93 protein-coding genes, 1 tRNA gene, 2 pseudogenes and 1 riboswitch are annotated in these 104,188 nt (G+C 57.3%); of the genes and pseudogenes, 37 read left to right on the forward strand and 59 right to left on the reverse strand.

The window, feature by feature from the left end:
* Positions 1-826: 826 nt before the first annotated feature.
* Positions 827-1,807 carry a murein L,D-transpeptidase catalytic domain family protein gene (locus GOV91_RS17650; protein WP_171236467.1) on the reverse strand — a complete coding sequence of 327 codons (981 nt, stop codon included), beginning with the start codon at positions 1,805-1,807 and terminating at the stop codon, positions 827-829.
* Positions 1,808-2,011: 204 nt separating this feature from the next.
* Here GOV91_RS17650 and GOV91_RS17655 point away from each other — a divergent pair, with 204 nt between their 5' ends.
* Positions 2,012-2,989, forward strand: a complete 978-nt coding sequence (locus GOV91_RS17655; RefSeq protein ID WP_171236530.1) for a serine hydrolase — start codon at positions 2,012-2,014, stop codon at positions 2,987-2,989.
* A gap of 441 nt (positions 2,990-3,430) precedes the next feature.
* Here GOV91_RS17655 and GOV91_RS17660 read toward each other — a convergent pair whose 3' ends face one another.
* The gene (locus GOV91_RS17660) at positions 3,431-4,360 is read right to left on the reverse strand and encodes an autotransporter domain-containing protein (RefSeq protein WP_171236468.1); all 930 of its coding nucleotides are present in this window, start codon (positions 4,358-4,360) and stop codon (positions 3,431-3,433) included.
* Positions 4,361-4,995: 635 nt separating this feature from the next.
* Here GOV91_RS17660 and GOV91_RS17665 point away from each other — a divergent pair.
* Positions 4,996-5,154 (forward strand): annotated as a pseudogene (locus tag GOV91_RS17665) (IS3 family transposase); the annotation flags it as partial.
* A 326-nt stretch (positions 5,155-5,480) separates the two neighbouring features.
* Here the strand turns inward: GOV91_RS17665 and GOV91_RS17670 are convergent.
* Together GOV91_RS17670 and GOV91_RS17675 are read right to left on the reverse strand one after the other, a co-directional pair.
* Positions 5,481-5,978 (reverse strand): hypothetical protein, encoded by a 498-nt coding sequence (locus GOV91_RS17670; RefSeq protein WP_209509581.1) that lies wholly within the window; start codon positions 5,976-5,978, stop codon positions 5,481-5,483.
* A complete protein-coding gene (locus tag GOV91_RS17675; protein WP_171177609.1) occupies positions 5,971-6,723 on the reverse strand; it encodes a response regulator transcription factor in 753 nt (250 codons plus the stop codon). Before GOV91_RS17675 ends, GOV91_RS17670 begins: the two co-directional genes overlap by 8 nt.
* Before the next feature lie 596 nt (positions 6,724-7,319).
* Between GOV91_RS17675 and GOV91_RS17680 the strand changes: the two genes are divergently transcribed.
* The 6 genes from GOV91_RS17680 to GOV91_RS17705 all read left to right on the forward strand — a co-directional run bounded on the left by GOV91_RS17680 (position 7,320) and on the right by GOV91_RS17705 (position 16,065).
* A complete protein-coding gene (locus tag GOV91_RS17680) occupies positions 7,320-9,626 on the forward strand; it encodes a hypothetical protein (protein ID WP_171236469.1) in 2,307 nt (768 codons plus the stop codon).
* Positions 9,627-9,759: 133 nt separating this feature from the next.
* The gene (locus GOV91_RS17685) at positions 9,760-11,715 is read left to right on the forward strand and encodes a type I secretion protein (RefSeq protein ID WP_171236470.1); all 1,956 of its coding nucleotides are present in this window, start codon (positions 9,760-9,762) and stop codon (positions 11,713-11,715) included.
* A gap of 356 nt (positions 11,716-12,071) precedes the next feature.
* Complete coding sequence (locus tag GOV91_RS17690; protein WP_371732339.1) at positions 12,072-13,976, forward strand: type I secretion system permease/ATPase; 1,905 nt, start codon at positions 12,072-12,074, stop codon at positions 13,974-13,976.
* 2 nt (positions 13,977-13,978) lie between these two features.
* Complete coding sequence (locus GOV91_RS17695; RefSeq protein WP_171236472.1) at positions 13,979-15,331, forward strand: HlyD family type I secretion periplasmic adaptor subunit; 1,353 nt, start codon at positions 13,979-13,981, stop codon at positions 15,329-15,331.
* Positions 15,332-15,409: 78 nt separating this feature from the next.
* Complete coding sequence (locus GOV91_RS17700; RefSeq protein WP_171236473.1) at positions 15,410-15,787, forward strand: rhodanese-like domain-containing protein; 378 nt, start codon at positions 15,410-15,412, stop codon at positions 15,785-15,787.
* A 92-nt stretch (positions 15,788-15,879) separates the two neighbouring features.
* The gene (locus tag GOV91_RS17705; protein WP_171177598.1) at positions 15,880-16,065 is read left to right on the forward strand and encodes a hypothetical protein; all 186 of its coding nucleotides are present in this window, start codon (positions 15,880-15,882) and stop codon (positions 16,063-16,065) included.
* On the opposite strand, the gene GOV91_RS17710 is transcribed toward GOV91_RS17705, so the two are convergent.
* Positions 16,066-16,824 (reverse strand): alpha/beta fold hydrolase, encoded by a 759-nt coding sequence (locus GOV91_RS17710; protein WP_171236474.1) that lies wholly within the window; start codon positions 16,822-16,824, stop codon positions 16,066-16,068.
* A 90-nt stretch (positions 16,825-16,914) separates the two neighbouring features.
* On the opposite strand from GOV91_RS17710, the gene GOV91_RS17715 reads away from it, so the two are divergent.
* Positions 16,915-17,289, forward strand: coding sequence for a hypothetical protein (locus GOV91_RS17715; protein WP_171177594.1), 375 nt, complete (start codon positions 16,915-16,917; stop codon positions 17,287-17,289).
* A 149-nt stretch (positions 17,290-17,438) separates the two neighbouring features.
* On the opposite strand, the gene glyA is transcribed toward GOV91_RS17715, so the two are convergent.
* Positions 17,439-18,734: a serine hydroxymethyltransferase gene (gene glyA, locus GOV91_RS17720; protein ID WP_171236475.1), complete on the reverse strand. Its 1,296-nt coding sequence runs from the start codon at positions 18,732-18,734 to the stop codon at positions 17,439-17,441.
* A gap of 167 nt (positions 18,735-18,901) precedes the next feature.
* Here glyA and GOV91_RS17725 point away from each other — a divergent pair, with 167 nt between their 5' ends.
* Positions 18,902-19,663, forward strand: coding sequence for an NAD kinase (locus tag GOV91_RS17725; RefSeq protein ID WP_171236476.1), 762 nt, complete (start codon positions 18,902-18,904; stop codon positions 19,661-19,663).
* 259 nt (positions 19,664-19,922) lie between these two features.
* On the opposite strand, the gene GOV91_RS17730 is transcribed toward GOV91_RS17725, so the two are convergent.
* The 3 genes from GOV91_RS17730 to GOV91_RS17740 form a co-directional block, all read right to left on the reverse strand.
* On the reverse strand, positions 19,923-21,359 hold the full coding sequence (locus tag GOV91_RS17730; RefSeq protein ID WP_171236477.1) for an amidase family protein: 1,437 nt from the start codon (positions 21,357-21,359) through the stop codon (positions 19,923-19,925).
* A gap of 88 nt (positions 21,360-21,447) precedes the next feature.
* Positions 21,448-23,337, reverse strand: coding sequence for a propionate-CoA ligase PrpE (gene prpE, locus GOV91_RS17735; RefSeq protein ID WP_171177585.1), 1,890 nt, complete (start codon positions 23,335-23,337; stop codon positions 21,448-21,450).
* A 368-nt stretch (positions 23,338-23,705) separates the two neighbouring features.
* Positions 23,706-25,979 carry an NADP-dependent malic enzyme gene (locus tag GOV91_RS17740; RefSeq protein WP_171177583.1) on the reverse strand — a complete coding sequence of 758 codons (2,274 nt, stop codon included), beginning with the start codon at positions 25,977-25,979 and terminating at the stop codon, positions 23,706-23,708.
* A gap of 184 nt (positions 25,980-26,163) precedes the next feature.
* On the opposite strand from GOV91_RS17740, the gene GOV91_RS17745 reads away from it, so the two are divergent.
* The 7 genes from GOV91_RS17745 to upp all read left to right on the forward strand — a co-directional run bounded on the left by GOV91_RS17745 (position 26,164) and on the right by upp (position 32,549).
* The gene (locus GOV91_RS17745; protein WP_171236478.1) at positions 26,164-26,868 is read left to right on the forward strand and encodes a hypothetical protein; all 705 of its coding nucleotides are present in this window, start codon (positions 26,164-26,166) and stop codon (positions 26,866-26,868) included.
* On the forward strand, positions 26,831-27,934 hold the full coding sequence (locus tag GOV91_RS17750; RefSeq protein WP_171236479.1) for a cupin domain-containing protein: 1,104 nt from the start codon (positions 26,831-26,833) through the stop codon (positions 27,932-27,934). The genes GOV91_RS17745 and GOV91_RS17750 overlap by 38 nt, the downstream gene beginning before the upstream one ends.
* A 91-nt stretch (positions 27,935-28,025) precedes the next feature.
* Positions 28,026-28,418 (forward strand): cytidine deaminase, encoded by a 393-nt coding sequence (locus tag GOV91_RS17755; RefSeq protein WP_171236480.1) that lies wholly within the window; start codon positions 28,026-28,028, stop codon positions 28,416-28,418.
* Between the two features lie 3 nt (positions 28,419-28,421).
* The gene (locus GOV91_RS17760; protein ID WP_171177575.1) at positions 28,422-29,729 is read left to right on the forward strand and encodes a thymidine phosphorylase; all 1,308 of its coding nucleotides are present in this window, start codon (positions 28,422-28,424) and stop codon (positions 29,727-29,729) included.
* On the forward strand, positions 29,726-30,937 hold the full coding sequence (locus tag GOV91_RS17765; protein WP_171236481.1) for a phosphopentomutase: 1,212 nt from the start codon (positions 29,726-29,728) through the stop codon (positions 30,935-30,937). The genes GOV91_RS17760 and GOV91_RS17765 overlap by 4 nt, the downstream gene beginning before the upstream one ends.
* The gene (locus GOV91_RS17770) at positions 30,934-31,920 is read left to right on the forward strand and encodes an adenosine deaminase (protein WP_171236482.1); all 987 of its coding nucleotides are present in this window, start codon (positions 30,934-30,936) and stop codon (positions 31,918-31,920) included. The genes GOV91_RS17765 and GOV91_RS17770 overlap by 4 nt, the downstream gene beginning before the upstream one ends.
* Positions 31,917-32,549: a uracil phosphoribosyltransferase gene (gene upp, locus GOV91_RS17775; protein WP_171177569.1), complete on the forward strand. Its 633-nt coding sequence runs from the start codon at positions 31,917-31,919 to the stop codon at positions 32,547-32,549. Before GOV91_RS17770 ends, upp begins: the two co-directional genes overlap by 4 nt.
* Before the next feature lie 6 nt (positions 32,550-32,555).
* On the opposite strand, the gene GOV91_RS17780 is transcribed toward upp, so the two are convergent.
* Positions 32,556-33,569 carry a hypothetical protein gene (locus tag GOV91_RS17780; protein ID WP_171236483.1) on the reverse strand — a complete coding sequence of 338 codons (1,014 nt, stop codon included), beginning with the start codon at positions 33,567-33,569 and terminating at the stop codon, positions 32,556-32,558.
* A 146-nt stretch (positions 33,570-33,715) separates the two neighbouring features.
* On the opposite strand from GOV91_RS17780, the gene GOV91_RS17785 reads away from it, so the two are divergent.
* Both GOV91_RS17785 and GOV91_RS17790 read left to right on the forward strand, forming a co-directional pair.
* Positions 33,716-34,651, forward strand: coding sequence for a DMT family transporter (locus GOV91_RS17785; RefSeq protein WP_171178085.1), 936 nt, complete (start codon positions 33,716-33,718; stop codon positions 34,649-34,651).
* 226 nt (positions 34,652-34,877) lie between these two features.
* Positions 34,878-35,651 (forward strand): Hint domain-containing protein, encoded by a 774-nt coding sequence (locus GOV91_RS17790; protein ID WP_348540071.1) that lies wholly within the window; start codon positions 34,878-34,880, stop codon positions 35,649-35,651.
* A 56-nt stretch (positions 35,652-35,707) separates the two neighbouring features.
* Here the strand turns inward: GOV91_RS17790 and GOV91_RS17795 are convergent, their stop codons facing one another.
* From GOV91_RS17795 to GOV91_RS17830, 8 genes are all read right to left on the reverse strand, one after another.
* Positions 35,708-37,909: a 3-hydroxyacyl-CoA dehydrogenase NAD-binding domain-containing protein gene (locus GOV91_RS17795; protein WP_171236484.1), complete on the reverse strand. Its 2,202-nt coding sequence runs from the start codon at positions 37,907-37,909 to the stop codon at positions 35,708-35,710.
* On the reverse strand, positions 37,902-38,390 hold the full coding sequence (locus GOV91_RS17800; RefSeq protein WP_171236485.1) for a cupin domain-containing protein: 489 nt from the start codon (positions 38,388-38,390) through the stop codon (positions 37,902-37,904). The genes GOV91_RS17795 and GOV91_RS17800 overlap by 8 nt, the downstream gene beginning before the upstream one ends.
* Positions 38,390-39,601, reverse strand: coding sequence for an acetyl-CoA C-acetyltransferase (locus GOV91_RS17805; RefSeq protein ID WP_171236486.1), 1,212 nt, complete (start codon positions 39,599-39,601; stop codon positions 38,390-38,392). The genes GOV91_RS17800 and GOV91_RS17805 overlap by 1 nt, the downstream gene beginning before the upstream one ends.
* Before the next feature lie 11 nt (positions 39,602-39,612).
* Positions 39,613-40,251 (reverse strand): glutathione S-transferase family protein, encoded by a 639-nt coding sequence (locus GOV91_RS17810; protein ID WP_171236487.1) that lies wholly within the window; start codon positions 40,249-40,251, stop codon positions 39,613-39,615.
* A 313-nt stretch (positions 40,252-40,564) separates the two neighbouring features.
* A complete protein-coding gene (locus GOV91_RS17815; RefSeq protein ID WP_171091078.1) occupies positions 40,565-40,777 on the reverse strand; it encodes a hypothetical protein in 213 nt (70 codons plus the stop codon).
* 53 nt (positions 40,778-40,830) lie between these two features.
* Positions 40,831-42,612 carry an acyl-CoA dehydrogenase C-terminal domain-containing protein gene (locus tag GOV91_RS17820; protein WP_171236488.1) on the reverse strand — a complete coding sequence of 594 codons (1,782 nt, stop codon included), beginning with the start codon at positions 42,610-42,612 and terminating at the stop codon, positions 40,831-40,833.
* A gap of 42 nt (positions 42,613-42,654) precedes the next feature.
* The gene (locus tag GOV91_RS17825; RefSeq protein ID WP_171091075.1) at positions 42,655-43,056 is read right to left on the reverse strand and encodes a MerR family DNA-binding transcriptional regulator; all 402 of its coding nucleotides are present in this window, start codon (positions 43,054-43,056) and stop codon (positions 42,655-42,657) included.
* A 269-nt stretch (positions 43,057-43,325) separates the two neighbouring features.
* The gene (locus tag GOV91_RS17830) at positions 43,326-43,694 is read right to left on the reverse strand and encodes a MerR family DNA-binding transcriptional regulator (protein ID WP_171177553.1); all 369 of its coding nucleotides are present in this window, start codon (positions 43,692-43,694) and stop codon (positions 43,326-43,328) included.
* A 115-nt stretch (positions 43,695-43,809) separates the two neighbouring features.
* Here GOV91_RS17830 and GOV91_RS17835 point away from each other — a divergent pair, with 115 nt between their 5' ends.
* From GOV91_RS17835 to GOV91_RS17845, 3 genes are read left to right on the forward strand one after another with little or no spacing between them, the layout of a single operon-like run.
* Complete coding sequence (locus tag GOV91_RS17835) at positions 43,810-44,229, forward strand: PaaI family thioesterase (RefSeq protein WP_171177551.1); 420 nt, start codon at positions 43,810-43,812, stop codon at positions 44,227-44,229.
* A 1-nt stretch (position 44,230) separates the two neighbouring features.
* Positions 44,231-44,749, forward strand: coding sequence for a PaaI family thioesterase (locus tag GOV91_RS17840; protein ID WP_171177549.1), 519 nt, complete (start codon positions 44,231-44,233; stop codon positions 44,747-44,749).
* Positions 44,750-44,751: 2 nt separating this feature from the next.
* The gene (locus GOV91_RS17845; RefSeq protein ID WP_171236489.1) at positions 44,752-46,068 is read left to right on the forward strand and encodes an MATE family efflux transporter; all 1,317 of its coding nucleotides are present in this window, start codon (positions 44,752-44,754) and stop codon (positions 46,066-46,068) included.
* Here the strand turns inward: GOV91_RS17845 and arsC are convergent.
* Genes arsC through GOV91_RS17865 form a run of 4 tightly spaced genes read right to left on the reverse strand, consistent with a single transcriptional unit; the run spans position 46,065 to position 48,224 of the window.
* Positions 46,065-46,406 carry an arsenate reductase (glutaredoxin) gene (arsC, locus tag GOV91_RS17850; RefSeq protein WP_171236490.1) on the reverse strand — a complete coding sequence of 114 codons (342 nt, stop codon included), beginning with the start codon at positions 46,404-46,406 and terminating at the stop codon, positions 46,065-46,067. The genes GOV91_RS17845 and arsC overlap by 4 nt on opposite strands.
* Positions 46,403-47,461 (reverse strand): quinone-dependent dihydroorotate dehydrogenase, encoded by a 1,059-nt coding sequence (locus GOV91_RS17855; protein ID WP_171236491.1) that lies wholly within the window; start codon positions 47,459-47,461, stop codon positions 46,403-46,405. Before GOV91_RS17855 ends, arsC begins: the two co-directional genes overlap by 4 nt.
* Positions 47,458-47,889 (reverse strand): DUF1330 domain-containing protein, encoded by a 432-nt coding sequence (locus GOV91_RS17860; RefSeq protein ID WP_171236492.1) that lies wholly within the window; start codon positions 47,887-47,889, stop codon positions 47,458-47,460. The genes GOV91_RS17855 and GOV91_RS17860 overlap by 4 nt, the downstream gene beginning before the upstream one ends.
* Positions 47,886-48,224, reverse strand: a complete 339-nt coding sequence (locus GOV91_RS17865; RefSeq protein ID WP_171236493.1) for a DUF952 domain-containing protein — start codon at positions 48,222-48,224, stop codon at positions 47,886-47,888. Before GOV91_RS17865 ends, GOV91_RS17860 begins: the two co-directional genes overlap by 4 nt.
* A 107-nt stretch (positions 48,225-48,331) precedes the next feature.
* On the opposite strand from GOV91_RS17865, the gene GOV91_RS17870 reads away from it, so the two are divergent.
* Positions 48,332-49,915 (forward strand): bifunctional UDP-sugar hydrolase/5'-nucleotidase, encoded by a 1,584-nt coding sequence (locus GOV91_RS17870; RefSeq protein ID WP_171236494.1) that lies wholly within the window; start codon positions 48,332-48,334, stop codon positions 49,913-49,915.
* A gap of 63 nt (positions 49,916-49,978) precedes the next feature.
* On the opposite strand, the gene GOV91_RS17875 is transcribed toward GOV91_RS17870, so the two are convergent.
* Complete coding sequence (locus tag GOV91_RS17875) at positions 49,979-51,631, reverse strand: tetratricopeptide repeat-containing sulfotransferase family protein (protein ID WP_171236495.1); 1,653 nt, start codon at positions 51,629-51,631, stop codon at positions 49,979-49,981.
* A gap of 54 nt (positions 51,632-51,685) precedes the next feature.
* On the opposite strand from GOV91_RS17875, the gene GOV91_RS17880 reads away from it, so the two are divergent.
* Both GOV91_RS17880 and mnmH read left to right on the forward strand, forming a co-directional pair.
* On the forward strand, positions 51,686-52,351 hold the full coding sequence (locus GOV91_RS17880) for an SOS response-associated peptidase (protein ID WP_171236531.1): 666 nt from the start codon (positions 51,686-51,688) through the stop codon (positions 52,349-52,351).
* 47 nt (positions 52,352-52,398) lie between these two features.
* Positions 52,399-53,451, forward strand: a complete 1,053-nt coding sequence (mnmH, locus tag GOV91_RS17885; protein ID WP_171236496.1) for a tRNA 2-selenouridine(34) synthase MnmH — start codon at positions 52,399-52,401, stop codon at positions 53,449-53,451.
* On the opposite strand, the gene selD is transcribed toward mnmH, so the two are convergent.
* Genes selD through GOV91_RS17920 form a run of 7 tightly spaced genes read right to left on the reverse strand, consistent with a single transcriptional unit; the run spans position 53,442 to position 61,534 of the window.
* Positions 53,442-55,601, reverse strand: a complete 2,160-nt coding sequence (gene selD, locus GOV91_RS17890; protein ID WP_171236497.1) for a selenide, water dikinase SelD — start codon at positions 55,599-55,601, stop codon at positions 53,442-53,444. The genes mnmH and selD overlap by 10 nt on opposite strands.
* Positions 55,602-55,606: 5 nt before the next feature.
* The gene (locus tag GOV91_RS17895; RefSeq protein WP_171236498.1) at positions 55,607-55,993 is read right to left on the reverse strand and encodes a Na+/H+ antiporter subunit G; all 387 of its coding nucleotides are present in this window, start codon (positions 55,991-55,993) and stop codon (positions 55,607-55,609) included.
* Between the two features lie 7 nt (positions 55,994-56,000).
* Positions 56,001-56,270 (reverse strand): K+/H+ antiporter subunit F, encoded by a 270-nt coding sequence (locus GOV91_RS17900; RefSeq protein ID WP_170459173.1) that lies wholly within the window; start codon positions 56,268-56,270, stop codon positions 56,001-56,003.
* Complete coding sequence (locus tag GOV91_RS17905) at positions 56,267-56,764, reverse strand: Na+/H+ antiporter subunit E (protein ID WP_171236532.1); 498 nt, start codon at positions 56,762-56,764, stop codon at positions 56,267-56,269. The genes GOV91_RS17900 and GOV91_RS17905 overlap by 4 nt, the downstream gene beginning before the upstream one ends.
* Positions 56,764-58,308, reverse strand: coding sequence for a monovalent cation/H+ antiporter subunit D (locus GOV91_RS17910; protein WP_171236499.1), 1,545 nt, complete (start codon positions 58,306-58,308; stop codon positions 56,764-56,766). The genes GOV91_RS17905 and GOV91_RS17910 overlap by 1 nt, the downstream gene beginning before the upstream one ends.
* Positions 58,305-58,664: a Na+/H+ antiporter subunit C gene (locus GOV91_RS17915; protein WP_170751150.1), complete on the reverse strand. Its 360-nt coding sequence runs from the start codon at positions 58,662-58,664 to the stop codon at positions 58,305-58,307. Before GOV91_RS17915 ends, GOV91_RS17910 begins: the two co-directional genes overlap by 4 nt.
* Complete coding sequence (locus tag GOV91_RS17920; protein WP_171177522.1) at positions 58,664-61,534, reverse strand: monovalent cation/H+ antiporter subunit A; 2,871 nt, start codon at positions 61,532-61,534, stop codon at positions 58,664-58,666. Before GOV91_RS17920 ends, GOV91_RS17915 begins: the two co-directional genes overlap by 1 nt.
* A gap of 222 nt (positions 61,535-61,756) precedes the next feature.
* On the opposite strand from GOV91_RS17920, the gene GOV91_RS17925 reads away from it, so the two are divergent.
* Positions 61,757-62,230, forward strand: a complete 474-nt coding sequence (locus tag GOV91_RS17925) for a rhodanese-like domain-containing protein (RefSeq protein ID WP_171236500.1) — start codon at positions 61,757-61,759, stop codon at positions 62,228-62,230.
* Positions 62,227-63,051: a PHB depolymerase family esterase gene (locus GOV91_RS17930; RefSeq protein WP_171236501.1), complete on the forward strand. Its 825-nt coding sequence runs from the start codon at positions 62,227-62,229 to the stop codon at positions 63,049-63,051. Before GOV91_RS17925 ends, GOV91_RS17930 begins: the two co-directional genes overlap by 4 nt.
* Here the strand turns inward: GOV91_RS17930 and mdoH are convergent, their stop codons facing one another.
* From mdoH to cbiE, 13 genes are all read right to left on the reverse strand, one after another.
* A complete protein-coding gene (gene mdoH, locus GOV91_RS17935; RefSeq protein WP_171236502.1) occupies positions 63,052-64,923 on the reverse strand; it encodes a glucans biosynthesis glucosyltransferase MdoH in 1,872 nt (623 codons plus the stop codon).
* Complete coding sequence (locus GOV91_RS17940; RefSeq protein WP_171236503.1) at positions 64,920-66,419, reverse strand: glucan biosynthesis protein; 1,500 nt, start codon at positions 66,417-66,419, stop codon at positions 64,920-64,922. The genes mdoH and GOV91_RS17940 overlap by 4 nt, the downstream gene beginning before the upstream one ends.
* A complete protein-coding gene (locus GOV91_RS17945) occupies positions 66,416-67,633 on the reverse strand; it encodes an OpgC family protein (RefSeq protein ID WP_171236504.1) in 1,218 nt (405 codons plus the stop codon). The genes GOV91_RS17940 and GOV91_RS17945 overlap by 4 nt, the downstream gene beginning before the upstream one ends.
* 28 nt (positions 67,634-67,661) lie before the next feature.
* On the reverse strand, positions 67,662-69,032 hold the full coding sequence (locus GOV91_RS17950) for a tetratricopeptide repeat protein (protein WP_171177511.1): 1,371 nt from the start codon (positions 69,030-69,032) through the stop codon (positions 67,662-67,664).
* A 179-nt stretch (positions 69,033-69,211) separates the two neighbouring features.
* Positions 69,212-70,396 (reverse strand): CaiB/BaiF CoA-transferase family protein, encoded by a 1,185-nt coding sequence (locus GOV91_RS17955; protein WP_171236505.1) that lies wholly within the window; start codon positions 70,394-70,396, stop codon positions 69,212-69,214.
* A complete protein-coding gene (locus tag GOV91_RS17960) occupies positions 70,383-72,002 on the reverse strand; it encodes a thiamine pyrophosphate-binding protein (protein WP_171236506.1) in 1,620 nt (539 codons plus the stop codon). The genes GOV91_RS17955 and GOV91_RS17960 overlap by 14 nt, the downstream gene beginning before the upstream one ends.
* Positions 72,003-72,081: 79 nt before the next feature.
* The gene (locus GOV91_RS17965) at positions 72,082-72,540 is read right to left on the reverse strand and encodes a DUF302 domain-containing protein (RefSeq protein ID WP_171236507.1); all 459 of its coding nucleotides are present in this window, start codon (positions 72,538-72,540) and stop codon (positions 72,082-72,084) included.
* 85 nt (positions 72,541-72,625) lie between these two features.
* Positions 72,626-73,369 (reverse strand): precorrin-6A synthase (deacetylating), encoded by a 744-nt coding sequence (gene cobF, locus GOV91_RS17970; RefSeq protein WP_171236508.1) that lies wholly within the window; start codon positions 73,367-73,369, stop codon positions 72,626-72,628.
* Complete coding sequence (gene cobA / locus GOV91_RS17975; RefSeq protein WP_171236509.1) at positions 73,362-74,090, reverse strand: uroporphyrinogen-III C-methyltransferase; 729 nt, start codon at positions 74,088-74,090, stop codon at positions 73,362-73,364. Before cobA ends, cobF begins: the two co-directional genes overlap by 8 nt.
* Positions 74,087-75,403, reverse strand: a complete 1,317-nt coding sequence (locus GOV91_RS17980; RefSeq protein ID WP_171236510.1) for a cobyrinate a,c-diamide synthase — start codon at positions 75,401-75,403, stop codon at positions 74,087-74,089. Before GOV91_RS17980 ends, cobA begins: the two co-directional genes overlap by 4 nt.
* Positions 75,396-76,190 carry a precorrin-4 C(11)-methyltransferase gene (gene cobM, locus GOV91_RS17985; protein WP_171236511.1) on the reverse strand — a complete coding sequence of 265 codons (795 nt, stop codon included), beginning with the start codon at positions 76,188-76,190 and terminating at the stop codon, positions 75,396-75,398. Before cobM ends, GOV91_RS17980 begins: the two co-directional genes overlap by 8 nt.
* Complete coding sequence (locus GOV91_RS17990) at positions 76,187-76,567, reverse strand: cobalamin biosynthesis protein (RefSeq protein ID WP_171236512.1); 381 nt, start codon at positions 76,565-76,567, stop codon at positions 76,187-76,189. The genes cobM and GOV91_RS17990 overlap by 4 nt, the downstream gene beginning before the upstream one ends.
* A complete protein-coding gene (cbiE, locus tag GOV91_RS17995; protein ID WP_171236513.1) occupies positions 76,564-77,763 on the reverse strand; it encodes a precorrin-6y C5,15-methyltransferase (decarboxylating) subunit CbiE in 1,200 nt (399 codons plus the stop codon). Before cbiE ends, GOV91_RS17990 begins: the two co-directional genes overlap by 4 nt.
* Between cbiE and GOV91_RS18000 the strand changes: the two genes are divergently transcribed.
* Entirely contained in the window at positions 77,762-78,508 is a 747-nt protein-coding gene (locus GOV91_RS18000; RefSeq protein WP_171177492.1) for a cobalt-precorrin-6A reductase, read from the forward strand. The genes cbiE and GOV91_RS18000 overlap by 2 nt on opposite strands.
* On the opposite strand, the gene cobJ is transcribed toward GOV91_RS18000, so the two are convergent.
* Genes cobJ through GOV91_RS18035 form a run of 7 tightly spaced genes read right to left on the reverse strand, consistent with a single transcriptional unit; the run spans position 78,499 to position 86,460 of the window.
* On the reverse strand, positions 78,499-79,263 hold the full coding sequence (gene cobJ / locus GOV91_RS18005) for a precorrin-3B C(17)-methyltransferase (RefSeq protein ID WP_171177490.1): 765 nt from the start codon (positions 79,261-79,263) through the stop codon (positions 78,499-78,501). The two genes, GOV91_RS18000 and cobJ, sit on opposite strands and share 10 nt — an antisense overlap.
* The gene (locus tag GOV91_RS18010; protein ID WP_171236514.1) at positions 79,260-79,988 is read right to left on the reverse strand and encodes a precorrin-2 C(20)-methyltransferase; all 729 of its coding nucleotides are present in this window, start codon (positions 79,986-79,988) and stop codon (positions 79,260-79,262) included. Before GOV91_RS18010 ends, cobJ begins: the two co-directional genes overlap by 4 nt.
* Positions 79,985-80,614, reverse strand: coding sequence for a precorrin-8X methylmutase (locus GOV91_RS18015; RefSeq protein WP_171236515.1), 630 nt, complete (start codon positions 80,612-80,614; stop codon positions 79,985-79,987). The genes GOV91_RS18010 and GOV91_RS18015 overlap by 4 nt, the downstream gene beginning before the upstream one ends.
* Positions 80,614-81,735 carry a cobalamin biosynthesis protein CobG gene (locus GOV91_RS18020; RefSeq protein ID WP_171236516.1) on the reverse strand — a complete coding sequence of 374 codons (1,122 nt, stop codon included), beginning with the start codon at positions 81,733-81,735 and terminating at the stop codon, positions 80,614-80,616. Before GOV91_RS18020 ends, GOV91_RS18015 begins: the two co-directional genes overlap by 1 nt.
* Complete coding sequence (gene cobN / locus GOV91_RS18025) at positions 81,732-85,025, reverse strand: cobaltochelatase subunit CobN (protein WP_171236517.1); 3,294 nt, start codon at positions 85,023-85,025, stop codon at positions 81,732-81,734. Before cobN ends, GOV91_RS18020 begins: the two co-directional genes overlap by 4 nt.
* A 3-nt stretch (positions 85,026-85,028) precedes the next feature.
* Positions 85,029-86,084 (reverse strand): cobalamin biosynthesis protein CobW, encoded by a 1,056-nt coding sequence (cobW, locus tag GOV91_RS18030; protein ID WP_171236518.1) that lies wholly within the window; start codon positions 86,082-86,084, stop codon positions 85,029-85,031.
* 1 nt (position 86,085) lies between these two features.
* Complete coding sequence (locus tag GOV91_RS18035) at positions 86,086-86,460, reverse strand: DUF1636 domain-containing protein (RefSeq protein WP_171236519.1); 375 nt, start codon at positions 86,458-86,460, stop codon at positions 86,086-86,088.
* 93 nt (positions 86,461-86,553) lie between these two features.
* Positions 86,554-86,771, reverse strand: a riboswitch (cobalamin riboswitch).
* A 146-nt stretch (positions 86,772-86,917) separates the two neighbouring features.
* Between GOV91_RS18035 and GOV91_RS18040 the strand changes: the two genes are divergently transcribed.
* Positions 86,918-87,874, forward strand: a complete 957-nt coding sequence (locus GOV91_RS18040; protein WP_171236520.1) for an NAD(P)-dependent oxidoreductase — start codon at positions 86,918-86,920, stop codon at positions 87,872-87,874.
* A 79-nt stretch (positions 87,875-87,953) separates the two neighbouring features.
* Here the strand turns inward: GOV91_RS18040 and GOV91_RS18045 are convergent, their stop codons facing one another.
* Together GOV91_RS18045 and GOV91_RS18050 are read right to left on the reverse strand one after the other, a co-directional pair.
* Positions 87,954-89,810 carry an SLC13 family permease gene (locus GOV91_RS18045; protein WP_171178075.1) on the reverse strand — a complete coding sequence of 619 codons (1,857 nt, stop codon included), beginning with the start codon at positions 89,808-89,810 and terminating at the stop codon, positions 87,954-87,956.
* Between the two features lie 337 nt (positions 89,811-90,147).
* Positions 90,148-90,221: transfer RNA gene (locus tag GOV91_RS18050), tRNA-Cys, on the reverse strand.
* A gap of 226 nt (positions 90,222-90,447) precedes the next feature.
* On the opposite strand from GOV91_RS18050, the gene GOV91_RS18055 reads away from it, so the two are divergent.
* The 3 genes from GOV91_RS18055 to GOV91_RS18065 all read left to right on the forward strand — a co-directional run bounded on the left by GOV91_RS18055 (position 90,448) and on the right by GOV91_RS18065 (position 93,462).
* Complete coding sequence (locus tag GOV91_RS18055) at positions 90,448-91,101, forward strand: protein-L-isoaspartate O-methyltransferase (protein WP_171177471.1); 654 nt, start codon at positions 90,448-90,450, stop codon at positions 91,099-91,101.
* A gap of 95 nt (positions 91,102-91,196) precedes the next feature.
* Complete coding sequence (locus GOV91_RS18060) at positions 91,197-92,615, forward strand: TolC family outer membrane protein (protein ID WP_171236521.1); 1,419 nt, start codon at positions 91,197-91,199, stop codon at positions 92,613-92,615.
* A 73-nt stretch (positions 92,616-92,688) separates the two neighbouring features.
* The gene (locus tag GOV91_RS18065) at positions 92,689-93,462 is read left to right on the forward strand and encodes a hypothetical protein (protein ID WP_171236522.1); all 774 of its coding nucleotides are present in this window, start codon (positions 92,689-92,691) and stop codon (positions 93,460-93,462) included.
* A 3-nt stretch (positions 93,463-93,465) separates the two neighbouring features.
* Here the strand turns inward: GOV91_RS18065 and GOV91_RS18070 are convergent, their stop codons facing one another.
* On the reverse strand, positions 93,466-94,923 hold the full coding sequence (locus tag GOV91_RS18070; protein WP_171236523.1) for a cobyric acid synthase: 1,458 nt from the start codon (positions 94,921-94,923) through the stop codon (positions 93,466-93,468).
* Positions 94,924-94,985: 62 nt separating this feature from the next.
* Here GOV91_RS18070 and GOV91_RS18075 point away from each other — a divergent pair, with 62 nt between their 5' ends.
* On the forward strand, positions 94,986-95,555 hold the full coding sequence (locus GOV91_RS18075) for a cobalamin biosynthesis protein CobQ (protein ID WP_171236524.1): 570 nt from the start codon (positions 94,986-94,988) through the stop codon (positions 95,553-95,555).
* A gap of 82 nt (positions 95,556-95,637) precedes the next feature.
* Here the strand turns inward: GOV91_RS18075 and GOV91_RS18080 are convergent, their stop codons facing one another.
* A complete protein-coding gene (locus GOV91_RS18080; RefSeq protein WP_037310273.1) occupies positions 95,638-95,958 on the reverse strand; it encodes a DUF6280 family protein in 321 nt (106 codons plus the stop codon).
* A 218-nt stretch (positions 95,959-96,176) separates the two neighbouring features.
* Here GOV91_RS18080 and efp point away from each other — a divergent pair, with 218 nt between their 5' ends.
* Positions 96,177-96,740 (forward strand): elongation factor P, encoded by a 564-nt coding sequence (gene efp / locus GOV91_RS18085; protein WP_170459112.1) that lies wholly within the window; start codon positions 96,177-96,179, stop codon positions 96,738-96,740.
* Between the two features lie 54 nt (positions 96,741-96,794).
* Here the strand turns inward: efp and GOV91_RS18090 are convergent, their stop codons facing one another.
* Both GOV91_RS18090 and GOV91_RS18095 read right to left on the reverse strand, forming a co-directional pair.
* Positions 96,795-97,736 (reverse strand): ABC transporter transmembrane domain-containing protein, encoded by a 942-nt coding sequence (locus tag GOV91_RS18090; protein WP_171236525.1) that lies wholly within the window; start codon positions 97,734-97,736, stop codon positions 96,795-96,797.
* Between the two features lie 112 nt (positions 97,737-97,848).
* The gene (locus GOV91_RS18095; RefSeq protein WP_171177457.1) at positions 97,849-98,586 is read right to left on the reverse strand and encodes a folate-binding protein YgfZ; all 738 of its coding nucleotides are present in this window, start codon (positions 98,584-98,586) and stop codon (positions 97,849-97,851) included.
* Positions 98,587-98,659: 73 nt separating this feature from the next.
* Between GOV91_RS18095 and GOV91_RS18100 the strand changes: the two genes are divergently transcribed.
* The 3 genes from GOV91_RS18100 (at position 98,660) to GOV91_RS18115 (ending at position 101,911) form a co-directional block, all read left to right on the forward strand.
* Positions 98,660-99,334, forward strand: a complete 675-nt coding sequence (locus GOV91_RS18100; protein ID WP_171177454.1) for a TIGR04283 family arsenosugar biosynthesis glycosyltransferase — start codon at positions 98,660-98,662, stop codon at positions 99,332-99,334.
* Positions 99,335-100,201: 867 nt separating this feature from the next.
* Complete coding sequence (locus tag GOV91_RS18110) at positions 100,202-100,972, forward strand: alpha/beta hydrolase (protein WP_171236526.1); 771 nt, start codon at positions 100,202-100,204, stop codon at positions 100,970-100,972.
* A 99-nt stretch (positions 100,973-101,071) separates the two neighbouring features.
* Positions 101,072-101,911, forward strand: a complete 840-nt coding sequence (locus GOV91_RS18115) for a DMT family transporter (protein ID WP_171236527.1) — start codon at positions 101,072-101,074, stop codon at positions 101,909-101,911.
* 15 nt (positions 101,912-101,926) lie between these two features.
* Here the strand turns inward: GOV91_RS18115 and GOV91_RS18120 are convergent, their stop codons facing one another.
* The 3 genes and pseudogenes from GOV91_RS18120 to GOV91_RS18130 form a co-directional block, all read right to left on the reverse strand.
* Positions 101,927-102,208 carry a hypothetical protein gene (locus tag GOV91_RS18120; RefSeq protein ID WP_171236528.1) on the reverse strand — a complete coding sequence of 94 codons (282 nt, stop codon included), beginning with the start codon at positions 102,206-102,208 and terminating at the stop codon, positions 101,927-101,929.
* A gap of 203 nt (positions 102,209-102,411) precedes the next feature.
* A pseudogene (locus GOV91_RS18125) lies at positions 102,412-103,383 on the reverse strand (UDP-glucuronic acid decarboxylase family protein).
* A 287-nt stretch (positions 103,384-103,670) separates the two neighbouring features.
* Entirely contained in the window at positions 103,671-103,967 is a 297-nt protein-coding gene (locus GOV91_RS18130) for a hypothetical protein (protein WP_171236529.1), read from the reverse strand.
* Positions 103,968-104,188 lie beyond the last annotated feature (221 nt).

Genomic DNA, 104,188 nt, shown 5'->3' on the forward strand with positions numbered 1-104,188 from the left:
CAGCTTCAGAATGTCTTCGTCCGAGTATCGCTTCCGAGCCATCCCTTGTTCCCCCTCTCGACCAAAGTAGTGGCCCAATTTTACGGGGCAAAGACACCGTCGCCCGCGAACTCTACGATCGGCCAAGAAAGTCCTTGAGTTACTTCTCACCCGCAGAGACGTTCGAAGAGTGTGTCGCATCGATCGTTTGAATCGTACCGCAGAGCGGACGCCACCCAGTCGCACTTTAGCAAGGCTGCGATCCCACGCGGCTGCGTAACTCGAAAAGGCTCGGCCATCCTTGTGTCAGTGACTGGAAGAGCGGGCTGCCGACGAGTCGTTACGGGGGCTGGCGGGTGTTCGCTACTACTGGCGGGTGGGGTCCGCAGCGGAAATTTGTAATGGCGCTCTGTGTCCAAGTTCACAGAACCGCTCATTCATCCAAGTTAACGTAGCGTCACAAGAGGAGGTCGAAATGCTTCTTAAGGCTTTAAATACTAGGCACACTCGCACCGAACACGCTGTAACCATGATACACCCAGTTGTGCGTATCTTGCGTCATTGCAAGCAAATGCAACGCCAAGTGAACCGCTATTATTGAATTCGAGCGTGGGTAACCGTTTTTCGGAAGTCTGCGTAGGCTTCTGTGCGGTGCGAAAAGGTTTAATAATTGGTTGTTTTGGACCCCAAGCGGCTAAGCCGATCCGCTAACGGCCGTTGCCGAGCGTTGGTACATGCCTGAACGCAAGAGCTGAAGCGGACTTTCGAGCAAAGCGCAGCGAAAGACTAATTTGAGCCCTTAACAGAAATGCTTGAGGGGCAGCGCACCTAGGGTCTGCTGTGCAGTTTAATTGCAGATAGGTAACTCCAATGGCGGCTGTTTGCGCAAGGATGCTCTCCAACTATTTATAATCGGTTGGAGGCTGCTTTTGGGCCAAAACTTTGGGGTGCCAATTGCTTGTAGACATGCTGCGTTCCAATAAACTCCAGCTCGAGACAGTGATTTGCCTTTTTGTACCGCCTTGGCGACAGCGTTTATGTCTTTGGATTCTGGGTAGATGTAGAGCGTCGTCGGGTTCCCCTCTACAAGTGCCAAAATCTCTTTTGAGGCGGACTGAGACCAGGTTGTGCAACCATTGCTACGACCCCCCGTATAGTTCACAAGTTTTCCGTAGGGGACATAGCCGTCGTTGTCTGCATGTGTGCTTCTAGGATTCTTGAATCTACATTGCCACTTAAGGAAGACTGCTGGATGGCCTCCGATGGCGCGCTCCCGAGCATTGCTCGTTTCTCCTTCCCCATCGAACAAAAGAAAAGTGCGGTAAAACGGCTGCGTTTTGCCGGAGCGACTGTAATAACCTTTGAACGACGTGCGGGTTTCAGCCGTCACATAGGCACCGCCGGCGGTAAGTTTAGATCCTTCTGCATTGCTGAAGTTCTTCGCGCATTGCCGACCATTCGAAAAATTGGCGTTCTTTAGTTTTCGGCCATTGCCATAGCCGGACGAAACCGCACGGAAGGACTTTTGTGACTCGCAAATGACGTAAAACCGCTTGCCCGGATTGCCGTTTCTTGCAGTGCTGGGGCGGGTTGCATCCTTGGCAAGGTAGCAGGGGTTCTTTACTTCGCCTCGTCGTACTTTCTCGATGTAAAGCGCACGCGCCCTGTTCAGAACAATTGGTGCGATTTGCCCATCACCTGTTCCCACGTGTTTTTGTAACCACGCTGGGATATCTTGCGAAAATGCTTCGACGCGGTCCGGCAAGAAGCCTACCGAGATGGCAATTGCCGCGGCAGAGAGTGTGAGACGGAGTGAATTCTGTAGCAACGGGAGATCTCCTGCTAGAATGTCCTCAAGGTCAGTCTACCACAGTTCTTACGCCCGAGAATGCCGGCCAAGTGTGTGACGAAGCTTTCTGTTGCCTGAAATCCCGGTGTTCGTTTTGGGAGGCATTTTGAGCATCTTGGACAAAAAAGCTTTGATGTTGCTTTAGTAACTGGACATTCGGATATTTGCTTCCAAATGACTGTCATGATCACACGTCGAAAGTTCCTGTTGGTAACGACAACCGCAATTTGTGCGCCGTATATTGGACGGGGACAAACGGTGGCGCTGAATGATGCAATCAGCGATCTTCAGCAGTTGCATTCACTTCAAATTCAACGCGGAGACGACGTCATTTTTGCTCAGGCTCGACAGGGTGCAGGCCTGGATAAACCAGCGAATATAAAGTCTTGTTCGAAAAGCATTGTGGCTTTGTTGCTTGGGACGGCGATCGACCGGCAGGAAATCCCGTCTGTGAATGCCACCTTGCAGGAGGTCGCTCCGCAACTCTTGCCCGCCAATGCCACACCCGGTTCTGAGAGCATTACAATGGAAGATCTGGTGACACTGCGGGCAGGGCTCGAAAGAACCTCTGGCAGCAACTATGGAGAATGGGTCAACTCTCCCAACTGGATAGCGGATGCTTTGACACGACCCATGGTTGCAGAGCCAGGACAACAGATGCTCTATTCTACCGGATCGACCCATCTGCTTGGCGCATCATTGACTGTGGCGACCGGCCAAAGTCTTTTGAGATTGACGCGTGAGAGGCTGGGTGCACCGCTTGGTATCGAGATACCTGCTTGGACGAAGGATCCACAGGGTTACTACTTGGGTGGGAATGAGATGGCGATTACGCCGAGGTCGATGTTGAAGATCGCGGTGTTGCTTCGGGACCGCGGGGCTTTTGCCAACAGGCAAGTCATTCCTGAGCGTTGGGTCTTGGAATCGACCAAGCCACACGGCCGTTCGCCTTTCTCTGGATTGGATTACGGCTATGGCTGGTTTCTGTCCCCTTCAGGATATGAGTTGGCGCGTGGGTATGGGGGCCAAATCATAGCGGCCCATCCTGATCGAAACCTTGCTGTCGCAATTACATCTGATCCTACGCATCCGGCGCGTTCTGGAGGGTATTTTGGAGAATTGGTCAGGTTGTTGGATGGTCCGATCCTGAACGCCAATTAGATAAGTACTTTTTAGAAACCCTAGAGTGCGCTGTAACGGTCAATGTCCGAAGCGGGCGCGTGAAGCATTCAAGTCGTCCAAATAACTTGATCCAGACTCATCTGGTTGAGGAAATTGACGCCGAATTTACTGGCCACGTCGACAACAAAGTCATTCCCAGTTTGGATAGGGCTCGCCGGACTGTCTCCACCAACTCGGGCTTGCTATTAAAAATTCTTTCCAGAAAAACTATTACCGATTGGCCTTTGCGGCCAATTTTGACCAAGACTGTAAGAACTCAATGAATAGTCTGCTCAGCCCTGCAAAGTGGGCATCCGCCCCGATTATGCGAACGCCTGCATTGAACCCAATTCGGTCATTTTTCTACTCAGCACAATCGCAAGTGGCGGTTCAAAACGAAATTGAGCTTAATTGTTGTTGTCAGGCAAGAGCAGCCTCGACTTAGAACCGTAGACCGAAGCCTATCGAAAAACCGGAAAATTCTTCGGCAACTATACCGTTTAACATTAAGCGTCCCGCTCGAACGGCCGGTAGGCCGGTCAAGCGAGTATCAATCTCAAGTCCGAAACCAGCCGTTGCTAGCCAATCGGTATCAAGAACGGTTGCGCTGTCACCGTGATACAGCACTACACCGGCATCCAGAACAAGTTGCGTTGGGAGTTCGAAAAGTCTGACGTTGTCCAGCGGATAGCGATGACGTGAGAACAAGGTTGTTTGATTGGAACTCGCACTTGCGTTTCCAGCCTGCGGCTCATTGATCGGGTTAAATTCCAAGAAAGTTTGACGGAAACGGTATTCCACTTGCCACGGCCCAAATTGCGCCTCTCGGAAAATGCCAAGCGAAGCACCGATCCCGAATGCGTTTAAATTCCCATCGATCAGTTCGTTGGAGTTAGATCTCGGGCCCAGCAGTGGAAAGTCGGCAAAAATGGCATCTGCAGTCACTTGGCCAAGTGAGAGATGTCCGACCGGCCGAATCTTCCACTCGTTTATCAATGGAAACTCCCAGCCGACGCCAACCGTTGCTGCCACGCTCGACCAAGTTACATCCAACTCAGTGCCGGTAGCGATTCCCGGGAAGAAGATTACCGGGTTGTACTTTTGGTAGGCAACAAGACCCTCTAAATAAAGTCCGTTTTCAAATGGCTTGTATCCTCCTCGCAGCTGGGTCGAGCGTAGACTTTTGGTACCTCCGGAAGCATCAAGAAAAGAAAACGAGGATAAAGTCTCATTTGGGGTGGCGGCGATACTCAAGACAGACAAAGCCGCTTGTGCAGCGGCCTCGGAGGCATCAGGGTTTATACTTTGAGCAAAGGTTGGACTGGTCGTATTTGCAGCCGATAGTGCAGCGAAAGCAAGAATTCGTCTCAAGGTATCGGCTCATTTACCAGAAAAAAGAAGACCAAGCGATATCTCTTCATCTTAGCACTACAAGAACAAGAATACCGCGCCTTTTGCTGTAAATATTTTGTTGTTAGTCAATTTTGTCTGGTTTGTGACGCCTTGAGAAAACCCGTTCGAGTTCTTTCTGGGTTGATGGGTTGATCTCCCCGATTGATCGTTGCCGAAGCAAACGACAGCTTTGTCCGCAATTCAGTCGCAGCACAAATTTTGTCGAACGACCGCAGATTCGTGTGAAACTGCAGTTGAAAATGCTTGTTTCTAGGTCTTGCCCCCAGAGTGCACTAAAATTGCTCCGTAAACGAACCGAGCCGCCACCGATCTAACCGCGAAGCTGCACGACCTTTGCCTCAGTCTGGGTCGCATAATCGGCCCACTACTGCATGAGGATGCGCCGCTTGGCTGTTCTCCGTTTCAAGCCGCTGACGCTAACGTTCCGAAATTGGATCTGCCCCCAGCGCTAGAACACCAGCCCAATACACACGTTGCTTTCTTGTGTCGGCCAAAGATACCTCTGGGATGTCTGACATCAGCACCTGTAGGCCTGATTGAAGGATTTGCATAACGGAAGGTTTCTGGCTCATCTGAACCGTTAAGGAGTGAAGATGAGACGGAAAGCTGGAACAGACAAACCGACGGCTGAACGGGTCGTCAAGGACATTCGCCGCAAGACGCGCAAGCATCATTCTGCGGAGGAGAAGATCCGCATTGTGCTGGAGGGTTTGCGTGGCGAGGAGAGCATCGCTGACGCTCTGCCAAAGGAACCGACGATGTTCTTCCTCAAGCCATTTCTGCCACCAGGGTACTCCGACCTACTGGATGCGCTTGCCCCAACAGAAGGCTTTTAGTCGCGAGGAAAAGTAGCCAGGTAGCCGTCATTTGTCTGTCTCAAACTTTTGTCGGGCTGGTTGGCGGCGTGTTTACTCGTTTCTATACAATCTGGAGTGGAAAAATGTTCAGATACGGTGGTTTACAAGTTTAATCAGTTCGTGAAAATATCAACGCAGTGCTTGCCACACATACCACGCAAATTTCATTTTTTATTGTTATAGTTCGATCGTTGCTCTGAAACCGATCATACCTGTCTGATCTAGACCGGATACCCAAGATCCTGGATTAACTTCCAAATGTCTCTGTTTGCCGCAGACAACTGATCAACAACTCCTTCGATCTCGCGCAGGGCTTTATCGTCTACTGTGTCTTCGCGGCCGAGTTTGATGTCGGTTTTGCGATCCGCGATGCGCATCAGGATGGTCTTTGGATTACCGCTTTCGGGGTCGAAAGAATAGATACAATGATTGTATTTGTTGCGGATGCCCGACAGCTTTGTCAGACGCTGCGTATGCGCAAGGATCGGGTCGCGGATTTGTGGCGGACGCCCCTCCATCTTGGCCAAGCGTTCGACCAAATCAATTCGGGCACGGGTGGTGTTCAGAGTTAGAAAGATGATGACGGAGACGTCTTTGGATGCCCCTGTTAGGCCAGCTATCAGATGGATCAACAGGCTTTCGGTGTTGGTCCACATATAGTTCAACCTACCAACCAATAAGATCAGGCGGTCGAACCGGGTTTCGAACGTGTCAGTCAAGGGCGGGCTGCTGCACCGCATGAGGTGCGACCTCGAAATAGAAATGAGCTGCTGCAGTTCGGTTGTTGACGCCAATCTTGCCGACGACATTGTGCATGTGCAGCTTAACCGTATGTTCGGTGATGCCCAGCTTGGCTGCGATCAGCTTGTTGCTTTTGCCTTGCGAGACTAATTGCAGCACCTGTTTCTCGCGGCGCGTCAGCTTGGCGTAGCGTGAATTCAGATCGGTACCATTTTGTGTGACTGGGGGCGAATGTACAGCTGCCGGTGTCGGGTTCTGGGGGGTAACTTGTACACAATCGGCCAGAAAGCTGGGCAAGTACAATTCTTCATGCATCAGCAGTCTGAGGATCGCGCGCCAGGCATCCGGTGCAACATTCATAGGTAGAAAACCGATCTCACCCAACCGGGCCCGATCCCACTGCTGAAACAGGCGACGCGCCAAACCTTCCTTACGATAGGCAAATGCAATACAGCCCGAGCCTGTACAATTGGTGTAGACGTCGGGACGCGACAGCAGATCTTCGATCATCATCTGGTCGACAACTATGATCTTGTTGCTGTTTTGCGCATTCGCGCTCATCGCTTCGAGGGATTCAAAGCGTTCGGCGCGGACGCCAAATTCGGTTTGAACGCTTCTGAGTGTTTGGTTGGAATAGAACAATTCTTTTCCGACAAAGACGATCGACAAATCTTCGGAATAATTGCCCTGAGTGGCAGTTTCATTCTGCAAAGACTTACTCATTATTGCCCCCTACAAAACAGGCGTAACTGGAATTTGATTCTTAAAAAATGGAACGAGTAAAAAACGTTAACTAATCAATAAATTATAGTCCTTTTATTATAACTCGAATCTTGAATGCCTACAACCTGATGGCGCAAGCCCACACTGGGATTCATAGAACTTTCGTTTAGGATTTTGCGGTCTCTTTTGTGTAACCGGCGGAAACAATTGTGTTTATTTTTTGTCAGTATCTCCGTCTAGAACTTTTGCCCCGGCTATGTGCTGGCTGAGATTGTTTTTGTAAAAAATACAATAAAAACAATAAAATAAACTTGTCAGAACTTTTCACTAGCTAGGCGCGAATCGGGGTCGCTGCAAACATGGGCGGGCTTCAATTTCAGAAGTGACTATCCCTGACGTGATCGCCCTCAGCGTATTTTTGCTTTGATTTGGAGGGTCACGTTTTCGGCTTGGCCGGGAAAGGAGGTGGCCCAGAGTAAGAAAACGAATACCGCATTCAGCGTCTTTTTCGCTGTGTGTGCTTTTTTGTTTCAACCGCGCCTGATACCGCTTTGTAGATGAATGGCGGTCTGGCGTTCCAGAAATGGGAATTTGTCATGAGACGTAATGTAAATAATACAAACGTAACGACCGTCGATGAAATTAACGTCGAAAATCTGGATGCACCGGTCAATGTTGAGATCCCTGTAGAAGAAGCCTTTGTCGAGGCCGATCTGACAGCGCAACAACAGCAGCAAGACCAGAATGTCGACAACTCGAATGATCAAGGTCAGGGTCAAGACCAAGGTCAAGGCCAGGATCAAGGTCAGGGACAAGACCAAGGCCAGGATCAGGGTCAGGACCAAGGCCAAGGTCAGGATCAGGGTCAGGGACAAGACCAGTCTCAGTCGCTGGATGCCGGTGACGACAGCAACGACAACTCCAACAACAACGCCATCAATATCGATTTTGGTGGTGGCGAGTGGATTCCGCGCGACGATGATCAAGTTGATCTGGATCTTGGGGATTCCGCGACAGTTGGCGATGTGATCACCGCAGGCCGTAATCTGAACTATGATCCCGGCGATGACATGAATCTGGACATCTCAATGGATGGTGCGGGCACCGCGATGTCATCAGTTAACAACCAGGTTGCCAGCCTGAGCGATGACGACACGCTGGAGTCAGCGAGCGTTGCGAACAATTCAGGTTTCTACCAGAACGGCGACGCCAATGGCGGCACAGCCACGGCTGCAGAAGGTATCCGGGCGAATGCAGATGGCGGAACATCGGGTGACGGTGGAACCACAGTAGGCGGTTCGGCAAACTCGTCAACGCTTGGCAGCCACGCGTGGGCCGCAGGTGGAGACACCGGCAGCGCCGATGCGGATTCGGCAGGCGGTGACGGTGGGTCTTCGGGTGACGCGTCCAACGCAAGTATGGGTATGGGTACATCCGATGCCAGCTCGACCGGCGATAGCTCGGGTGGCAATGGCGGAGATGCTGACGGCTCGGCCTCGTCGGACAACGACGGCAGCACAAGCGTAGACGGTGATGGAACCGGTGGCGCTGGTGGTAGCGCGGATTCGTTTGGTCTGGGTCTGGGTCTGGGTCTGTCCGGTGCAAGCTCTTCAGGTAACGCCGACGGTGGAGACAGCGATTCCGATTCCACCGGCACCGGTACCGGTACAGCGGATAACGCAACGGATGCGTCCGGAGCTGATGGTGGTGACGGCAGTGCTGCGACAGAAGGTTCAGCTTCGAACAGCAGCGACAGCGACACTGAAGCCAATGACGCCTCGGCAGGCGACAACACGGCGGATGGCACTGCAGACAGTGGTGCGGACAGTTCTGCTGATGGTGACGGCGGTGATGGCACAGGCGGTGACGGAACCGGCGGTGATGGCACTGGTGGTGACGGAACCGGTGGTGACGGAACCGGCGGTGATGGCGAAGGTGGCTTTGCCGCGATGCTTGAAGCTGCGATCATGGAGTTGCAGGAACAGCTGGGCATGATTGATGCCGAACCTGGCGAAGGCGGTGACGGAACCGGCGGCGACGGAACCGGAGGAGACGGCTCTGGTGGTGACGGAACGGCTGGCGATGGCTCGGGCGGCGATGGTTCGGGTGGCACTGCAGAAGCAGATTCCGACGCCCAGGGTGTTGGCGATCAATCGGCAAGTGGTCCGGATATTGATCAAAGCCCAGGCGATGTGAACGGTTCAGCCAGCAATTCGCAAGCAACGGATGGCAGCGGCGGTGACGGCGGTTCAAATGCGGCTGACGGCGCGGCCGATGCGATGGGTTCCGGAACATCAGCTGCAGATGGTGACGGCGGTGCAGGTGGCAGCACCACTCCGACGTCTACTTCCAGCGGCAACGGAGCTGGATCTGCCGATGCAGCCAATACTGCAGGCGGCGGCGGTGCAGCGGATGTCTTCGGAGACGCGGACACAAACGGTGCGGCGGACAGCTTGGCCGAAGCGATTGCCGGTTACGGTGGCGCGGGTAGTTCCGACAACGACTCGACCTCGACCGGATCCGGTGACGCAATGGGTTCGGCTGATTCAGGGAATGCTGGTGCCGGTGGCGCGTCTGCTGCAAACGGCGGAACCAGCGGAGCCTCGATGGGCAGCGCAACCTCGGGTGACACCATGGGTGGCACCATTACGGGCGGCAGCGCAGCCGGAGCCTATTCGGGTGACGGTGGCGCAGGCGGCTCGGGCGGCAACTGGGGCGCAAACAATGGTGGCGACGGCATCGTGACCGGTGAATCCTACGCCTCGGCTGCGGCGGTTGTCGACACCTCGGCCTTCAACCAGTCGATCGTCATGGGTGCCAATGTACTTGGCAACTCGGTTGATACGACCATGGTTGGCGGTTCGATGACGTCCTCGTACGCAAGCGACGACACCGACACCTAAGTCACAAAAGCGGGGCCCGCATTTCCGGGCCCCGTATGTCTTTTGAAACCTGCCGAGGCCGTTTATCGCGGCCTCGGCCCAACTGAACCCAAAGCGGAAATTGTGGCCGGTGCGGGTGTAAAGGAAAACCGACATGGCCCTTGACAGTATTTCCGAGACGATAGCGCATTTTGTTGGAACATTTGAGCTTACGATCGAACAGTCCCGGTTGCGGGATCAGTACGAGGAATTCACAGCGCTGAGGCGCAAAGCCGAAGTCGAAGGGCTGGACGATCCGGCCTCGATCCATATCAAGGCAGACTTGGATATTCCGGCAGGCGAGTACAAAGCTCTGCCCTACAGTTTTCAACCCTCTGAACCCGAAATGCCGCTGCCGGCTGCACCTATTGGGCCGGTGTCAGAGGCGGTGATTGTTTTGGACGGTCCCGGAGAGCCTGTGCGTTATGTGCCGGAAAACGAAATAAGCGATACAGGCCCGTCTTCCTTTGTCCAACTGATCATTCTGCAACCGGAAACCGTGCCGCTGGGATCGGCCGTGACCGTTACCGTGCAGACGGTTTACATGCGCGACAATGACGTTGTGGGCGACGGAGATTTTCGAGACCCCGAAGCGCTAATGGTGCAGGGCGAGCAGATGCTAGACATGGCTCTGTCGCTTCACGCCATTGCCGCGCCATCATTTTCACTCGCGGACTACCAATCGACCGAAATGCTCGCGGCACTCGCCGATCAGATGGCGAACCCGATGATCTCGGACATTGAAGGCGTAACGGTGCATCAATTCCACGGCGACGATGCGATGGGTGTGATCGTCAACGGCGAATACGTCACGGACGCTCCGGAATGGAAAGATCTGCTTCCTGAATATCATCAGCCCGTTGACACGGAAAACACGGCTGAGCTGCCGTATCCTGAAGAATGGGATCAGTCAAAGGACCCGGAATTTGATGACGGGCACCTGGTTGTGACCGGTGGCAACGTTGCGATCAATGCAATGGCGGCCACTGTGGCTTGGGTGGATGCCCCAATCATCGCGGTCGGAGGGCAGGCGGTCAGCCTGACGGCCATTAGTCAGGTCGCAGTTGTTTCCGACTGGGATCAAGGTGAGCCGGGAACGGGCAGTGGCACAAACATCGTGCAGACCTCGCAAATCGAGGTCGAATCCAAAACGGCACCTTGGCTGGGTGCATCATCTGGCGCTGCGGCTGCGGCACCGATTGTTATCGTGGACCATGTTCAGGGTGATCTGGTCGTCGCGAATTTCATCAAGCAGGATATCGATGCCACGGATATCGACCAAATCGAGACCGAAATTTCTGCTTCGTCAACCATGTATGCGCTGGGCGACAACGAGATGTACAACGTCTCGGACCTTATTCAGCTGGGCAATTATTATGATGTGATCATCATCGACGGAAACATGATCTCTGTGGACGTTGTAAACCAGACACTCGTGTTGGTTGACGACGATGTCATTAGCGGCGGCATGGACCCGGCAATGGACGAAGACGAATCGGGTGGCGACGAAAACCTCGTGATGAACGAAGCCTCTGTCAAAACGGTAGGGGATGACACCGATCAGGACATGTCCCAAGAAATGTCGGACACTATGGCGCTGGCTGATGAAGACATAGCCGCGCTTGAGGATGCCTTGATGAATAATCCTGATTTCGCCGGGATGGAGCAAATACGCGTTCTCAAGATCGACGGCGATTTGGTGCAGGTCAATGTCGTGGAACAGACAACCGTGGTGCAGGATCAGGACGACATAGAGCTATCCGGCCCCGATGCATCCCAGACAGAAGTGGTTGCTGGCAGCAACGCCCTGTTGAACAGCGCAAGCGTGACCAAGATGGGTGTGGATTCGACAATCATGGCCGCAAACGGAGCGTACTCGGATCTGCTTCTGCATCAGGCCAGTCTGCTCGACATGCCCACCAATGAAGACATAACGGCAATGACCAATGAAGCCATCGCCGCAATCATGAGCGATATGAGTGTCGCGCAGCCTGATGCAGCGTTGGCTTTGACCGCTCCAACAACTGATACCACGACCAACGACGATGGCCTTCAAACCGTGCTGGCTTGATTTTTTCGTTTTTTACCGAGTGACCAGAAAGTTAGTAGATGTCGATCGTATTTACGTCGCACCGCCCGTACTTATTCAGCCCCTTGGACAGGCAGGGCGGAGGAAGGCCGCAAAGCCAAAATCTTGGTGAAAAGGTGAAAGCCACGCCCGAAGGGCCCAAAATTGCGCCGCGTCTGCATCTGACAAAGCAAATGCGCGTGTCGGACCCGAAAGCAAAACAGTCAGTGAAACCTGAGAAACTGAAGCAATCCGAAGATCACGACCACTCACGCGAACAACTGCGCGCTGATCCTCCCCATCAGTGTGCAAAGCCGCAACCCGCGCAACACAAAGACCCGACGGGTGGCGGCAATGGGGTGGCCGATGCTGATGGCCCCGGTCAGGTAACCGCCGAGGAAACGACTGCGCGCAAGACCCCCTCTGCGCGCGCGGCCGGCGAAAACCGCATGGGCACCACGATCGAGGCCAAGGCAAACCAACCTCTGCCGCAAAATCAGACTGGTGGCGGAGACGGCAAAGGGCCACCCCAAACCTTTCACAAGCGCACCCCGCCCGAGGACTTTCAGCGCACCCTGCGGGTGTCGATCCGCGCGATCTGGCGCAACCTTGCATTTGTGTTGGTTCTGACTTGCGCCACGAACATTTTGATCCTGGCGATCCCGATATACCTGTTTCAGATCAGTGACCGCGTTCTGACCAGCCGGTCTCTGGATACATTGATCATGCTGACCGCAATTGTTGCGGGCGCGGTGATCTTTCAGTCAGCCTTCGACGCGGTACGCCGTTTCATGCTGATGCGCACCGGGGTCGAAGTGGCGGCCCGTTTGGGTGCGCCGGTGCTCAGCGCGGCGGCCCATGCGTCGCTGCATGGCAACGGGCGCGAATACCAGACGTTAGGCGATTTGCAGCAATTACGTGGCTTTCTGGTTTCGGGCACTCTTATCTCGTTCCTGGACGTCCCCTTTGCGCCCTTGTTCATCCTGATGATTTTCCTTGTGCATCCGCAGTTGGGCATGATCGTTGTCGTGACCGCACTGCTCTTGATGACGATAGCACTGATCAACCAGAAAATGACGGCCAAACCCTTTGCCGAAGCCAACAAGGCGCAGTCGCTGGCGAACCAGCATCTGGATTCGATGTCACGCAACAGCCAGATCATCAACGCGCTGGCTATGATCCCCGAAGCTGTGCGGATCTGGGGCAGGGATACCGCTCAGTCTTTGACTTGGCAGGTGCGTGCTCAGGACCGCAACGTGATCTTCGCAGCGGTTTCGCGCGCTGTCAGGCTGCTAACCCAAATCGGTATTCTGGGGTGGGGCGCCTATCTGGCGTTGCAAGGAGAGATCACCGGCGGGATGGTGATTGCCGCTTCGATTATAGCAGGACGTGCGTTTGCACCCATCGAAGGCTCGATCGAGGGTTGGAACAGCTATCTGCTGACACGCGGCGCTTATGGGCGGATCAAGGCTTTGCTGTCGACCTCTGCCCTGCAATACGAAAAGCTGCGCCTGCCGCGTCCCGAAGGCCGTTTGGATGTTGAACGCTTGCTCTATGTGCCCGGCGGGACCAAGCGCGTGGTTTTGAACGGGATCACATTCTCGCTGACACCCGGAGAAACATTGGCCATTATAGGCAATTCCGGTGCGGGGAAGACGACGCTGGGGAAAACACTTGTCGGGTCTATCCTGCCCACGTCGGGCAGTGTGCGGCTGGACCTGATGGATATTCGCAACTGGGATCCGCGCCAGTTTGGAGAAAGCATCGGCTACCTGCCGCAGGATGTCCAACTGTTCCCCGGCACGATCAAGGACAACATTGGTCGGATGCGGGCAGATGCGACCGACGAACAGATCCACGATGCTGCCGTTTTGGCCGATGTTCACAACATGATCGCGACCCTGCCGCAAGGGTATGAGACGGTGGTGGCCGCAGATGGCGCGCCTTTGTCTGGTGGGCAAAAGCAACGTATAGCGCTGGCGCGGGCGTTCTTCGGCAACCCGAGAATGGTTGTGCTGGACGAGCCGAACTCGAACCTCGATGTGGCTGGTGACAAAGCGCTGGCCCGGGCGATTGAGCAGGCGCGCGAAAGCAAGATCACCGTAGTTGTCATCACGCAGAAACCGACGCTGTTGAACGTGGTCGACAAGATCATGTTGCTGACCGATGGGCGCGTGGCCTTGTTCGGTCAACGCGATCAGGTTCTGCAACAAATCAACGCGCCGCGCAAACAAACCGGAATTGAAGGCCAGCAGGGGGGCTGAGCATGAACGACCTCGTACCTGTGAAGAATTCTGCCGACGAACCTCAACTTTGGTATGCCGAGGTTCCACGCTCAATCAACCGGCTGATTGCCATCGGACTGGTCATGCTACTGGTGTGCTTTGGCGGTTTCGGGGTCTGGTCCTTCAGCGCCCCTCTGGCGGCTGCGGTGATTGCGCAGGGCAGTTTTGTTGCAACCGGTCGAAACAAGATCGTTCAGCATCTTGAGGGCGGGATCATCGAAGAAATTAAAGTAGTCGAGGGGCAGTCGGTTCAGGCCGGGCAAGTGCTGATGACGTTGGACCAGACCTCGGCGCAGGCCAACGAGCGTGAACTGTTCATCCGCAAGATACGCCTGCAAGCCATGACCCAACGGTTGCTGGCGGAATATGGTGAACGCGAACGCCTTGTCTTTTCTACGGACCTTCTTGAAGCTTCCCAGGATGTCGAAGTCATGGCCATTCTTGACGGGCAAAGGCTCAGCTTTGATGTATCGCGCAAGACGCTTCTGAACGATGTCGCCTTGCTTGAGAGGAACATGGAGGCGCTGAAGATCCGGTCAAGTGGGTTTGAGGCTCAACTGGACAGCATGGTGCGGCGCGCCGAGATTTTGCAGGAGGAATATGAGGCCAAAAGCCAGCTGTACGAAAAAGGTCTTGTTCGCAAAGGTGAACTCAACACGATTCGACGTGTCCAGGCCGAAGCTGAAGGGCAACAAGCACGGTTGCAAGCTGAGGCAGCCGAGATCAACCAGATGCTACTGAAATACGAAGAACAGATCACGCGCACCCGATCTGCTTATCGCGAGGCTGCGCTGGATGAACTGGGCGTGATCGAGGCCGATCTGGAAAGTGTGCGCGAAAAGTCTCGTCAAGCGCGCAACGTTCTAGAGCGAGCCGTAGTTCGGGCCCCTGTGACCGGCACGGTAGTGCGATTGCACTATCACACGCCGGGTGGTGTTATTGAAACCGGCGAACCCATTGCCGAAATTTTGCCCGCCGATGCGCCCCTGATCATCGAGGCGCAGATTCCCCGCACGGAAATCGACAGCGTAATAACAGGACAAACCGCCTCGGTCCGTCTGATTGCTTTGAACCAACGCACGACTCCGGTGTTATATGGCGAGGTTTTCTATATTTCTGCTGACGCTTTGCCTGAACAGACCTCGGGCAGTCCGCAGGAAGTGTATCTGGCGCGCATTTCTCTGACACCGGATGAGTTGCAACGGGTCAGTGGCTTTATTCCTACGCCTGGGATGCCGGCCGAAATTATGATCCAAACCGAAGAGCGGACCTTTGCTGCCTATATCGCCAAGCCCGTGTCAGACAGCATGTCACGCGCGTTTCGCGAGCATTAGGATAGGGCTTTCAGGTCACCTCTACACCTTCCAAATTTCGCATGTTACCCTTTGCCGGTGAGGTGAAGGAGAAGACACATGCCGGTGACGGTCAAAGACATGATGGAGGCCGCTAATGCGGTGGTCGCGCGGATCGATACCGCGCAGGCAAAGACTATTCTTGAGCAGGGCGGGCTGCTGCTGGACATTCGAGACGCGGCAGAGCTGCAAGCCACGGGTCGCGCCGAAGGCGCGCACCATATCTCACGGGGAATGCTGGAATTTCGGGCTGATGACACGTTGCAATCCCATGATCCGGAACTGCGTAAGGATCGCCCTATCGTTCTACATTGCGCCTCGGGGGGCCGAGCGGCGTTGGCTGGCAAGCTGCTGAAAGACATGGGATATCGACAGGTCTACAACCTTGGCGGCTTGGCGGACTGGGTAAACGGGGGCGGTGAACTTGTGGGGGCTTGATACAAAACCGTTCTGCATCTGACACAAATCAAGGCAAAACACATTCGAATCGCATGATATATGGCCGGAAGTTACCTAAAGGAAATCCGGACATGTTTCGTCTTGCCGCAATGCTGTATTCACTGATTGCAACTGCCCTGTCGGGTTCGGCTGTGATCGCAGTTTTGACTGCTGGGATGGTTTCGGTCAGCGCAATTGTTGGGGCAGCAGCAGCAGGGGCCGTGATTGCCGCGCCTGCGTCTTGGATGGTAGCCAAGCGGCTGTATCAGGGCGCTTGATCAAGCATTCAGAAACGTTCTGACGGCCGCTTCGAACTCGCGCGGTTTCTCGGCGTGCAGCCAATGCCCAGCGCCTGGGATTTTGGCAAATCGGGCGCTGGGAAACAGCGCGCGAATTTTGTCGCGATGCTCTGGCAGGACGTAATCCGATGCACCACCGGACAGGAACAATGCAGGTCCGGTCCATGATGCAGTTAGCTCGGGAAAGCCCATGATATTGGGCATTTGGTCCGCCAATACATCTAGGTTCAGCAACCAACGTTTGCCATTGATGTCCAGGGATTGCGTAAAGAAGTTTTGCAACGCTTTTTCAACACCCTGTTCGGCCATTTGTTGTTCTGCGTCCGAACGGCGTTCGATGCGTGAAAAATCAACCGCCCGCATGGCCTCGATGAACTGGATTTGACTGTGCGTGTATTTTACCGGCGCGATGTCGGCGACCACCAGTTTGTTCACCAAGGCCCCATGGTGCAGCGCTAGGGTCATCGCAGCTTTGCCGCCCATGGAATGTCCAAGCACATCGGCCTTGCCGCCGATATTTGCGATCACTTCGGCGATGTCCTGCGCCAGGTGAGGATAGTCGTGCTCGGGGTCCCACGCGCTGCGGGCGTGGTTGCGCATATCCACGGCCACAACTTGCCGTTCGTCCGATAGCCGTTTGGCTATCACACCCCAGTTGCGGGCAGAACCATATAGGCCATGTGCAATGATGAGTGGGGGAAGGGCGGTTGGTGCGCCATGTACAATCGTATTTAGCATAACCCGAGTGATACTCGCGCACATCGCGGACGACCACCCCCATTGTAGGTCTACGAACCAGTCGTTAGATTGCGCGGCAGGAGGCCACCCATGTCGCAAGACCCAGACATTCAGACCCGGATCGCCGATACCGTGGCCTTGTTGCGTGCCAAGCTGGGCGTGCGAGACAAAACCCTTGAGGCATCAATCCGAAAGGCCAAGCGGCGCTTACCGCGCCGTGTCTACAAACAGGCTATGGTGCTGGCCCGAGCCGAGGCGATGGCGGCACATCCGAAACTGAGGCAGGTTCTCGACACACCCAAGCTGATCCGGGCAGCAGATGTGGTGCAGGGGCATCTCAGCGCGATCAACCTGGCCGACCGCAGATGGGGGTGGTTTCTGGGGATGCTTGGTGGCTTGGCTTTTAACCTGCTGGCCCTGACGACACTGCTGCTGGTCTTTCTGTGGTGGCGCGGCTTGATCTGATCTTGGGTTTTAAGCTGCGTACTGTAGCCCAGATGGAAGAAAAGACTTGAAAAGGCCCTCAAGTGAACCAGCGACGCGCACAGTAGTACTGCGGATAATCACAAAAAAACGGCGCCTCGGGGGCGCCGTTTTCTGATGTGCTGAACTTCTTACAAGTTCGTATAGATCGGGAAGCGTGCGCAGAGTTCTGCGACTTCGGCTTTGACCTTTGCTTCGACAGCAGCGTTTCCGTCTTCGCCATTGGCGGCCAGGCCGTCGACCACTTCGATGATCCAGTCGGCGATCTGGCGGAACTCGGTCTCGCCAAAGCCGCGGGTGGTGCCGGCGGGTGAGCCCAGACGGATACCCGATGTCACGGTCGGCTTTTCAGGGTCAAACGGCACGCCGTTCTTGTTACAGGTGATATGCGCCCGGCCCAGGGCTTTTTCGGTCGCATTGCCCTTCACGCCTTTGGGACGCAGGTCGACCAGCACCACATGGGTGTCGGTGCCGTGGGTCACGGTGTCCAGACCGCCCTTGATCAGTTGATCCGACAGCGCCTGCGCGTTGGTGATGACCTGCTGGATATAGGTCTTGAACTCGGGGCGCTGCGCCTCACCAAAGGCCACGGCCTTGGCCGCGATCACATGCATCAGCGGGCCGCCCTGAATGCCGGGGAAGATGGCCGAGTTCACTTTCTTGGCGATCGCCTCGTCATTGGTCAGGATCATGCCGCCGCGCGGGCCGCGCAGGGTCTTGTGCGTGGTCGTTGTGGCCACATGCGCGTGCGGGAAGGGGCTGGGATGCTCGCCTGCCGCGATCAGACCGGCGATATGGGCCATGTCCACGTGCAGATAGGCGCCGACCATATCGGCGATCTCGCGCATGCGGGCAAAGTCGATGGTGCGCGGGATGGCCGAGCCGCCGGCGATGATCAGCTTGGGCTGGTGCTCTTTCGCCAGCGACTCGATCTGGTCATAGTCGATCAGGTTGTCCTGCTTGCGCACGCCGTAATGCACCGCGTTGAACCACTTGCCCGATTGGTTCGGGGCCGCGCCGTGGGTCAGGTGGCCGCCTGCATCCAGGCTCATGCCTAAAATGGTGTCGCCGGGCTTGATCAGCGCCTGGAACACACCCTGGTTGGCCTGGCTGCCCGAGTTGGGCTGCACGTTGGCAAATTCACAGCCAAAGAGCTGCTTGGCGCGGTCGATGGCCAGGTTTTCGGCGATGTCGACGAACTGGCAACCGCCATAATAGCGCCGACCGGGATAGCCTTCGGCATATTTGTTGGTCATCACCGAACCCTGCGCTTCCATTACGGCGGCAGAGACGATGTTCTCGGAGGCAATCAACTCGATCTCGTCGCGCTGACGGCCCAGTTCCGACGTGATCGAGCCAAATAGCTCAGGGTCGCGGTCAGACAGGGATTGGGTGAAAAATCCGGTGTCACGAAGATTGGCGTTCATGGGCGCTCCACATGGCTGGGTAAAATCTTGCGGATTTCCTATCGGAAACGTTGCTTCTCCAAAAGGCTTAAAGCGACGAATTTCTAAGCTGGCGCGTCAAGACTGGCCTATTGGGGAAAGGTATGTTTGTTTCGGAACCAAATGCGTAGGACCGGAAACCGTAAAACATGAAAAAGAGAATCGCCTTTCTTGCCAGTGAGGTCAAAGTGGCGCAGACGGCCCGGGATGCTCTGGTGGCTAAACACGGAAACGCTGCACCGCGCGACGCAGATGTTGTGGTTGCTCTCGGCGGGGATGGCTTCATGTTGCACACCCTGCACAACATGCAGCATCTCGACACACCGGTATACGGTATGAACCGGGGCACGATCGGCTTTTTGATGAACGAATACCACGAAGACGACCTGATCGCGCGTCTCGAGGATGCCGAAGAAGAGGTTATCAATCCGCTGGCGATGCGCGCAATGGATCAGTCCGGTAAGCTACACGAGGCGCTGGCCATCAACGAAGTGTCGCTGCTGCGGGCTGGCCCACAGGCTGCAAGGCTGAAGATCAGCGTTGACGGTCGCGTGCGGATGTCGGAACTGGTCTGCGATGGAGCCCTGCTGTCGACACCCGCCGGATCGACGGCCTACAACTATTCGGCACACGGGCCGATCCTGCCAATTGGTTCGGACGTTTTGGCGTTGACTGCGATTGCCGCGTTCCGTCCCCGCCGTTGGCGTGGCGCGCTGCTGCCCAAGATCGCAAAGGTTCGGTTCGACGTTCTTGATGCCGAAAAGCGCCCGGTCATGGCGGATGCCGATTCCATTTCTTTCCCGGATATCGACTGGGTCGAGATCAGGTCGGAGCCGGCAATAGCCCACCGCATTCTATTTGATCCGGGCCACGGGCTCGAAGAACGCCTGATTTCTGAGCAATTCACATAAAAGCGGGCCGCCGTGCACTTTTTTTCGGTTTATGTGAACCAGTTCACATGGAATTGATTGCCGTTTTAGTAATCTCAACTTGCCTGGAGAACACGCCAAGGTGGGAGTGAGTGGCCACCTGAAAGGCGTTTTCGAATGATTGTGCAAATTTTGCGCTGGCGAGGGTGGGTGGTGCTACGCTCGTCATCAGATTTCCAGGCTTATTTAAGCAGTTGGACCTCGGGCACAATGACCCGAGGTCTATTTCTTTTGGGGCCAATTATACGCTTTTCATTTGATCCCAAAGCGCGGTGCACATTTGACCCACGCGGGCTTCGATTGCCGCAGCGGCGTCTACCGCCAGATCTTCGCGCCATCGCTGCGCTGCAATTTGAACATTAATCGGTTGTGGCCCCTTCGGCAGATCGGCCAAGTGCGCGGGTACGCAGGCTGCCGGAAGCCCCAGGAAGTTCATCGCGTAAGAATACACCGCGCAGCCCAGAACCTCATGCACGCCTTCAGCCCCTTCCGTATCGCGGTCGGGCTTGAAGAAGGGCTGCGGCAAGAAGGGTGACAAAACCAGCGGATAATCATGCATGAACAGCGACCATTCGCGCGCGTAGTGGCTGCGTTTGGCCAGCATTTTTACCAGCTCGGTTTCGACGATCGGCGGGAATTCCTGAAAGTAGACGTTGAAAATCTCTTGGATGGTTTGCGAACCGGCCGCTTCGATATCCGATTTCATCAGGGTCAGCACTTCGCCCATAAGTGCGCGATAACCGACCCGCCCACATTCGAAAACGTCCGGCGGATCGACCTCATCTACGGCATAGCCAGCATCAACCAATGCGTCGCGCGCCGTATCAAGGGCCTTTTCAACTTCGGGATGCAGAGCATATCCAAAAGTGTTTTTTGTGAATGCCACCTTGATCGGACCAGCCGGGGATTCACGGCGCCAAGGCATTGGCACATGGAATGGGTCGCGTGCGTCTGCCGAGATCAGGCTGGGCATCGAAAGATGCAAATCTGCTGCCGTCCGGGTTATCAGGCCCTGAACAGACATTGACTGGGCCAACAAGCCGCGCTCGACCTTTTGGCTTGGGTTCCAGGCGGGAACACGCCCCAGCCCTGGTTTCACTGTGACCGCCCCATTGGCAGCTGCGGGAAAGCGTAGGCTGCCGCCGATATCATTGCCATGGGCCAGCGCCCCGATACCTGCCATCACGGCCGCGCCCGCTCCGCCCGATGATCCGCCGGGTGAGATATGGCGGCCCCATGGGTTATGTGTGCGCCCGTAAAGCGCGTTGTCCGTATCGGCCCGAAACGAGAACTCGGGCGTGTTGGTTCGCCCTATTACAATGGCCCCGGCCTTTTGCAGATTGCTGACAACCGGTGCGTCATCCGGCGCGATGACGTCTTTCAATGCCACAACGCCATTTGTGGTGGCGTGACCTTTCTGATCCACATTCACTTTTATCGTGACCGGTACACCATGCAGTGCTCCGCTTGGTCGCCCGCTTGCACGGGCGTTATCCAAGGAATGTGCACGTTCCAACGCCTCTGCGCGCAGATCTTCGACCACGGCATTCAGGTCGGGGTTGACTGCATCCATCCGGTCAATCGAAGCCTGTACAACCTCAGTCGCACTTAGATCACCGCGTCGCGTCAGGGTGGTCAAGTCTGTGGCGCTGAGACGCCAGATGTCGGAATCTGTCATGGGCCCTCACTGTGTTACAGCGACAGTAGGGGGCTTTGTTCCGGTTGCAAGGGCAGACGTGAAAAGGGCGGCCTGCGCCGCCCCAAGATCACTTTGCGTAACCGATTGTTTGTAAGGCGTCCTTGATTTCATCAAGGATGGCAGGATCGTCGATGGTGGCGGGCATTTTATAGTCCTGACCGTCAGCAATCGAAACCATCGTGCCGCGCAGGATCTTGCCCGAACGGGTCTTGGGCAGCCTGTCGACGATCACAGCCAGTTTGAAAGCTGCAACGGGGCCGATCTTTTCGCGCACCATCTTGATGACCTCCTGAACCACATCACCGTGGTCCCGGTCGGCGCCGGCATTCAGGCATAGGAACCCGACAGGCATCTGACCCTTCAACTGATCCGATACACCGATCACAGCACATTCGGCCACGTCCGGGTGGGCGGCCAGAACCTCTTCCATCCCGCCGGTCGAAAGGCGATGACCCGCCACGTTGATGACATCATCAGTTCGCGCCATGATATAGAGGTATCCGTCCTCGTCGATCATGCCTGCATCGCCTGTTTCATAGTAACCGGGGAAGTGCTCCAGATAGGATTTCTTGAACCGTTCCTCTGCGTTCCAGAGGGTCGGCAGCGTGCCTGGAGGCAGCGGTAGCTTGACCGCAATGGCACCCAGTTCTCCCGCTTTCATCGGGTGGCCGCCTTCGTCCAGAATTTGCACGTCATAGCCCGGCATCGGTTTAGCGGGTGAGCCCAGCTTGATCGGCAGTTCTTCGATGCCCAGGGGATTGCCAGCGATGGCCCAACCGGTTTCGGTTTGCCACCAATGGTCGATCACAGGAACGTTCAGCGCATTTTGGGCCCAGATGATGGTGTCGGGATCAGCGCGTTCGCCTGCCAGATACAGGGCGCGCAAATGCGACAGGTCGTATTTGGCGATCAGTTCACCCTTTGGGTCTTCTCGTTTTACGGCGCGGATCGCCGTGGGTGCGGTGAAAAAGCTTTTGACCTTATGCTCTGATATCACGCGCCAGAAGGTGCCAGCGTCGGGGGTGCCAACCGGTTTGCCTTCGAAAACGATGGTTGTGTTCCCATGGATGAGCGGTGCGTAGCAGATATACGAATGTCCTACGACCCAGCCCACATCGGATGCCGCCCAGAACACATCGCCGGGATCGACGTTGTAGATGTTCTTCATCGACCAGTTCAGCGCCACCAGATGTCCGGCAGTGGGGCGCACAACACCCTTGGGCGCACCCGTGGTGCCAGAGGTGTAAAGGATATAGGCCGGATCGTTACCATCGACCGGTACGCATTCTGCAGGTTCAACGCCGTATTGAAAACCGTGCCAGTTGAAATCGCGTCCTTCAATCAGTTGAGCAACCTCTTGTTCACGCTGGAATATTACGCAGAATTCTGGCTTGTGATCAGCCAGGTCGATCGCGCCGTCCAGCAGAGGTTTATAGTGCACCACGCGACCGGGCTCCATCCCGCACGACGCGGCGATGATCGCTTTGGGTTTGGCGTCATCAATACGAACGGCCAATTCGTTACTGGCAAACCCGCCGAACACAACCGAATGCACCGCGCCCAGTCGTGCACAGGCCAACATTGCCTCAAGCGCCTCGGGGATCATCGGCATATAGATGATGACGCGATCACCTTTCTCGACGCCTTTGGCTCGCAGCGCACCGGCAAGGTTGGCCACACGGTTGCGTAGCTCAACATACGAAATCTCGCGCTTGGTATGAGTGATGGGGCTGTCATAGATGATGGCCGTTTGCTCTCCGCGACCGTTTTCCACGTGACGGTCTACCGCGTTCCAGCACGTATTTACCCGCGCGTCGCTGAACCATTCATACAGTGGGGCATTGTCGTCGAACAACGCTTTGCTGGGTTCTTTTACCCAGTCGATCCCTTTGGCGGCGTCCATCCAGAACGCTTCGGGGTCAGTTTTCCAGCTGTCATAAACGTCCTGATACGCCATCTCGTTCTCCTCACAACGACTTGAATATTGTGTTAGGACCCAGAAAACTTTCGGGCAAGCGTGTCAAATGGCGACGCGTCAGTTTATCGCAAAATATTTGCAGGAAACCGCTGAAGAGGCTGCAAAGTTTTGCAAACCCCTTTTCTGCCAGCGGGAAACAAAGATCTCAAGGTCGAGTTTGCAAATCTGCAAACCCTGCGCTGCAAAAACAGGAACGGGCTACGACTCAACAAAACTCGAAGTGTTAAGCGCGTTTGACTACTGCCGACAGAACAACCTTTAGACGGCCACAAGTTATCGGCCATTCGTAAATTGCTGGTAAACCGCACCCCATTCCAGAGTGCGGTCCGGGTTATCATTGCGATTGCTCAGCCGTAATGCGCAACCGGAGTGCCAGCGATGGCAGCCATATTCAGCAAGCCGCGCGCGGTGATCGACGGCGTTACAATATGAGCTTTGTTGCCCATGCCCATCAGAATGGGGCCAACTTCGATTCCATCAGCTTTCATCTTAAGGATATTGCGCACCCCGCTGGCAGCGTCCGCATGAGCGAAGATCAGCACATTTGCTGCGCCTTCAAGACGCGAAGCCGGGAAAATGCGCGCCCGAAGGTCTCCGTCCAAAGCGGCATCCAGGTTCATTTCACCCTCGTACACGAAATCACGCGGCTGTTGATCCAGAATGTTCAGCGCCGCACGCAGCCGTTTGCCGGACCCTTCGGCTTGATTGCCGAATTGGGATTGCGAACAGAATGCAATTTTGGGCTCGATCCCGAACCGGCGCACGTGCCGTGCCGCACCAATGGTGGTTTCGGCCAGCTCTTCAGGGGTGGGCAATTGACGAACATGGGTGTCGGCAATGAACAGGGGCCCGTCTTCCAAAATCATCAGGGACAACGCACCATGCGGACGCAGGTCGCCATCGTCCAAAACCTGTTCGACATAATTCAGGTGCCAGCGATACTCGCCGAATGTACCGCAGATCAGACTGTCCGCTTCACCGCGATGCACCATAATGGCGCCGATCGCGGTGGTGTTGGTGCGCATGATTGCCTTGGCCAGATCCGGTGTCACGCCGCGGCGCTGCATGATCTGATGGTACGAGTTCCAGTAATCGTAATAGCGCGGATCGTTTTCCGGGTTTACGATCTGGCAATCCGTTCCAGGGCGTATTGTCAGGCCCAGCTTTTCACAGCGCGCTTCGATCACTTCCGGGCGCCCGATCAGGATTGGTGTCTCTGTTGTCTCTTCCAGGATGGCTTGTGAGGCGCGCAGCACGCGTTCATCCTCGCCCTCGGCAAAAACGATCCGGCGGGATGCGACCGCAGCGGCCTCGAACACAGGGCGCATCAGAAGGGCGGATTTGAAAACGGTCTGGTTCAGCTTTTCTTTGTATGCCTCAAAATCTTCGATTGGTCGTTTGGCGACACCGCTTTCCATGGCGGCCTTAGCCACGGATGATGAAACGACCCCAACCAAACGAGGGTCGAAAGGTTTGGGGATCAGGTAATCCGGGCCAAAAGTCAGTTGTTCACCTTTATAAGCGGCCGCGGCTTCTGCGCTTGTTGTCGCGCGTGCCATTTCCGCGATGCCGTCAACGCAGGCGATCTGCATCTCATCATTGATCTCGGTCGCGCCCACATCCAGCGCGCCTCGGAAGATAAAGGGAAAACACAGTACATTGTTGACTTGATTTGGAAAATCGCTGCGACCCGTGGCTATGATCGCGTCTGGGGCAACGTCGCGCGCGGCCTGTGGCAGGATTTCCGGCGTCGGGTTGGCCAACGCAAAAATTATCGGACGGCTGGCCATTTTTGCAACCATCTCGGGTTTAAGGACATTCGGACCGCTGAGGCCGAGAAACAGGTCTGCTTCTCCGATGACCTCATCCAATGTCCGCAGATCCGAGTTCTGGGCGAACTGGGATTTCTGCGGGTTCATATCCTCGGCGCGGCCTTCATAGACAAGCCCATGAATGTCGCATAACCAGATGTTCTCGCGCTTGACACCCAGTTTCACCAGCATGTTCAGGCAGGCAATCCCCGCAGCTCCACCTCCGGTCGAGACAACCTTAATGGTGTCAAAGGACTTTCCGGCCACGTGCAGGGCGTTTTTGGCAGCGGCCCCAACGACAATGGCGGTCCCATGCTGGTCGTCATGGAACACAGGAATGTTCATGCGCTCACGGCAGAGCTTTTCGACGATGAAACAATCGGGGGCCTTGATGTCTTCCAGGTTTATTGCGCCAAATGTTGGTTCAAGCGCGCAGACGATATCCGCCAGTTTTTCAGGGTCTGGTTGGTCGACTTCGATATCAAAGCAATCGATGCCTGCGAATTTTTTGAACAGGACGGCCTTGCCCTCCATCACCGGCTTGGACGCAAGCGCCCCGATATTGCCCAGCCCCAGAACCGCTGTGCCGTTGGACACTACCGCAACCAGATTGCCGCGTGCGGTGTAGCGTTCTGCATTTGCTGCATCTGCCTTGATCTCAAGGCTGGCCTCGGCCACGCCGGGCGAGTAGGCGCGGGCCAGATCGCGCCCGTTGGCCATCGGCTTGGTCGCCTTGATCTCAAGCTTTCCGGGTTTGGGATGGGCATGATAATCAAGCGAAGCCTGTCGCAGGCTAGGGGTGTCGGACATTGGCGTTTCTTCTCCCTGGGAAATATAATTTAACCTTAAACTATTTCTTTTAGCTTGGCTACGTTGCGTCACTTCGGCGAGTTGTCGCAACCGTGAAGTGTATAAAGCTTGATTTTTGTCACAAAACATTTACGTCTAGGCAACTTTGCAACCCATAACAGCACTCAGGCAAGAACAAGCAGTTATGACAATCAAGTTAAATGAGCAGGTCGGTGGCCTGTCCTACGGCTTTATGTCGCGTGCCCAGTATGCTCGGCTGGCGCTGTGGGGTGCAGCGTTGTTGGCGGGTGCTCTGGTCAGCGTTATTATTGTGTGGCCCGAGTTCGCGGCAAAGTTCAACCATGAAGGCGGCCCGATAGAAACAGTCTCGGCCGCAGGTTTGTTTGTCGCGGGTCTTTCGGCGCTGTGGCGGTACCGGGGCGTGACCCGTGCCTATATCGGCCTCACATGCCTTTTGCTTGCTGAGCGAGAGTTAGAGGCTGACATCTATTCCGAAGGAAGTCTGCCATTTGCGATCCTTCATGGGTTGGACGTGTTTCTGGATATCGTATGGGTCAGGGTTGCGCTGATCCTGTTGGTGCTGGGCGGTGCGATCTGGCACGGCATTCCAACAGGGTGGCGTGCGTTCAAGCAACGCAACCTGTCATTGATTGTGTTCGTTGCGGCGGGATGCGCGGCCGTGACTGCTCAGCTGTTGGAAGAATTTGTCGGGCTGTACAGCGGTGCCTTGTCTGACCTCATGCAAGTGCGGCTTTTTGTTCTGGAAGAAACGCTCGAGATGTTCTTTTCGATTGGCATTTTGGCCTCTGTTCTGATCGGATGGCCGAAAACGCAATCCAACGGAACGCCCCATGACCAAGACAGCCGAGCCATCGCAGACATACGCTGAATTTCGCCTGCCCACGCAAGAGCTGCGTGACGACATCCCCTTTTACACAAAGACATTGGGGATGAAGATGGACATGATCTATCCCGCAGACGATCCGCGCATTGCGGTGTTCTCAGGGCATGGTTTGCGGTTGCGCATCGAAAAGGATGCACCCGAAAGCGCCGGAACGCTGCGTATTCTGACCGATGACCCAGAAGGTTTCGCCAACGGTGAACGGGTTCTTGTTGCGCCAAACGGGACCCGTGTCGAAATCGAAGAGCGTAGCCCGCCGCTTGTGATGCCTGAAACGGTTCATTCCTTTGTGGTGCGCAGGCTAAAGGATCAGGCTCCTTGGATCATCGGGCGCGCCGGAATGTATTACCGCGATCTGGTGCCGGATCGGCTCGGCGGTTCAATCATCGCAAGCCATATTCGTATTCCAGACGGCGGCCCCGTGCCTGACATGGTGCATTTTCACAAGGTTGGGTTTCAACTGATCTTTTGCATCCACGGTTGGGTCGATGTGGTCTATGAAGACCAGGGCGAAAAGATGCGGCTGACGGCTGGCGATTGCTTTATCCAACCACCGGAAATTCGTCATCGCGTGCTGGAAGCATCCGACAATGTTCAGGTCATTGAGATCGGTGTGCCGGCAGAACATGTCACGGAAATCGACCATGACATGCAGCTCCCAACCCCGCATTTTCGTCCCGATCGGGAATGGCAGGGGCAACGCTTTGTCTACAATCAGGCGAAGGATGCCGAATGGGGGCCGTTCCGTTTGCCGGGGTACATTTGCCGCGACACAACAATTGCCGAAAACACCAAGTGTGTCGCCGGGGTTCAGGTTGTGCGCAAAGGGCAGGGTGAACCGGAATGGGCCAGCCATGACACCGATATCCATTTCACCTTCGTGATGGGCGGCCAAGTTACGCTGGAAGGCGAAGGTCGCGAACCCTACCGGCTGGAACAAGGGGATGCTTTTGTCATTCCACCGGGCATGCGTACGCGTTTGTCCGCACCATCGGATGATATGGAATTGCTGGAAGTCACCTTGCCCGGTACCTTCAACACAACACTGGGGTGACTGAAAAACAAGGTAAGGGGGCTTCTATTCCCCCGCCTTTTTCCGGTAGGGTCCAATTTTCTGACCAGATGATCAAAAATGAGGAATCGCCATGTCGCTGAAAGACGCTGCCTTGTCCGTCCGGGAAAACGCCTATGCGCCTTATTCGAGCTTCAAGGTAGGCGCGGCGCTGCGGTCTTCCTCGGGTCAGATTTATTCTGGTTGCAATGTCGAGAACGTCGCATACCCTGAAGGCACCTGTGCCGAGGCCGGTGCGATTGCCGCGATGGTTGCCGCAGGCGAACAGGACCTCACTGAGGTCTATGTGGTCGCCTCGAGCCCGCAACCCGTGCCGCCTTGCGGTGGTTGCCGACAGAAACTGGCCGAGTTCGGCAAGCGTGATGTGAAAGTCACTTTGGCAACCGTGGATGGTGCCGAGTTCGAAACCACCATCGGAGAATTGCTGCCTGGCGCGTTTGATGCCTCTCATATGGAAGATGTCTGACGCATGGATGCCCGTTCGATCATTGCAAAGCTGCGCAGGCTTGAGGTGCCAGGGCGCGAAGAATTGATCTGGTTTGCACAGGGGCTGGCCGACGGCAGTGTCAGCGACGCGCAGGCCGGGGCCTTTGCCATGGCCGTCTGCATGGGCGGTTTGGGCCCGCAGGGGCGCGCGGATTTGACAGTCGCGATGCGCGACAGCGGTGATGTGCTTACTTGGGATGTCGACGGGCCGGTGATCGATAAACACTCGACCGGCGGAGTCGGGGATAGCGTTAGCCTTGTACTTGCTCCGGCGCTGGCGGAATGCGGGGCATATGTTCCAATGATCTCGGGCCGTGGGTTGGGGCACACCGGCGGGACACTGGACAAGCTTGAGGCGATACCGGGCGTCAGCACGCAGATCGGGCAAGATCGTCTTGCACAGATCTTGGGTGAAACCGGTGCTGCCATTGTTGGCGCAACGGGGCAGATCGCTCCGGCCGATAAGCGACTTTATGCGGTGCGTGATGTAACCGCGACTGTCGAAAGTTTGGACCTGATCACGGCTTCGATCCTTTCCAAAAAATTGGCGGCCAGCCCGGACGCACTGGTTCTTGACGTCAAGGTCGGCAGCGGTGCCTTCATGAAAACGATGGAAGATGCTCAAAAGCTTGCCACAGCATTGACCGAGACTGCAAACGCGGCGGGGTGCCGGACGTCAGCGGTGATTACGGATATGAACCAGCCACTGGCCCCCGCGTTGGGCAATGCGTTGGAAATTGCAGAAGTTATGAAGGTCCTGACCGGATCGCAATCTTCACCGTTGGCAGACATCTCTGCCGAGCTGGGGGGGGTATTGCTGACGGATGCCGGAATGTGCGGGTCGGTCGCGGAAGGGCGCGAACAGATCGCCGCAGTCATCCGGGACGGGCGCGCCGCAGAACGGTTTGGTCGCATGATGGCTGCGGTCGGCGGCCCCGTACAGTTTGTCGAAACCTGGGCCCGGTTCCTGCCAGAGGCCAACGTCATCCAAGAGGTTCCCGCCCCCAGGGATGGTTACGTCTCGGCCATCGACGGAGAAGCGCTGGGTCTTGCCGTGGTGGCGCTGGGCGGTGGTCGTCAGGTCGAAAGCGACCAGATCGATCCAGCGGTTGGGATCTCTGGTATTCTCCGGCTGGGGGATCGTGTATCCAAAGGGGCACCCATCGCTGTAATCCATTCAGCACGGGAGGACGCCGCGCTTCGGGCTGCAAAAAGCGTTCTCAGCGCTATTACGATCAGCGATACACCTCCATCGGTTCCTGATCTGGTGCGTGAAAGGATCAGCGTATGACCCGCGCGTTCCTTGTTGTCATGGATTCCGTCGGTATAGGCGGGGCACCTGATGCCAGTCAGTTCTTCAATGGCAGTATTCCGGATACAGGGGCGAATACTCTGGCCCACATCGCGCAGGCTTGTGCCGAGGGGCGAGCAGAAGGCGGGCGATCAGGCGATTTGAACTTGCCGCATCTTGACGCATTGGGTCTGGGTGCGGCTGTGCGCTTGGCGTCCGGGGACGAAATTCCGGGGTTGGGCGCAGAACCCACCGGCCTGTGGGGCTGCGCGCGCGAGCATTCGCCCGGCAAGGACACGCCCTCGGGCCATTGGGAACTAGCAGGCCTGCCAGTGCCGTGGGACTGGCATTATTTTCCAGACACGGTTCCAGCCTTTCCAGCGGACCTGAGCCGTGCCGCAGCTGAAGCGGCAGGGACCGAAGGCGTCCTTGGGGATTGTCACGCTTCGGGCACTGCGATCATCGCCGAGTTGGGTGCCGAGCACATGCGGACCGGTTGGCCGATCTGCTACACCTCTGCCGACAGCGTGTTTCAAATCGCCGCTCATGAAGAAAGCTTCGGGCTGAACCGGCTGCTGGACATGTGCCGCGCGCTTGCACCGCGTCTGCATGAGATGAAAGTTGGGCGTGTCATTGCGCGCCCCTTTATCGGCACGCCAGAGACGGGCTTTGAACGCACGACCAATCGCAAGGATTTCGCTATTTTGCCGCCCGCACCAGTGCTGACCAATTGGGCGCAGGATGCGGGACGAAAGGTGCACGCCGTGGGCAAGATCGGCGACATCTTTTCGATGCAGGGCATCGACACGCTGCGCAAAGGATCTGATGCCGAATTGATGCAGCACCTGTCTGATCTCGTGGACGAGGCGGAAGACGGCAGTTTGACCTTCGCCAATTTCGTAGAATTCGACAGCTTGTATGGCCATCGCCGCGACATCAGCGGTTATGCCCGCGCGCTTGAATGGTACGACCGGGAAATCGGGAAGATTCTGGCGAAACTCCGCCCTGGAGACCTATTGCTGCTGACCGCCGATCATGGCAATGACCCCAGCTGGACCGGAACGGATCACACGCGTGAACAGGTGCCGGTTCTGATTGCAGGGCAGGGCGCGGGGAAGATCGGACAAGTGGATTTTGCCGATGTCGCCGCCAGCATTGCTCATCACCTGAACATTCCGGCGCAAGGGCCGGGTAGGAACTTTTTATGAACGTCGCCGACCTTCCAAAAATCGAACTGCACCTGCATCACGAAGGCGCAGCGCCTCCGGCATTCATCCGTCAACTCGCGCATGAAAAGCGCGTGGACCTGAGCGGTATCTTCAAGTCGGACGGATCTTATGATTTCCGCGACTTCGCGCATTTCCTGAGCGTGTACGAGGCCGCTTGCGAAGTTTTGAAAACGCCCGAAGATTTTCGACGGCTTACTTTGGCCATTCTGGAAGAAAGCGCCGAGAATGGTGTGGTTTATTCCGAGACTTTTCTCAGCCCGGATTTCTGCGGTGGCGGCGATCTGCACGCGTGGCGCGATTATCTGAACGCCATCCAGGATGCCGCAGGCGAGGCCGAGCGCAAGTTTGACATTACGCTGAGGGGCGTCATCACCTGCGTGCGCCATTTCGGCCCCGAACAGGCCAAGCGCAGCGCCCAATGTGCAGCTGAGACCGCTGGCGACTGGATCACCGGGTTCGGTATGGGCGGGAACGAATCCATCGGTGCGCAAGGTGATTTCAAATGGGCCTTCGATTGTGCGCGCGAAGCCGGTCTGCGTCTGACCACACATGCGGGTGAGTTCGGTGGCCCTGACAGCGTGCGCGATGCCATCCGTGATCTGGGGGTCGAACGCATCGGTCACGGCGTTCGCGCCATCGAAGACCCCGACCTTGTTCGCGAATTGGTGGATCGGGACATCACTCTTGAAGTCTGCCCAGGGTCGAACGTGGTTCTGGGCCTTTTCCCGGATTTTGCAGCGCATCCGATCGCACGCTTGCGCGACGCAGGCGTAAAGGTCACGGTGTCCACAGACGACCCTCCGTTCTTTCACACGACCATGCGGCGGGAGTATGAGATGTTGAACGCAGCTTTCGGCTGGGAGGCCGAGGATTTTGCGACACTGAATGAGATGGCCCTGAACGCGGCCTTCTGCGATGAAGATACCCGTACGCGGGTCAAGAAAAGACTGGAGACATCATGAGCGAACACCTGACCGTCGTCGATCACCCGTTGGTTCAACACAAACTGACGCTCATGCGAGACAAGGGCACCTCAACGGCTGAGTTTCGGCAGTTGCTGCGCGAAATTACGCTTTTGCTGGCCTACGAGGTCACGCGTGAAATCCCTCTGACCACGCGCCATATCGAAACGCCGATGGAAGAGATGGACGCCCCGATCCTAGCGGGCAAGAAGATGGCGCTTGTGTCAATCCTGCGCGCCGGAAATGGGATGTTGGATGGGGTTTTGGAACTTGTGCCCTCCGCGCGCGTTGGCTTTGTCGGGCTGTATCGCGACGAAGAAACCCTGAAGCCCGTACAGTACTATTTCAAGGCACCCGAAGGCCTGAAAGACCGTTTGGTCATTGCCGTGGATCCGATGTTGGCCACCGGCAACAGTTCGGCCGCTGCCATTGATCTGCTGAAAGAGGCGGGCGCAACGGATATCCGCTTCCTTTGCCTGCTGGCGGCACCCGAAGGTGTGGCGCGAATGAAAGAAGCGCACCCGGACGTGCACATCGTGACCGCTGCACTGGACCGCGAGTTGAACTCGAAAGGCTATATCATGCCGGGCCTGGGCGATGCGGGCGACCGCATGTTCGGCACCAAATAAGCCTGATTATTCGCCGCAAATGTTCTGAAGCCGGACCCAGTCGCGGTCCGGCAAAACCTGTTCCAGGGTGCGACCTGCCATCGGGTCCGCCTCGATCAGTCCCAAGACAGTTTCACCCGTTATATCTCGAGCATATGCATAAGGCGTCGAGGGCAGGGCGGCTTGTGCAAAGACCGCCAAAAGCTGGTCATCCAAAAGCGAAGGCCGAGGGTCTGATACAACTTGTTCGGTGTAGTTGTCGATGATGGCAGGCGTCAGTCCGCCGGTTGTCAGCAAACGGAAAGCCGACGATGCACCGGTTCGATCCAGAAGATCATCAAGTGGGTCCGTCTGTTCCATGCGGGCGCGTTCCGCGATGACATAACCCGCGGCGACGGCAGGGTCTTCATAGTCTTCCACCAACGATTTGTTCAACACAACCGTGCCGCCGGGAAGGCTCAGACTGTCCTGTACGCCTGCAGGCAGGATAATGATCTGGCGTACACCAGTCCGCTTGGCCAGCCGATCCAGCGACCCCTGCGCATCCACCGAAGAACAGGCGCGCCCCGAGACACGTTCGATCCTGTGCAGTATGGTCTCACCGATTTCCTGCCGTTTCACCTGTGGAACGACGGAAACAACGTGGCTCTGCAATGCGCCGGGCAACCAAAACAGCAGCAGGGCCAATACAGCGACAACAACGCCCCCGACACTCAACCACCGCAGACGACCGGGGTGCGGGCGCGCGCGATCAATGGCGCGTTGCAAGCGGTCAATGGCGTCCAGCATCGTGGTTTCGGTTTCCGCCAGTTCCAGCGTTTCGTCCGGGTCGCCGTTGGGGTTGAAAACGGCCGGAAAAGACCCTGGGTTCTGTCGTTCCAGTGCAGCCAAAGACCAATGGGTCAAGGCCCTGTCATTGAAGTCGGAAATCGTCAGAGTGGCTTCACCGATCGATACCACAACCTCTCGCCGCTGTTCATCGGGCGAAGGGCGCCACAGACCGGTGGCTTCGATCCGCTGGTACTTTTTCAGGGCCGTCATCTTGATGGGGTCTGCTCAGAATTGTTTTGCCACAGCTTAGCATGGTGCATTCGTTAGGCGCAAACCTGTTGCGCAGCTAAAGCAAAATGTGCTGGATACCCGACAAGAAAAAGTCCCAGATCTTTGATCGCAATCGAGGCACTTACATGCAGGATCATTCAACAACTTCGCCGGTTTTGGCTTCGGGTTTGATGATTGGCTCCATGGCGATCATTGGCGTGATCGACAATGTGGTGGTGCTGTTGGCCGAAACGGTTGGCTTGTGGCAGTTCCATCTGACCCGTGCCTTGCTGATGTTTCCATTGATTGTCGGTCTTTCTGTTGTGGGTTTGGGTCGGCTGCGCCCACGCCGTTGGAGATCCGTCATTTTACGTAGTGTTTTGATGACGGTCGCCATGCTGTGCTATTTTGCATCTTTGGCGATGATGCCCATTGCGCAAGCGTTGGCAGGATTGTTCACGTCGCCGATCTTCGTGCTGTTGATTTCATCTCTGGCGCTCAGGCAGACGATTGGCCCCTGGCGCATTCTGGCCGTTCTGATGGGATTCACCGGTATTTTGTTGGTGCTGCAGCCAAACCCGAGCGACTTTGATACGCGGACGCTGTTGCCGGTTGTGGCCGGTTTTTTCTATGCGTTGGGCTCGATCCTGACACGCACACATTGCTCGTCAGAAAGCACGGTGGCCATGTTGGCGGCCATGGTTATCACACTGGGTACAGCCGGAGCGATTGGCGCCATGGCTTTCACGCTTTCCCCTGTTGACACCCCTGACGGACCGGAAGGCTTTGTCACGCGGGGCTGGGTTTGGGCATTCGGACCTGCGATGCTTTGGATCGGTATCCAGGCCGTTGGTTCGACGGTCGCGGTCTTCATGTTGATCAAGGCGTATCAGGTGGGTGAGCCATCTTATGTGGCTGTCTTCGAGTATTCAGTCATGATCTTTGGCCCGCTTTTTGCTTTTGTAGCACTTGGGCAGTCCATCGGCGTCATGCAAGTTTCGGGCATTGCCTTGATCGCATTGGCGGGCGCATTGTTGGGATGGCGGGCTAAACGCTCTTCCTCCTTGCAAGAGATGGCCTAACGCTCACAAAGGGCCGAATGGCGAGGATTCGCCACAGCCCGCACGGGTCTTTCGTTTCAGAAATGGCAAAAAAGCTCGAATTTACGGAGTGAATGTTTACAAAAATACAAGGGGATGGGGCAAATATTGCTCAAATCAGGCGCAATTATGTCTGAAATAAGACAGCCTTCATTTTTTGGTGCTAGCTATTGGGCATAACCAATTTGTGCCAAAGGGGGTTCGGCACGTGTCTGAAGTTACGAGTATTTCTGTTTATCTAAATCAATCGCCCGAGTTTGAGCCAATCAATCCAAGTCACGCGATGAACGCGCGCCGTGGCGGATTTTTGCAGGGCACGAAGATTGCCACCACCAGTGGCTGGAAGCCAGTCGAACGGATCGCTGTAGGTGATCTGGTTCGAACACTCGACCACGGTTTCAAAGAGGTGCGCCGCATCTCGACCAGTACCGTGGTCATTCCAGCAGATGAGCGGCGCGCTGAATATCTGCCGATCTTTGTACCGGCCCGTGCTGCCTTTAACGGGCGACCAGTTTGGTTGATGCCTGAACAAGGTATGGCACTTAGCTTGTCCAAGATTGATGAAGGGGCCGAAGGAATTTCGGTGGTGCCCGCACGTGTTCTGAATGGGGCTGGGCGCATGATGTCTCAAGCTCCGGGATCATCTTTTGAAGTCAGTTCGCTGTTCTTTGACGAGGATCAGGTGATCTTTGTCGAAGGGGGCTTGCAAGCGTTTTGCCCTTCGGGTCGCTTTTCGATGCGGGGGACAGCCCAAGTGCAAGCATACAAGGTCGTGGACGAGACTGCCGCAGAAGACCTTGTCAATTCGATTGCTATCAAGGGCGACATGTCGGCCCTAGCAAACCCATTGGGTGCACTGCCTGCGCCCATTCCGCAGGACCCGATATTTCCGATCCGCCCGCCATCTGGGGTCAGGCGGCCTGGTCGACCGGGGCGCCCGAACGCGCCGGTTCTGTTCCTGCGGCCCGAATGGCAGATCTAACCAAACACTGACAAGAACGATGCAGGCGCGTGGTTTCACGCGCCTGCATCATTGTTTCAAGCGGCTTTTGCTTCGGGATTGAAGCGGCCATAAAAGCTCTGACCTTTTTCGGCCATTTCACGCAGCAGCGGCGGGCAGGTGAAGCGCTCGCCGTAGGTTGCGGCCAGTTGATCGCACCGCTCGGCCGCATAGGGCGTGCCGATGATGTCCAGCCAGCTGAGCGGGCCACCGGACCAAGGCGCAAAACCCCAGCCCAGAATCGCGCCCACGTCACCTTCACGGATGTCTTCCAGAACGCCTTCTTCCAGCGCGCGCACCGCTTCTAGCACCTGCGCGAACATCAGGCGTTCCTGGACTTCGATCAGGTCAGGCTGCTCGGCGGCCAGCGGGTACTTGTCTTGCAGACCCTTCCAATATTCGACGCGCTTGCCCTTGTCGTCATAGTCAAAGAAACCCGCATTGGCCTTGCGACCCAGTCGGCCCTGTTCCTCCATCCAGAAGATCAGATCGTCCGAGGGGCTTTCGGGATAGGCATCGCCCATGGCCGCCTTGGTGGCGCGGGCAATCTTGGCACCCAGATCAATCGAAGTTTCATCGGTCAGCTGGATCGGGCCGACCGGGAAGCCAAGCTGACGCGCGGCGTTGTCGATCAGGATAGGGCTGACGCCCTCGGTGATCATGCGCGCACCTTCGTTGATATAGGGGATGATGCAGCGGTTGGCATAGAAGAAGCGCGCATCGTTGACCACGATCGGTGTCTTGCGGATCTGACGGACATAATCCAGCGCCTTCGCCACTGCGCGATCCCCGGTTTCCTTGCCCTTGATGATTTCGACCAGGAACATCTTCTCAACCGGCGAGAAGAAGTGGATGCCGATGAACTGTTCGGGCCGCACCGAGGCTTTCGCCAGATCCGTGATCGGCAGCGTCGAGGTGTTCGAGGCAAAGATGCAATCCTCGGGGATGATGGCCTCTACCTTCTTGGTCATCTCAGCTTTCACACCGGGGTCTTCGAACACGGCTTCGATAATCAGATCGCAGCCGTTCAGATGTTCCAGATCGGGGGTCGCGGTGATGCGGGCCAGCAGGGCTTCTTTCTTCTCAGCCGTGGCTTTACCACGCTTGATGCCCTTGTCCATATAGCTTTGGCTGTACGCCTTGCCCTTGTCGGCGGCTTCCTGATCACGGTCGATCAGAACAACCTCCATCCCGGCCTGGGCGGAAACCAGAGCGATACCGGCACCCATCATGCCCGCGCCCAGAACGCCGACCTTTTTAACGCGCTGATCTGGTACATCCTTGGGACGCACAGCGCCTTTCTCCAACGCTTCCTTGTTCAGGAACAGCGACCGGATCATGGCCGACGAAGACGGGTTCATCAGGACATTGGTGAACCACCGCGCCTCGATCTTCAGGGCGGTGTCGAAGTCAACCAATGCGCCTTCATAGATCGAGCTCAGCAGAGCTTTGGCCGCCGGGAACGCACCCTGCGTCTTGCCGTTCACCATCGCGCTTGCACCCACGAAGGTCATGAAGCCAGCAGGGTGGTAAGGTGCGCCGCCGGGCATCTTGTAGCCTTTCGCGTCCCAAGGCTTTACCAAATCGGCATCCTTGGCGTTCAGAACCCATTCCTTGGCTGCAGCAACCGGGTCATCTGAAACTGCGTCGATCAGCTGTGCACCCTTAGCCTTCTTCGGGTCCATCATCTTGCCTTCCAGCAGGACGGGAGCCGCCGCCATCGCACCAACCATGCGGCTATAGCGCATTGTCCCGCCGCCACCTGGGAAGATACCCAGCAGAATTTCGGGCAGACCGATCTTGGATTTCGGGTTGTCGGTCATCACGCGGTGATGGCAGGCAAGGGCGATCTCGGTCCCGATCCCGGCGCATGTGCCGTTGATTGCGCAGGCAATAGGCTTGCCGCCCTTCTTGGTCTTGGGGTCCATACCTGCCAATTCCAGCTTGCGCAGAATGTGGTGGCCACCCATGACGAAATCGAACAGCGCTTGCGCCGGTTCTTCACCCGCCTCCTGGCGAATGGTGGCCAGCGTATTCAGGTCCATGCCGCCTGCAAACGAGCCCTCTTTGCCCGAAGTGATGACGATCCCCTTGATCTCATCATCGTTCAGGGCCTGATCGATCAGCTGGCTGACCTCCTGAAACGCCTCGCGGGTCAGCACGTTCATGGATTTGCCCAGGGCGTCCCAGGTTACGAAGGCGACGCCGTCCGCGTCTTTGCTCAGAGTGAAATCAGTCATTGTCATCTCCAATCTGGTCAGCCGTCAGCGGGCTGCCGTCTTTCCGGGTGAAAGAGAATCCGTTCTCATCATCCTTCACCATCATGTCTAAGTCGCTGTAAAAACAGGTCTCGGTCGGGGTCCGAGTGCCCACCACCAGAAAGGTCGCAGGCGCATCGGTTTTGTTCACAAGGTGATGGCCGTTGGTTTCACCAGCGGGCCAGGCGGCGCAATCACCGGGCTGCATCTCATGCTCACCATCGTCGTCGATCAGCACGCATGTACCGCTGAGCATGATGGCAAACTCGTCCTGCTCCATGTGGTAATGACGCAGCGAGGACAGAGCTTGTGGCTCAAGCCGCACGATGTTGACCCCGAACTGGGTCAGCCCACCCGCATCTCCAACGCCCTTTTTGAAACGGCCTCCGACCGCCTCAGCCAGCTTGCCAGGATAGGACGAGCCACCATTGAACGGGATCTGAGAGAGATCCAGCTTAGGCATCAGACCCGCTCGATAATCGTTGCCGCACCCATACCGGACGCGATGCAAAGCGTGGCCAGACCGGTTTCCTTGTCCTGACGTTCCAGCTCATCCAGCAGCGTGCCGATGATCATCGCGCCGGTTGCGCCCAACGGGTGACCCATCGCGATCGAGCCGCCGTTCACGTTCACAAGGGCCGGATCGACGTCGAATGCCTGCTGGAACCGCAGCACGACCGAGGCAAATGCTTCGTTCACTTCGAACAGGTGAAGATCGCCGATCTTCATGCCGTTGTCAGCCAGGATCTTTTCGGTAACCGGAACCGGGCCGGTCAGCATGATGGTCGGATCGGTGCCGATCTTGGCGGTTGCCTTGATACGGGCGCGCGGCTTGAGGCCGTATTTTTCACCGAACTCTTTGTTGCCAATCAGAACAGCCGCCGCGCCGTCCACGATGCCCGAACTGTTGCCCGCGTGGTGGATGTGGTTGATCCGTTCCAGATGCGGGTACTTGATCATCGCCACCTTGTCGAAGCCGGGCATCTGCTCGCCCATCATCTGGAAGGACGGGTTCAGCGCGCCGAGGCTCTGCATGTCAGTACCGGGGCGCATGTATTCGTCGCGATCGAGAATGGTCAGGCCGTTCTGGTCAGTCACCTTGATGACGGATTTCTCAAACCGGTTGTCTTCCCAGGCCTCTGCCGCACGCCGTTGCGATTCGACGGCCAGCGCGTCTGCGTCGTCGCGGCTAAAGCCATACTCAGTAGCGATAATATCCGCTGAAATACCCTGCGGAACGAAGTAGGTCTCCATTGCCAGCGAAGGATCAACTGCAATCGCCGCGCCGTCGCTGCCCATAGCCACACGGCCCATCATCTCAACACCGCCAGCGATATAAGCATCGCCAGCGCCGCCTTTGACTTGGTTTGCCGCCAGGTTCACGGCTTCCATGCCCGAGGCGCAGAAGCGGTTGATCGCCAGTCCGGGGATCGACTGATCCAGGTCCGAGGCCAGAACCGCCGAGCGCGCCAAACATCCGCCTTGCTCCATCACCTGCGTGACGTTGCCCCAGATCACGTCCTCGACGGCGTGGCCTTCAAGGTTATTGCGTTCTTTCATCGCGTTCAGGGTCAGGGCGGACAGGCGCACCGAGGTAACCTCGTGCAGGCTGCCATCCTTACGGCCCTTGCCGCGCGGGGTGCGCAGGGCGTCATAAATGTAAGCTTCGGTCATGGGTCTTCTCCTTAAGCTCGATCCGACGGGTTGCCGGGCATCAGGTCATAGGGGTGTTTCCAGCCGGGCTGCTCGGATAACCGGGTCAGCCAGGCGTCGATATGGGGCCAGTCGGCACGGTCAAAGCCGAATGGTTCGGGATAATAAAGGTAGCCGCAGCAGCTGAGATCGGCGTTCGTCACGCCGTCACCGACGATCCAGTCGCGACCGTCCAAATGGGCGTTCAAAACTTGGTAAGCTGTCTTCAGGCGCCCCTGGTTAAAAGCAATTACGTCCGGGTTCCGGTGCTGTTCGGGCAGGAAATTGATCAGGAACCGTGTCAGCCCGGCCATTGAACTGAGCTTGTGGTTGTCCCACAAAACCCAGCGCAGGATGTCGTAGTTCTCATCCCGATCCTTGCCACCGAATTTACCGGACTTCTCGGTCACGTAAGCCTGAATGGCGCCGGACTGGCTGGTCCGAAAAACACCGTCGATCAGGACAGGCGCTTCGCCCATCTCATTCACTTCGGCGCGAAACTCCGGGGTGCGCGTCGCACCGTTGAAAAAGTCGACAAAGACCGGTTCCCAGTCCAACCCGGACATTTCAAGAGCGAGTGCGGCCTTGTAGCTATTTCCGCTTTCTCCGAAGCAATGCAGCTTTATGGTCATTCAATCGCCCCTCCCGTGGCGTTTGTGGATAGGTCGGTAGTTCCGAATTTGAAACGAGAAGAAGGGCGGGTTTACACTTTTCTCGTAACGGTTTCTTAAGGTTAATGCGGTTTCGTCCTCTTGCGGTACAGGCTGCCGAGCCGATGACCGTACGAGGAGAAGCCCCGCCGTCCCGGCTGAGTGCCACCTAGTGAGATCAGTTCCCGGATGGCGGGGTGGACGCGCATCCATATCTTCCTCTTGTTCCAAATACGGCCGCCGGAGGCGGAGTGATCGGTTGGCTTGTGTGTGCCATAGACTTGGCGTTCCGACGTCACCGCTTTCGCGCTTCAAGTTCAGAGTTGAAAATCCGCAAGCGATGGGTCAGGTTTTCCTCATCAATCACGCTGTTGAAATTTTCGAACAGAAAAGACAGTGCTTCACCTTCGTCCAAACCGGCCTCACGCGCGAAGGCTTTGAGTTTGCGATATCCGTCTTCCGTCATGGCGACGGGAAAACGGCGGGTCAGGCGAAAGCGTTTTGGCATCTTTTCTCCTCCGGGTGCGGGCTCGGGCAGCTTTGCCCGAGCCAAGATTGAGATCAGAAATTCGCTGCGTCCAGTGCCATGACCGTGTCCGCGCCTGTCCGGATGCGCGCAAGGTGCATCGCCGTCGCAGGCAAGCGGCGTGCCATGTAGAAGCGGCCGGTGTTGATCTTGGTCTCGTAGAACTCTTTGTCCGATGCACCACCGTCCAGAGCATCTTGTGCAGCTTTCGCCATCTGCGCCCACATCAGGCCCAGGCAAACATGGCCGAACATGTGCATAAAGTCGTACGAACCAGACAGCGCGTTGTTCGGGTTCTTCATGCCTTCCTGCATGAAGTACATACCAGCGGCCTGCAGGTCCTTGGATGCAGCTTTCAGCGGCTCGATGAACGCTTTGTCATAGGCTTCGTCCTTGCCGCCGTTTTCCTTGCAGAAGGTTTTGACCATCTCAAAGAACGCCATGACGTGCTTGCCGCCGTCCTGCGCCAGTTTGCGGCCAACCAGGTCAAGCGCCTGAACGCCATTCGCGCCTTCGTAGATCATCGCGATACGGGCGTCGCGGGTGTATTGCGACATGCCCCATTCTTCGATGTAGCCATGGCCGCCATAAACCTGTTGCGCCTGCACGGTCATGTCATAGCCCTGATCCGTCAGGAAACCCTTGATGACCGGCGTCAGCAGCGAGATCAGACCATCCGCGTCTTTGTCACCCGAGCGATGCGACTTGTCGAGCATCGTCGCGCCCCATAGGATGAACGCGCGCGCGCCCTCGGTAAAGCTTTTCTGGTCCATCAGGTTGCGGCGGATGTCCGGGTGCACGATCAGCGGATCGGCGGGACCATCGGGGTTCTTCACGCCGGTCACATCGCGGCCCTGAAGGCGGTCCTTGGCATATTCCAGAGCGTTTTGGAACGCGGCCTCGGCCTGTGCCAGACCTTGCATACCCACACCAAGACGCGCTTCGTTCATCATGGTGAACATGGCGCGCATGCCTTTGTGCTCTTCACCCAAAAGCCAACCGGTGGCCTCGTCATAGTTCATGACGCAGGTCGAGTTGCCGTGGATGCCCATTTTCTCTTCGATCTTGCCGACCGAGACGCCGTTGCGCTCACCCGGTGTGCCGTCTTCGTTGACGATGAACTTCGGCACTATGAACAGCGATACGCCCTTGATACCCTCGGGGCCACCGGGGATCTTGGCCAGCACCAGATGGATGATGTTGTCGGCCATGTCATGGTCGCCGGACGAGATGAAAATCTTCTGCCCCGAAATCTTGTAGCTCCCGTCGCCCTGCGGTTCCGCTTTGGTGCGCATCAGGCCCAGATCGGTGCCGCAATGCGGCTCGGTCAGGTTCATGGTCCCGGTCCATTCACAGCTGACCATGTTCGGCAGATACTTGTTCTTCTGCTCGTCAGTCCCGTGCGCCAGAATCGCAGAGGCCGCGCCATGCGTCAGACCCTGGTACATGGTAAATGCCTGGTTAGACCCCGAGAACATCTCGCCCACGGCGGTGCCCAGTACATAGGGCATGTTCTGGCCGCCATACTCTTCCGGCATGTCGAGGCCAGTCCAGCCACCTTCCTTCATCTGCTCGAAGGCGTCCTTGAAACCGGTAGGGGTGTACACAATACCGTTTTCCAACCGGCACCCCTCGGTGTCACCCACGACATTCAGCGGATGCAGGACGTTGGTGGCAACCTTGCCTGCCTCTTCCAGAACCGCGCCGGTAAACTCGGCTTCCAGTTCGCTGTAGCCGGGAATATCCGACTGAGAGATTTTCAGAACGTCATGCAGGATGAACTGCGTGTCTTTGGTTGGCGCGTTGTAAACGGGCATGTGAAGCTCCCTTAATTCATATGTCCGGATGGCGGGGCGAGGTTACTCGGCCGCCTTCTTTTCCTGTTTCATCGAGGCGATGACTTTCTCGCCCCAGCGCAACTGCTCTTTCAGATCGTCGATGGCTTGCGTCAGCTCGCGGCGGCGTTCTTCCATATCCGCCAGACGTTCCAACGCTATTTCATAGGTGCGGGTCATCTGCGTGACCTGCTGGTCGCCCACATGGTACAGATCCAGAAGTTGGCGGATCTCTTCCAGGCTGAAGCCAAAGCGTTTACCGCGCAGGATCAGTTTCAGCCGCGCCCGGTCACGTTTGGTGAACAGACGTTTTTGGCCTTCGCGAATCGGGAACAAAAGTTCCTTGGCCTCATAGAACCGCAAAGTGCGTGGCGTGACATCGTAAGTCTCGCACATCTCGCGGATTGTCATCACATCTTCGGTCATTCGTCATACTCTCGTCACTGGCGTCATGAGACATGAGTTGCGCAGTTGCTTTGAGCTTTACAACACGTGAGTGACGTTTACGTAATTCAGACGCTGCGTCACTTCAAAGTTGACGTAACATCCAAACGCGTAAACGCTGATTGATGAAATTTTCTTTCCCTAAGGTCACGCGAAAACCCAGCCTTTTGCGTGTGTGAAAGTTGCCATCACATGCCTGGGGTGTGCTGAGCCGCGCTGACTTGGCGAAGCAGACTTAAGAATACGGGGGGTTATTCCAGAGACTTTGCCGTCTGATCGCGCAGTCGCTTCAGTTCATCCATCGCTTCGTCCAGTTGCTGGCGCTGCTGTTCAAGCTCGCTCATCTGACGATCAGCCATTTCGACAAATGTGGCCATTTGCGCCGCGTTGCCCTGATCTTCATAGATCAACAGCCATTGGCGAATCTCTTCCAGTGGGAAGCCAAACTTACGGCCACGCATGATCAGCTTCATCCGGGCGCATTCCCGCGCACCGTAAAAGCGGGACCGACCTTCGCGGTCCGGCTGCAAAAGTTCGATATATTCGTAATAGCGCAGGGTGCGCGGCGTTACGTCGAACTCGGCACACATCTCTTTGAATGACAAACGATTGTTGGACATTCCTGATCTCCTCGCCAGCAACCTAGGCGGTCCCGATCCCAAGCGCAACAGGTGGGCTTGCCCTTTGCCAGAACAGCGGCTCATAAAGGGGGCGCTAAGAACAGGACAGATAACGATGGTCGACAAGACAGTTTTAGCCCGCCAGTTTATCGAGGCGATCCCTCATGCGCGGGCTTTGAACCTGACGCTGACCCATATCGGCGAGGGTGAGGCAGAGATTACCCTGCCATATAACGAGGACCTGATCGGAGATCCGCGCACCGGCGTGATCCATGGTGGGGCGATCTCGACCATCTTGGATACATGCTGCGGCGCTGCTGTCATGAGCCACCCTTCCGCGCCCGGCGGGACAGCAACTATCGACCTCCGGATTGACTACATGCGTGCGGCAAAGCCGGGTCAGACCATTACCGCCAGCGCGACCTGCTATCACATCACGCGGAACGTTGCCTTTGTTCGGGCCACTGCAGTGGATAACGACAAGGACTTACCGGTGGCGACTGCGGCCGGCTCTTTCACGGTTGAGGGGAAGTAACATGGCAAGACCGCGTCCAGAACCCGTGCAGGTGGTCAAGCAAAGGCGTGATGCGGCATTGCGCGCGCTGGTTGATGGTGTTCCTTACATCCGTTTTCTCAACATCGGCTTCGACCGACGCGGTGATGAATTGACCGGTGTTCTGCACTTTGATGACAAGCTGATTGGCAATCCGTTTCTGCCTGCGATTCATGGCGGCGTGACAGCTGCGTTTCTCGAAGTGACAGCCGTCATCACGCTTAGCTGGGAACACATGTTCCCAAGCATAGAAAGCGGAGAGATAGACGCCGAAGCCATCGTGACGGACAAGAGCATTCGCTTTCCCAAGACAATCGACTTCACCGTTGACTACCTACGCTCAGGCTTGCCACGCGATGCCTATGCGCGGGCCTTTATCAGCCGATCCGGTCGGCGCTATGCCTCGGTCCGGGTTGAAGCCTGGCAGGACAACCATGCAAAACTTTTTGCGCAAGCGTCCGGGCATTTCCTGATGCCTCAACCTCCCAGAGATAAGGGCTGACCATGCAGGACGCCTCGGCGCCCATCACGCATAGGCGGGTGCTGAAGATCGCAGTCCCGATTGTTCTGTCGAACGCAACCGTGCCCATTCTTGGCGCGGTCGATACGGGCGTTGTGGGGCAAATGGGGCAGGCCGCACCGATTGGTGCCGTTGGCGTGGGCGCGGTCATTCTGGCCTCGATCTATTGGATATTCGGTTTTTTACGCATGGGCACGACCGGTTTGGCTGCCCAAGCGCGCGGGGCAGGTGACGTGGTGGAAACCCGTGCTTTGCTGATCCGGGGCTTGATGTTGGGTGCAGCGGCCGGTGTGTTCTTTGTTCTTGCGCAAGCAGCGGTCTTTGCCGGGGCATTTGCCCTGTCACCTGCCAGCCCCGAGGTTGAGGCACTGACGCGCACCTATCTCGAGATTCGTATTTGGGGTGCTCCGGCCACCATTGCTTTGTATGCCGTGACCGGATGGCTGATCGCGGTTGAACGGACGCGTGGCGTTTTCGTTCTGCAAATCTGGATGAACGGGCTGAATATCGTTCTGGACCTGTGGTTTGTTCTGGGGCTGGGGTGGGGCGTGGAGGGCGTCGCTGTGGCCACCCTGATCGCCGAGTGGACCGGTTTGGCGCTGGGCCTGTGGCTGTGTCGCGACGGATTCGAGGGCAAGATTTGGCGCGACCGGGCCAGGATTTTCGATGCTGCGCGCCTACGCCGAATGATGCAGGTCAACGGTGACATCATGATCCGATCGGTCCTTTTGACGGGCTCGTTTACGACCTTCCTTTTCGTGGGCGCGGATCTGGGCGACGTGAACCTGGCCGCCAATCAGGTTCTGCTGCAATTCCTTGAGATCACAGCCTTTGCCCTGGACGGGTTCGCCTTTTCAGCCGAGGCGTTGGTCGGCAGTGCGGTTGGTGCGCGGGACCGATATCAACTGCGGCGCGCCAGTATCATGGCGTCGCAATGGGGGCTTGGTGGGGCCGTTTTACTGAGTGTTGTTTTCTTTTTGGCAGGCCCGGTTTTGATCGACCTGATGTCAACCTCGCCCGAAGTGCGCTTAGCCAGCCGTGACTACTTGTTTTGGGCGGCGTTAGCGCCAGTTGTCGGTGTGGCCAGTTGGATGTTTGATGGCATCTACATTGGTGCCACTTGGACCCGGGCCATGCGCAACGCGATGATTCAATCCGTAGCGATCTATGTGGTCGCTCTGTTCGTTCTGGTGCCGAGCTTTGGCAATCACGGCCTTTGGGCCGCGCTGATGGTTCTGAACATCGCGCGGGGTGTGACGATGGGCTGGCGCTATCCCAAGCTTGAAGCGCAAGTGGCCTAAAGCAAGGCCAACAGGTTCTCCGGCGGACGCCCGACGGCAGCTTTGTCACCGGCAATGGCCAGAGGCCGTTCGATCAGAATGGGGTTCTCGCCCATGGCGCGGATCAGCTCGTCATCCGATGCGGTTTTTGTCAGCCCCAATTCCTTGAACCGTTTTTCGCCGGTACGCACCATGTCAATTACAGGCAGTCCCAGTGCTTTCTGAGCGGCCCGCAACGCATCGGCCGAGGGCACATCTTCAAGGTATTTTCGCAATGTGATCTGCGCACCCTTTTCTTCCAAAAGCGCCAGTCCGGCGCGGGATTTGGAACAGCGGGGGTTATGCCAGTATTCGATCACAGCCAATCCTCTCGTTTGCTGCCCACGGCCTGGGCAACGCTGTCATAGCCATCACGCGCCAGCAATTGATCCAGCCCATGCGCGATATCAGCAGCAAGTGAGATCCCACCGTAAACCATGGCGGTATAGAACTGTACAGCAGACGCCCCGGCGCAGATCTTGGCGTAAGCCTGTTCTGCGTTGCTTATGCCGCCGACGCCGATCAGCGGGATTTCTCCACCGGTCAACTGGCTCAGCTTTGCCAGCACGCGGGTGGATTTTTCGAACAAAGGCGCGCCAGACAATCCTCCGGCTTCACCTTTATGCGCGCTACGCAACCCGTCACGCGACAGGGTGGTGTTGGTGGCGATCACCGCATCCACGCGGGTTTCGCGAGCAACCTCAGCAATGTCCTGCAACTCAGGCTCGGTCAGATCAGGCGCAATTTTCAGAAAGATCGGAAGCGGGCGGGGCAGTGCATCGCGTGTTTCGATCACACCATTCAACAGCGCGGTCAGCGCGGCCTTGCCCTGCAAATCGCGCAGTTTTTCCGTGTTCGGCGAGGATACGTTTACGGTGGCGAAATCCAGATGTGCCGCGCAATGTGCCAGAACTTTCGCAAAATCACCTGCTCGGTCTTCGCTGTCTTTATTGGCCCCAAGGTTCAGACCGATCACAGCATCTTTGGGGCGCTCTGCCAGCCGTTTGGCCATCACCTCCATGCCTTCGTTGTTGAAACCAAAGCGGTTGATGGCTGCCTTGTCTTCGGTCAGGCGAAACAGGCGTGGTTTGGGGTTTCCTAGCTGCGGACGGGGCGTGACTGCGCCCACCTCGATAAAGCCAAACCCGGCGCGCGACAGAGGTGCGAGGACCTCACCGTTCTTGTCGAAACCAGCGGCCAGGCCGACCGGATTTGGCAGATCCACACCCGCCAAGTTGGTTTTCAGGCGCGGTGTTGTCACAGGCCCCGGCGCGGGCGTTAGACCGGATTTCAGCGCCTTGATCGACATGCCATGAGCAGCTTCGGGGTCCATGCGGTGCAGAGCGTTCAGCCCCAGTTTTTCAATCAGTTTCATCCGAAGGCCTTTCCGCTTTCCCCTGATCCGCACCGGATCAGGCGCGAGGTTTCGACCGCAGCCTGACGATGGATCACCGCCGCCCGGTACACCGGGTCTGTCACCATTTCAAGGAACGCGTGTGCTGTCGGATAGCGTGCGATAAAGACGGCATCCCATGTTTCATCCGACGGCCCAATGAGAGTTGTTTCAAACACCCCACGCCACAAAATGCTTGCCCCGATACGTGCAACAATCGGCGCAGTTTCAGCGCCGTATTTCTGATAGGCTTGTGCCCCGGTCAGCCCCGCGCCCGCCAATTCATGCGCAGCAGGATACTGCGCTGTGGCCCTGAATTTCACCAGATTGAGCATTTCAATTGGCTGGTTCCGGTCCAGAGCCTTAAATGCCTCGAACTGATCCCGTTGCGGGTCGATAAAGGACGTCATTCCATATCCTCGGGGAACTGGTGAACAGCACCGTCAAACGGCAGGGGGCGTGACCAGACAACGTCGCTAAGCCGGATCTGGCGATAGAGATGCGGGAACAGGGCACCGCCGCGCGATACTTCCCATTTCAGATCTTCGCCCATGGCATCAGCATTGCAGGCCAGCAATGTCAGACCGTCCACGCCAGCAAAGTGTTTTGCCGCTGTTTCTGCGGCTTGCTCTGCAGTTGAAAAATGAACAAACCCGTCAGCCAAGTCGATCGGTGCGCCATCTGTTGCGCCCTTGTCCTGCAAGGCGGCCCATTCATCGGCCCGGAAAATTTTGTAAATCAGCATATCGATCTGATGCCCCGCGCAGCGCTTGGAATCAAGCTGGATTTCCTCTTTGACTCTTGGGCGTCATAGGCGCACGATCTCTGAAAATATAAACAGGGAGATTCAGTATGTTGACCCGATTTCTGGCGTCTACAGCAATTCTTGGCCTGACTGCCGGCGTGGCAGCGGCCGAATACAAGCTAACCATTCTGCACACCAACGACATTCATAGCCGCATCGAGTCGATAAACAAATACGACTCGACCTGCGATGCTGAGGATGAAGCAGAAGGTAAGTGTTTTGGCGGGGTTGCGCGCCTCAAGACGATCGTTGATTCCCGCCGTGATGCGCTGGCGGATCAGAATGTTCTGCTGCTGGACGCCGGGGACCCGTTCCAGGGATCGCTGTTCTACACCACCTACAAAGGTTCAGCAGAAGCCGAATTTATGGAAGCGATCGGCTATGACGTCATGGCCGTGGGCAACCACGAATTTGACGACGGCCCGGAAGGGTTGGCGTCGTTTATTGAAACGGTCAGCTTTCCGGTGATTTCAGGCAATCTGGACCTGTCATCGTCGGCCGAGCTGAAGGGCAAGGTTGAAAACCATGTGGTGCTTGATGTCGGCGGACAGAAAGTGGGCATCATCTCGGCGTTGGCTACGGATACGGTCGAAACGTCAAGCCCCGGCAAAGATGTCGTGTTTCAGGACGAGATCGAAAGCCTGAAAGCGGATGTGGCCGCTTTGCAGGATGAAGGCGTCAATATCATCATCGCGTTGAACCATGTGGGACTGGCCAAGGATCTGGAAATTGCAGAACAGGTGCCGGGGCTTGACCTTGTGGTCGGTGGCCATTCGCACACGCTTTTGTCAAATACACAGGAAGGCGCCGCCGGGGCATACCCGACGATGGTCGGCGATGTGCCGGTTGTTCAGGCGTATGCCTATTCCAAATACCTGGGCGAAATCACACTGACCTTTGATGACGATGGCAATCTGATCGCCGCAGAAGGAGAGCCCATACTGCTGGACGCCTCAGTCACACCTGACGAAGGCATCGCGGCCCGCGTGGCCGAAATGGGCGCGCCAATTGAAGAGATGAAGCAACGCGTTGTTGCAAGCTCGGCCGCCGCGATTCAGGGCGACAGGTCGGTCTGTCGGGTACAGGAATGCGAAATGGGCAACCTTGTGGCCGACGCGATGCTGGCCCGTGTCGCCGATCAGGGTGCGCAGATTGCGATCGCCAATTCAGGTGGCCTGCGCGCTTCGATCGATGAGGGCGACGTGACCATGGGTGAAGTTCTGACTGTGCTGCCGTTCCAGAACACGTTGTCCACTTTTGAGATCACCGGTCAAACCGTCATTGATGCGCTGGAGAATGGTGTTAGCCAAGTTGAAGAAGTAAAAGGCCGCTTCCCGCAAGTCGCGGGCCTGAGCTACACTTGGGACCCAAGCGTGGCCCCGAACGAAGGCCGCATCAGTGAGGTCATGGTGGCCGAAGGTGATGGGTTTGTTCCGATTGACCCGAACAAGACCTACCTCGTTGTGACCAATAACTATGTGCGCAACGGCGGCGACGGGTACTCGATGTTCGAAGGCGACGACAAGAATGCCTATGATTTCGGCCCCGATCTGGCCGATGTCACAGCTGAATATCTGGCGGAAAACGCGCCGTATCAGCCTTATCTGGATGGGCGTATCAAGCAGAAGTAAATCTGCCGTCTGAAACAAAAAAGCCGCATCCAGGTGATGCGGCTTTTTTTGTTTCGCTGCGTGTCAGCTGAAATCGTATTCCGGCCAGAGTTCCGGGTCAAATCCGTCCAGCATTGGCGTTATGTGATCGGCCACTTCGCGCCAGCCGCCAATTGACTTGGTCGAGATCTTGCTTCGCACTTGATCCACACTGGCCGTGCGAACCTGTTTTGTGTTTTTCTCGGGGTGTACCATCGACTCGTGCCAGTCTACCCCGCAAAACTCAGCCACGCGCTGGCTGTGGGCTTTTGGATCTGCCACCAACTCTTCGTAGGGCAAAGTTAGGATCTGACCTTCGAACACCGTGTCCCAGTGCGCCATATAGCGGCGATAGAGATTGGCGGAATGTGCAATGGCGTCCAGACTTGAGGCGTAGTTCATGCCGCCTGCGGGAAAACGTCTGATCCATTTCGACAAACCGACGTCTCTGGGATCGCGCAGCATGTTGACAATCTTGGCGTTGGGGAAGGCGGCCAGAATAAACCCAACGCGCTGGTAATTGTGCGGCAGCTTATCGACAAACCCAATCGAGTTTTCCGGTATGTTCGGCATGTTTTCCCGATACGAGCGCGCGATGTCTTTTGCGGCTTCCGCGTCAAACACCTTGTCGGTTGCGTGGAACTTGTTTGTCAGTTCCGGGATCAACATCAACTCACCGCACCCGGCGATGTCGGGGGCCGAACTCAGCATCATTTCCATCAGGGTCGTGCCGGATCGCGGCTGTCCAATCACAAAAATCGGCAGTGGCGCATCGGACGGAATACCTTCAAAGGATGATGCCCCTTCAGGGAACAGCTCGATGATCTTGTGCAGCTTTTCTTCTTCCGCTGCAAAGTCATAAGGCACCGCATCGTGCTGTACGGCATTTGCTTTTGCAAACTGGGGCAAAGCCGCGGCGATACCGTCGGTTTTTTGGACAAGATGCGCCTTGGCAAATTCTAGCTCTTGCAGGGGTTCATCTTTTTCAGCCGCCGCAGCCTCGACCGCAGACATCAATTGCGGCACGTTCTCTTTTGACGCCATTGTGGCCGCTTGCAGCAGAGCATTTGCGTGATGGGGTTGAGTGTTCAGGATGTCGTTTAAGATACTGAACGCCATTTCCTTGTCGCCAGAATGATGCAGATTGAGCGACTTTTGGAAAGCGACCATGATGTTTTCCGGTGCCAAGTCATAAGCGCGTTCTATGTCACGCGTGCTTTCCTCGACAAAGCCCATCTGAAGATAAGCCCGCGCCCTTTTTGCAAGAAGTTCCGGGTTGTCAGGGTCCGAAGCAAGGCTATGCGTTGTGAACTCGACAATCGAACGCCAGTTTCGGCCTTCGCGTTGAATCTCGTCAATAACCCGGCGAAGCTCTTTGTTGTTGGGAAACTGTTCAACCTTTTGTTCGGCATATGTCAGTGCGCGCGTGATTTGTCCCGTTTGCATCAGGGCATTTGCCAGGTTTTCGGCAAATTGCGGATCATCGGGTTTCTTGCGCGAGGCTTCCAAAAAGTGGGGTATGGATTTCTTGTACTGCTTCAGCTCTGTCAGAACAAAACCGGCGATTGCATGAAAATCCGAGTCCTTGGGGAATTTCTTGACCCCAAACTGGGCTTTCTTCAAGGCCTGTTGCAGTTTGCCTGTTTCCAAAAGGGAAATTGCTTTGCTCTTGAGGGTTTGAGCGGTTTGGTTTTTCATGTGACCCGAAAGATCCTGCGCCTGTATCAAGAATATATCGATGGTTCATTACCTATGTGCGGACGGTTTGCAATAACTCTTCCCAATGACGCCATGGCGCAGCTGTTTTCTGCACGGCCTGCAAACTCATTACCTGCCGTTCCAAATTACAATGTTTGCCCGACAAATCAGGTACATGTGGTGCGCAGTGGCGAGACCGGTCGTCATTTAGATGCGCTGCGTTGGGGGTTTTTGCCACATTGGTGCAAATCCGAAACAGCCGGACCATTGTTGATCAACGCCCGGTCAGAGACTTTGGCTGACAAACCAGCCTTTCGCGACGCTTGCCGATCGCGCCGTTGTTTGATCGTGGCTACGGGGTTCTATGAATGGACCAAGACCGAACAGGGAACCCGCTTGCCGTGGTACATCCAGCGCAAGGATGGGGCACCGATTGCCTTTGCTGGGGTTTGGCAGGACTGGGGCCCTCAGGAAAGCCGACAGGGCACCTGTGCGATCGTGACGACAGGTGCAAATGAATGCCTCAAGGGCATACACCATCGGATGCCCTTGATCCTTGAGCCTGAAGATTGGCCATTATGGCTGGGCGAGGCGGGAAAAGGGGCCGCGCGATTGATGCAGCCGGGGGCCGAGGATGTGCTGACCTTTCACCGCGTCGACCCGGCGGTAAATTCGAACCGGGCCAGCGGACCTGAACTGATTGAACCTTTTGGCGGGTGAGGGCGCGTGGCCTTTCCTTTCGAAACACAGCAAGCTAGACCTCTGGTATGGCTTTGAAATTCCCCGATCTGTCCCAACTTTATGCGCATGGTTTTGACACGGTTATCGACGTGCGCAGCCCGGCTGAGTATGCCGAGGATCATTTGCAGGATGCGATCAACTTGCCGGTTCTGAATAATGAGGAACGGGCGCGCGTCGGGACCATCTATGTGCAGGAAAGCCCCTTTCTGGCACGGAAACTTGGGGCGGCGCTTGTGTTCCGCAATGCAGCCAATCACATCGAACAGCACCTCAGCCAACACGAGGGCAGTTGGCGCCCCTTGGTCTATTGCTGGCGCGGTGGCCAGCGTTCCGGATCGTTCACCTGGATGTTGCAGCAAATCGGTTGGCGCGCTGATGTGGTCGAAGGCGGCTATCGCACCTATCGCCGGTTGGTGAATGCGTATTTGTACGACGATCCTCTGCCGCATCGATTGATCGCCTTGGATGGCTATACCGGAACGGCCAAGACGGATCTGTTGGCTCTGTTGCAAAGGCGCGGCGTACAGGTTCTGGACCTTGAGGCATTGGCCAATCACAGGGGATCTTTGCTGGGGGAAAGGCCAGGTGGACAGCCTGCGCAAAAGGCGTTTGAATCGGCATTGTCCAGCGCGCTGTGCGCAATAGATCCAGCGCGTCCTGTTGTAGTCGAGGCGGAGTCTTCGAAAATCGGCAGTCTGATCCTGCCGCCCAGCCTTTGGACGGCGTTGTGTGCGGCCCCCAGGGTGCAAATCACAGCGCCGATTGAAGCGCGGACCGCTTATCTGGTGAGGGCCTATGACGATATCCTGTCCGACAGTGATCGTTTGCGGGATCGGTTGTCCCCGCTGCGTTTTCATCGCGGTCACGAGGTCGTCGACGGGTGGATGTGCCTGATCGATGCGGGTGAAAAACACGCGCTGACACAGGCGTTGATGGAACAGCACTACGACCCGGCCTACACCAAATCACGGCAATCCCGGTCGGTTGAGGTGCTGGCCAATCTCGACATTGCGTCCTTGGACGACGGCGGCCTTTCAGCGGCCGCGTCCCAAATCGAAAGCCTGCTGGATCAACTTTGAAGCCGCAGGCCCGGTGTTTCAGTCAATTCGCCTATGATCACAGCCGGATAACCCGCGGCCTTCAAATCCTTGATCAGGGCATCGGCCACTGACGGATCGACAGCGGCAAGCAAACCACCAGCCGTCTGAGGATCAAACAGCAAAGCGGCTTTGCCTTCGGCGGGCAGGTCCATGGCAATCACCCGGTTGTCGGCAAAGATGGTCGAGCGCACGCCCTGATCTGTCAAAGTCAACGCGCCGTCCATTACCTCGACCGCGTTCAGATCAAGTACTGCACCACAGTTTGACGCGTCGCAGATACCGTGCAGGTGCCCGGCTAAACCAAACCCGGTCACGTCGGTCATCGCATGGGCCTTGGCCAGTATTCTTGATGCTTTCCCTTGCGATTGGGTCATGTGCTGATAAGCGGCCGCGACCCAGGCTCCATCTGCCAGACCGGCCATTTCGGCAGCCATCAGAACGCCGCTGCCCAAGGGCTTGGTCAGGATCAAACGGTCTCCCGGTTGCCCGCCCGACAAAGTGATGGGCGGCGTTTCACACAGGCCGGTTATGGTAAAGCCGATGGTCATCTCATCGCCCATGGAACTGTGGCCACCCACGATCTCAGCCCCGGCCTCTCTCATCACGTCGCCTGCCACTGCCATGATTTCTGACATGGTGCGGCCCTGAAGACTGGCAGACATACGAGGAAGGATGATCGTCGCAGTTGCGGCCTGAGGTGCAGCCCCCATGGCCCAGATATCCCCTAAAGCGTGAACAGCAGCGATACGCGCCATCAGGACGGGATCATTGGTGAAAGCCCGCAGGTGATCTGATGTCATGACCTGCTGAACGCCACCTGTTTGTAGCAAGGCTGCATCGTCTCCGGGCAGGGGGATGATGTCTGAACGGTCAGGTGCGGGCTGGGATTTCAGTGCTGTCTGCAACGCATCGCGCCCGACCTTGGCGCCGCATCCTCCGCACATGGGTTTTTCCCCAAGCGCCTCATCCAGCCCGAAGGCCCGGTCGTGTGGCAATGCAGAAAGCTTCATTTGCGGCAGGTCTCGAAACCTGTTCATGAAAGTTTGGTCGATGTGGTTCTTCCATTTCCACATGATCGGGCCGCTCAAGGATGTACCTAAACGCTCACCCAACGCGGATTTGCCGCCCAACGAAATCAGTTTGAGGTAATCCTTCTGCGGGACATATCTGCGCATCCGTCCCGCACCTAGTGCAGCACGCAGATTGTCGAAAAGAACGGGTGCTTCGCGCACCGCGTAAACGCCTGCCTTGGGGCGCGGATTGTCCGACAGATAAGCGCAATCTCCGGCGGCAAAGACAGCAGGATCGCTGGATTGAAGATAGCCGTTCACCCGGATGTACCCGTCATGCAGATCCAGCCCTGTATGTGCGATCCAGTCATAAGGGCGCGCCCCGGCAGCTCCGGTGACGAAATGGGCGGGGATAGCGCGGCCGTCCTGCAGTTCGACGTGATCAGCGGCGATCCGGGTAATCACTGCGTTTTCGATGACTTCCACACCCAGATCCTGCATGGCGCGACGGATCGTGGCCTCCGCCTTGGGTTTGGTAGCCGCCAGGATTGAGGCATTGTCGATCAGCGTGATCCGCGCAGCGCGCCCCTTTGCTTTGAGAGCGTGGGCCATGGCCATGACCAATTCGGCCCCGGCAACGCCCCCGCCGATCACCGCGACAGACGCAGGGCCATCATGACTCAGATAGTCAGCCCATCGCGCGGCAAATCGGCCCAGAGGTTTGGCTGGAATGGCATGTTCGGCAAAGCCCGGCAGAGCGGGCATGTCCGAGGTGATCCCAACATTGACCGAAGCCACATCGAACCCGACTGGCGGGTGCCCGGAAACATGCACCTGATGGCTATCAGTATCGATCCCTTCGACGGCACCCAGTATGACCCGCGCATCTGCAAAGCGCGCCAGTTTTACCAGATCGATGTCCAATTCCCATCGGTCGTAGTGCCCGGCGACATATCCCGGCAACATACCGGAATAAGGAGCAGTAGGGCCTGGATTTATTACAGTGACCCGCGCACCTGCAAGAGGAGTCATCCCCCATTTTCGCAAAAGCAGCGCGTGGGTGTGACCTCCGCCAACAAGAACCAAATCGCGGGTCAGGGGCAGCGGAGGTGAATGCATAGGAATTAGTTCGCGCTATGGTCCGGGACGTCTTCGACCTGCTCGACCGCGTGGGTGGCCCAAAGCTCATCCTCACCGGCATCCGGCAGACCTTGGGGTTTTTCATGACGGTGAATGTGCCATTTGGCAATGAACAGGGCCGTGATCGGAGCGGTCAGGAACAGAAACAGCGTGATCAGCAGCTCGTGCATGGACAGTTTACCCTCCAGCAGCACCGAATGCGCAATCGAAGCCAGAAGCACACCGCCCACTCCCAACGTTGTCGCCTTGGTCGGCGCGTGCAGGCGCGACATTGGATCTTTCAGTTTGATCATCCCAAACGAGCCGACAAATCCGAAGATACCTGATATGATCAGGAAGGCGGCGATCAGCAATTCGACGAGAAATGTCATGTCGCTCTCACTCGATGATGTTGCCGCGCAGCATGAAACGCGCATAGGCCACGGTTGAAACAAAACCCAGCATGGCAATGATCATGGCGGCCTCGAAAAAGATCTCGGTACCTTGATCCAGACCATAAAGGATCATCAGGGCAATGGTGTTGATCACCATCGTATCCAGCGCCAGAACGCGCGTGCCGACGCCGTCAGCGGTGATGATCCGCCACAGGCACATCATGATTGCGGCGCCAAAACAGGCGAAGGCGAAGTAGATGGCGTATTCGATCATTCGAAAATCTCCTTCAGGCGGCGTTCATAGCGCTGTTTGATCTGATCGCGCACCTCTTCGGGGTTGGGGGCGTCAAGGCAATGGACCAGCAGGTTATGCCCTTGTGCAGACAGATCGCAGCTGACCGTGCCAGGGGTCATGGTGATTGTTCCGGCCAGCACGGTAATCGCCTCGGGGGTGCGCAGCTCCAGCGGAACGCAGATCCAGTTGGGTTGGCGGTCGGCATCCCGCTTGAACAGGATGATCCGGGCAACGGTCACGTTTGCAACCACAATGTCCCAAAGCACGACCAGCATATACTCTGCCACCATCCGCCAATTACGCAGTTTGGGGCGATCCGGCCAATAGGGCTGCGTGATGAAAGGGATGATGATCCCCAGGATCAGGCCAAAAACCAACGAATTCAACGATCCGTTATTGGCCAGCAAAACCCAGACGAATGTCAGCAAGAAAGTCAGATGAGGGTGCGGAAAAATCCGGCGAAGCAGTTTCATCATTCTTCCCCTCCCAATACGGCAGAGATGTAGTTTTCAGGCGCAAACAACTGACCCGCCGCTTTGCTTGTGTATTCAAGGGCTGGGCCCGCAAACAGGGTCAGCAGGATCAAACCTGCTACCAACCCAAACACAGCTGTGATAGCGAGGCCCGGTTGCGGTTCCGGGGCAACCGGTGCGGGTACCTCTTCACCATCGACAGGGTCTTCTACGGTAACCACCTGCGTGTCGTGGCTTTTCCAGAAGATCAATGTGCCCGCGCGCGCCAGCCCAACAATGGTGACAAAAGACCCGATCAGAATAACAGCCCAGACCGTAGTTGCGTCCGATGCATCGCGAGACGCGTCCAGCACCAGCAGTTTGCCGATGAAGCCTGAAAGCGGCGGCATACCTGCCATCGCGATGGCCCCGACAAAGAACAGGGCCGAGATCAGGCCGCTTTGCGGTATGGGCGCTGTTGGTGCAATTGCCCCGCCGCGACGCTCCATCACCAGATCAGCAACAAGGAACAACAGCGCAGTCGCCAAGGTCGAGTGGAACACATAGTAGAGTGCTGCAGCCGTCGCATCCGGCGTGAATTGTGAGATCGCGATCAGCAAGGTCCCCATCGAGGCGATGGCGCAAAACGCAACCATGCGAGCTATGTGTTGCGATCCCAAAATTCCGATGGCCCCAACGGCCAAAGTCACAAGCGCTGCGGGTTGCAGCCAATCGCCCACCAAACCTTGCGTCGCTTCGACCTCGGGTCCGAAGGCCAGCGTATACATGCGAATGATCGAGTAAGCACCAACTTTGGTCATGATGGCAAATAGGGCAGCCACGGGTAATGGCGCATTGGCGTAGCTGGCTGGAAGCCAGAAATGCAGCGGCAAAACGGCGGCCTTGATACAGAACACCAAAAGCAGAAGCACCGCGCCAACCCGCAAAAGGGCGGTGTCCTCGGCGGGGATTTCGGCAACGCGCACAGCGATGTCTGCCATGTTCAGCGTACCGGTGACGCCATAGATTGTCCCCAAGGCAAACAGGAACAGGGTCGAACCCAAGAGGTTGTACGCAACATATTGCACGCCGGATTTCAACCGGACCGAACCGCCTCCATGGGTCATCAAACCGTAAGAGGCGATTAGAAGGACCTCGAAGAAAACGAACAGGTTGAACGCATCGCCTGTCAGGAAAGCTCCGCAGACGCCCATAAGCTGGAAATGGAACAGCGCGTGGAAATGTTTGCCGCGCTCATCCCAGCCCGACGCGATGGCATAAAGCACAATCGGCAGGGCCAGCAGTGCCGTTAGCAGAACCATCATGGCCGACAGCCTGTCCAGCACCATGACGATGCCAAATGGCGCTGGCCAGTTGCCAAGCTCGTAGACCAGAATTTCACCGCCCGAAGCTTGCGCGGTAATGGTCAGCGCTATGCCAAGCAGGGCAATAACGCCCGAGACCGAGAAGATACGCTGCAGGTCCAGATGATAGCGCAGGACCATGATGATAAACGGGGCCAGGATCGCGGGAAGGACGATCGGCGCAACGATCCAGTGGTTCATGCGTCTTCTCCCGGCGCGTCTACGCTGTCCTGTGGGCTCATGTCGATATGGTCATCCTTCGAGGACAAATAAGCCGAGAGCGCGATCATCACGATTACGGCTGTCATTCCAAAAGAAATCACGATGGCCGTCAGCACCAGCGCCTGTGGCAGCGGGTCGGTATAGGGCACGTCTTCGTATTTGTTCAGAACGGCAGGCGCATTCAGCGCGAGTCGCCCGGTGGCAAACAAGAACACGTTCACAGCATAGGTGATGAGTGACAGGCCCAGAATGACCGGGAATGTCCGACGACGCAGGATCAGGAAAATCCCGGCGGCGGTCATAATGCCTACGGCAGAGGCTACGAGCGCTTCCATCAGGCCTGCTCCTTCTCTTTGTCTTCATCTTCAGAGGAATCCCGCAGCGGGTTGATATCCATTGGGAATTCCTGCGCCATGCCCGGCCGCCAGGCAAAGCGTGACAGGCTGTCCAGCGCGAGCATCACCGCCCCAAGAACGGCGAGAAAGACGCCCACGTCAAACAGCATGGCCGTGGCCCACTCGAACTCTTCCAGCGGCGGCCAGTTGATGTAGCCAAAATCGCTGGTCAGGAAGGGGCGTTCGTTGAACCAGGCCCCCAATCCGGTCGCCGCAGCTATCAGCACGCCCCAGCCGATAGTTCCGTGATAGTAGAACCTTTGCCGTTCGATGGCCCAGGTGTAACCGCTGGCCATGTACTGCATCAGGAACGCAATCGCGACAATCAAGCCCGCGATGAAGCCACCCCCGGGTTGGTTATGTCCGCGGAAGAAGATGTAGGCGCCCACCATCAATGCGATTGGCATCATGACGCGAGTGACCACAACCATCATCAGCGGATGTGAGTCCCCAGATTGAGGCCAGTGCGGTTTGCGGTTCAGCAAATAGCCGCGCACATTTGTACCCAGAACCGCTTCGGTCAGGGCAAAGATGATCAGCGCCGCGATGCCCAGTACGATGATCTCGCCAAAGGTATCAAAGCCCCGGAAGTCGACCAGAATGACGTTCACGACGTTCGTGCCGCCACCACCTTTGTAGGAGTTCGCCAAATGGAAGTCCGAGATCGTTGGGAACGCGAAATCCCGCAGCATGATCGCGTAGATCAGTGCGCCGGTCCCGATGCCCGCGACGACAGAAATCGCAGCGTCTCGCCACCGCCGTGCGGCTGAACTGTCCCACGGCGTTTCCGTGGGCAGAAAGTTCAGCGACAGCAGAAGCAGGATCATGGTTACAACTTCAACCGAGATTTGCGTCAGCGCCAAGTCCGGCGCGGATAGATAGTTGAAGGCGACTGACACGATCAGGCCCACAACGCCAATCAGAACAAGCGAGAGCAGGCGGTTGCGGTGGAACCACATGATGCCCAGCGTCGCGCCGACCAGACAGAGCCAGCCGACGATCGGGATGATTTGCGCAGGCAGTGGAACGCGGGTTTCAACCCCAATGGTACCGGTCGAATAGGCGTAGTAGCCCAGCCCGACCGTAAAGGCGATGAAGATGATCGCATAACGGCTGAGGACACCGTTGTGCAGCTCATCCGTAACCCATTGGCTGAGGCGCGTGAAGGCGTGGATGATGGTTTCGAATATCACCTTGGCTTCAGGGCGAGGTAGGGCATTCCAAAGCTGCTCTCCGCGTTTGTGCATCGACAGCAGGAACAGACCGCCCAGCGTTGCTACGATCGACATGTACAGCGCGGGCACAAAGCCGTGCCACAGTTTAAGCGAATAGTATGGCAGCTTTTCCCCACCGATCACAGCGCTGGACACCACGGCGACCAACGGACCGACAATGGCGGCTGAATAGAGACCGATCAGAACGACCAGCACGACAAGGAAAGCGGGGGCAATCCAAAGCCCAACCGGCGGATCATGCGGATGTGCAGGGTAATCGTCGCGCTGCGGGCCAAGGAACACGTGGCTCACGAAACGGAAGGAATAAGCTGCGGAAAACAGAGATGCGAGCAAGGCCAGGCCCGGCACCAGATAGGCTGAGTTCAGCCATGTGGTGTGCACGGTTTCTTCCAGCATCATCTCTTTCGACAAGAAGCCGTTCAGGGGTGGCAAACCAGCCATTGAAAGCGCGGCGATGGTGCCGATTGTGAAGGTGATCGGCATCAAATGACGCAAACCGCCCAACCGCTTGACGTCGCGTGTTCCGGTCTCATGATCGACAATCCCAGCTGTCATAAACAGCGCTGCCTTGAAGGTCGCGTGGTTGATGATGTGGAACACCGCTGCCACGGCTGCGAATTTCGTGCCGAAACCCAGCAACATGGTGATCAGGCCCAGATGCGACACAGTCGAAAACGCCAGCAGCGCTTTCAGGTCATCCTTGAACAGCGCAATCACCGCGCCCAGCAACATCGTCACCAGACCGGTAGTGGCCACGATATAGAACCACGCATCCGTCCCGGCCAAAACCGGCCACATCCGCGCCATTAGGAACAGACCGGCCTTCACCATGGTGGCCGAGTGCAGATAAGCAGATACGGGTGTCGGTGCCGCCATCGCGTGCGGTAGCCAGAAATGGAAAGGGAACTGCGCCGATTTGGTGAAAGCGCCCAGCAGGATCAGGATCAGTGCGGGAAGGTAGTAGGGCGAAGCTTGGATCAGCTCTTTGTTCTGTAGAATGACACTCAGGTCATATGAGCCCACGATGTTTCCCAGGATCAGCATCCCGGCGATCATTGCCAACCCGCCGCCTCCGGTGACGGCCAGCGCCATCCGCGCACCTTGACGGCCTTCGGGCAGGTGCTTCCAATAACCGATCAGCAGGAACGAGCTGAGCGATGTAAGTTCCCAGAAAATAAGCAAAAGCAGGATGTTGTCTGACAGAACAATCCCGACCATAGCACCCTGAAACAACAGCAGATAAGTGTAGAACTGCCCCATCGGATCTTCGCGCGACAGGTAGAACCGCGCGTAAAGGATGATCAGCAGACCGATACCCAATATCAGTAGTGCGAACAGAAAGCCCAACCCGTCCAGCATGAAGTTGGCGTTCAGGCCAAGCCCTGGAATCCAATCGAAGCGGGCGGTCACGACGTCTCCGCGCATGACAGATGGGATGTGGATCAGCAGACCCATTAAGGCCAGAAATGTGGTTAACGCCGCAGCGGATGCTGCCGCGTTTCTGCCCGCACGGATCAGCAGAGCAGGGAATACAGCACCAAGGAAAGGAAGGGCCGCGATAAGGAATAGGGACAAGTGCGATACTCCGGTCTGAGCGGTCAGGATGAAGCCTATTTTGTAAAGATATTTTCTAGACTGTCCAGATTTTGTAACTTCTTAACTGATAACTAGCGAAACATTTAACTGTAGGGTAGCCCTGTGAAAAAATGACGCAATCTTGATCCTGTGCATGGGTTTAAAGGCATCCGTTTCCACCCAAATGTGCTAGATGAATGGGCATCGAACAGGAGGCTATCGGTGATCGAAAAAGTGAACCGAACCCGAAGGTGGGTGTTGATCGGCGGTGGTGTCGCGATCGCCGCGGGCTTTGCGATCCGGGAATATCGTTTGATCCCAGAAGATCACGGCGGCGGGCGGATCAGCGTTGAAATGGCGCATGAACAGGCCCGCGAAGGAAAAATACTGTTGGTCGACATACGAACTCCGCGGGAATGGCGCGCATCGGGCATTGCCGAAGGTGCATCGCCGCTTGATATGCGGCGCGAAGACTTCGTTGAGACCTTGCAGCAGATGACCGGCGGGAGGCTGGATACGCCAGTGGCGCTCATATGTGCGCGGGGGGTGCGCTCAGCGCGTTTGAGCAACCAACTTATTGCAGCGGGTTTTACCCAGATCATTGACGTGCCCGAGGGTATGCTGGGCTCGGCCGCAGGCCCGGGTTGGGTCAGGGCCGGGCTGCCGGTTCGAAAGTTTAACGAGGATGCAGGATGATACGAACACTTAGTCTGGCGGCACTCATTGCCGCCGCCGGGCAGGCCGCTTGGGCCGGATGCGCTGGGCAGGACGCGGTTTGCGAAACACCGATGGGCGCGTATCATCTTGAGTTGCCCGAGGGGGACAACCCTCCGATGGTGGTGTTCCTGCACGGCTATGGTGGCAGCGGATCGGGCACGATGCGCAATCGCTCGATGGTCGAACCTCTGCTGAAGCGTGGCTATGCGGTTATGGCGCCTGAGGGTTTGGAGCGACCGGACCGTGGCGGCACCAAAAGCTGGAACTTTTATCCGGGTTTTGGTGATCGGGACGAAACCGCCTTTCTGACCGAAGTCATGCAAGATGCCGCAGACCGGTTTGGCGTCGATCCTGATCGGGTTCTGCTGGGTGGATTTTCGGCAGGCGGCTTTATGGTCAACTACCTGGCCTGTGACGCACCGGATACATTCTCCGCTTACGTACCGGTGTCCGGAGGGTTCTGGCGTCCGCATCCTGAGACGTGTGAAGGCCCGATCCGCATGTTCCACACCCACGGTTGGACAGACAATGTCGTACCGCTTGAAGGGCGATTGCTGGGCGGTGGGCGCTTTCAACAAGGCGACATCTTTGCCGGGCTTGAAATCTGGCGTGAAGCCAATGGCTGCGTCGATCACAAACCAAGCAGTTTCACTGTGACGGACGACTTCATGCGTCGCCGCTGGACCGGTTGCGCCGAAGGCAGCGCGTTAGAATTCGCGCTGTTTCCCGGGGGGCACAATGTTCCTGCCGGTTGGGCAGACATGATCGTCGATTGGTACGAGGGGTTACCCGGCAGCTGATTATTCTGCCGGGGTCATGTTGCCTTTGCCTTCGACCAACCGCTTCAACTCATCCCGATAACGGCGGGCTGATCGAGTGATGGCGGGTTCGCTGAAGTCTTCGCGCATTCCGACCATTCTCCGGGCCGCGCTTGCCGAAACACCGCTGAGGGCCGAAAGCGGTATGGCCAGCGCGAGGCTAATGGCAATCGGGGACAACCAGATCGAAACCAGACCGGACAGGATACCCACGCTCAGCGCGATGCCACTGATCGTTTCCAATGCGTGGCACAGCACCAACGTACCGAGCCCATAGCTGCCGCCATCGCGGGCTTGCGGAGACCAGCCGCGTTGGATGCCAAAGGCCGTGCGGAAGACCGCAATCATCTGCTGCACCATCAGAATAGGCGCGTACAGAATAGAAAGTAGAACCTCGGCCAGGAACGACGTCAGAAACTTGCGCGCACCACCAAAGTCGGAATAGCGCACACCGCTGAGTGGCAGAGCCAAAACACCCAGCACTTTGGGGGCCAGCAGCATGGCGTACATGACCAGAATAATCAGCACATGACGGGTTTCCGACATCTCGGGCCATTGGGGGAACAGCGGATTGTCAGGGCTGAAATAGTGTAGGACGGATGCGTCCTGACCTTGACCAATCAGCGCCCACATCAAGAGCAGTGCGAACCACAAGGGTGACATCAGATATCCGATGGCGCCATGGAACATGTGAAAGCGCGACACAGCGCGGAACCCGGTTGACCCCAGCAGTTTCAGGTGTTGCAGGTTGCCCTGACACCAGCGGCGGTCCCGCATGGCATGATCGATGAGGGTGGGTGGTGTTTCTTCGTATGATCCGCGAATACGCGGCAGAAAGCGCACGGCCCAACCCGCGCGGCGCAGCAATCCCGCCTCGACAAAATCGTGGCTCATGATCAGCTTGTCCTGACCGCTGAATGAACGCAGCTTGGGCAGGCCAGCGCTTGTGGCAAAAGCCTTGGTGCGGATGATGGCGTTGTGGCCCCAATAGTTGCCTTCTTGCCCGCACCAGCGCGCCAGACCTTCGGCAAAGGCGATACCATAGACACCGTTGGCGAATTGCTGCATCCGGGCAAAAACTGACTGCGCGCCAATGAGCTGCGGGTAGCTTTGAATCAATCCCGCACCGGGATCACGCGCCAACGCATCGGTCAGACGATAGATCGCGCGTCCGGTCATCAGGCTGTCGGCATCCAACACCAGCATCGCATCCCAGTCCGCACCCCAGCGGCTCACCCAATCGGCGATATTGCCTACCTTTCGGTCAGTATTCTGTTCACGGCGTCGATAGAACAACTCCAGCCCCGGTGCCAAAGTGGTGCGCAACGCCTCGACACTGGCCTGTTCCTGCGCTGCTATCTCGGGGTCCCGCGTATCGGAAAGGATGAACATGGCATAGTGGTGCCGCCCACCACGGGTTTGTAAATCTTCAAGCATGGTGCGGGCGTTGCCCAGTACGTTCCACGGCACCTCGTTGTAAACCGGGGTCAGCAAGGCCACACGCAGCGGCTGCGCGCTGTGGCTTTTCTGAGGGCGATCCTGCCGCGACAGAGACACCATACCCAACAGCACTGTGCAAACCGTAAACGAGATCCAGAAGAAATTGAACGAGATCAGCGCCAGCAGTATCGCTTCGACCAGATTGATACCCTCGGCGCTGAACCAGTCACTCATCACCCAGAGCAGACCCAGTGTTGCCGCCATTGCCGGGGAAAACGCCAAAGCACGCCAGAACCTAGCCGACGAGCCGCGCTTGCCGGAAGGCGCATCCGCATCCCGGAACCGCGCGCTGAAGTTCTGCGCGGGCATCGCCAGAGGGGCTTCTGGCGGCATGATATGCAGATCGCGGCTCATGTGGTCCAACGGTAAAGCCAGACCTCAGAGGCAGGCTGTTTGTCTTTCAGAAGCTGAGCGCGCAGTTCGACATGATTGCGATCTTCGGGCTGGAAAGAAAAGGCTAGACGCAGGCCACCGGTATCGGGATTGCGTTGCAGAACACCTTCAGAAGTTTCGGCATGAGGCGAGCCAACAAAGATCGAGATCGCGTCGATGTCCTCGAACAGTTCACTGTCTTCAAAGTCGATGACTGCCAGACGACCCTCACCAAAGGTATTTTCGCCCATCGCGCTGTTGATGACACGCGGCATTGGAGTGCGTTGGGGTTCTTCCCCCCAGATCAGGCGATAGGACAGGTCGACTTGACTGCCCGCCGCATAGGGCTCTGATGGGCGCCAATAGGCGACGATGTTGTCATAGATTTCCTGATCTGCCGGGATTTCAACCAGCGTCACGGTGCCTTTGCCCCAATCCTGGTTGGGTTCGACCCACAGGCCAGGACGTTTGTGATAGTTGGCCTCAAGGTCTGCGTAATCCGAAAACTCGCGCTTGCGTTGCATCAGACCGAAACCACGTGGGTTCGTGTCCACAAAAGACGAAATTTGCAGACGGGTCGGATTGGCTAGCGGCCGCCACAGAACTTCGCCTGCGCCATTGCGGATCAGCAGCCCGTCGCTGTCATGAACCGCCGGGCGGAAATCGTCGAACCGGCTGTGGTTGGTCTGATCGAACAGGAACATCGACGTTCCCGGTGCGATACCGACATGAGACAGATCTTCGCGTGGGAACAGCGTAGCTTCGACATCCATGATGCAGTCTGCACCTGCGGTAACGTTGAACCGATAGGCACCGGTCACGCTGGGGCTGTCCATCAGCGCGTGGACGACCATATTACGCTGGCCGGGTGCGGGACGTTCCAGCCAGAAGCGGATGAATTCGGGGAACTCCTCACCATCCGGATCGCCGGTTTTCAGCGCCAGACCACGCGCGGACAGGCCGTAAACCTCGTGCAGACCAATAGCGCGGAAATAGCTGGCTCCCTGCCAGACGCAGAATTCATCTGTCTTGCCGGGGCGGTGCATCTCGGTCCGAAGGCGCAAGCCCGAAAAGCCAAGCGTGTCGTCGATCGGCAGTTGCGGCACATCTTCGGACTTGTCGAACATGTCCAGATCGAAGGCGACCGGTTTGGTCATTCCATTCTCAACCGTTTCAACTTTGACAGTGCGCGGGAAATAGAGACCTGGCGTGAAGAAATCGACGTTGAACGGCGTTTCGGTTTCGTACCAAAGAGCACGATCCAGCCTGAACCGGATCGAGCGGTACTGCTGATAGGTCAGATCCTGCCATTCCTGCGGCACCATCTCGCGTTCTGCATAGGGGCGGCTGGCCAGGTCGCGGGCCATTTTGATCACATAGTCGCGGTCAAACGGAACCTCACCGCCCGTTGCATAGGCAGACGGGGCAAAGGCCAAGGCGGTCGTCGAGACGAGGAATGCGCGACGGGTAAAGTTCATTTCTTTGTCTTCCAGGGTTGTGACTTGAACCACGCGGCCAGATAGGCCACGCCGATGATCATCGCAAAGCCAATCATGTTGGCGATAAAGACACTGGCAACATCCCGCCCAGATTGGTCTAGCGCCACGCCGATCAAGCGGGCTGCGGCCATGGAAAACACAAAGACGGCAAGGGATTGCTGACCGACCTTGGTGATAACTGCCAGCAGGAATTGCCAGACACGCGCGCCCATGCTGTGGCCGGTTGCGATCAGGTGATGGCCATGTTCGCCGGCTGCAACCCAGCCCAGATAGGCCAGTGACAGAAAGTGGACATAGCGCAGAAGGCCAAATTCGGTTTTGCCGCGCAGCTCTTCAGTCAGGGGCCAGCCCTTGCGGATCACAGCGCCAAGCTCGGGCGCGGCAGTGTTGATCCAGGTAAAGACCTTCCACGACCCGAATGGAGCCGACAAGACAACAAAGGCGATTGCCGCCCAGATCAGTGCCTTTGATACCGGCGGGGCTGGAATCCAACCGCGCATAAAAGCGAACCCTGTGAAGAAAAGCAGCTGCCAACCAAATGGATTGAAGAACCACTGACGGTCTGACCACGGTTCGGCCGGCAATGCCAGCGCACCGGTCTGAGCGATAAACCAGATCGCCACGCAAACCGCCGCCATCAGCCAGAAACTGACACGGTAGAGCGCCATGTACAGCGGCATCAGCGCCAGGACCACCAGATACATCGGCAGGATGTCAAAGTAGTTTGGCACATAAGTCAGCGTAAAAATTCCAACCATCTGCGGGGCCGGATCGTTGAAGAAATGCTGCAGGTTGAGGGATGAGATATAGGTCTTTTCAAACCACCCTGTCTGATCTAGCGCGGCCATGGTCATGGCTACAAAGAAGAACAGGCAGATATGCGCCCAGTAGACCTGCCAGATACGGAAGGCGACACGCGCTGTTCCCATCCACCAACCTTTACGCAGAAATGCGCCGCCAAAAGCAATGGCCGAGGCCATGCCCGAACAGAACACAAAGATCTCGGTCGCGTCTGAATAACCGAACCGCGCGGGTATCCACCTGGCCCAGGGATCGTTGGGAATATGGGCAATCAGAATGATGAACATCGCGATGCCGCGATAGAAATCCAATCGCGGATCACGCGTGCGGGCAGGAGCTGCGGCCGGGGCCGATGCAGATGCAAAATCAGAAGCGGGCGATATGGTCGCCATACGTTTTCTGTCCTTCTTGGTCGTCTTGTTATTCTGCGGGAACGCTTTGAACGTCGCCGCTGTCTCGGGCCGCGTCGATCAGGGCACGGCGCGCGACGGCATAATTGTCTTCGCCTCCGGCGCGTTTGGCACGGCGGTCGTCCAGAATGCGCTCGACCGCGTCCAGGCGTCCGGCGCGCAGGCCAGAATCGATGGTAATGCGTTCAAATACATCACGTTGCGCGTGGCTGCCACCGGCCAGTTGCATCGATCCACGCGCCGTTAGCAGGTGATCGAAGGCGGTGCCATAATGGCCGTCTCCGAAGGCTTCCAATCCCATGGCGGCTGAAACACCCGGATCAGCCATACGACGGGTGGCGTCATCATTGGCTTGGGCGGCATCACGGTTCATCCGGCTCAGCATCTTGGCGGTGGAATCGGCGCGGTTATCGCCCGTCAAGGCCAGCAGGTAATGCAGGTCCGCAAAGATCAGGCAGCCATCTTCGGTGCGCGCAGCACTCAGATCAGCCAGTTCTTCCCAGCGGTTTCCAACATTTACGCCCTCAAGCTCAAGCCGAGACAACAGCGAGGTTGCATTCGAAATGTCGCGGTAGTCGTCGGTTTTATCCTTGCGGATATGGGCGTCATACAGCTCCATCACCTGATCGACCTGGCCCAGATCAAGATGCATCAGGGCTTTGTGCCACCAGACGTGATAGCGGAAATTGTTACAGTGCGCCCAGGCGTCTTCGCGTCCGGCCAACCAATCCAGACCCAGCTGTGCGTTGCCGGTCATCTCATGAACATGGGCCACCGCGTGCAGACCCCACGCATCATCCGAAACCATCCACAACGCCTGACGGCCAGCGATCTCGGCTTTTTCGTAGGCACCAGTTTCCTCCAGCGCAAAGGAGTGGCAGCCCAACAGATAACCCCGACCGGGATGGTCGGGATCATAGGATGGCATCACGCGTTCAATCGACCGGCGCATCCCATCGGCATCACCCAGTACGAATCGTGTCGCATGGCTCAGTTTCATCGCCAATGTGTCCTGCGGGTGTTCGCGCAGAATGGCTTCGAATTTCTGAACCGCCTGCGTCTGTTGGCCTGTCAGAAACAGCGCCAACGAGTCTACGTACAGCTGCTCTCGGGCCGAAATCGGTTGCCGCTCGGACGCGGCATTGGCCGCAGCCAGCGCCTCTACCGCGACCGCCATCATCTCGCGCCGACCCAGCAGAGCCATGAACAGACCTTTGACCGCATGACCCAGCGCAAAGTCGGGCTCAAGCTCAAGCACCTTGCCCAGATGTTGGGGCGTGACTGCCGCATGCGCCATGAACCCAAGCAGAACACCATTCCATGCATCCACAGCCGCTGGCTGCGTCAGGGTGTTCATCTGTCCAAAAACGTCTTGTTTCATACTTTGGTCCAATCTGATTGCGGTACTTCACACTGTTCGATGTAACAGAGTGTGAGGGAGGGGCGTAACAGTATCGACCCTGCTCTCGAATTGGTGAAATGCCGTGTGCGAAAAAGGCGAAAAAAACCGCCGATTCAAGAGCATGTTTCAGCGAGTTGCTGCCTAAATGTGCAAGTATTTCAATCTTCGAAAGGGTTTTCGGCGCTCAGAACCGCCTGAGTATCCGCCCCGCAGACCGGTGGCGCGCTGCGATATGTTACAGGCGTACGAGACAAGTTGAGTGGATTCCCGATCAGGTTGACCTGACCAGGTTGGGCTTGCATTGCGATCTGCATCTGCCGCGCGGCCACCTGTTCAGTATCAAAGACCTGATCAAGCGTCTGAACCGGACCAACAGGAACTTTGACGGCTTCAAGTCCAGAAATAACGGCCTGTGTGCTCAACGTTTTAACCGCAGGACGAAGAACCGCGTTCAGCGCATCTCGATTTTCCAAACGGGCTGGATTGGTTGCAAATCTGGGGTCGTCGGCCAGTTCTGCTCTTTCGATAAAGCTGCAGAGTTTTCTGAACTGACCGTCATTTCCAACCGCGAGAATGACGTGCCCGTCAGCGGTTTCATAGACGTCGTAGGGTACGATATTCGGGTGCCCGTTGCCGCGCCGCTGCGGGACATCGCCTGAAGTCAGATAATTTACACCTTCATTGATCAGCCACGCGATCTGAGCATCCACCAAAGCCAAATCAATCTGCTGCCCTTCGCCAGTCAGGTCGCGGTGACGTAGTGCGGCAAGGATGCCGACGGCTGCGTACATACCACACATCACATCTGCGATTCCGACGCCAACTTTCATGGGCGCACCTTCCGGATCACCGGTCAGTGACATGATCCCACCATAGCCCTGTGCCATCAGATCGTAGCCGGGCTTGCTGGAATTGGGGCCTGTCTGTCCGTAGCCCGATATTGAGCAGTAGACCAAATCGGGAAACTCTTGCGACAGGGTGGCGTAGTCGAGACCGTATTTCGCCAGCCCGCCGGGCTTGAAATTTTCGATAAGGATATCCGCATGTGACGCCAGCCGCCGAATTTCCGCCTGGCCTTCGGCTGTGGCGATATCCAGAGCGACGGATTTCTTGTTGCGGTTGGCTGACATGAAATACGCACTTAGGTCCGAGCGGTTGCCCTGGGCATCTGTCACATAGGGCGGACCCCATTGTCTTGTGTCGTCGCCGCCTGTGGCGGGGTTTTCGATCTTGATGACGGTTGCGCCCAGATCGCCAAGCAACTGCGTGCATGTGGGCCCTGCCAGAATCCGGCTAAGATCCAGAACCTTGACGCCGTTCAGGGGGCCTTCAGATGCGGCCATCATAACCTCCGCGCTCAATTTCAGCAGCAATGACGGTAAATGTCTCGGCCTTTACAGCAGCTTCCAACGCTGCGCGCAACTCTGCCCTGTTGCGAACGGTTTGGCCATTCCCACCAAAGGCTCGGCCCATGGCAGCGAAATCATGGTGGCCAAAGTCCACGCCCTTGTTGCCCATTTGTCTTTGACGCTGTTTCAGTTCGATCAGAGCAAGGCTTGCATCCACAAAGACCAAAAAGATCGGGTTGCCTCGCATTTCGGCGGCGGTCGACAATTCACCAGCCACCATCAGAAAACCGGCATCGCCTGAGAAGCTGATGACCGGGCGTTGAGGTTCGGCCAGTTTCAGGCCGATGGCCATCGGAACCGCGCAGCCCATAGTACACAGCGCCGAAGACTGGATCAGCCCGCGCTCTTCACTGCACCCCCACATCTGACTCAGCAAAATACGATGTGCGCCGCTATCTGCGGTTGCCAGAGTTTCAGGGGGCAAAACCGCCCGGGTTTCAGCAATGACTGCCGCCGGTCCCCAGGATTCGTCATTTGGGAAAGCCTCTGCCAAAGCAGTTTTGACCTGTGAGGGCTCGCCATTTGGCCAAGTTGTACGGGCGGGGTTGCCTTTGGCGATGGCTTCCAGCGTTTCGCCTGTATCGGCAACAAGGTTTAGACCCGCCTGATGCATGTAATGATCGTTCACCACGGCAGAGATGTCGATGACGCGCTTGGTTTCGGGATCCCAAATCTCGCGCCAACCGGGCCGCATTTCGATCGGGTCATAGCCCAGGCACAGCACCAAATCGGATTGTTCGACCAGCGGCACCAGATGTTTGTCCGCCAACGGAGACAGGCCCGCACCGCCCAGACACAGGGGGTGATCCTCGGGCACCACGCCTTTGGCCTTGTAGGTCGTCACGAAGGGAATGCCGAAATGTTCCAAAAACGCCTGCACCACACTGCGCGAGTCATCATAGAGGACATCCAGACCGATGATGGCAATTGGGCGCTCGGCCTCGGCCACCCATCGGCGGGCCTTTTCCAGACACTCCCCCCCCGGGCTTACTGGCGCGACCTTGGCAAGACGGCGGCGTTTCACACCGATCACTGGCGTATCAGCAACCGAGATAGGTACATCAACATGAACCGGGCCGGGGCGCGGCTGCATGGCCAGCGATACCGCCTTGTCGGCCACCACGTCCGCGCCCTTGGCGGTCAGCGTGAAGGTACCCTTGGTGATCGAGCGGTATACTTGGGCGTGGTCCATGACCTGATGCGTGTAGATCAGGGCCTCATCTGCGTCGACACATCCGGTCAGAACGATCATGGGCACGCGGTCCTGCAGCGCATTTGCAACGACGTTGATACCGTTCATTGCTCCCGGACCAAGTGTGGCCACCAATATCGCAGGTGCGCCATCGCGGTGATGCACCGCCTCTGCCATAAACCCGGCAGAATTTTCATGCTTGGTCAGATGGAAGGTGATGCCTGCCTTCTCTAGTGCGTCCACCAGCGTAAGAACCTCACCCCCTGGCATCCCAAATGCGTGGCGGCACCCCGCTTCGTACAGGCGTTGGGCCAGAAGATCCGCAGCGCGGGGCGAAGAGTCCTGCATCAGTCATGCTCCGAAATAACCGTTTCAAAGCAGATTGCGGAGGACGCCCACAGACGCAAGCCGGTTCACGCCAGTGTGACTATTTGACTGCGTCTTCGGCGACAGATTGAAACTTTGTGTCAAGTTCTGCGGCGATGTCCAGCAAAGCCTGCCCACCTTCCGATGCGTATGGGGCAAAAACAAAGCTGGGAGTTTTGTAGGACAGAGTGGCAGAGCCGTCCTCGTTTTCGGTGACATAAAAGCGGATGGGCGCTTCGATCATCGCATGGGTCGAGGTTTCAAGCACCCGCACTGCATAGTCATTGTTAAAGGCCCCGATCACCCGGTTGCCCGGAATGGTGATCCCGCGCGCAGCCGCCGCCTTGGTGGGGCCAGCCTGAGTTACGACGATCAACCCGTTTTCCTTGATGGCGGCTTTGGTGGCATCGACCAGTTCGGCATAGGGCTTGTCTGATGGGTGTACGACCCAACCCTTGGGTATGTCTTGCGCCCAGACGGGCAAAGCGATCAGGCAGAACAGTGGTATGAGCGCTTTCATCATCACGTCTCCGAAAACTTGCTGAATCATGTGTGCCAGACTTGGCCGTGTAGCGCAGTCACAAACCCGTGTTCGGCTCGCGCTTTTATGCGGCGCGCTTCTTTAACAGGTAGATATCCATGATCCAGCCGTGATCGGCGCGGGCTTTGGCTCGGGTGTCCAGAATCCGCTGCGCGACTAGATCCAGAGGGCCGCTGATCAGCAGCTCTTCTTTCATACCCACATACGCGCCCCACCAGATGTCGAATTCCGCCATTTCAAGGGATTGGAACGAGCATTCTCCATCTAACATAACCGCTACTTTTGAGCCGGTTGCGGGCCACCCTTCATCCCGAATGCGGCGGCCAGTTGTGACGACATAAGGCGCACCCAGATCATTGATCGGGATCGCGTGGGCCGCAGTCAGCGCTTGCAAGGCAGTAATGCCGGGGATCACTTTCGTGTTGAGTTTGGGGTCCAGCCGTGCAGCGATGCGCAGCGAGCTGTCATAAAGCGACGGATCCCCCCAAATCAGCAAGGCCACATGTTGTGCCGTTGGGTGGGTATCCATAGCCTCTTGCCAGCGCAGGGCAATGGCATCGTGCCATTCGTCAACTCCGCGCAAATAGCCATCGTCAGCGCGGCGTTTGGGGATATCGAAATATGCGATCTGGGGCGCGGTATCGGTTACTTCGGCAATGATTTCCTCGCGCAGCCCGGCCAGATCGGCTTTGTTCTCTCCTTTTCGCGGAATCAGAATCAAGTCCGCCGCCCGGATCGCCTTCGCCCCTTGAAAGGTCACATGATCGGGGTTTCCCGTGCCGATGCCAATCAGGCTTAGGTCAATCATCTTCGAACTCCGCCAGTGGGCCATACAGGATCAGCGCCGGAGCTTTGCCAATCTCGGACTTCAACTGATCCGCCAACGCGCCGATGGTAGCGCGCCGGAGCTTTTGATCCGGGGTCGACACGGATTCAGCCATCAACGCCGGAGTGTCCAGTGGCAGGCCATGAGCATTCAACGCTTCAACCAGCAGCGGGAAGGTGCGCTTGCCCATGAACACAACGGTGGTGGCCTGAGGGTCAGCCAAAGCAGTCAGGTTCAGATCGTCCGGCAGTTCGCCGCTGACGTCGTGGCCGGTGACAAACTGCACCCGCCGTGCGGTCAACCGGCGTGTCAGCGGAATACCGGCTGCAGCCGCCGCCGCAATGGCTGAGGGGATGCCAGGAATGATCTCATAGGCAATACCTGCTTCACGCAGAGCCACGAGCTCTTCTTCCAGACGCCCGAACATGCCGCCATCGCCGGACTTCAGCCGCACAACGTGCTGGCCGGTCTGGGCATAATCCACCAACAACCGGCTGACATGGTCCTGTTTGGGCGAGGGGCGTCCAGCCCGTTTGCCGACCCCCACAAGATCCGCATCCTCGCGCGCGTGGCTCAGAATGGGCCCGCTGCTCAGGTCATCAAACAGCACCGCATCCGCTTTCTGCATCCGGTCCACGGCCTTCAGTGTCAGCAATTCAGGGTCTCCGGGGCCCGAACCGATGAAAGAGACAAAGCCGCTCATGCCGAGGCCTCTGCGATCAGGTGAAAGAACGTGCCGGTGACATTGCCGCGCACCGAGCCTGTCTGCGGGCCTTCTGCGCCTTCTGCATCAAACACACGCGCAAGCGGCGCATCAGGTTGCTCCACGATCGAAGAATAGTGGAATTCGTGCCCGCGCAGTGCAGCGCCTTCAGCAAAACCGGGCATGGGCGCAAGAAGCTCGGCCTTGCGATATCCAAGGTTGAACTTGCGCTTTTGATAAGATGTCACCAGTCCCAGCAAACCTGCCATTTCATGCCGCGCGCCATCTTTGTCAATCAGCGCTGTCCCAAGCGCCATATACCCCCCGCATTCCCCATGAACGGGCTTCGACTCAGCATGCTTGCGCAGACCCGTCAGGAACGTGTTCGCAGCGGCCAATGTTCCAGCGTGCAGTTCCGGGTATCCACCGGGCAGCCAAATCAGATCGGCATCCATCGCCGGGGCTTCATCGGCCAGTGGCGAGAAAGGCAGGATTTCGGCCCCAGCCGCGCGCCAGCCTTCCAGCAGGTGCGGATAGGTGAACGAAAAGGCCGCATCTCGAGCCAGCGCAATCCGCTGAGCAGGAGGGCGCGGCAGCGCGGCTGACGATGGCCCGCCGGGGCCTGAGGAAGCCGCCCGTTTGATCGCCTCAAGATCAACATGTTCGCGCAGAAATGCCGCATAGCCGACGATTGCGCTTTCCAGATCAGGGTGCTCGACAGCCTGAATCAACCCCAAATGCCGTTCGGGCAGGGTCAGGTCACCACGACGCGGCAATACGCCCAGCACTGGCAGGCCCGCGCGTTCCATCCCCAGACGGGTCAGGCGTTCGTGCCGGGGGCTGGCGCAGCGGTTCAGGATCACTCCGGCAAAGGACAGATCGGGGTTGTACATCTTGAACCCCAACGCCGTCGCTGCCGCCGATTGCGCCTGACCGCCGACGTCCAGAACCAGCACCACCGGCCATCCCATCCGCGCAGCGGTTTCAGCACTTGACCCGTGGCCCAGCTCTCCGGGCTTGGCGACACCGTCGAACAGCCCCATCGAACCTTCGGCCACAACGATATCCGCGCCCTCGGCCTGCGCCGAAATCGCGCCCAGAAGGGGCTCGCCCATCGCCCAGCTGTCCAGGTTGAACGAGGCTCGTCCCGCTGCCGCCCGATGGAACGCAGGATCAATGTAATCCGGCCCGCTTTTGAACGGTTGAACGGTCAGACCATCCTCGGCCAAAGCGCGCAACAGGCCCAGCATCACCGTTGTCTTGCCGGTGCCGGAGGACGGCGCTGAAATCAGAACGCCGGGGGGGTTAGTCATCGCCGTGGCTCCAGCTGGACCAAGGGCTTTCTGCGCTTTGCGGGCGATAGCGGCGGTCGTAGTCTTTCGAATACAGGCAGCTTTCGTCGAAACCTTCGCACGCCAGCGCCGGACCGACCATAATCAATGCAGTGCGCGAGATTTTCTCGTCCAGCGCGTCTTTCAGCGTCTCCAGCGTTGCTCGAATGATCTGCTCATCCGGCCAGCTGGCGCGGTAAACTACGGCTACCGGGCAATCTGCCCCATAGGCCGGTGTCAGATCGGCGATGACCTTGTCCAGATTGCCGATCGACAGGTGAATGGCCAGCGTCGCCCCAGTACGCGCAAAGTTTTCCAGTGTTTCGCCTTCGGGCATCGAGGATGCTCGTCCCGGCGTCCGGGTCAGCACCACGGATTGCGCCAGACCCGGCAACGTCAGTTCCGTACCCAGCGCAGCAGCGGCAGCGGCAAACGAAGGCACGCCCGGTGTGACGCTGATCGGGATACCCATCTCTTTCAGGCGGCGTATTTGTTCACCCATAGCCGACCAGACCGACAGATCACCGGAATGTAGGCGCGCCACATCCTGACCCGCTTTATGGGCCGCGTCGATCTCGGCCATGATCTGATCCAGATCCATGGGCGCGGTGTTGATGATCTTTGCGCCCTCGGGGCAGTGGCTCAGGATCTCTTCCGGCACCAGAGACCCAGCGTAAAGGCACACAGGGCAGGATGCGATGATATCGCGCCCGCGCAGTGTCAACAGGTCGGCGGCGCCCGGTCCGGCGCCGATGAAATGAACGGTCATGTTTGTCCTCCGATGGCTATGGCGCAGGTCGCCAGCCGGTCGTCTGAAATCTGTCTGGGTGAAAGCAGCCGCGCGCCCGAGCCAAAAAGCTTTCCGGCGGCAGCCAATGCGGATGCTTCGGCCACGCTTCCGGTGCCATAGGTGGCCCGGCTGCGGGTCGAGCAGGTGAGTGTGCGTTGCCCGGCCAGATCGGCTGCGGCAACGAAATGCACGGGCAGAGACAGCTCTTCTGCAAAGGATGTCAGTGCTGAATGGCCTTCCTTGTCGGCGACAGTCGCTAAGGTTGCCACATCATGGTTCGCAGTCGCCGCGTCAAACGCTTCACGCAAGCTGTCGGCTGTCGCAGAAGAAGAGAAACCGAGGCCAGCAACGATCATAGCGTCACGCTCCACTGCACCACCGGATAGGCGGATTTCCAGCCGCGACTTGGTCCCAGCGGGGCTGAATGCGCAAGTTCTATCCGAAGCAGGTCACCGCCCAAGTCTTCGTGCCAACGTGCTAGCAGGGCCTCGCTTTCCAATGTGACCGCATTGGCTACAAGGCGTGTGCCTTTGGGAAGCGCATCGCGCAGCCACGCCAGCAGATTGGCGCTCAACCCTCCGCCGATGAAAACGGCATCCGGCAGGTCGACACCGGACAGCGCTTCTGGTGCGGTTCCGTGTACTACATTCAATCGATCCTGCCCCAACGTATCCGCATTTCGGCGGATACGCTCGGCCCGGTCAGCACGGGGCTCGAAACACGTTGCGGAAAGGGTCGGATCACACATCAGCCATTCGATGCTTATTGAACCCGTGCCGCCGCCGATATCCCACAGATGTTCCCCCCGTTGCGGGGCAAGCGCTGAAAGGGTCAGCGCACGGATGGGGCGTTTGGTGATTTGACCGTCGGTTTCAAAGATGTCATCGGGTTTGCCAGACGCTTTGGACAGGGCCGGACCTGAGCCGGTGACGTCCAGGCCAACGCAGACGGGATGGTCGAACGTGCCAAGAAGGGCCTCGGTCAGAGTGACGGTTTTGGAGCTTTCGCGTGGACCGCCCAAAGCCTGCATAACGTGCAGAGAAGAATCTGCAAAACCGGTTTCAGTCAAATATGTTGCCAGTTCCGCCACAGCCTTTCCGTCGCGCAGCAACAGAATCGCGCGCAGACCCGGGGCCAGATGGGGCCGCAAACGGGTCAGCGGCGCGGCGTGCAGGCCAAAGGTCAAAGTACTTTCCAAGGGCCAGCCGAGCCGTGCAGCGGCCAGCGAAAAGGTGGATTGGCCGGGCAGGGCGGTCCATTCACCGGCATCGAAATTGCGCGCAATGACCGAGCCCGCGCCAAACCAGAACGGATCGCCCGAAGCCAGAACAACGGTCTGTTTCCCGCGCAAACCTTGCAGGATCGGCAAGCCATCCAAAAACGGCACCGGCCATTCGATGCGCTCTGCTCCGGTTTCGGGCAGCAGCGACAAGTGGCGCGGTGGCCCCATGATCACTTCGGCCCGGTCCAGCACTTGACGGCTTGTTGGCGACAGGCCATCAAGTCCATCTTCGCCCAATCCCAGAACGGTCAGCCACGGAGCATCAGACATGACTAATCTCCTGATCCCCAATGTGTTGCTTCTGGGCGGTACGACCGAGGCCAACGCCTTGGCTAAAACCTTTGTGGAACAACGAATTACGGCTGTCTATTCCTACGCAGGACGGGTGGAAACGCCACGCCCGCAGCCTTTGCCAGTCCGTGTTGGCGGTTACGGCGGCTCGGAAGGTTTGGCGGATTTCATCCGCGACAACGCCATCACTCATGTCGTGGACGCAACCCATCCGTTTGCGGCCCAGATGAGCCGGAACGCGATCGAGGCGTGTTGGGCAACGCAGATGCCCCTGGCCGCGCTGACCCGCGCGGCGTGGACGCCGCAGACCGGCGATAACTGGCATCACGTCCCTGATATCGCGGCGGCTGTCGATGCACTGTCCGGGGACGCACAGCGGGTTTTCCTGGCCGTTGGCCGCATGCATCTTGAGGATTTTGCCGCCCAGCCCCAGCACAATTATCTGCTGCGTCTGGTGGATGACCCCGACAGCTTGCCCCTGCCGAATGCCGAAGTTGTCGTTGCCAGAGGGCCCTTTACCGAAGCCGACGATCGCGCGCTGATGCAGCGCCATGGGACGCAGCTTGTCGTCTCCAAGAACGCGGGAGGCACCGGCGCGCGGGCCAAGCTGGATGCGGCGCGCGCGCTGGGCCTGCCCGTGTTGATGATCGACCGCCCGGTTCTGCCGCAACGGACCGAGCTTACGACTGTCGCACAGGTTCTGGACTGGCTGTCTCATCCCTGATCCTTATCAGGGGTAAAACGTGGGGTGTAGACGATTGGTGTGCCTTTGCGCTCGATCACGCGGGTGCGGGACGAACCCACAATGACCACTGTCTGCATATCCGCCATCTCGGGCGTGGCTTCGGCAAGCGTCGAAATTCGGATCGCCTCGTCTGACCGCGAAACCGCGCGAGCGAACATAATCAGGCGCTCGGGCTCACATTCGTCACGCAGGATTTCCAATGTCTTTACAAAGCCTTCCGGACGAGACTTTGAGCGTGGATTGTAGAAGGCCATCGAGAAATCGGCCTGTGCCGCCAGACGCAGACGCTTTTCGATTAATGACCACGGTTTCAGATTGTCGCTGAGGTTTATGGCACAGAAATCATGTCCCATGGGCGCACCCGCCCGCGCAGATGCGGCCAACATTGCGGTGATGCCCGGCAGTACATCGATCTGAAGTTCGCGCCATTCAGACGGGCCGCTCTCCAGCGCCTCAAAGACGGCTGCGGCCATGGCAAACACACCGGGGTCGCCCGAGGATACGACGACAACTTTTTTGCCCTCGGCAGCCATTTGCAATGCGTGTTGCGAGCGGTCGATTTCGACCCGGTTGTCGCTTGCGTGCAAGGTCAGGCCAGGGCGTTCGGTCACACGCGCGACGTACGGGATGTAACCTACCACATCGGTGGCCTCAGCCAGCGCCGCAGTGACTTCTGGTGTCACCAATGCCTCGTCGCCCGGCCCCAGCCCTGCAATCTTGACCCAACCGCTCATGGCCGCCGTCCCTGACCATGCACCACGATGATCGAGAAATACGGGGTGATCTTTTCGCATGCCTCCGACAGTTTTGTCACCGTTTGGTTCGGCATCTGTGCGTATTCGACGATCCACGCCCGGTCATAAAGACCTGAGGTTTTCAAAGCCCGCTTCACCTTGTCGATGTTCCGCCCGATCTTCATCACAACCAGCGCATCGGTTTGTGCCATACGCTCGGCCAAAGTGTCTTCGGGCAAGGTGCCAACCAGCACGGTCAACACGTCATCACCCCATGTGATCGGGTCACCTGTCGCGGTCCATGCACCGGACATGCCGGTGATTGCAGGCACAACCTCAACCGGAGCTTCATGGCGCAACCGGTTGTAAAGATGCATGAACGAGCCATAGAAGAACGGATCGCCTTCGCACAAAACCACAACGTCCTCGCCCTGTTCGGACAGCGTTTTCAGATGAGCGGTGCAGTCTTCATAGAAGGCGGAGAGCAACTCATTGTAACGTGGGTCCGTGACGGGGATTTCAGTGGTTACGGGGTATTCCATCGGGAATTCAACCGCACCTTCAGGGATCATGCCGTTGACGATCTTGCGGGCCTGACCGCTGCGGCCCGGCTTACGGAAGAAGGCCACATGCTTGGCGTTGCGCAACAGGCGATCGGCCCGGACGCTCATCAGGTCCGGGTTGCCGGGGCCAAGGCCCACGCCGTATATGGTGCCCATGATCATTCTGCCCGACTTGCGATGGCGTTGACGGCGGCCACGGTGATGGCACTGCCGCCCAGACGACCTTTGACAATGCAGGACGGCACGGGTTGTGCTTCCCACAGTGCATCTTTGGATTCTACAGCGCCGACAAAGCCCACGGGGCAGCCAATGATCGCGGCAGGGCGCGGGCAGTCGGGGTCTTCCAACATGTTCAGAAGATGGAACAGGGCCGTCGGCGCGTTGCCGATGGCGACCAATGCACCGTCCAGATGCGGACGCCACAGTTCCAGCGCGGCAGCAGAGCGGGTGTTGCTCATCTCGGCGGCCAAAGGGCGCACGCGTTCGTCGTGCAGGGTGCAGATCACTTCGTTATCGGCGGGCAGACGGAAGCGGGTCACACCTTCGCTGACCATACGCGCATCACACAGGATCGGTGCGCCACTTTCCAACGCCGTACGGGCAGCCGTCACAAAACCAGGCGAGAAATGGACGAACTCTTCCAGCCCGACCATGCCCGCGGCGTGGATCATCCGGACGGCGACTTGCTCTTCATCGGCATCAAAACGGGCCAGATCAGCCTCGGACCGGATGGTGGCAAAGCTTTCCTTGTAGATCGCCGCGCCATCGGTTTCGTATGTGTAGGGCATCAGGAGAAGTCCATAGTCGTGAGTGTTTCGGGGTCGAGCCCGCGCTGGCAGGGCTCATCCCCTGCGCGGCCTTGTTTTACAAGATCAAATCGTCCGTTTGCGCCCACCAATGTGATGTCGGCAGGTCCCATCCGGGCACAGCCCTTGGCGCAGCCCGAGACATGCAGGCGCCCGGGTACGCGCGCAGCCAAAGCACGGGCGATGTCGCGGGTTTCCACCTGCGCCTGCGGGCAGAACGGTGCGCCGGGGCAGGCGTCGGTGGTCATCAGCGGGTCAGAGGCATCCGTGACAAACTCTGGTGCGGGTATCGCCGCCCCGCCTTCCAGCAGGATCAGCCGCCACGGCGTGACGCGCAGGGCAGATGCGCCGCTGTCGTCAATCAGATCATAAAGCTTGCGCGCGGGCAGCGATCCAAAAGCCGCGCCATATAGCGCGCCCAGATCACACGGGCCAGGTTGCAGTTTTGAGCCAACGGGACCGGGCGCATGTCCTTGCCATTCCCGCGGCAACGCGTCGACGACCCGCGCCATGCGGCGAGTTTCGGACGTGTATGTCTTTGAAAACCACATGGCTAACGCGATCGCATGATCAATGGCGTCGGCCTCGGTCACGGGCCGCCCGGTTTCGCAGCCATCGGCGCGCAGGATCAGACCGTCAACGCCCGTTTCCAGACGAATATCCGCCGAATCCGCGTTCAAAAGCCGCGCGGGTCCGGTGTCGATGGCAAAGCCGAACTTGGCGGGAAGGGCAGGCAGCTCCGCCAGCCGGTCGATCAATTCCTGCGTTAGGCGCGCAGTCAAATCATCGGCCTGATACAGCGGAGTGACCAGAATATTGCGTCGCACCTCGATGCCGGGTTCTGCATCTAGAAGGTTCAGCGCTGCAAGCTCCTTGAGCAGCGGCTGATGGTCATAGTCCTCCACGCCGCGCAGTTGCAGATTGGCGCGGTTGGTCAAATCGATCGACCCGTTGCCAAACCGATCTGCAAGGTCGCACAGACCCAGCGCCTGATCAGCCGTCAGGCGTGCCAGCCGGGGCCGGACCCGCACGACCAGCCCGTCGCCGGACATCATCGGGCGGTGGGCGCCGGGGCACCAACCCTGCACGATAGGAGCGCTCATGTCAGGCCCTCCAGATCCGCCCGGATCGAGTTTCGACGGGTGTTCCAAAGCCCGGCCTCTAGCAACGCGCGGAACCGGTCCTGCATTGCTTGATGCGCCAGGGGGTTGGCCTCTTGTAGGAAGGCGTCCACCTCTTCGTTGCCCAATGTGGCATCATGGTAGAGGTCGAACAGGTGTGGTGCGACTGTCCCGGACAGATGCGCGAAGGATGCCATGTGATCCAGCGTTGCCGCGATTTCAGCCGCGCCTCGGAACCCATGCCGCTGCATCCCGGCAATCCAGTTGGGATTGGCGGCCCGTGCGTGAACGACGCGGCTGATCTCTTCCGGCAGGGTTCGGGCGCGCGGGTTTTCGGGGTTGGTGTTGTCCAGATGGTACAGCTGCGCGCTGCCGCCGGTGACCTTCTTGGCCGCAGCGAATCCGGCCTCATGCGTGGCATAGTCATTGGCCAGCAGCAGATCGGTCTCGGTCAGATCCTGCAGATGAACAAAGCTGTCGGCATTGGCCACGCGCTGGGTGATGCCGTCTTTGTCCTGGGCGATGTGTTCGCCTTCCAGCGCAAAAGAACTGGCTTCCAGCCAAGCCTCACCCGCCTGAACGCGTGCCTCGTCGCTGTAGACTTCGGACAATTGGGTCATGTTGACGCCATAACTCCCGGGCGCCGGGCCGTAGACGCGGGCCGTAGGGGCCAGACCTGCATAAGGGTTCCAGTCTGGCGCCTCGTCACGCGCAGACAGCGCACGAACGGCCTGACCGTATAGAGCCGAAAGGGTCGGGAACACGTCCCGAAACAGTCCCGACACGCGCAACGTCACGTCCAGTCGCGGGCGACTGAGATCCGTGATCGGAAGCACCTCGATGCCAGATACACGCTCTGAACCTTTGTCCCAAACAGGCTTTACACCCAGAAGATGCAGCGCCATGGCGAATTCTTCGCCCGCAGTACGCATGGTGGCTGAGCCCCACAGGTCAACAATCAGCCCTTTGGGGTAATCGCCTTCTTCTTGCAGATGACGGCGCACAAGCTCTTCAGCCAGTTTGACGCCCTGCGCATATGCTGCGCGGGTTGGGACCGAGCGTGGGTCGGTTGTATAAAGGTTCCGCCCTGTCGGCAGCACGTCCGACCGCCCACGATACGGAGAGCCGGATGGGCCAGCCTCGATCCTTTTGCCCCCGAGCGCGTCGATCAGAGCACTTCGTTCGGCATGGGCCGAAGCCGTTGGGTCGAAATTGCCTGTCACTTCGGGCACGCGGCCAAAGATATGTAGCCCGTCGCCGAATTGGCTTTCCTTGATGTCACAGACAAAGCGGTCTATCCGGGTGATCGCCTCGGCTGTGCAGGTGGCTTGATCGAGCCCAAGATCGTTTTCCAGCCCGATGGCTTGCGCTTCGTCACGAATATCTTCTTGCAAACGGTCGCGGCGCTTGGGGTCTAACCCGTCTGCGTTCGAGAACTCATCCAGCAGCGACTCCAACCGCACCATCCGGTCCGGCGTCCCGCTTTCCTTCATCGGCGGTGGGATATGGCCCAGCGTGACGGCCCCGATCCGACGCTTGGCCTGCGCGGCTTCGCCGGGGTCATTGACGATAAAGGGGTAGATCACTGGCAGGTCGCGGATCAGCGCTTCCGGCCAGCAATCGGCAGACAGGGCCACAGATTTACCCGGCAACCATTCCAGAGTGCCATGCGCACCGATATGGATCAGCGCGTCCGCACCAAGACCTTTGCGCAACCACAGATAAAAGGCGACATAGCTGTGGCGGGGTGTGCGCGACAGGTCGTGATAATCGTCATCGCGCAGTTCGGGTGTTCCACGTTCGGGTTGCAGCGCGACCAGAGCTTGGCCCCGGCGCAGGGCGGTGAAATGGAACGCGCCATCTGCAATGGCCGGATCGTCTTCGCATTTGCCCCAAACCGTTTGAAGGTCGGTTCGCAATTGCTCGGGCAGATCGGTCAGCGCGTGCAAGTACTCGTCCAGCGGCCAAGAAATGCGGGCGTCCAACAGTGTTTCAGCAATCGGCTCTGCTGGCGCGGTGTCATAACCTTCGTTCTGGAGATCGGACAGCATCGCCTCGGCGGATGCCAGCGCGTCCAGGCCCACCGCATGGGCCATCTGCCAGTCTTTCCCGGGGTAGGTCGACAGCACAAGCGCCGGGATCTGATCCGTCTTTGGTTTGTCGTTCAGGCGCAGCCAGCCTGATACCCGGTCGATAATGGCTTCGATCCGTTCGGCCTCGGCCCGATGGGCAAAGCGGGAGTATTCCAGATGAGGATCGCGTTTGCCCGGTTCCTTGAATGAAGCGATGCCCGCCGAAATTCGTCCGTCTACCTCAGGCAAGACAACATGCATGGCAAGGTCGGCGGGCGAAAGACCGCGTTCCGCTTCGGCCCAGGCTTTGCGGCGCGAGGTGGCCAGAGCAACCTGAAACACTGGCACATTGGCGGCATCCAGCGGAGACGTGCCCGATGCACCTTTGCCCGAAAAAGACGTGGCGTTGATGATGGCAGCGGGGGTCAAAGTCCCAAGCGTTTCGCGCAACCAATCGGCCGCTGTTGGCGCTTTGAGCGAAGGTGCGAACAGGCCCACTGCGGCAAATCCGCGTGCGCGCAAGCTGCGGATCAGAGCTGCGACTGGAGCAGTGTCGGCCGACGTCAGGTAGGCGCGGTAAAACGTGACGACGATACGTTTCGCGCCGCCTTCGAACGCGGTATCCGCTGGGATTACACCACGATCCGGGCACCATGCCCCGCATTCAGGCAGAGTCTTTGCGCCCATCACCGGCCCGGCATAAAGCCCTGCTGCCAAGGACATCTGGGCCAATGCGGCTTGCGCTGCGACCTCTCCACCTGTGTCGCACAGATGGGCCAAACGGCGCAGCGTTGAGACGGGCAGGGTGGAATAGTCATCCAGCCGCGTATCTTCGCGCCCATCCGCAGGCAGAACGGCAAGCGCGATACCCTTAGCCTGCGCCAGCGCCAGAACCTGCTGCAAGCCGTAGGACCAGTAAGGCACGCCGCCAATCAGGCGGATTAGAATGCCCTTGGCGCCGTCCAACGTCTGCTCGACATAGGTGTCGACGGACAGAGGGTGTTTGAGGGCGGTCAAATTGGCCAATCGAAGCGTCGGCATTCGCCCCTCGGTTCCGCCGCCACGATGCCAACCCGCCGCGAAAGCGCCGAGGTCGCTGTCCGAGAAGGACAAGACAACCAAATCCGCCGGGCTTTGGCCCAGATCGGTTGGGGTCTCGGTTTCCTCGAGCCCGTGGCTTTCGCGGAAGACGACGTGCATGGGTTACTCGGCAGCCTCGGTGACGCCTGCAAGGATTTCGCGGATTTCGGCCTCTTTGATATCGTCATGCTCGGCAATGACCACCAGACGCGAACGGCGCTCTTCCTCTGGTCCCCATGGGCGGTCATATTGGTGACGGACCCGTGCGCCCACAGCCTGAACCAGCAGGCGCATCGGTTTGCCCTGAACGGCGGCATAACCTTTGACACGCAGGATGTTCAGCTCGGTCGCCAGACGTTCGATCTTGGCGACCAGATCGGCCGGATCGGTTTGTTCCGGCAACTCAACGATGATGCTTTCAAAATCGTCATGTTCGTGATCGTGATGACCGTCGTGGTGCGACGGGCGCGCATCCATGTCGTCTTCGGCTGCGGCTTCCAGACCCAGTACAACGCGGACATCCACGACGCCCTCGGCGACTTCGACAACAGGCAGGGGGCGTGGGGCTTCGGTGGCGATGACTTCCTTGGCCTTGGCTACACCTTCGGGCCCTGCAAGATCAGGCTTGGTCAACAGGATGATGTCGGCGCACGAGATCTGATCCTCGAACACTTCGGACAGGGGCGTTTCGTGGTCGATCGAGTCGTCGGCCATGCGCTGGGCGTCCACAGCTTCGACATTCGGGGCAAAGCGACCGGCGGCAACGGCCTCGGCATCGGCCAGAGCGATCACGCCATCGACAGTGATCTTCGAACGAATGTCCGGCCAGTCGAATGCTTTCAACAGCGGCTTGGGCAGGGCGAGGCCGGAGGTTTCGATCAGGATATGCTCGGGGCGCGGTTCCAGCGCCATCAGGGCTTCGATGGTTGGGATGAAGTCGTCAGCCACTGTGCAGCAGATGCAACCGTTCGCCAGTTCCATGATGTTTTCCGCCGGACAATCCGGGATGGCGCAGGATTTCAGGATGTCGCCATCCACGCCCACGTCGCCAAACTCGTTGACCACAACGGCCAGACGTTTGCCCTGCGGGTTCTGTATCAGGTGTTTGACCAGCGTTGTTTTGCCCGAGCCCAGAAAGCCGGTGATCACGGTGACGGGAAGTTTTTCGAGATTCGACATGTCAGGCTCCAATCGGGGGAATGCGCGAGGCGCAGTTTTTGCGGAAATGTTCAGGGCGTTCGCGCCATTTCACCAGGCCATCTTCGGTAGCCAGATACTTGGTCGCGCCGTCGATGATCACATCGACATGGTCCACTTCGTTCAGGTTCTCGTAAACGAAGGTCCAGCGATCGGGACCGCCGCGCAGCACGATTGAACAGCCCTGATCGCAATTTGACAGGCATTCGACAGGTTTCAGTGTAATGCCGTCGGGCAATTCGGCCTGTTCCAATGCTTGATGCAGCAAAGTGCCGGGGCGCTGCGCTTCGTCTTCGACAGCCAGCCCGCGGCGGCAGGTCGTGCAGACCAGAAGCTCGACCGGTGTGGTCTCAGTCATGTCTCTCATCCCCCCAAATCCTCTTCGCGGGGGACGGGGTTTCAAGCGGGCCACGTGTCGCAACATGGACCCGACACCGGAACACCCCGCCCGGTTTCAACTTCGGGTGCTGGCAGGTCTCCCGGCTTGCGGATGTCAGAGACCTGGTACGTTAGGGTCCTCTGTCGGATGTCCCGCCTTCCCGGCCTTGGCCAGTGGCATTGGGCACCCTCTCCGGTCACGGTCGCGGGGGCGGCTGCGTTTGGCGAAAGATCCGTTGACGCATTCCCTTTTCATCGGCTCTTGCCGACACCAACGAATGGGTCATGCGGCACCGCTGGCCCGCTTGTCAAGCGCGTTGCGCGTAACATCAGGGTGTGGGTGTGAAAAGCGACCTGTGGTTGTCGTTGGGCGGCATGAATGGTCAGATAAATCCGTGATCGCATGACGGGTACAAGCCAGCAGGGAGAGGCGACATATGAAAGTAGGATTCATCGGGTTGGGAAACGTTGGCGGCAAGCTTTCGGGTTCCTTGCTGCGAAACGGGATTGATCTGACAGTGCATGATCTGAACGCGGATCTGGTGGCCGAGTTCGTCGCCCTTGGCGCAAAGGCAGCCGAAGGCCCGGCACAGTTGATGTGCGATTGCGATGCCGTCATCACCTGCTTGCCATCGCCTGCGGCATCAGATGCGGTCATGCAAGAGATGCTGCCCGAAGTGAGCCCCGGCAAAATCTGGATGGAGATGTCGACAACCGATGAGACCGAGGTCAAGCGTTTGGGAGCCGAGGTGATCGAACGCGGAGGCGCGGCAGTGGACTGCCCGGTTTCGGGCGGGTGCCATCGGGCCGCCACCGGCAATATCTCGATCTTCGCGGGATGTGATCGTACGACTTTTGAGCGAATTCTGCCGTTTCTGACCACCATGGGGCGGCGTGTTTTGCACACAGGTGAATTGGGCTCTGCCTCGGTTCTGAAGGTGATGACCAACTATCTGGCCACGGCCAACCTGATCACCTGCGCCGAAGCGCTGGTCACGGCAAAGGCTGCCGGGATGGATCTGAACACAACATACGAGGCGATAAAAATTTCGTCCGGCACGTCCTTTGTGCATGAAACGGAAAGTCAGGTCATCCTGAACGGATCGCGCGATATTTCTTTCACTATGGACTTGGTGAAAAAGGACATTGGTCTGTTTCAAGAGGTCGCTGACCGCGCCGGGGTGCCTCTGGAAATGAACCCGGTCATGATCAAGATTTTTGAAGATGGCATTGCCCGGTATGGGGATCGCGAGCTGTCGCCGAATATCATCAAACGACTGGAAGAGGCGACAGGCCTGGACATCACAGCCCCCGGTTTCCCGCCGGAGATGGAAGATGATGAACCGGAAGAGCCTGGTTACGAAGTTGTTCCGCAAGGGCGAGGTCCGGCGTAAAGGTCCAGCCTAAGCTTTCTAACGACATGTCATCGGCAATCGGGGTGGCCAGCCCAGAAATCCGGCCCCGATTGCCACGCTAGTACAGGACGTTGATCATCACCAACGAAACGATCAAAAACAAAGCAGTCATAATGCCGCCCGAGCGTACGAAATCCATGACCTTGTACCCGGCCGGACCCATGATCAGTGCGTTGACCTGATGGGTCGGGATGATGAAGCTGTTCGAGGTTGATATGGCGACTGTGAGTGCAAAGACTGCTGGGTTGCCTCCTGCAGCCACGGCAATTGATACGGCCAGTGGTACGAGCAGAACGGTGGCGCCAACGTTCGACATGACCAATGAAAACGCTGTTGCCAGAACGGCAATGCCTGCTTGAAGCGACCAAAGTGGCCAGCCGTCAAGAATGACCATGATTTGCTGTGCGATCCATGCGGCTGTGCCGGTGTTCTGCACGGCCTGTCCCAAAGGTATGAGGCAGGCGAGCAGGAAGACGGTGTTCCATCCAACGGCACGATAGGCCTCATCCACGCTAAGCACACGGGTCAACATCATTCCGGCTGCCCCGGTCAGAAGACACAGCGATAGGCGCACGTCCGTGAACAGGATCAGGGACAATGAAATGGCAAAAAAGGCAAGGGCCCACCCGACCTTCTGCGGCCTCAGTTCGTCCTGTGGAAAATCGGTTGTCACCACAACGAAATCGGGATCGCGCGTGATCCGCATAAGGTTGTCCCAACGGGTATGCGCAACAAGCATGTCCCCGGCATGGAACTTTTCAAGCCCTATCTGAGTGGATTCGTGATCTTCAGTCTCAACGTGGCTGAGCGTTTCTTCCCCTCGGTGAATGGCAAGCAGCGACATGCCATAAGTCTTGCGGAACAAAAGCTCACGCGGGCATTTCCCGATCAGTTTGCTGTCCGGGGTGATAACCACTTCGGCCACGCCAGCATTGGTGGGTGCGAACTCTTCAACAAAAATGTCCAGATCAGGAAGAACGGTCAAACCGTATTTCGTGGCAAATTCCTGAACCTCTGAACGTCGTCCGACAATAGCCAGCCGACAAGGGGCTGCGATTTCTGCGGTCAGGACCTGAACCATCGAGGTTTTACCGCGATAGAAAGTTGAAATGATGTACAGGTGGCTCTCGTGGTTGATATCGGCAAGAATTTTTCCCACCAGCGGGCTTTCCGCGGGCACAACAACTTCGAATACATCTGCCTTTAGCCCGTAGACCCTCTGCAAATACTCCTGTGTGCCCTGACCGGTGCCAGTGTTGTCTTCCCCTTCCGCTTCGGGAAGAACCCAGCGCCCCAGCAACAGAAAATACCCGATGCCGGTCAGGATCAATACCGCACCGATCGGCGTTACCGAGAACAATCCGAACGGTTGCATTTTCTGAGAGTCCGGCAATCCGTCATTTGCTGTCTGGATCAGATCATTAAGCAGGATCAGCGGTGAAGACCCCACCATCGTCATCGTGCCGCCCAGAATCGCACAGAACCCCATCGGCATAAGCAGGCGCGACAGAGGTATTCCAGATCGCGAGGATATCCGGCTGACAACCGGCAGAAACAATGCGGCCGCGCCCACGTTCTGCATGAAAGACGAAATGACGCCAACGGTTCCGGATATGATCGGCAGAACCCGGTTTTCCGACTTGCCGCCATATTTCAAAATAGCAGCCGCAACCTTGTTCATGATGCCAGTTTTGTCCAGTCCAGCGCCAACAATCATGACCGCAATGATCGAGATAACTGCGTTTGACGCGAATCCATCAAACAGACGCGGCACATCCGCCAGATTCTCAAGGCCGGGCGCGTAGCTTAGCAAGCCGACAAGAACCAAAACCAATATTGCGGAAAGATCAATTCTGACGATCTCGGACACAAACAGGAAAACAGTGAAAGCGAGAAGGGCGCAAACGACCCCCATCTCGAAGGTAAAGGCTATGTATTCCACAATTCGTCCAGATATTTTGGCTTCTCTTGCATTAGTCCTTAGTCCATTCCGTTCGCGTTGTCATGAAATTTCGTTTTAGACCGCATGAGGGATATAATATTTCGCACTGGGTTGGGTGTGTTAGGAGAGAAACCAGCGTTCTACTGACGAAGCCGTGTGGTGTTCAAACACAATTTGTGTTCATATGACAGGGTTTACGTTTGTTTGTATGCACGGCGCCAAAGAAGGCCAATTCGCTAGGACTATCGCCCAATAGTGTAAGGCTCACAGTCTTCGAAAATCATGATGCGATTACGTAGTGAGAATGTTGTGGAGGCGAGTACCGGAATCGAACCGGTGTACACGGATTTGCAATCCGCTGCGTCACCACTCCGCCAACTCGCCTTTTCAAGTAAAATCAAATACTTGCCGTGGTGTGCGTGGGGTTTTAGCAGCTTTCCTCAGGGTCGTCCAGTGGATTGCGTGCAAATTTGGCGACAAGATTGAAATTCGCGGTACCTCATGACTGAATTCGACAACGATGAAGTTGGGTTGCGGCAACAGGGCCGTTGCTGGCCGGGTCAGGATGTGGCACAAGCCGGACATCCTTGGGAATGAGACGAGATATCCAATGAAAGATTTCGCAGCCCGGCGCCGCACAATGGTTGATACACAGGTTCGACCCTCTGACGTCACCAAATTCCCGATCATTGACGCGATGCTGCACGTCCCTCGCGAAAACTTTGTGCCAAATTCTCAGCGTGAAGCGGCCTATGCCGATGCAGTGATCGATATGGGGAACGGGCGCGCGATGATTGAGCCGCGCACCCTGGCCAAGATACTGGATGCGCTGAACATTTCGAACGATGAGATGGTGCTCGATATCGCGCCTGCCATGGGATATTCCACGGCCGTGGCTGCGCGGATGGCGCAGTTGGTTGTAGGAGTGGAAAGCGACGAGGCGCTTGCCGCTGAGGCGCAGAGCCTTCTGGCCGAGGCGGATGTCGACAATGCCATTATCCATGTGGGGCCGCTTGAGCAGGGCGTTGCTGAACATGGACCGTATGACGTGATCATGGTTCAAGGCGGGGTTGAGCAGATCCCCGCAGAATTGCTGGACCAGCTCAAGGAACATGGTCGAATCGCTTGTTTGTTCGTCGAAGGCAACCTCGGCACTGTGCGGATCGGTCGGAAGTCGGGCGGTCAGGTCAGCTGGCGCGATGCGTTTAACGCCAGCGCACCTGTTCTTGAGGGTTTTTCGGCCGAGTGTGCATTTTCGCTATAGTCCGCCGATAGATTCTACTGCCGCCTTGATTAGTTGAAAACAAGGCCGCAAACTGCCTGCAGGGCAGTGTAATTTCGTTTTGAGAGGATTTCGGTATGCGTGGTACGGCGACAGGTAAGCTGGTCAGGGCGCTTGCAGTGACCGCAGGACTTGCCATCAGCGTGATGCCAGGGCGTGTAGCGTGGGCAGACAACATAACAGACGCCTTCATTGGCGCGTATAACACAAGTGGTTTGCTGGAACAGAACAGGGCGCTGTTGCGGGCTGCGGATGAAGATGTGGCTATTGCGCTTTCAGCCTTGCGGCCAATCGTCAACTGGGCCGTGCAGGTAAGTCAAGACTACACCCGGTCGCGGGTCAATAACGTAGTCACGACGAACGAGCCGTCTAGGTTTTTTACCGGATTAACGCTTAGCCAATTAGTATATGATGGTGGGGCTTCGATTCTGGGCAAGCAATCTGCGCAGGAAACTGTTTTGGCGACCCGGCAAACCCTGATTGACATTGAGCAAGAGGTCCTAATCCGTGCCGCGCGAGCGTATCTAAGCGTCTTGGAGCAGGAAGAAACAGTTGAAATTCGGCAGAATAACGTGAACGTTTCTGCGGAAGAACTCCGCGCTTCAAATGATCGGTTTGAAGTTGGCGAAGTCACCCGCACCGACGTGGCTTTGTCCGAAGCACAGCTAGCCAGTTCACAAGCGGATCTTGCGGTCGCTCGAGGCCAGTTGAGCATCGCTCAAGCCGAATACGTCAATGCGGTAGGCAACGCACCGGGTCGAACAGCGGGTCAGCCGAACCTGCCCAACCTGCCGCGTTCGGAGGCGGAAGCCGTTAGTTTGGCGCAACGCAACCATCCCGCGATTCTCTCAGCGCAGCATCAGGTTCGCGCGAGGGATCTAATCGTGGAGCAACAAAGGGCTAACTTGGGTCCGAATGTGTCGCTTGACGCTGATGCAGGTGTTACTGAACGCTATGATAACAGCGATTATGTCAACGATGCGAGCATCTCTCTGACTTTCCGGCAGCCAATCTATGCCGGTGGTCGCTTGGCAGCAAATGTACGGCGTGCGATGGCGGTACGTGATGCCGACCGCGCGAACCTACTAAACGTGCAGAAGAACATCACTCAAGGTGTCACTGACCGCTACGCAGCGTTTCAGGCGGCCAGCGCAAGCTTGAGAGCATCAACAGAACAAGTTCGTGCGTCACAGGTCGCTTTTGACGGGATCAGGGAAGAAGCCACCTTGGGTGCACGAACAACTCTAGATGTTCTGAACGCTCAGCAAGATCTTCTGGACGCGCAACTCACAGAAGTGAGATCCCGAACTGAACGGACTCGAGCAGCTTACGAACTGTTGCAGGCTCAGGGTCTGCTGACGGCTGAACGTCTGGGTTTGGCGGTGCAGATTTACGATCCGACCTTGTATTACAACCTGATCAAAAAGGCACCGGCACAGGTCAGCAAACAGAGCAAAGATCTGGATCGCGTCCTCAAAGCATTGCGTCGGGACTGATCGGTCATACTATTTGTTGTGAGGTTGAGATTGTTTGGCTACACTCGATCCAAGGATAGAGCGGTAGAGAACAATGACTGATAATGTCGTAAAAGCAGGGATCGAAGACGTTCTGTCTTCGGTCAAACGTTTGGTAAGCGAAGACACCCGCAATAAATCCGTCTCGGATCAACAGCCTGCAACAAAAAAGCCAGGACGGCTGGTTTTGACGGATGCTTTGCGTGTCAGCTCATCCAATCAGGCCAATGGGGTTTCTGCTCAGGCCGACTCGGATTCTGAGGTTTCCGACTCGGCCAAACCTATGTTGCTTCGGTCCTGTGATATTGTGCAGGCGGGCAAGCAGCCGGCCAATGCTGCACAGGACGAGCCCGACGCGCCAAAGCCTGCGCGATCGGCGGATGCTGCATCCAGCCTGAGCGCCAAGATCGAAGCCCTGGAAGCTGCGATCGCGCAGACAGAAGATCAATGGGAACCGGATGGTGACAGCGAAGACGCCTATTCCGGAACGCGGTCGCAATCTTTGCCTTGGAATGTGGAAGAAGAATTTGCTGCAGCCGAGTCCATAGGTTCGAATGACGTCAACCTAACTGGCGGTATCGAGGAAGAGGGCGACGCACACGTAAAGGCAGAGTTCATCCGCGCGCCGCGGGAAGAATCCGAGGTGGTTGCAGAGGCTGCCGACAAAGATCGAACGATCGATATGGATGAAGAAGATTTGCGCGCTTTGATCGCTGAAGTTGTCCGGCAGGAATTGCAGGGCACGATGGGCGAGCGGATAACGCGAAATGTTCGCAAGATGGTCCGACGCGAGATTGCGCGCGCCTTGGCCGCAAAAGAACTGGATTGAACCTCAACCGCGCTGAGGCGGCTGGGCAAGGCTTAGCAGCAGATCAAGGTCCATGTGGCGTTCAAGATGATCTGCCAGATCGTCCAGCGCCTGTTCCACGCCGTCCTCATAAGTGACGTCAGAGGTCACGCCCAACTTTGAAAGATAACGTGCCCGGAACGCGTCGGACGAAAAGATGCCGTGCAGGTAACTGCCCTTGATCCGTCCATTGGCGCTGGCGGCACCTTCCGGTTTTCCATCGACCTCCAGCCACGCCCGGTCGCAATCAGAGCCGTTGGTGTGACCCATGTGGATTTCATACCCGCTGACCGGTTCCCGGTCAGGCAGGGCATGAGCCGAACGCAGAATGACTTGTTTCTGTCCGCCCATAACGGTGTGAACGTCCAGTAAACCCAACCCGTCGACCTTTCCGGGTCTGCCATCGACGCCATCTGGATCAGAGATGGTCTTGCCCAGCATCTGGTACCCACCACACAGCCCCAGAACGTGCCCACCGCGCCGGACATGGGCGTAAAGATCGATATCCCACCCCTGCGCGCGGAAATAGGTCAGATCCCCTATGGTGGACTTGCTGCCGGGCAGCAGAACCAGATCAGCGTCGCCTGGCAGGGGGCGTCCTGCGGGAATGATATCAACGCTCACACCAGGCTCAGCTGACAGCGGATCGAGGTCGTCGAAATTGGCCATACGCTCAAGCTGAGGCACAACAACCTTGCAGGCGCCGCCGGTATGGGAACGAATGTCCATCATGTCCTCGGCAGGTAATTTCCACGCGTCTTGAAACCAGGGCACCACGCCCAGACAGGGCCATCCAGTGCGGGCGGCGATGTCATCGCGCCCGTCGTCGAACAAGGACACATCCCCCTTGAACCGGTTGACGGCAAAGCCGCGAATCTGGGCCAGATCGCTTTCGTCCAGCACGGCCTGCGTGCCGACAATCTGTGCGATCACGCCGCCACGATGAATATCACCGACCAGAACCACGGGAATACCTGCGGCGCAGGCAAAGCCCATGTTGGCGATGTCACCCTTGCGCAGATTGGTTTCGGCCGGACTTCCCGCGCCTTCGATCAGGACCAGATCAGCATCTGCGCAAAGCCGGCCGAAGCTTTCCAGCGCGGCCCCCAGCAGCTTGGACTTGTCCTTGCGGTAATCTCCGGCCTTCATAGTGCCCGCGCGCTGCCCTTGCACGATGATTTGAGCGCCAGTGTCCGTCTCGGGCTTTAGTAGGATGGGGTTCATGTCAGTATGGGTCGCCCGCCGCGCTGCACGGGCCTGAAGCGCTTGCGCGCGGCCGATCTCGCCCCCGTTCTCGGTGACGGCTGCGTTGTTCGACATGTTTTGTGGTTTAAACGGAGCAACCCGCATGCCCCGCCGGGTAAAGGCCCGCGCAAGCCCGGCCACAAGAACCGATTTTCCGACATTGCTGCCAGTGCCTTGAATCATGATGGCGCGAACCATGGTTTGTCTCCTATATGTCGGGGCGCAGATGACCTGATTTGAACCGGAAGGGAAAGCCCCGGATGAACACGCCAGCGCATCTTTTGATCGGTGCCGCCGCTTTTGCCCGGCCGCCGCAGGGGCGTATCTTGTTGGCCGCCTTGCTCGGGGCGGTGCTGCCGGATCTGTCTCTGTATCTCATGGCGACGGTGTCGCTGTTTGTTCTGGGTATTCCGGAACAGGTGGTCTTTGGGCAACTGTACTATTCGCAGGCCTGGCAGACCGTCTTTGCCATCGACAACTCCTTTATCATCTGGGGGTGTGCACTGTTTTTGGCAGTTTGGCGTCGCTGGCACTTTGTCGCTGTCGGGGCTGCGGCAGGTCTTTTGCATCTAGCGACAGACTTCTTCCTGCACGCCGGGGACGGACGACAGCAGTTCTGGCCGCTTAGCGATTGGGTGTTTCACAGCCCAGTCAGCTATTGGGACAGCGGCCATCACGCTTTGTGGGTGGCACCAGTTTCTGCGGCAGTGTGTTTGGCCGCTTATGTTGTGCTTTGGCAGCGTGGCCTGCCTGTTTGGGGCAGGGCCATGTTTGGTATCATGTTGGCGGCTGAAATTTGGGTGGCGCGCCAGTGGCTGTTGTTTTTTTAGGCGCGAAAACCGCGAAACAAAGCAAAGAAAAACGCGCTCTGACGGGCAGAGCGCGTTTTTTCTGGTGCGAAATCGCCTGGGATCAGGCGGCTTCAGCCTGCTGAGCGGCATTGCGACGCTCGCTTTCTTCGCGTGACAATGCGACCGAGGTCCGCACGCCACGGCCAACGAACTCCATCAGTCCGCTGACAACCCGTTCGTTAGGGTCAATACCTGCGCAGGACAGCACCTCGCGCCCATCGCGCGAACGTGCCCAGCGGGCGATTTGTTCGGGGCCATTGCCGTATTTCTTGTCGTCGGCGATAGCATCGTCAAGTGCAGCCAACACAACGGCCGCGAAAAGTTTGCGCGCACGATTGCCTTGCTCGTTGTTAAAGGCAGTGCCGTCAACGAAATCTCTCATCTCGTCTTCCTTATTGTTCTTGCTCTTGCATTTTCGGCGTGAGGGTCCTTATGGCCTATTAGGTGCGATTCGGATACAGCTAAAATGCATAGTTGCGTTGCGTCACTTGCATGGCTTGCTGCAAGTGCAGCACTAGGTGTCGTTGTCTTGTCAGGTGTGGTCCCGCCAGATATAGGGACCGCAACTGATGCATCAACCGTTTGTGAAGGATTTATGTAATGCCCAAGATAAATGGGAACGAAATTCGCCCCGGCAATGTGCTTGAGCATAACGACGGCCTGTGGGCAGCGGTCAAGGTAGACCATGTAAAGCCCGGCAAAGGCGGGGCATTTGCCCAAGTGGAACTGCGCAACCTGCGCAATGGCTCGAAATTGAACGAACGCTTCCGGTCAGCGGACAAGGTTGAACGTGTCCGCCTGGAACAGAAGGACCAGCAATTCCTGTACGAATCCGACGGGATGCTGGTGTTCATGGATGCCGAGACCTACGAACAGATTGAATTACCAGCAGATTTGCTGGGCGAACGTCGCCCGTTCCTGCAAGATGGCATGACCATCGTCGTTGAATTCTACGAAAGCGAAGCGCTGAACGCGACGCTGCCGCAGAAAGTGACTTGCCAGATCGTCGAGACCGAGCCTGTCGTAAAGGGCCAAACGGCGGCAAATTCGTTTAAGCCTGCGGTACTGGACAACGGCGTGAAGGTCATGGTGCCGCCTTTCATCGGACAGGACGAAATGATCGTCGTGAATACCGAAACGATGGAATATTCCGAACGCGCGTGACTTTTCGTCATTTTTTGCAAAAGACCGTGCAGGCATCGGCCGCGCGGTCTTTTTTTACGCCTTAGGTCGATAACGATACCGTGTTGGGTCGGGTCCAAACAGCTCTAGCATCAGTTCATACTTGATGCGATTGGCGCTGACCTGGCGATAGAAAGCGATCAGAAATGCAGTCGGCCCCTGTATACGGCTAAGGCCACTGGCGGCGGCCACAACGGTGCCCACATCCGTTTTCCCCTGTAACACCAGATAACCGCCCAACATCAGAATGCCGACGGTTCCCGCTCCGTTGATCACGCTTAGCAGGAATTTGGCCGACAGTTTCCACAGGAACATACGTCGCCGCGTGTCATAAATGTCGTCAAACATAATGTTGATGTCCCGCTCAACCGCTTCCATATCCTCGGTCGTCAGCCGGTCTGTGGCGCCGCGCAGGATATGGACACGCTCTGCCACGAAAGTGTTCACTTTGCGTTGCGAAACCAGAACGATGATGATCTGCGGCACGATCATCGAGAAGGCGATCAGCCCAAGTCCCGGTTGCGTGGATGAAATATAGCCGATTACGCTTATCAGCGTACCGATCTGAACCACCGGATCCGAGAATGCGCCGCCCGCAAATTTCCCCAGTTCTTCGGCTTCGGCGGAAATGGCCGTGGTCATGGTGCCTTTGCGCAGGTCCGCGCCCGTTTCCTTCAGATCGGTTGAACGCCATAGCAGGCGCTGCCGGATCAGTCGGATCATGTCTTCACCTAAGGTACCCGCGCGGTACCCTAAAACCCATTTCAGCCCCAGGCTCAGCAGGATAACGGCCATCATACCAATACCCAATTGGATCAGCTTTTCAGTGCCGACATCATCCGCCGTCAGATGGTTGACGATATCGCGTTGAAACTCCAGCGGAACGGCGGCAAGCGCCGCAATGGCGATGGACAGTACGATAAGGATGATCTGCCGTCCGGCACTGGCGCGCCAGATCGCGGAATATAGTCGAAACATGGGTGTATCCGGTTTGACCTGTTTCCCTCAGTTTGGCAGGGCTGGGGAACAGGTTCAAACTTGGGGATGTGTGTCGACGAGGAGTTCGTGCTGATTAGGCAACAAGCGGTACTTAGTCGGTAAGTCGCACCGTCGCCTCGCCCGCCTGCATTTCGCCGCCTGCGCGGTCGAAACGCAAATAGGCGATGGCGTGGCCCCCAGATTGAGTGAACAGGGTGCCGGCCGATTTGCCGTTGGCTGTGATCTCGGTCCCCACGGGCGCGGTGCCGTCGACAACAACGCGACGCAGGCCCTTACGCAATTCGGTCTTGTGCTTCATGCGCGCGGTCACTTCCTGACCTACATAGCAGCCCTTTTTGAAATCCACGCCGTTCAGCGCTTCGAACCCAGATTCGAGGATATAGCTGTCCTGGGTCAGCTCAGTACCCGCTTCGGGAATGCAGTGCTGAACGCGCAGGGCATCGAAATCGGTGCCATCATCCTGTTCGGGTGCCGCAGAATACATACGCCAGCCCAAGGCAGGGTGCCGCGGGTCGGGCAACGCGTTCTCTGGCGCGCAACCTGACCCGCGGTGCAGGTTCAGGTCGGTGCTTTCGATCGCCACATCTGCACGCAGCTTGTACATGCTCAGACGTTTGATCAGATCATCGGCAAGGTGCTCGGCCACATCCAGCAGAACGCCATCGCCATCGCGCTTGAGGAAGAAGTCGGCCAGATACTTGCCTTGCGGCGTCAACAGCGCGGCATAAACAAGCCCGTCGTTCAAACCCTGAATGTCATTGGTGATCAGGTCCTGCAAAAAACTTTCGGTGTCCGAGCCGGTCAGGCGCAGGATGCGGCGGGTGGGCATGGCTTGGTCCTCGTCATTTCCCTTGGCCTCGTGATATAGGAAGATCCGCCGCCAAGACCAGAGGGTATCAGACGTGCCAGCCCCGATCTCTGTTGTTATTCCGACCCTGAACGCTGCCGATGCCTTGCCCGAATGCCTTGGGGCATTGATGGAAGGGCTGCACGCCGGGCTAATCCGGGACCTAATCATAAGCGATGGCGGGTCTGCCGACCTAACACTGGAAATCGCGGAAGAGGCCGGAGCCCGGATTGTGACAGGTACGCCTTCGCGCGGCGGGCAGTTGCGACGGGGTTGCGCAGAGGCTGGTGGGGATTGGGTGCTGATCCTGCATGCTGACACCGTATTGGAAAGGGGCTGGAGCGAGGCGGTGAGCGCCCATCTATCCAGCACAGGACCTGCGGCTTTCCGGTTGGCTTTCCGAGCGCGGGGTATTGCGCCGGGATGGGTCTCGGGCTGGGCCAATCTGCGCAGCCGGGTTTTCAGGCTGCCGTATGGGGATCAGGGGCTTTTGGTGCCACGCGAAATCTATCACGCTGCAGGCGGCTATCCCGACCAACCTTTGATGGAGGACGTGGCGCTGGTACGTAGTTTACCCCGGATCACACTTCTGGATGCGCGGGCCTTTACGAGCGCGGAGCGGTATGAGCAGGCGGGCTGGATTCGGCGGGGTAGTCGGAATCTGTGGACTCTGCTGCGTTATTTTCTGGGGACGGATCCGCAGGTGTTGGCGCAGGCGTATCGGCGATAATTGTCGTACGCAGCTCGACCAGCGATTTCCCCAACCGAAACGGGGCCGCAAAGCTGACAAGGCAAAGGGCCACGATTTGCAGAACCAGTATATGAGCATTGGCCTGCAAATATTCCCATTCGTCTTTCAATTTGCCGACCTGATCGATCAGATCATCATAGCTTTGGGCCAGGATCAGGTAGTCCCCGGCAATGGCTGGTACTTTCCGGCGCATGTTGTCTATAGCGGTCTGCGTTTCGTCGTCCAGCGAGGTGAAGACCAGAAACTGGTCGATATCGAAGGCGTCAGCCTGCGCGGCAGCGCTGCGCATTTCATCCATGTCATCCTTGGCTTGACGTCCGAACAGGAAATGCAGGCCTTGTAATGGGGCGACCTCATTGGTGACGGCAATGAACAACGGCAATTCTGAATTGCTGGCCGTTGAAGCCGACAGGAACTCGACCTTGTCGCACAAAACGGCCGTGTCCGGATCAAAGGCAGGATCACAAAAGCGCAGGCGAAACCGTGCCGCGTCGCGATCAAAAGCCAGAGTGGCCGCATAGGCCACGTCGATCTGACGATCCAACCGAGAGCTGTCCGAGGTGTACAGCCCGGCCAGAACAGCGACCAGCGCCCCAATGCCGCCCAGAACGACCCAAACCAGGTCGGCCAGCTTCCAAGCCCGATGCCCCGCCGGTTTGCGGAACAGAAATGCCGTTCCGATCGATCCCACTACAAAAAACAGAATCAGCAAAGGCAGTTGGTTGTCGGTCACAAAACTCATGAATTCGATCTTAGGACCTGACCTGCGTCCTGCAACAGGGATCACGGGCAGTTGTAACATCTTACCGGATGCTCATACTGACCGAAGAGCCACGGGAGATTTCGATGACAAAAGAAATTGTTCTGATTCATGGGGCATTTGCCGGACCCTGGTGTATGCAAGATTACGCGACCTTCTTTCGGGATCGCGGATGGACTGTACACACCCCCGCCTTGCGCCATCATGGCGGTGATCCGAAATCAGACCCTGACCCCGGGCTGACTAAAACCAGCGTGTTGGATTATACCAATGACATAACGGAATTTGTACAGGGTCTGGACAGCAAGCCGGTTCTGCTGGGTCACGCCATCGCGGGTGTTGTTGCGCAGCAGGTGGCCTCACGCGGTTTGGCCAGCGCTATTGTTTTGATTAACCCTAATGCGCCCTGGGGCACGTTGCCTGAAACCGACGACGAACGCGCCGTGCCGCGGGCGTTGATGGAAGGCGGGGCCTTCTGGAAACAGCCCATGCGGGTTGAGTTCGACCTGATGGCGCCCTTTGCCCTAAATAAAATGGACGTGGCCCAGCAACACGCCGTGTTCGATCAATTGGGGGCTGAAAGCGGGCGCGTGATGTTCGAAATGTTCTTTTGGATGTTTGATGACGATCACGCGATAAAGGTCGATTTCGAAAAGGTCGACTGCCCGGTTCTAGTCGTTTCCGGTGCAGAAGACCGGGCGGTAAACCCCGACACCTGCCGCGCATTGGCAGAGCGGTACGGGAAACGCGGAACCTTTTTGCTGATTCCGGACCACGCACATTTTCTGTTTATGGAGCCGGGCTGGCAGGGGCCTGCTGAGCAAATCGAAAGCTGGCTTGGTCAACAGCCCATGTGAAACCGGGTTGACAAAAATCGGCGTTTTGGCCGAGATCGCGCCAAGTGAATAGGGCCAGAGACCCATTTTGCGCATAGTATCTGCGGGAAAGGTCCGGGCATGACCTTGTTTGTCATCCTTATCATTCTGTCTGCGGCACTGCTGCATGCGGTCTGGAACGCCATCGTCAAGACAGCGGCGGATCGCACGACGATGTTGGGCCTTGTTGCTTTGGGCCACGTGTTGCCGGCAGCCATGATGGTGATGGTCCTGCCATTGCCCAGTGCTGAAAGCTTTATCTACATCCTGCTCTCGACCGTTGTGCATTTCGGGTATTACTTCATGCTGGGCAAAGCCTATCAGCATGGCGATCTGAGTGTGGTTTACCCCATTGCGCGGGGCATCGTTCCGGCACTGGTTTCGCTTTGGGCGATGGTTCTGGTGGGCGAGGTGCTGCCATTGCAGGCATGGGGTGGCATTGCCCTGATTGCATTTGGCATTCAGCTGAGCAGCTGGAAAGCGCTGCGCTCGGGCGTGGGGCGCAGCGCGTTGGGCTTTGCGCTGGGCACCGGGGTCTGTATTTCGATCTACTCGGTTGTGGATGGGATCGGCGTTCGGCTGTCGGGGAATACGCTCAGCTATTGGGCCTGGGGGGCTTTCCTGCATCTGTTCATTGCAGGCTTTGTCGGGATTAAGAAGCGTGCAAGCTTGAGATACCTGCCGACCAAGGTCTGGATGACAGGCATTCTGGGCGGGCTGGTTTCGATGACCGCCTATGGGCTGGTGCTTTATGCCAAGAACTTTGCGCCGCTCGGCGCGGTCTCGGCGCTGCGGGAAACCTCAGTCATCTTTGCTGCGCTGATCGGGTTCATCTTCCTCAAGGAAGGCAATTGGATACGACGGCTGGGGGCCGCCGTACTTATGGCCGCTGGGGTTGCCTTGATCGGTCTGGCCGTCTGATCGTGCCAGCGGGCCTTAGTTGTTGGTCGAGAACGTGCTCTGCGGTCTCCATTTCAGGGTCCCGTCGCTTTCACGGTGACAACGCAGCAAGCGTTCCTGAACCGTGCTGACCGTAGAGGTCACGGTGTTGTCGCCGACCATCAGAACAAAGGCGTCCTCGGAATAGGCTAAGCCTTCGTAATAGCAAAACCGGGTCTCGGCCCCGTCGGGGATCGGTGAAGCCAGGCTTATCGTCTGCTGCGCCCCAGCTTGCGAGGCCAAGACTGCAAAAGCCAGTCCAAAGGTCAGTGTCTTCATATCATCCTCCCGTCCTGCAAATCGTTTTCGGCTTAGATATACCGGACGCCCGGACCTCAAGTCTGTGTCGTTATGATAAGGTAAGTTTAACGGGGTCAAAGGCTTAGGCAAAGAGAAATTGCCAGCGGCACTTTTTGCCGTCGGGCCAAAGCCCATGCGTGGGCTTTGGCAATCCGGTTTAATTCGGCGATTTTCTGTCCGAGTTACTGTGATGCGGCTTCGGACTGAAGCTCTCGGAAATAGCCGATTGTTGCTTCCAACCCTTCTTTCAACTGCACCTTGGGTTCCCAGTTCAGCAAGGTCCGGGCCAGAGTGATGTCGGGCTGGCGTTGCTTGGGGTCGTCCTGTGGCAAGTCCTTGAAACTGATCGGTGTGTCTGTGCCCACAAGCGCCTGCACTTCGCTGGCCAGTTCGTTCATCGAGAATTCGTTGGGATTGCCCAGATTGACCGGGCCAGTGACATCCTTGTCGGTCTCCATCAACCGGATGAAACCTTCGATCAGATCATCCACATAACAGAAAGACCGGGTCTGCGTGCCGTCGCCAAAGATTGTGATCGGCTCACCTGTCAGGGCCTGCATGATGAAGTTCGACACAACGCGCCCATCGGCGGGGTGCATTCGGGGCCCGTAGGTATTGAAGATGCGGGCTACCTTGATCTCCAACCCCATCTGACGGTGATAGTCGAAGAACAACGTCTCGGCGCAGCGCTTGCCCTCATCATAGCACGAGCGCGGACCAACCGGGTTGACGTTGCCCCAATAATCTTCGGTCTGCGGATGGATGGTCGGATCGCCATAGACCTAAGAAGTTGAGGCCTGAAAGATCTTGCATTTCAGCCGCTTCGCCAGCCCCAGCATGTTGATCGCGCCATGCACGCTGGTCTTGGTCGTCTGCACCGGGTCGTGCTGATAATGCACGGGCGAGGCGGGGCAGGCGAGGTTATAGATCTCGTCGACCTCTACAAACAGCGGGAAGGTCACATCTTGGCGCATGAACTCGAACCGCGGGTTGTTGTGCAGATGGTCGATGTTGCGCTTGGTGCCGGTGAACAGGTTGTCGACGCACAAAACCTCATGCCCCTGATCCAAAAGCCGGTCGCACAGATGCGAGCCCAAAAACCCGGCCCCACCGGTTACGAGAACACGTTTTCGACTGTCATAAAGGCGGGCCATTGCAAATCCTTAATCGTTAAATCCAAGCCAGCTTGTCACTGGGAAGCCGGGTCTTGGTTTGATTAGTAAACTGAAGATGTTTGAATTGCAGTAGATTTTGGTTTTTTGAGGGCGCGTGTGGTGCTGTTGCGTCTTCCTATCCATCCAATGCTTGATGCGGGGTATCAAACACGCGCCCGACCCGCCCCACAGGGCGCGAGGGTAATTGGGGCCGCTCGGAATGTAAGTTTGCCAGGCATGCTGTTTCAGTTTTATTAGCGCGTTGGCAGCTGCTCGTTTCTAGTGCTCTATAAGCGTTGCCAGAATTGAATAGCTTGATCGATAATCCGTGGATTTAGCAGAGCAAACGTTGTTGCGACGAGTACTAGAAAATACTCAATTACAAAGCTTCTTAATCGAGATAAAGTTTTGACTATAAGTTCGGCGATACTTTCTTGGCGTTGTCGTTTGAAGTCCTCTTTATGGTGTTCGTACTCCCAAGACTCCAAACCGCCAAGGGGGTCTTCGTGTTCATAATTCGGATCTAAGTCCTTGTGATCATTCATTCTTTGTATACTTGTCAGTGAGCGTTGCTTCCAGCGCACATTCATCTCCGTACGTGTGTTGGAGATTGCCTGTGAAGCAGCTACTGAGCAGTGAAGAATAAAGATGAAAAAAAAGAAGTAGAGTAACAAGCTGCCCAAAGGCTGCCAAGTCTGCCTGTACCACGGCTATGCGAAGCCCGAAGATGGACATTTCGCTACTCAAAAGTGTCTAGCCCCCGTGTTCTGGGCCATTTCGGACTAGAGTTTCGGGGACTGGTGGG

Source organism: Ruegeria sp. HKCCA6837 (assembly GCF_013034475.1).
Taxonomy (GTDB): Bacteria; Pseudomonadota; Alphaproteobacteria; order Rhodobacterales; family Rhodobacteraceae; genus Ruegeria.

Excerpts from the sequence above, each read along its gene's own strand:
- GOV91_RS17815 (WP_171091078.1), bottom strand. The coding sequence starts at position 40,777 with ATGCCAAAACGCTTTCGCCTGACCCGCCGTTTTCCCGTCGCCATGACG.
- GOV91_RS18010 (WP_171236514.1), bottom strand. The coding sequence starts at position 79,988 with ATGATCATGGGCACCATATACGGCGTGGGCCTTGGCCCCGGCAACCCG.
- prpE (WP_171177585.1), bottom strand. The coding sequence starts at position 23,337 with ATGGCGTATCAGGACGTTTATGACAGCTGGAAAACTGACCCCGAAGCG.
- GOV91_RS17765 (WP_171236481.1), top strand. The coding sequence starts at position 29,726 with ATGACCCGCGCGTTCCTTGTTGTCATGGATTCCGTCGGTATAGGCGGG.
- GOV91_RS17820 (WP_171236488.1), bottom strand. The coding sequence starts at position 42,612 with ATGCCCGTTTACAACGCGCCAACCAAAGACACGCAGTTCATCCTGCAT.
- GOV91_RS17845 (WP_171236489.1), top strand. The coding sequence starts at position 44,752 with ATGCAGGACGCCTCGGCGCCCATCACGCATAGGCGGGTGCTGAAGATC.
- GOV91_RS17980 (WP_171236510.1), bottom strand. The coding sequence starts at position 75,403 with ATGACTAACCCCCCCGGCGTTCTGATTTCAGCGCCGTCCTCCGGCACC.
- GOV91_RS17795 (WP_171236484.1), bottom strand. The coding sequence starts at position 37,909 with ATGACTGATTTCACTCTGAGCAAAGACGCGGACGGCGTCGCCTTCGTA.
- GOV91_RS17915 (WP_170751150.1), bottom strand. The coding sequence starts at position 58,664 with ATGGAAGCGCTCGTAGCCTCTGCCGTAGGCATTATGACCGCCGCCGGG.
- GOV91_RS17675 (WP_171177609.1), bottom strand. The coding sequence starts at position 6,723 with ATGAGTAAGTCTTTGCAGAATGAAACTGCCACTCAGGGCAATTATTCC.
- GOV91_RS17655 (WP_171236530.1), top strand. The coding sequence starts at position 2,012 with ATGATCACACGTCGAAAGTTCCTGTTGGTAACGACAACCGCAATTTGT.
- cobA (WP_171236509.1), bottom strand. The coding sequence starts at position 74,090 with ATGAGCGGCTTTGTCTCTTTCATCGGTTCGGGCCCCGGAGACCCTGAA.
- GOV91_RS17855 (WP_171236491.1), bottom strand. The coding sequence starts at position 47,461 with ATGAAACTGATTGAAAAACTGGGGCTGAACGCTCTGCACCGCATGGAC.
- GOV91_RS18115 (WP_171236527.1), top strand. The coding sequence starts at position 101,072 with ATGACCTTGTTTGTCATCCTTATCATTCTGTCTGCGGCACTGCTGCAT.
- cobF (WP_171236508.1), bottom strand. The coding sequence starts at position 73,369 with ATGATTGACCTAAGCCTGATTGGCATCGGCACGGGAAACCCCGATCAT.
- GOV91_RS17910 (WP_171236499.1), bottom strand. The coding sequence starts at position 58,308 with ATGAACCACTGGATCGTTGCGCCGATCGTCCTTCCCGCGATCCTGGCC.
- GOV91_RS17945 (WP_171236504.1), bottom strand. The coding sequence starts at position 67,633 with ATGGCGACCATATCGCCCGCTTCTGATTTTGCATCTGCATCGGCCCCG.
- cobJ (WP_171177490.1), bottom strand. The coding sequence starts at position 79,263 with ATGAGCGGTTGGGTCAAGATTGCAGGGCTGGGGCCGGGCGACGAGGCA.
- mdoH (WP_171236502.1), bottom strand. The coding sequence starts at position 64,923 with ATGAGCCGCGATCTGCATATCATGCCGCCAGAAGCCCCTCTGGCGATG.
- cbiE (WP_171236513.1), bottom strand. The coding sequence starts at position 77,763 with ATGTCTGATGCTCCGTGGCTGACCGTTCTGGGATTGGGCGAAGATGGA.
- GOV91_RS17880 (WP_171236531.1), top strand. The coding sequence starts at position 51,686 with ATGTGCGGACGGTTTGCAATAACTCTTCCCAATGACGCCATGGCGCAG.
- GOV91_RS18020 (WP_171236516.1), bottom strand. The coding sequence starts at position 81,735 with ATGAGCGCTCCTATCGTGCAGGGTTGGTGCCCCGGCGCCCACCGCCCG.
- GOV91_RS18055 (WP_171177471.1), top strand. The coding sequence starts at position 90,448 with ATGAAAGATTTCGCAGCCCGGCGCCGCACAATGGTTGATACACAGGTT.
- GOV91_RS17740 (WP_171177583.1), bottom strand. The coding sequence starts at position 25,979 with ATGTCCGACACCCCTAGCCTGCGACAGGCTTCGCTTGATTATCATGCC.
- upp (WP_171177569.1), top strand. The coding sequence starts at position 31,917 with ATGAGCGAACACCTGACCGTCGTCGATCACCCGTTGGTTCAACACAAA.
- GOV91_RS18000 (WP_171177492.1), top strand. The coding sequence starts at position 77,762 with ATGACTAATCTCCTGATCCCCAATGTGTTGCTTCTGGGCGGTACGACC.
- GOV91_RS17805 (WP_171236486.1), bottom strand. The coding sequence starts at position 39,601 with ATGACCGAAGCTTACATTTATGACGCCCTGCGCACCCCGCGCGGCAAG.
- GOV91_RS17825 (WP_171091075.1), bottom strand. The coding sequence starts at position 43,056 with ATGACCGAAGATGTGATGACAATCCGCGAGATGTGCGAGACTTACGAT.
- GOV91_RS18035 (WP_171236519.1), bottom strand. The coding sequence starts at position 86,460 with ATGACTGAGACCACACCGGTCGAGCTTCTGGTCTGCACGACCTGCCGC.
- GOV91_RS18015 (WP_171236515.1), bottom strand. The coding sequence starts at position 80,614 with ATGCCCTACACATACGAAACCGATGGCGCGGCGATCTACAAGGAAAGC.
- GOV91_RS17685 (WP_171236470.1), top strand. The coding sequence starts at position 9,760 with ATGGCCCTTGACAGTATTTCCGAGACGATAGCGCATTTTGTTGGAACA.
- GOV91_RS18110 (WP_171236526.1), top strand. The coding sequence starts at position 100,202 with ATGACAAAAGAAATTGTTCTGATTCATGGGGCATTTGCCGGACCCTGG.
- GOV91_RS18045 (WP_171178075.1), bottom strand. The coding sequence starts at position 89,810 with ATGGGGGTCGTTTGCGCCCTTCTCGCTTTCACTGTTTTCCTGTTTGTG.
- GOV91_RS18080 (WP_037310273.1), bottom strand. The coding sequence starts at position 95,958 with ATGAGAGATTTCGTTGACGGCACTGCCTTTAACAACGAGCAAGGCAAT.
- GOV91_RS18090 (WP_171236525.1), bottom strand. The coding sequence starts at position 97,736 with ATGTTTCGACTATATTCCGCGATCTGGCGCGCCAGTGCCGGACGGCAG.
- GOV91_RS17965 (WP_171236507.1), bottom strand. The coding sequence starts at position 72,540 with ATGAAAGCGCTCATACCACTGTTCTGCCTGATCGCTTTGCCCGTCTGG.
- GOV91_RS17780 (WP_171236483.1), bottom strand. The coding sequence starts at position 33,569 with ATGACGGCCCTGAAAAAGTACCAGCGGATCGAAGCCACCGGTCTGTGG.
- GOV91_RS18075 (WP_171236524.1), top strand. The coding sequence starts at position 94,986 with ATGAACACGCCAGCGCATCTTTTGATCGGTGCCGCCGCTTTTGCCCGG.
- GOV91_RS17760 (WP_171177575.1), top strand. The coding sequence starts at position 28,422 with ATGGATGCCCGTTCGATCATTGCAAAGCTGCGCAGGCTTGAGGTGCCA.
- GOV91_RS17835 (WP_171177551.1), top strand. The coding sequence starts at position 43,810 with ATGGTCGACAAGACAGTTTTAGCCCGCCAGTTTATCGAGGCGATCCCT.
- GOV91_RS17725 (WP_171236476.1), top strand. The coding sequence starts at position 18,902 with ATGAAAAAGAGAATCGCCTTTCTTGCCAGTGAGGTCAAAGTGGCGCAG.
- GOV91_RS17895 (WP_171236498.1), bottom strand. The coding sequence starts at position 55,993 with ATGACATTTCTCGTCGAATTGCTGATCGCCGCCTTCCTGATCATATCA.
- GOV91_RS17680 (WP_171236469.1), top strand. The coding sequence starts at position 7,320 with ATGAGACGTAATGTAAATAATACAAACGTAACGACCGTCGATGAAATT.
- GOV91_RS17755 (WP_171236480.1), top strand. The coding sequence starts at position 28,026 with ATGTCGCTGAAAGACGCTGCCTTGTCCGTCCGGGAAAACGCCTATGCG.
- GOV91_RS17950 (WP_171177511.1), bottom strand. The coding sequence starts at position 69,032 with ATGAAACAAGACGTTTTTGGACAGATGAACACCCTGACGCAGCCAGCG.
- GOV91_RS17770 (WP_171236482.1), top strand. The coding sequence starts at position 30,934 with ATGAACGTCGCCGACCTTCCAAAAATCGAACTGCACCTGCATCACGAA.
- GOV91_RS17900 (WP_170459173.1), bottom strand. The coding sequence starts at position 56,270 with ATGATCGAATACGCCATCTACTTCGCCTTCGCCTGTTTTGGCGCCGCA.
- GOV91_RS17990 (WP_171236512.1), bottom strand. The coding sequence starts at position 76,567 with ATGATCGTTGCTGGCCTCGGTTTCTCTTCTTCTGCGACAGCCGACAGC.
- cobN (WP_171236517.1), bottom strand. The coding sequence starts at position 85,025 with ATGCACGTCGTCTTCCGCGAAAGCCACGGGCTCGAGGAAACCGAGACC.
- GOV91_RS17695 (WP_171236472.1), top strand. The coding sequence starts at position 13,979 with ATGAACGACCTCGTACCTGTGAAGAATTCTGCCGACGAACCTCAACTT.
- GOV91_RS17745 (WP_171236478.1), top strand. The coding sequence starts at position 26,164 with ATGACAATCAAGTTAAATGAGCAGGTCGGTGGCCTGTCCTACGGCTTT.
- GOV91_RS17905 (WP_171236532.1), bottom strand. The coding sequence starts at position 56,764 with ATGAAACTGCTTCGCCGGATTTTTCCGCACCCTCATCTGACTTTCTTG.
- GOV91_RS17800 (WP_171236485.1), bottom strand. The coding sequence starts at position 38,390 with ATGCCTAAGCTGGATCTCTCTCAGATCCCGTTCAATGGTGGCTCGTCC.
- GOV91_RS18120 (WP_171236528.1), bottom strand. The coding sequence starts at position 102,208 with ATGAAGACACTGACCTTTGGACTGGCTTTTGCAGTCTTGGCCTCGCAA.
- GOV91_RS17955 (WP_171236505.1), bottom strand. The coding sequence starts at position 70,396 with ATGGCCGCATCTGAAGGCCCCCTGAACGGCGTCAAGGTTCTGGATCTT.
- cobM (WP_171236511.1), bottom strand. The coding sequence starts at position 76,190 with ATGACCGTTCATTTCATCGGCGCCGGACCGGGCGCCGCCGACCTGTTG.
- efp (WP_170459112.1), top strand. The coding sequence starts at position 96,177 with ATGCCCAAGATAAATGGGAACGAAATTCGCCCCGGCAATGTGCTTGAG.
- GOV91_RS17865 (WP_171236493.1), bottom strand. The coding sequence starts at position 48,224 with ATGCTGATTTACAAAATTTTCCGGGCCGATGAATGGGCCGCCTTGCAG.
- GOV91_RS17705 (WP_171177598.1), top strand. The coding sequence starts at position 15,880 with ATGTTTCGTCTTGCCGCAATGCTGTATTCACTGATTGCAACTGCCCTG.
- GOV91_RS17840 (WP_171177549.1), top strand. The coding sequence starts at position 44,231 with ATGGCAAGACCGCGTCCAGAACCCGTGCAGGTGGTCAAGCAAAGGCGT.
- GOV91_RS18060 (WP_171236521.1), top strand. The coding sequence starts at position 91,197 with ATGCGTGGTACGGCGACAGGTAAGCTGGTCAGGGCGCTTGCAGTGACC.
- mnmH (WP_171236496.1), top strand. The coding sequence starts at position 52,399 with ATGGCTTTGAAATTCCCCGATCTGTCCCAACTTTATGCGCATGGTTTT.
- cobW (WP_171236518.1), bottom strand. The coding sequence starts at position 86,084 with ATGTCGAATCTCGAAAAACTTCCCGTCACCGTGATCACCGGCTTTCTG.
- GOV91_RS18070 (WP_171236523.1), bottom strand. The coding sequence starts at position 94,923 with ATGGTTCGCGCCATCATGATTCAAGGCACTGGCAGCAATGTCGGAAAA.
- selD (WP_171236497.1), bottom strand. The coding sequence starts at position 55,601 with ATGCATTCACCTCCGCTGCCCCTGACCCGCGATTTGGTTCTTGTTGGC.
- GOV91_RS18065 (WP_171236522.1), top strand. The coding sequence starts at position 92,689 with ATGACTGATAATGTCGTAAAAGCAGGGATCGAAGACGTTCTGTCTTCG.
- GOV91_RS17870 (WP_171236494.1), top strand. The coding sequence starts at position 48,332 with ATGTTGACCCGATTTCTGGCGTCTACAGCAATTCTTGGCCTGACTGCC.
- GOV91_RS17730 (WP_171236477.1), bottom strand. The coding sequence starts at position 21,359 with ATGACAGATTCCGACATCTGGCGTCTCAGCGCCACAGACTTGACCACC.
- GOV91_RS17810 (WP_171236487.1), bottom strand. The coding sequence starts at position 40,251 with ATGACCATAAAGCTGCATTGCTTCGGAGAAAGCGGAAATAGCTACAAG.
- GOV91_RS17750 (WP_171236479.1), top strand. The coding sequence starts at position 26,831 with ATGACCAAGACAGCCGAGCCATCGCAGACATACGCTGAATTTCGCCTG.
- glyA (WP_171236475.1), bottom strand. The coding sequence starts at position 18,734 with ATGAACGCCAATCTTCGTGACACCGGATTTTTCACCCAATCCCTGTCT.
- GOV91_RS17875 (WP_171236495.1), bottom strand. The coding sequence starts at position 51,631 with ATGAAAAACCAAACCGCTCAAACCCTCAAGAGCAAAGCAATTTCCCTT.
- GOV91_RS17860 (WP_171236492.1), bottom strand. The coding sequence starts at position 47,889 with ATGACGTCCTTTATCGACCCGCAACGGGATCAGTTCGAGGCATTTAAG.
- GOV91_RS17715 (WP_171177594.1), top strand. The coding sequence starts at position 16,915 with ATGTCGCAAGACCCAGACATTCAGACCCGGATCGCCGATACCGTGGCC.
- GOV91_RS18095 (WP_171177457.1), bottom strand. The coding sequence starts at position 98,586 with ATGCCCACCCGCCGCATCCTGCGCCTGACCGGCTCGGACACCGAAAGT.
- GOV91_RS17700 (WP_171236473.1), top strand. The coding sequence starts at position 15,410 with ATGCCGGTGACGGTCAAAGACATGATGGAGGCCGCTAATGCGGTGGTC.
- GOV91_RS18040 (WP_171236520.1), top strand. The coding sequence starts at position 86,918 with ATGAAAGTAGGATTCATCGGGTTGGGAAACGTTGGCGGCAAGCTTTCG.
- GOV91_RS17940 (WP_171236503.1), bottom strand. The coding sequence starts at position 66,419 with ATGAACTTTACCCGTCGCGCATTCCTCGTCTCGACGACCGCCTTGGCC.
- GOV91_RS17830 (WP_171177553.1), bottom strand. The coding sequence starts at position 43,694 with ATGTCCAACAATCGTTTGTCATTCAAAGAGATGTGTGCCGAGTTCGAC.
- GOV91_RS17930 (WP_171236501.1), top strand. The coding sequence starts at position 62,227 with ATGATACGAACACTTAGTCTGGCGGCACTCATTGCCGCCGCCGGGCAG.
- GOV91_RS17710 (WP_171236474.1), bottom strand. The coding sequence starts at position 16,824 with ATGCTAAATACGATTGTACATGGCGCACCAACCGCCCTTCCCCCACTC.
- GOV91_RS17785 (WP_171178085.1), top strand. The coding sequence starts at position 33,716 with ATGCAGGATCATTCAACAACTTCGCCGGTTTTGGCTTCGGGTTTGATG.
- GOV91_RS17960 (WP_171236506.1), bottom strand. The coding sequence starts at position 72,002 with ATGCAGGACTCTTCGCCCCGCGCTGCGGATCTTCTGGCCCAACGCCTG.